Source organism: Verruconatronum alginivorum, assembly GCF_056590205.1.
In genome coordinates, this window is record NZ_JBWPVQ010000001.1 from 3112622 (window position 1) to 3227964 (window position 115343).

Here is a 115343-nt window from a genome sequence, read left to right on the forward strand (position 1 = left end):
GAATTTCTATGCCCCGGTGTATATGGTGGAGCAAAACCAGATCCGGATCCGAAGCGGACTCGACGGGACCACGCTCGTCAGCCAAGCCTGGGGAGGGCTCAATCGATCCAATGGGGTGGGCACCACCTATCATCTGAGCACCACCGGAACGTATGACGTGAATGGGGTCCTGACCTTGAGTTTCACGATGACGGACGCGAACAACCATTCGCAAACGATCAGCACTGTCATCGCGAATCCTCATCACGGCCCCATGTTCGGTCCGGCGGGAACCTCGCTAAACACAGGCGGACGTTACGATTTCCGCAATCTCACCTTCTGGACCCACGACAATCCGCCGGGCGCTGGTCCTAACGCTCCGACGAATGTGAGTGCGGTCGCCGTCTCCACCTCCGGCATCAATCTGTCCTGGAATGCTTCTTCCGGAGCGGACAGTTATAATGTGAAACGTTCGACGACCAGTGGCGGGCCTTACACGACGATCGCCACCGGCGTAACGACTACGAGTTACGGCGACACCGGACTGGATGCCTCCACGACTTATTACTACGTGGTTAGCGCGGTCAACACTGATGGCGAAAGTGCCAACTCCAACGAGGCCGCCGCGACGACCGAAGCGGAACCCGTAGCGCCCGCGACGCCAACCGATCTGGACGCAACCGCTGTTTCGTCGTCAGTGATCGACTTGGCGTGGTCGGGCTCCACGGGAGCGGACAGCTACAACGTCAAGAGATCGACCACCAGCGGTGGGCCTTACGCCACGGTCGCCTCCGGCGTGAGCACGACTAATCACAGCGACCTTGGTTTGAGCGCCTCCACGACCTATTACTACGTGGTCAGCGCGGTAAATGCCTATGGTGAAAGCGCCAATTCAAGCGAGGCCGGCGCAACCACCCAGTCGGACCCCACGCCGCCCGAGCCGCCGGCCGATCTGATCGCGACCGCGGTCTCGTCTTCAGCCGTTGACCTGTCATGGACTTCTTCTTCAGGCGCCGACAGTTACAACGTTAAGCGCTCCTCGACGAGCGGAGGGCCTTACGCAACGATCGCAACAGGGGTGACGTCGACGAGCTACAGCGACATCGGCTTGAGTGACTCGACTACCTATTACTACGTGGTCACCGCGGTCAATGCCGAAGGCGAAAGCGGCAACTCCAATGAGGCCGCCGCCACCACCGAATCCTTTGCGGATGGCTTCAACCTGTTATTCGGCACGGATCCGGGACGGGGCGACGAGGTGCTTCTCCAGACCGACCGGCCCGGGGATTGGACGAGTCAGGCCAGCGCGGTCCGCTTCCGCTCGACAAATGGCACCTGGACGAACAGCGCGGCGGTTTTGGAGATTGCGGATTTTGCCGCAGGAGAGGACTTCACCCTCGAAAGCGACGTCACCTTCGCCAACGGGGGCAACGGCGACTGGAACCGTTTTGGACTTGTCGTCCTGGGCAATCCAAACGCGAACGGATCCGTTAACTCCAATGGCACTGACTTCTATTCGGCGGTGTATATGGTGGAGCAGAATCAGATCCGAATCCGGCAGGGGATCGACGGTTCAACGCTTGTGAGTCAGTCATGGAGCGGATTGAATAAAACGAACGGCGGAGTCGGAACCACCTATCATCTGCGAACAACCGGAACCTATGACGCGAACGGCGAGTTGACATTGAGCTTCACGCTCACGGACGCCAACCAGCATTCGCAAACAGTATCGATCGCGATCGGCAGTCCGCTTCAGGGGCCGATGTTCGGACTCGGCGCCGCCGGGCTTGATCATGGAGGACGGTTTGATTACCACAACCTCGCCTTTTGGTACAACGCCAATCCCCCGGCCTCCGGTCCCGACGCCCCGACGGCCTTGAATGCCACGACGGTCTCCAGCAGTCAGATCGACCTGTCGTGGACAGCGTCGATCGGCGCGGACAGTTACAACGTCAAACGTTCGGCTACCAGCGGCGGGCCTTACACAACGGTCGCCAGCGGCGTGACCACAACGAGCTTCGCCGATACCGATCTTGATGCCGGAACGACCTACCATTACGTGGTCAGTGCGGTTAATGCCGACGGCGAAAGCGACGTTTCCAACGAGGCCACCGCGACTACTGAAGCGGAACCCACGCCGCCCGAAACGCCAACCGATTTGATCGCGACCGCCGCCTCAACGTCAGCCATCGACCTGTCATGGAACACGTCGGCCGGCGCGGAAAGTTACAACGTAAAACGCTCCAGCTCCAGTGGCGGGGCCTACGTGACGATCGCCACCGGTGTCACCACGACAAGTCACAATGACACAGGTCTGGACTCCGGGACGACCTATTATTACGTGGTGAGTGCGGTCAATGCCGCTGGTGAAAGTGCCAACTCCAATGAGGCGGCCGCGACAACCGAAACGTTACCCACGCCGCCAGAGACGCCGACCGGGTTGAGCGCGATCGCGGTCTCAGCGTCAGCGATCAATCTGTCGTGGAGCTCCTCGACCGGGGCGGAGAGTTACAACGTGAAGCGCTCCACTACCAGTGGCGGATCTTACACGACGATCGCCACAGGGATCACGTCGACGAGCTACGGCGACATCGGTTTGACCGCGTCAACGACCTACTATTACGTGGTGAGCGCGGTCAACGCCGACGGTGAAAGCGCCAACTCCGGCGAGGCCAGTGCTACCACCAGCGCCGAGCCGAGTATCATTGATTCGGGTACATACACCATCATCGCCCGCCACAGCGGAAAGGTTCTGGAGGTGGCCGACAACGCCACGACGGACGGCGCCAATGTCCGGCAATGGACCGCCAACGACGGAGCCAACCAGGAGTGGGTGGTGACGCATCTCGGAAATGCGGAGCATCAAATCCTTGGTGTGCAGAGCGGGAAATCGCTGGATGTCGAAGGCGAATCCACGGCTGACGGAGCCAATGTCATCATTTGGACGTGGGCTGAAAGCGACAGCCAACGTTTCACCTTCACTCCGACCGACGGCGATTATTTCCGGATCACGCCGGTGCATAGTGGCAAGTCCCTTGAGGTGGAGGCGGCCTCGACCGCCGACGGCGCCAATGTGCAACAATGGGCCTTTGCCGACACCGCCAACCAGGAGTGGAAGTTGGAAGAAGTGGTCGAGGAGGCGACAACCATGCATGTCAGCTCCATTCAGGCCGAACGGAAAAACCAGGGGGGAGGGCAATCGAAAGCCGAGGCAGTGGTGACGATCCTTGATAATCAGGGCGCTCCTGTTTCCGGGGCCACGGTGACGATCGTATTCTCCGGCGCGATTTCCGAAACGAAATCCGGGGTCACCGGGGGGAATGGGGTCGCAACGATTCTCACGAACGCGTCGGCGTCCAACCCGGCCCGGACGACCGCCTGCGTCGATGGTGTCACGCACTCGTCCTTCACCTATGATCCCGCGGGTAACACGGCAACATGTGACAACACTTGGTGAGCCGGATTTTTCAACGTGGCCTCACCGGGCGAACCGCTGTTCGCCCGGTGGGGCAGATCTTGACCGCGCTGGCTGCTGGGGCGTGCGGCCTCTACCTGGTATTGTCCCATCTGGAGAGGCCGAACTCCGATGACGCTGTTCGATCTGGCATTTCCGGACCGATTGAGTCTCCTGATCCCGAATCCGGCCACGGGGTTTCCGGTCAATTCCCTGTGGAGACCATGTTCGTGGAAGACCATGGCCCGTTCGATTTCCCGGGGGCATTCGATCGGCATCTCCAGTCCGGGCACGCCACGCATCGCGACGGAGTTCTCTCCGGCCTGCTTCGCGAATGGCTCTCGGACGATCCAGCCGCGGCGGCGGATTATGCGTTCGCCCTGCGGCCGGCCGCGCTGCGTGATACAATTTTGCGCCAGGTTCTCCTGGGATGGACAAACCACGATCCCGCCGGCGCGTTGCAGTGGGCCAGTTGTATGCGGGATTCCCGGGAAAGGAATCGGGCCATGGCGCTGGTGGCCAGCTATCTCGCTGAGAGCGACCCGGCAGGTGCGATCCAACTCGCCGAAGAACATGGTATGGACCAAACCGCCCCGGGAGCGATTGGCAACATCGTCGTTCAATGGGCGAAAGCAGACCTGCTGGCAGCATACGATTGGATCAACGAGCAGCCTCAGAGTGACCAGCGGGATGAATGGATGGCGCGGGCTGCCTTCACCTATGCCCAAAGCGATCCGTCCGAGGCAGCGCGCCTGGTTTTCGAAGAGATTACGGCGAGCGAGATCCAAGCCGAAGCGGCCCTGTCGGTTTTTCATCAATGGGCCTTGCACGACATGAAGTCCGCCATGGTGTGGATCTCCACTCTGCCGTCTGGCCCAATCCGGGAGCGGGCCGTGGACGCGCTTGAAGGACTCGATTTTTATTACCAACTGATTTCAGATGAGCCGTGAACCTGATTGTATGAAGATACCTGATACCGATTCGACTATTTCCTCCGCCGCGATATCGGGCGTCTGCCCGATTATCCCATGTCCGTTTGATGCCGGAGGCGGCGTCGATCTCGACGACCTCGCCCGCGTGATCCATTGGATGGCGCGACAGGGCGCGCATGCGGCAACGCTTTTTGGCATAGCCGGCGAGTATTACAAATTAAATGACGATGAGCGCGTCCGTATGGTCGAGGCCGCGGTGCCGGCGGCGCGTGCGGCGGGGATTCCATTGATCGTCTCCGTGACGGATCACGCCACCAACCTGGCGGTCGCGCGGGCTCGTCAGTGGGAGGCTATGGGCGCTGATTGCCTGATGTTGTTGCCGCCGTTTTTCCTGAAACCTTCAGCGGCCCGGCTTGTGGCCCACATGACCGAAGTGGCTCAGGCCGTAAGCATTCCCGTCATGGTCCAATATGCTCCGGATCAGACCGGCGTGGCCATTCCTCCCGAGGCTTTGTGGTCGATCGCGCAGAATGTTGACACGGAAGTGATTTACAAAGTTGAGAATCGCCCCCCGGGTCCGACGATCTCCCGCCTTCTCGAACTTTCGGAGGGGAAGGCGAGGATTTTTATGGGAAACGCCGCGTTTCAGTTGATCGAGAGTTATCGCCGCGGGTGTGTGGGACTGATGCCCGGGGCCTCGATGACAGATCTTTACCGCAGGGCCTGGGATGCGCTTCTGGCGGGGGAGCGGACGGAGGCAGTTCGTATTCACAATCTGCTACTTATGATTCTCAATCACATCCGCCAGGACGTGGAGCAAATCATTTATTTCGAAAAGCAGATTCTCCGCCTCCGGGGGGCGTTGCAATCGACCGGTTCGCGCGCTCCCGGTTTTCAGTCGGACGCGCATTTCGACGCCATTTTTGAGGAGTTGTATGCCATCCTGGCTCCTGAATTGAAGTCGAAATGAACAACCTCAATTTCACGGCGCTGGCAATACTCGCCGGTTATTTTTTGTTCATCCTGGTGGTCGGGCTTCTTGCTTCCAGGCGGAAGGAGGAGACGGCGGAGGCTTACTTTCTGGCTGGTCGAAAACTTCCCTGGTATGCGGTCGGCATGTCGATGGTGGGATCGAATATTTCCACCGAACATTTTATCGGCATGGTCGGCGCCGCCTACATCTTCGGAATGGCCCCGGCTAATTGGGAATGGATGTCGCTGGCTTCTCTCAGTCTGCTGCTTTTTATCTTCATTCCGTATTATTTCCGGGCGAAGATCTATACGCTTCCCCAATTTCTGGAGCAGCGCTACGACAGCACCACCCGGATCATCTTCGCCGCTCTCTCCACGATTCACCTGGTATTGGTTCTCCTGGCGGGTGCGCTTTACGCCGGGGGACTTATTATCCATAACTACCTCCAGCCCGGCCAGCCGGTGATGCTGGACGATGGCGGGATCAGTCCTTATTTCATCGGTGGCATTCTTCTGGTGGCCCTGGTGACCGGGATCTACAGCATCAAAGGAGGCCTCAAGGCGGTGGTCTGGACCGACGTCGTGCAAGTGGTCATTCTGGTAGTCGGAGGGACGATGGTCTCCTGGCTGGCCTTGCGAACGGCTGGAGGCTGGAGCGAAATGTGGGAAATCAACCGGGAGGCGGACGCGGGGAGGACCCATCTGTTGCACAGTGCCGATCATCCGTTTGCACCGTGGACCGGTGTATTCACTTTATGGTTATCACTCGGCATCTGGTATGCCTGCACCAATCAGTTTTATATTCAGCGCGCCTTTGGAGCCCGTTCGGAATGGGATTGCCGGATGGGGATTATTCTAACCGGAATGATGAAGGCGGCGATACCGTTGCTGGTGGTTTTTCCCGGGATGATGGCATTTGCGATCTACGGCGCGGATCTGCCTCGTGACCAGGTTTTCTCCACGCTGGTGCAGGATCTCCTGCCAAACTGGATGGGAGCAATCGTGCTGGCAGCGATGGCAGCCGCGATCATGTCGACCGTATCCAGTGTTCTGAACAGCGCCTCCACCATCTTCACCATCGATTTTTATCAGCGATTCTTCCGGCCTGACGCTCCGCAGGCCAGGATGGTGCGGGTGGGGCAATATGCGACCGCTGGCTTTCTCCTTTTGGGGATGGCTTGGGCTCCCTTTATCGTCGTCTTTGAGAAAGGTTTGTTCATTTACATTCAGGACATGGCGGCCTTTTTCGCGCCCCCGATCGGAGTGATCTTTGTGGTCGGCATGCTCTGGCGCGGAGCGACACCGAAGGGAGCGACGGTTACCTTGGTGGCGGGCATGCTGTTCGGCATCGGATTGCGGGTGCTCTCGGCTTATGCGGATGGCGCGATTGCGGCCGCCGTGGCGCCATTTCTCAACCGGGCGTTTTTCAGTTTCGTGTTCAGCCTGATCCTGATTGTTGGAGTCTCCTTTTTTACCGCACCTTCGACGGCGGAGAAACGCCTCGTTACTTGGGATAAATCTTTCATGCGCTTGCCGGAGGCGGATCGAAAAGAATATGGCGGGATTAAGGATTTTCGTATCTGGTGGGGAGTCTGGGCCGCTGTCGTGGTCGGTCTGTTTATCATCTTTCGTTAAGTGATTATGAATCTGGAATTGAAAGGAAAAAAATGTCTCGTCACCGGTGCGGCTGGCGACATCGGCGGAGCCATTGTCCGGGCATTCGCGGCGGAGGGATGTGAGGTTCTGGGGACGGATCAGCAGGAAGGTCCGGGGATCGCCCGGCTCGATATGACCAATCCGGGTACGATGGATGAGATTGTGAATACGTTCGCTCCCGATATTTTGGTCGCGAGCGCCGGGATTACCCATTCGAACCCGCTGATCGAGTTGGGGGAAGACGAATGGCGGCGTGTTCTTGAAATCAATTTGACCGGAAATTTCCTCCTGGCTCAAAAGGTCGCTCGTGGGATGGTCGCGCGGGGCGGAGGTTCGATGATATTTATCAGCTCCTGGCAGGACTCCGCTCCGTTGCTGAATACGGCGGCTTATACGGTCAGCAAGGCGGGGCTGAAGATGCTGATGCGAAATCTCGCCCTGGAGTTGGCGGAGGCCGGCATTCGGGTGAACGCCGTCGCGCCCGGAATCATCGACGCCGGCATGGCGGCAAAACAAATCCAGGCGGAACCGGAGCGGGGGGAGCGGGCGTTGCGCAAGATCCCCTTTGGTCGACTGGGGCGTGTGGATGAAATCGCCGATGCGGTGGTCTTCCTCGCATCGGCCCGGGCCTCGTATATCACGGGGGAAACCCTTTACGTCGATGGTGGCGCATCGCTCCACCCGGTGAAGTGACTATGATGAAACAGCAAATCGAAAACGTTGAAACCTTCATCGCGCTCATTCCCCGCGACGAGCCTTACCTGGGCAAGTTGGAAAAAGGAGTGTCCGCGAACGGAAAGGGATATTTTGTGCGACCGGGAAACCGGAGCATCTACAATACCGCGGACCAGTCGCTGTTGGTCAAGGTGACCTCGACCGATGGCACGGTCGGTTGGGGGGAGTGTGTTTCCTTCGTCGGTCCCGAGGTATCCGCCACCATCATTGATGAAGTGGTCGGGCCGCTGGTGATTGGCCGCGACCCTCAGGACGTGGTGCCGATTTACGAAGACCTTTATGACGGAATGCGGGTGCGTGGTTTTTTTGGTGGTTTCTATCACGACGCGCTGGCCGCACTCGACATCGCTATTTGGGATCTCAAGGGAAAACTATCCGATATGCCGGTTTGCCATCTGCTTGGGGGGAGGCGGACGACTTCGATCCCGGCCTATGTTTCCGGTTTGCCGAAACCGGATCTGGATGCCCGGGTCGAGTTGGCCCGGGAGTGGGTGGGGAAAGGATTTGAGGCGATCAAGTTTGCCGCGGCGGTTTCCCACGAAGGAGTGATTGAAGAAATGAAGGCACTTCGAGAGGCCCTGGGACCGAAGGTTAAGATTCTGGTCGATATGCATTGGAAACATACCCCCGGGCGGGCGATTGAGCTGATTCGCCAGCTGGAGCCGTATGACCTGCATGTGGCGGAGGCGCCGGTGAGACCGGAAGATATCGAAGGACAGGCCCGGGTGGTGCGATCGGTGAGCACGCCGGTCGGCATTGGAGAAGAACTGAGGACGGTGCATGAATTTCGGCCGCGATTCACCCATGGTTGTATGGATGTGATTCAGCCCGAAATGGGTCGCACCGGCATCACCGCCTTTTGGCAAATCGCTCAGCTGGCCACCGCTTTCAATTGTGAAGTGATGCCGCATGCCAGCATCGGTATCGGTATTTTTCAGGCGGCGAGTTTACATCTTACGGCCGCCCTGGGGAATGTCAGTTATCACGAATACCAGCATTCCATCTTTGATAAAAACCTTCACTTCATCACCGGAAACATGAGTTGCGACGGCGGCTTTTTCACCCTGCCGGATGGTCCGGGCCTCGGGGTGGAACCGAGCGCCGAGTTGTTTCAGCATTTGAAGCCCCGGTGATAAACCCGGAAGGCTCCGTCGTTATCATTGTGCTGCAGATTTTTATCGGGGGAATTTTTTTGGTCGGTCACCGCCCCCGCCGATCTCTCCGGGGCCGCTGAATGGGTCAAGCCGATCATCGCCGCCGCTATTCGACTGCACACACTCAATTGAGTGATCTTTGCAGGCGGAAGAACCGGCGGTCTTCGGCGGGCGGGAGGTTATACGCCGACGTGGATTTCCCTTCGATAACGGTTCCGAGCGGGGTCCAGGTGGTGAGATTGGAGGACGATTGCCACTGGTAGGTGCCGGTCGGATCGAGAGCGGAGGCCTGGAGATGAATGTGGCCTGAGCTGAGTTGAAGACCGACCAGAGGGAGACGAGGACGGTTGACGCTGAACGTTCCGGTCGCGTCTGCGGAGAGCGGAAGCCCGGTTGGGCCGGATTCCAGCCGGGCGCCGTCGCTGCCGTGGAGGCGGTTGATTCCTGGCTTTTGAATTTGCCAGGGAGTCGAATTGGGATTGCTCAAGGTAAATTGATCCGGGCCCGAGTAGAAGGTGCCGGGTTCGGGAGCGGAGAACCAGGCGGGGTCGTCGTTCGCAGGCGAGAAGCTGTCTCCTTCGATCAGAAGTTTTCGTTTGATCTGGCCGGAAGGGGAGAGGCGGAACCAGGCGCTTTTGCCGCGAAATTCGATTGGCCCGACGGTGGCGGTTTGATTGTTCGAGGTGACGACCCAGTAATCAACGGAGCCGTCCGGCCAGGAAAGGCGGCTGGCTTGCCAGTTGGCGCCGCTTTCCCGGCTGAAGGCCGGCACGGGCCCATCGGGGGCTTCGGGCAAAAGAATGGTCCCAAAGCGGACATACCTTTCCGGATTGAGTGAGTAGGTGTTGTAGAGGAAGTCTCCCACAAAACTGAGGTCATTGAAGTGGGCGATCAGGCCTTCGAGGATTTGGATCTGGGCGGGCTGGTTGCTCAGATGGATATGGAGGGTGACGCCATTCTCGGAAAATTGCTGGCAATGGGCGCGGAAGTGTTCGCCGGGAGAGATGGTATCGAGATTCTCGGAGTAAGGATGCCAGGCGGCGTGGGTGGTGGTGGCTCCGCTATTTCCCTGGACCTCGTCGAGCACGACCCAATAGCCGGGCATTCCGTCGAGCGGGTGGACGAAGGAAAAATGGCGGAAATGCTTTCCGTTCGGCAATGCGTTTCCAGAATCACCTTTGGCGTAGTCGACCTCGCCGGAGAGAAGGCTGCGGGAAATGCCCGCTCCCCGTTTTTGGTGGTGGTCGTTGGTGGAAGGAGCGTTGCGGGCGTCGGTGATCGGGTAGTTGATCAGGACGGTGTTGCCGCTGATGGCCCGGTTGTTGATGTAGGTCCAGGAGAAACCGGAATCGCCGGATCCCCAGCCGGCGTAGCCGGAGTTGCTCAGGAGGAGTTCGTCATAGGCGACCAGGCTGAGCGCGTTGGTCTCCTTATGGCTGTGGCCTTCTTCCCTGGTGGCGTTCCACATCGCCCCGGAAAGGGAACCGAAAGAACCGTTGTCGGTTTGCAGCCAGGCGCCGCCGTCGGCGAAGATCCGGCTGGGAGCGACCTGAGGCGGGACCGTGTCCAGATTTTCGACATACAGGACGTAGTAAATCAGTCCGCCGAAGGGAATCGGTTCGAGGAGGTGGTAATTTGCGTAAGCCTGGGCGTCGGTGGAAAACCGTTTGGCGCGGTACACCGCGGTGGGTGAATTTCGCGGATAGTGAAGAGCACCGTGGACACGCCGGTTGGGTGAGCTGTCTCCGAAAACATGGTTCCATCCGTGGGGAGCCATGGCGTATCCAAAAATCCATTCATAGCCGCGGCGGATCAATTCCTCACGGTGGGCCGGGATTTCGTCGTGGCGACGCATGATGTCGAGGAGGAGGTGCTTTTGTTCGCGATCGTAAAAGGTGAATCGGGCCAGGGCGTAGTTGGTGCCGGCAACATACACGCCATCGGCGGTGAAGTTTTGGAAAAGCCGGTCCAAGTAGGCGGCTCGGTTGCTGGCATAGGCGGTTGCATCGCCGCGGTAGAGCGCCCAGAGCGCCGCGACTGCCTGCGGGCTCGGTTCCCAGCGGCTGATGCTCGGAACCCAGGTATCGAGGAGAGACTGAAGTTCCGCCAGTTCGGATTCGGCCAAGTGGTTATGAAAGACGTCGAGGGCGAGGATGGCGTCGAAGAGGAGACTCCCGACGGGAGTGTTGCCATCCCAGTCGTTGGTCGGACGGTTTTGGGAGAGATGGGTCAGGCCGGTGGTCAATTGATGTTGGAAGCGTTCCGCGTAAAAGGAAGACTCGGTTTGGTCATCGACGATGACGGCCAGGGAAAGGGCGGCGACGACCTCCTTGAGTCTCAACACCCGGGCCCTGTAGCCGCCGGGGAGGGAGGGGTCGTAGGAAAGGTTATGAGCCCGGTCGATCGCGTCGGAGGCCATGCTGGTCCAGGGTTCCCGGGAGGCGCGCGCGCGGAGATCGGGCAGGTCGTCGGCGGAAAAAAGGAGGAATGGATGCTCGCCGTTGCTTCCGATCGGATCCTCGGGGCTGCCATCGTCGATTTCATGTGCGGCGGGAATCCGGATGGCCACATTGTCCACGATATAGTCCCCTCCGCTGCGTCCCCGCTCGAAGCTCAACCGGTTCAGGGATTGACCGACGGGGTTGGACTGCCAGTGGGTAAGACCGGTCGAATCGACGAGCATGGATCCGGTCCCGACCGATTCGACGCGGAGCCGGTAGACGCCATTCTGAAGAGAGCCGGTGATGGTGACCCGGTAGACCCGATCGAGGTCGATATCGGAAAGATCGTTGGCGAGAATCGACTGGGGTGGGGTGAGAGAGCGCCAGCTGCTTCCGTCGAAGGTTTCCACCGCGCCATCGGGACCGACGCGCCAGCTCAGGAGAGGCGTGGAAGTGCCCTGTCTCAGGGTGAGGTTAGCTCCCCGCTCGGTTCCACTGGTGGTTTGGGTGAAGTCGAAGGCCACTTCGAAGCGGTCACTGAAGGAGCCGGACATCACCTGTCGGAGCGCGGCGGTGACACTGGCGCCGGAGTTGAGTCCCAATCGTGCCGCGTCCCCATCCCAGCCGGAAACCCGGGTGGTCCGGATTCCGTCTATCGCTTCCCAGGAGGTGGGTGATCCTCCGGTCCAGGAGGAGAAATCGCCGTTTTGGACCGATTGGGCGCCGGCGATGTTCAAAAAACCGAAACAAAGGATGGTGAAGGAAAGGAAGGAGCGGACGAGCATGATATGGTTTCAAGAAAAAGCCTGCCGGAAGAAGTTCCCGGCAGGCTGGATAATCAGATCAAAATGCCTGAATAAATCATGGGCGATTCTGCCGATTCCTGCGGAAGAGGGCACCGGCAAGGACCAGGCCTCCGAAGATGAGGGCATAGGTGCCCGGCTCGGGAATGGCGGCGAAGTCATGGAAGTTTACAGTCGTGGTTTCGTTGTTTTGTGGCATCCGTGTTCTGATGCCCATGTAGTATCCACCGCCGGGCTCGGTTGGGGCGATGTAATTAGATGCCGAAGCGGCGGTGCCGATTTGTCCATTGGCATCGAAAAGACTGAGGGTGATGTCATACATGTTACCTCCAAGGCTGACCGCGTCGAATCGCAGGGTGTAGGTCGTATTCAGGGTCGCGGCGAAATTCGCATGAGCATTATCATTGGCTGAACCCAACGAGCCTTGCTGCGGATTGGAACCATCCAGGTGTAATAGCCGCAGACGCCCAGTGTTCGCGGGAGTATTGGAAGCGAACGTCCAATCGGCGAGAAGGTATGGGTTGGCCGCTCCTCCGGAAAGGCCCGGGTCTGTTGCGAAAACCCCGAATGCAATAGTTTGATCGCCCCTGAGGTTTCCATGGGGAGCAATTTCGGAAACTTGAAACGTCGTGAATAAAGTAAAAGAACTGTTGGCCGCGTTGGAGAACTGTTCCGTGCCGTAGGCCACCTGAACTGCATCGGATTCGGTGGTGAAGGACGATGTCAATGTCCCTTCCGCCGTGTTTAAAGTCATGTTCGACTGATTGGGAAAGCCGTCGGAGGTAAAATCATTGTAGAACGAAACTTGGGCGGAGAGCAGGGAAGCAGCGAACAGGCTGAGGCCACTGCTTAGGATGAGGGATGGAGTCGTGTTTTTGAAGTGCATAGTTTCAGTGTTCTGGGTTTCGGGTTTCGGTTAGATGAAGCTGCAAATTAGAGCTAGTTTTTCTTCAATCGAGAAATGGCTTTTGCCGGTCTGATATTTGGCAAACGGAGCCTTATGAACCCAGATGTTGATGGAACGATACCTGATAGGGCAACGGTTTCGATGGGTTAACTATAACGTTTGTGGCCAAGTGAAGGATTTAAGCTACCCTCCCAGCGTCTGGCGCCCGGACTTTCATGGGGCTCTGGAACGCCTGCGCGGCCATTGAGCAGCGAGGCGTGGAGAAATTCAGTGGCTCGGGTCGACCGTTTTGAATGTCTGGACGGAGCCATCCGGCCACCTGGATGGTTATAGTTACCGCAAGGAAAGGATGTTGAAGACAGTTGGCGGATTGTAAGGATGCTTTGTCCGAATCGATCCAGATCGGATGATTGAATTTATGAATATGGACAATTGCCACTTTGCGCTGATTGAAAGCACTGCCCAGGAGCCCTGGGTTCAAAAAACACCGGGCAGCCGGGAGGAGGGGACTGTGCCCGCGACGGCCGAATTGCGGATCGAGGGGACGCATCCGCACCCGCTGCTTGGTTTCGGGGGGTGTTTCAACGAACTGGGGGCGGTGGAACTCCAGCGGTTGCCGGACGACACGCGGACGGAGGTTTTGGGGGATTTGTTCGGAGAGGACGGGTGTGGGTTTTCTTTTTGCCGCATGCCGATCGGTGCCAGCGACTACGCGTTGAGCTGGTATTCGCTGGCCGATGAGCCGGATGATTTTGCGTTGCGATCGTTTTCATTGGACCGGGACCGGGGGTGCCTTTTTCCGTATATCCGGGCGGCCCAGGAGGTGAATCCAAATTTGGAGCTCTTCGCTTCGCCCTGGAGCCCGCCGGATTGGATGAAAGTCCGGCGCCGTTACAACGGAAGCCAGCTTCGCGATGATCCGGAGGTCCATGCCTGTTATGCCCGTTACCTCTTGAAGTTTGTCCGGGCGGCGGAAGCCGAAGGGTTTTCGGTCCGGCAATTGCACGTGCAAAACGAGCCGCGTTCGGACCATAAATTTCCCTCGTGCCTCTGGACCGGTGCCCAGATGCGCGATTTTATCCGCGATCATCTCGGCCCGTTGTTCGAGCGGGAAAAAGTCGATTGTGAGATTTGGGCGGGTACCATGGAAAAGGGACAGTATCACGGGTGGGCGTTCTCCACGTATGGCGAAGAATCGTATGCGGCCTGGGCGGACACCCTCCTGAGCGATCCGGGGGCCCGGCGTTACATCTCGGGACTCGGATACCAATGGGCCGCGAAAGGGGTGGTGCAGCGCACCCGGTCGGCCTGGCCGGACGTGAGATTGATTCAAACCGAAAACGAATGCGGAGACGGATCGAATCCGTGGAATTATCTCTTTTACCTGTTCGATATCATTTGGAATTATTTCCACAATGGGGCGAGTGCCTATGTGTATTGGAATATGATTTTGGCACCCGGCGGGGAAAGCACCTGGGGGTGGACGCAGAACAGCATGATCACGGTCGATGCCGATGGGAAGGTCACTCGCAACCCGGAATTTTACCTGATGAAGCATCTGGCCCATGGGGTGAAAAAAGGCGCGGAGGTTTTGCGCTTGGCGGGAAGCCATTCCGCGTTTTCGGTCGGATTCAGAAATCCGGACGGATCGATCAGGCTGATGCTGGCGAATCCGCATCACGCCGCCCGCACGGTCCGGATCCAGGCGGGAGCCGTCGACCGGACGGTGGAACTGGCTCCGCGAGCATTCGCCACCGTCTCACTCGTCACGGGGTAGACCGGAGCCAGTCGCGTCGCCGGTAAGATAAAAAGACTTGAGGAAAGTCCCAACGTTCACATCAATCGCTGGAATGGACAAAATAACATTGTTTCAGGCTCTTTCTTCACTCTCCCTCGCTTCGTTGGTCCTGGCCGGGATCCCGGCCGACGCTTCCGCGGAAGGACTGAAAATCGAGGCAGCATCTGAAGTGCAGGATAATGCGTTCACAGCTGAATCGCCACCCCGGATTGTTCTCCGGATCGATGCGGGAACCGGAGAGGAGTGGGACGGCCGCATCCGGGTGGCTCATTTCGATTGGATCACGGAAAAAGAAAACGAGTCCGTGTTGGATGGAGTGCTGGTGGAGGGCGGGCAGGGCGAAATATCCTTCGAACCGGAGATTCCGTATGGGATCCACACGTTCACGTTTCGCGCTGGAGACTCGGCCGAGGCGCGGCTGAATGTCGCTTACGCGCCTGCGCGGCGCGCCGCCGAGTTGCCGGATCACTTTCCGTTGGGGACGCATGCCATCGGGGACGCCCCGATCTTGCCGGGATTTAAATGGTATCGGCAATTTTATCATTGGTCGCGGGTCCAACCGGAGCCCGATGTCTGGAACTGGGGCGCGATCGACCGCCGGTTCGAGGAGATCAAGGATTACGGGGGACGGATGGTGCTCGTCAGCGACGGCAATCCTCCCTGGACGACCGACAAACCGAATTTGAACCGGGCGATTCATGGCAGCCAATGGGCACCGGACGACTGGGATGACATGCGCAACTACGTGCGGGCGATCGTCGATCGTTTTGACGACGGTTCCGGCGTTCTCGCGGTGCTGGAAGCGTGGAACGAGCCGAACGCGGAATACCGTTGGGCTGACACCCCGGAAAACCTGGTCAAGGTGCACCGCATTTTTTACGAGGAGACCCGCCGGACCGACGGCCGGATGCGGGTCGCCGGGCTGACCATTTCCCCGGGCCACCATCTCGATTACGTGGAGCGGTTGATCGATCTCGGCATCCTCAATTACAGTGAGATCCTCGCGGGTCATTTTTATGAAGAGATGGGGAGTATCCAGCGGGAAACGCCGATCAACAACATGCCGATGCACGTCGCGTTGTTGCGCAACCCGATGATTCGTGAAGGGAAGCTGCTGCCGATTTGGAACACGGAGACCGGTTCCGGGGGAGGGTTGCGTGAAGAAGGGCGCCTGCGTTCCCAACAGGAGATCAACGAGAGTCACGAGGCCGACGAACGCTGGAACCCGGAGGAACCGTGGCGGGTTGGCGGCTGGCGGCGTATTTCGGAGCGGCGGATGGCCGCGCAGGCGGTGACCAGCCGGGTGGCGGCGATGTCGGAAAACGTGGTCAAGCATTTCAGTTTTCATCCGAACTGGTATCGGCGCGATGGCACGCTCACCTTGCCGTGGGTTTCGCAAATGGTCTTTGGCGACGTTTTGTTGGGGGTTGATTTTCGCTACGTGATGCCGTTCAGCATCGAGCGGGTTGGCGGAGACGAGAAGACCGCGGCCCGCGCCTACCGGATCGGCAAGTGGGACGAAGAAAATGTCGTCGTCCTGTGGGCTTTTCAAAGTGATGTGAGACACGGCCGGTCCGACCGGTGGGTTGCCTGGCAGGAACCGGTCCCCATGACCTTCCGCACCCAGTCCGACGAGGTCGTGGTTTACGACATGTATTTGCGGGAGCGCCAGGTGGTGAAGGCCGACGCCAATGGACACATCACCATCGAAGCCGGCGAGGAACCGGTTTACATCCGGGGCCTGACACCACCGGCCAATCCGTAACACTTGTCAGGATGCCATCCCGCCGAGGTTGGGCTCCTCGCTTTTCTCTGGAGGTTTCTCTGGCTCTGTTTCAATGTATCGATTTATTCACCACGTGAACCATGCTGCCAAAATCCAATCTTCTCACCCTGGTCCATAACCGCGCGATCTCCGCCGTCCAACGCCTGGAGGCTCAGATTTGGCGGCCGGTTTGCGAGCTCTCCTGCGAGGCGACTCCGGCGGGACCGGAGCATCGCCCTTATGCGGAAGCGATTCGCGAGCCATTGAGTCCGGTGGAGCGCGGCACGTTCTGGGGCCGGTTATTCGATCAGCGGTGGTATCGGCTTACGGTGCCGGAAGGCGAAGCGGGCGGCGAGCCGTTATGGTTGCATTTCGAGGAGCAAAGCGAGGCGACGCTCTACATCGGCGGGGAGGCGTATTTTGGCTTCGACGTGGCGCACAAATTCTGTCGCCTGCCAGCTGGGGCATCCGAGCTTTGGATCGAGAGTAATTGTATTCAGAGCGCGATCTGGCATCCCAACCAGAAACCGATGCTGCGGCGCGGCGCCTATCATGAAGGCGCCCGGCTGGTTCGGCGGGATGAGGGCGCCTGGGCGGGGTATCACGATTTGCACTGTTTGGTGGAGTTGATGCTCGATTTGCGGCGGAGGGAAAACCCTACATTGGCGGCGAAACCGGCGATGTTCGGATTGCAGGATCGCTTGGACAGCATGCCTCCCTACTACCGTCGACTGCTCCGGCTGTTGGACCGGGCGTTGGACGCGCTCGACGCCGAGGGGATTCCGGCCATGCGGGCGGTTTTGACCGAGGCTTACGCGGAGCTCCGGATGGACAAAACCTTTGCCCGTTGCGTGGCGACAGGGCATGCCCATATCGATCTGGTCTGGCTTTGGCCGGAACGGATGGGGGAACTCAAGGCGGTGCACACCTTTGCCACCGCCAACCGTTTGATGGAAGAGTATCCGGAATTTCGATTCGCCTACAGCCAGCCCGCCAGCTACGAGGCGGTCGCCCGTCGCGATCCGCGGCTGTTTGAGCGGGTGAAGGAGCGGATCCAATCCGGCCAATGGGAGGCGACGGGCGCGATGTATGTCGAATCGGATACGATGATCGCCTGCGGCGAAGCCCTCGCCCGGAGCCTGGAGATCGGGCAGGCGGGATTTGTGGAACTCCGAGGGGAACCGTCGCCATTGGTCTGGTTGCCGGATGTGTTTGGCTACTCCGCATGTTTGCCGCAGATCATGCGGCTGACCGGGGTCGATTATTTCTTCACGACGAAAATGACCTGGAACGCCATCAACCGTTTCCCTCATAGCAGCTTTGTTTGGCGCGGTCACGACGGTTCGGAAGTGCTGGCGCACGTGAGTCAGGATATTGGATACGTCTGCACGATGAACGTAGGCGAGATCAAGAAAGGGATGTACGGAAATCAGCAGGCCGATCTCCACGAAGAGTTTTTGATGCCGACCGGACACGGGGATGGCGGTGGAGGACCGACTGCCGAAATGTGCGAACGGGCCCGGCGATTGAGCGCCTTGCCGACGATGCCGGAGATCGGGTGGGATCATCCGGAAGCGTTTTTCCGGCGGCTGGAATCCAGGCGTGAGGAGTTGCCGGTGCATCAGGGCGAGTGTTATCTTGAATACCACCGCGGCACCTTCACGACCCATCGGGCGGTGAAGGAAAGTTTTCGGGCGTTGGAACGGGCGTTGCAATGCGGCGAGGCGGTCGCTGCCCGGCTGGGGCGGACGGTCGATCTGGAACATGCCTGGAAGCGGCTCATTTTTTCGCAGTTTCACGATTACATTCCGGGAAGTTCGGTCTGGGATGTGTATGAGGAAGGCGTGCCCGAGGCCCGGGGGTTGGCCGAGTCGGTGGTGGGATCCGCGGTTGCGGCCCTGGAAGCCGAATCCGGAGAATCCGAGTGCTTGTTCAACCCGCATGCCCGATCCGTCCGCCATCTTTTGGCCGACGGCCGGTCTATTGGGTTGCCGCCGTTGAGCGGGGTGGCGATCGGCGAGGCGACTGGCTTGGAAGTGCAGGCGGTGTCGGTTGCGAACCGAACCGTAAGTAACGGACTGGTTACGTTTTCGCTGGATGAGGCGGGGCACATTTCGGAGTTGCGCTGGCCCGAGGGGATGGCGCGGATTGGGGAACATTTCGGGGCTTTGATGACCTATCCCGATCATGCCGCCGCTTTCGATGCCTGGGACATTGACCGACATGTGCTTGCGCTTGGCACCACCTGCCTGGAGCCGGTGACGGTGACGGAAGTTCGGGATGGAGCCCGGGCGGGGTTTGAGGTGAGCCGAAAGATCGGATTGGGCAGCCATGGACGCGTCCGCTTTTTGCTGGAACCTGGCAGCCCCGAATTGCATGTGGAGGTCGATCTCGATTGGCGGGAAACCGAATGTTTGGTGAAGTTGTATTTGCCGACCGGTTACAACGCCCGGAGCGCCCGCTTCGGGGCGCCGTTTGGGAGTGTGCTCCGTCCTCAGCTGGAAGAGGGGCTTGTGGCCGAGGCCGCCTGGGAGGTTCCCTTCAGCCGCTACCTGGCGGTTTTCGAGGAAGGCGAGCGGAGAGGACTTTGTGTTTTGAGCGAGTCGAATTACGGGGCGTGCGTGCGCGATGGAGCGGTGGGTGTGAGCTTGGTGCGGAGCCCCAAAGTGACCGGACGGGAGGGGCATGGGGTGGTTTGGCCTGCGCACCTGACCCGCTTGGAGGATGCTCCGGTTCATACGGACCAGGGGAGTCACCGGATGCGCTTTGTCCTCGGATTTTATGCGGCCGATCTTCCGCTCGAGCGTCAGCCGGCGAGTTTGGCCGATGTCTGTTTTACGTCTCCGGTGCCGTATGCCGGATCTCCGTTGCCGGCTCCCTTCGAGGTCGTGGCGAACTCCGGCAACGTCGTCCCGGCGTGGGTCAAGCCATTGGTGAACGGCGCCTGGCTGGTCCGTTGGCACGAAGTGGCGGGGGCCTCCGGGTCGATCCACTTGAGTTGCGCCGAAGGGTGGTGCTCGGGGGGCGCGGAGTTCAATGGCGAGTGTAAGGAGAAGATGGAGACGGATCTGTTGTTGGCGTTTACGCCGTACCAGATTCGGACCACTATTTTCCGGCCGGCCTCACTCCCGCCAGCGACCGGCGACCCGGACTTTCATGGGGGCGTTCGGGACGCCCATGCGACCGTTGAGGAGGGACGTGTGGAGTAGTTCGGCGGCACGGGCGCCGAGTTCACGGAGGGGTTCGACGATACCCGCCAGCGCCGGTGGGTCGGATTCGTAAAGGCTCAGGTAATAGATCTTCAGATTATTCCGGATTTCCAGGGGGAGGCTTTGCCGCAGCTGATCCATCTCGCCGGGGCGGTTGGTCAGAAGGACGTCCGGCTGATGGGCCTCGAACCACTGTTTGAGTGCTTCCATATCCGTCCGACGCCAAGTGATCGGCGGGACGTTGCCGCTGAACGGGTAGCGCAACTGTTCTCCAAGGAAAGCGTTGGTGATCTCGTGTTGATGGCGGGCGTCGGCGATGAAGCTCAAGCCGAGTCCGATGTTCCGGTATCCCATTCGCCGCAGATAATGGCACGCGACCTGGGTATTCTGATGGAAATCGGTGATGACCCTGTCCAGCCCAGGGTATTCGAGCGAGTTTCCAAGTCCGACGGCGGCGAATCGCTCCCAGCCGATCCCGAGACGCGCCCTTCGGATGGCGGAGGGCATCGGGGCGACCAGGACTCCTCGAATCCCGCGGTGATACAACACGGAGCCGGCCCGGCCCGGGGTCATTCCATCCTTTTTCAGCCAGAATGGTTCCAGGCTATACCCGATCCTGGCTGCCGCCTCCCGGGCTCCTTCAAAGAAAGAGAGAATATACGGCGCCTCTTTCCAGCCCCATTCGGTCTCCATGTGGGTGAGAAAAGCCAGTTGGTCGAACCGACGGGTGGGCGCTTTATTTCTCCGGTAAGCCACCAGCGCTCCGAGCACGGGGTCCGGGTGGTAATCCAGCCGCGCCGCCGTCTTCCTCACCTTGTCGCGGAGCGACTCGCTGACCCCGGGAGCGTCGCGCAAGGCCCGGGAAACCGACATGACGGATACCCCGAGCGTTTGCGCGATCTCCTTCAGCGTCGTTTTATGGGAACTCATCGAGAGTCAGGGTTAATGTTAACTTGAATAAGGTCAACGCCCAACCGATTTTCAGGTTGCACGGATCGAATGATCCCGGATCCTAACGTTAATATCAAACAACCTCGGACCTCTTCGCCTGGACGGCCTTTCTTCTGATGCTCAAATCGATTCGAAATTCATTTAAACTCTCGGCGGCCTCGGCCCGCGGTCCCATTTTCCTCCTTTGCCTCCTCGCGGGTGGATTCGCCGATCTGAGGGCCGGAGGTGTCATCAGCGCCGAAGAATGGGTATTGCCCGAGGAACACTTGCGCGACAACGGCCTGCGCGGCGACGTGATTCTCAACGGATGGTGGGAGGGACGTCATCCGGAGCGGGATGAGGTCGCGCGCGGCCGGGTTCCGGAATCGCCGTGGAACATCGACCGGCCGGCGGAATACACCCATCGCCGGGAAGTCGAACTCCCCCGCGGATGGATGGAGCGGGAATTGATCCTCGAGGTCGGGAACCTGAACTCGGGCGGCAAGGTTTACTGGAACGGGCATCTTCTCGGTCAAATTCCGTATCGGCAATACGCCGAGCGGTTCGTGGAATTCCCGGTGGGACGCGACTTGCTGCGGGAAGGAAGGCAGGAGATCATCGTGGAGGCCGATGTCATCGGCGATGATGTCTGGCTGCGCAGCTTTCCCGTATCCACAAAAAGAATTCACGACAGCTATATCATTCCCTCCTTTCGCGAAATGGCTGTGGCGGTCGAATTGGAGGGGAAGGCCGGCCCCGGGGAGCGGGTCACCCCGACGGTCCACATCTTTGCCGACGCCGGGGCCACCGACCGGGTAAAGACTTTTGCCGGAGAGCCGCTGATCGCCGACGGTGAAGGCCGGTGGAGCGGGATCGTCCGGGGGGATTGGGCGAATCCGAATTTGTGGTCGCCCTGGGAGCCCAATCTTTACTGGTATACGGTGGAGTTGCATGATGCCGGAGGCCGTCTGGTGGACGAGGTTTTGCCGCGGCGGTTCGGTTTTCGCGAGGTTTGGATCGAAGATCGGAAGTTTATGATGAATGGCGTGCCGCTGTTTTTCAACGGCGACAATTGGCCGCGGACGATGGGTCCCCGCATTCAGATGCACGAGCAGGCGGTGGCCACGATGCGGATGTTTCGTGACGTCGGTTTGATGGGCACGGCCCGGTTGTCGAGTGACACCGCCTTCTCCGCCGCCGATGAGGTTGGTGTAATTATCGCTCAGGCGACCTTGGGCGGGCTGGATGTCCCGATGGAGGTGGTACCCGCCCTCGGCCGGGACGAGGCGGGGGATGCCGGCGGGGACGCCGACTTCACTGGCGGCGACCGCGAGATGTACGAGGCGAGCAAGGCGCGCTTGACCAAAGTCATCAAGCGTTGGCGCGAGCATCCGTCCGTCCTCAACTGGTCGATACGCTCTCCATGGAGCCGTATCACCCTGGATAGTACGCGTCAGGGGTTGACGGAAGAGCCGTGGCGCTTCTGGCCGGGAAACAGTAACGAGGAAGCGATCGAGAGCAACCGCCGCCGCTACCTGGCCGCCAGTTTGACGGCCGACTTTGTTCGCGGCATCGATCCGCATCGTCCGGTGGCGGCCCAGAATCAGCCGGACGTCGAGGTGGAGTTCTCGACCCGTTATTTGTGCGACGATCTCGATCTCCAGGAGCGGGAGATGTTTTTCGTTCATTTCATGGAGAATGAGAGCGAGAAAGTCCTGATGCCTTCGGAAGCCGGTATGCCGTTTCCGGGGCACCAGTTCATTCGTCGCAGTCCCCACCAAATGCCGCAGGGGCCGAATTATCCGGCGATTCACGTGGAAAACGCCGCCCGCCTTTTCGGGGATTCCGTGTATCTCGAAGAACCTGAGGGTCGTCTGCCGCATTGGCATCGGCGCGATTATTATTGGCATCGGGAGTCGCCGGTGTACCAGCGGCTGACCGCGGAGAACGTTGCTCATGCCTGGCGGGGATGGCGCTCGGCCGGGATCAATACGCTCGCTCATTGGGTTCTGCGCGAAGGATTCACCCCCTCCACTGAAATCACTGAAGTCGGGGAGCGGTTGAACATTCCGACCGAAGTGGATCCCCGCCGTCCGGGCCGCAGCGTCACCGGGGGCCACGTCAGCCGGGACTCCTTCCCCCTGCCGGGAGTCGATACCGCCCTGGCCGGAGGTGAAGCCTATCTGCGCGGAGTCTCGCCGCTGATGGCCTACATCGGAGGCGGGCCGGGCACACGGGTTTTCAATAAAGACCACCTTTTTGAAAGCGGCGCGACCGTGACCAAGACCGTGGCGGTGCTTAACGATTACCATCGCGCCATTCCACTTGCCGGCGAGTGGAGATTGACGCGGGACGTGGATGGAGAAGTCGTAGCCTCGGGAGAACTCGACGGGCAAGTCGATCCGGGCGCCCGGGCGCTGGATGCCTTTTCCCTCGAGTTGACGATGCCCGAAGTTTCGGAGCGGACGGACCTGACGCTCTCGGTTTCCCTGACGGCCGATGTCAGAGGATCGCTGGATGACACGTTCGCGTTCACCGTATTTCCCGTCGAGGCGCCCAGGATCGCCCAGCCCGGGCGGCGGGTTTGGGTGATCGGCGAAGACCGCGACGGTTGGGTTGGCGATTCCGGGCTTGATGTGACTCTACTCGACGTAGGGGCAAGTGGTCCCGGTCCCCAGGCCGACGACCTGGTGGTTGTCTTACGCGGGGCTTTTCATCCCCCGGCGGATGGCGGACCTTCCGTTGCCGAGCAGGTATGGGAACGGTTCAGGTTCGACGCCCGTATCAACGGCGGTCTTCGGGTCCTGGTATTTGAGCAGGACGTGGGAAATCTGCTCGGTCTCCGGACGGAGGACGTCCGTCCCCGGCGGGCGTTCATCGCCGCGAAGGGCCATCCGATCCTCGCCGGGTTCGAAGACACCGATTTTCACTTCTGGACCGGAGCCAGCGACCTGCAACCGGATGTTCCTGAGCGGAACACTCCGGAGCTGAGACGCTTTCCCAATCGGATTTGGAAAGTCTCAAACGAAAACTCCGTCGCCACCCGGACCCTGCTCCGTCCCCAGGAAGGCGCTGCCCGGGCATTGCTCGTCAGTGGATTCGATCTCCAGGAGAGTCCGTTGCTGGAAGTGGCCAAGGGACGTGGACGGATCCTCTTTTCCCAGCTCGACGTCAGCAACCGCTTTGGAATTGATCCGGTGGCGACCCGGCTCATGGGGAGGATGATCGACTATTTGGATACGGCGCCGTCACCTGATCCCGGCCGCGGCCGAATCACGGTAGTTGCTGAAGATGCTCCCGGGGTTGAAGCGCGGGCCCCAGTCTACCGCGGGGCGCGCCCTTCCGGTGAGGCGGGCTGGGGGATCACCCGGGCCGAACTCTTCTTCCGCGAATCGATCTACACCGATGACTGGATCACCCGCGAGGCACCGGATCTGCGCATTCCGGTGTTCGACGAAGATTCCGCGGATAGCGAACGACCGGTGATGGTTCGCCGTGACGAACGCTCGGGAATGTTTGAAACAACCTTGAGCCCGGATCATTTCGCCACCGGGTGGGGACGGCAGAAAGCGATGTTCCTCCACAGCGCGCTCGTAGTCAACCAGGGCGGGAGCACGACCAAAGGGCCGGGCTTGCAGTATCACGGAGACGACGAAGCCCTGTATCCGGTCCATTGGCACGGAAACTTTATCCATCCCTACACGGCGGCGGTCTGGTAATGAAGGGAGGTAGTTAGAGGGTATCCGAAAAGGGTTGCGGCCGTTCGCTTGGCTGAAACAGCGGGGACACACCCCACCATGCTCGCGCATGGTCCCCCCTCTCAAGAGGGGAATGGCTTACAAAAAGATCCCCTCTTGAGAGGGGGGACCGCTCGCTAGAGCGGTGGGGTGTGTTTCTGGGCCGGTCCGGTCGCTGCGAACCCTTTTCGGACGGGACCTAGTTAAAGCTGCTCTGCTTTCAACCGGAGGAAAGTCTTTACCTCCGCCTCGGGGATAATGACGTGCATTTCTTCCGTGCCATCGTCATCGGGAGTTACCGTAATGAACTCAGCGGGAACGGAGGTCCACTGATTGAGATCGATACTTTGTTGAATGGTGTAGGTGAGATCGGAGGGTGGGGGGGATGGACGCTGGAAGTTGAAAATCAACGAACGGGAGTCGCCTTCGCTTCCACCGAGTGAAACTCGGGGAAGACGGTGGCGGGCCGGTTCGTTCGGGCCAAGTCCGAGAGCGTAGCGGAGGAGCGTGGTGACACCGTCACCGACAAGATCTGCGTCGGATTGGACTTCTTCCCGATCGGTCATGCCGTGACGGAATCGCCAGTCATCCATGGGCCGGTCGCGGATGATAATAGTCGCTGTTCCCTCCGGGCCGACGGCGTATTCGGAGGATGGTTGCAAGGTGAGGATCACTGTTTCGTCTCCCTCCACCATGTCGTCGTCGATCGGCTTGATCACGACCGAAACAACCGACTCTCCCTCTTCGAACGTCGCGGAAAGAGCGACCGGAAGATAGTCTTCGCCGAAGGTGGCGGTGCCGCCCAGGAGATAATGCACTGTCAGGGAGCCGGTGGGGATGTTGCGAACGAGTTCGAATCTTCCCGGGACCTCGCCGAATTCATGGGCGAACGGTTGCGGGGCGGAGGCCTCGACGGTAGGCGCCAGGAAAAAGACGATCTCCGGATGCAGGCTCGCGTCGGGGTGGTGGGTGGTGGCATATTGAATGTTGCTTTCGTGGTAGGCGGCGGCGGTGATGGCGAAAGAGATTGTGGTGTTGCCGTTGTTGATCGCGTTCAGGACGGCGTCACTGACATCGATTTCAGACGGCTCGCCGGCGACCGGCGTCCATTGGTCAAACGCGAACCCGTAATTGGGGCGATTGGCGAAGGTGATAGTATTTTCTTCCCAATTATTTCCAGCGATGGCGATGAAATTGGAAATCCCGGGGGCCTGGGTCGGATGGAGACGGATGTTCGCCCCGGTCACCGAGCCGTCGATTTCATCGAGTCGGAAGCGAATGAACGATTCCCGGGTGAAATTTCCCGGAACGCCGCTGGTCTCGATTTTCACCCGGAGATTCTCCTTGGCGGTTCCGGTCATCTGGTTGGTATGTTGGTGGGTTCCGGCTCGGACAAAAGCGTTGGCTTCGGGGGAGCGGCGGAGGGCTCCAGCGCCGTCCGGAACACTGGGAGGAGGCGGATCGAGAGGTCTGAAGTCCGTATTTTCCATCGGGTCGGCTCCATCGCGGATGGGGGTCAGCAGGACGACCAGATCCATCGTCGCGTCGGCCTCGCCGGTCAGTTCCACCGCCAGCATCGTGGTGCCTTCGTTAGTTCTTTCATCCGGGTGGGCGTTCGGATAATCGTGGGGATTGGTTGAGAGTTCGGAGAACTCGGCTCCTTCGGGTTCAAGAATCCGGGCCTCCAGGGTTTTCCCATCCTGGGTCAGGATGGCGGTGGTTCCCTGGAGTTCGATATTGGCGGGAGTGATCATTCCCCAGCGCACGGCGTCGCCGGTGGCGAGGCCGCTGATGCGGTCCTGGATGAGGACGGCGCGGCGTTCGAGCATCGCGTAGCCGCGCCGAACGGAGCTGGCTTGACCTGAATAGGCGGCGGTCATGTCGATATTGGCGTAGGCCAGGTCGGGAGACGACTCGAACGCGCCCATCGTCACCCTGGCGTTGGCTCTCTGGAGTCGGTTGTTAATGGTGAGGGTATTGTGCCCTCGGTTGTTTAGCCGGTAGTAATTCCAGCGTCGTCCGCCCTCATGGCGTTCCCAGTAACCGGGCAATTCGTAACTCTCCGCTCCGAGATTCAAGCCCCAACGAACACCCTCGGCGTCCAGGACGAATGTTCCGATATCCATGTGGCCGTGGTCGGCCTGATTGTCGCCTCCTTTGAATCCGAGGTAGGTGGCATGGGGGTCCTCCCATTCCCCCCGCATCGCGCCGACGGCGGCAGCTCCCCGGAAATGCTGGTCGAGGGGAAGGTCGTCGTAGGAAATGTTTTGCCCGGATTCGTCGTACCACGTCACGAGAAGAGCGAGAAAACGGTCGAGCGTATCGACCTGCATGAGTTCGCCGCTCCGCATCCGGGGAATGTCATTGGCGGCGACGCGGCGCTGGTAGAAGGCGTAGGCGGGTTGATCGAATTCCTGGGCGAGGGAGAACAGGACAGGTGAGAAAAAGGCGATCGCCTTGGAATCCCCGAAGTTGAAGAAAAGATTTTGCGGGCCGATCGTCTGGATGTGGAATGCCCCGGATTTCCCCATCGCTTCGTAACCGGGCAAATTTTCGATGCCGCGGAGATCGTCGAGGGCGGTTCGGAGGCCGCTCAACATCAGGGCGGCGTAGGTGGTGCCGTAGGTCCAGTAGGTCGGCCCCTCGTCCCAGGCGCCGTCGGGAACGTAATTGGCCATGGAATGGCGGATGGAAACGACCGCCTTGTCGATGATTTCAGCAGCGATTTCCGGTTCTTTATCGGCGACCGCCAAAGCCGCGAGGACAAGACCGGCGTTGCACACCTGGTTCCAATTGTTGTTCCGGTTGGGCCAGTTGTGATACTGGGAGGGATTGGCGTAGGCGTGGAGACCGGGATTGAGTCCGTTGCGGACGATGCCATCGACGATGGTTTGGCGTTCGGCCGGAGTCAGGTAATCGTAAATCCAATCGTAGCCGACCGCCATGAGGGCGCTCATTTCGCCGATGTTCAGGAAATGGGACGGATACCAATTCGAAAATCCGGCCGCGGTCAGAAGTTCGGTCTTGATCCGGTCCGCCATCTGCTGGGCGAGATCCACATCATCCGTCATTCGCAGGGTTACTCCCATGTTGAAGATGCGGTACATGGCGGACCGGCGCTCATCCTTCATGCGCTGTTCGCTGGCTGAAGGATCGTCGAGGCGGCGGCGGATGACCGGTTCGTTCAGGCCGGCGATCGCCTCGTCGCGCACGATCTCGATCAGTTCGGCGAGAAGAGGATCGGTGGCGGCGAGGGCCTTGAGCTCCGCTTCGCGTTCGGCGGGGAAAAGCAGGCGCGGATGGTTTGCCTGGAGTCCGTCGAGGGTGGATCCGGTCACGGTCGTGAGCGGTGCCAGGAGAGTTGAGCAGAGGCAGAGAATGGATCGTAGATTGCGGTAGGCCATAAACGAGGAAGGTGCTGTTGGACCGGATAGGAACGGCGAAGGTTTCGAGCCGGTTGCGGTTGCAATAATCAAAACGACTGCAGTCAGGCCCTGACAACCAGGACATGACGGCAGCCGTCAGGTTGAGAGGATTCGTGAGGAACCCGGCGGGCGTTACCCTTTGCGCCGGCGCCAGTAGCCGGCGAAACCGAGTGCCAAGCCGCCGAAGATCAAGGCGTAGGTGCTGGGTTCAGGAACGGCGACGAGAAAGTTGTCGATGGCCGCGACCCCGCGGTCCGGGTTGGTTGGGCCGCCGTTGATGCCTCCCGCGAAACCGGCGAAGAGAGCGGCATCGTTATCGAAACTACGGCCCGCTAAAGTGGGGGTGATTGATGCGAGGGAGCTGCTGGGATTTTCCCGTTCGAACACGCTGCCTGCTACCCAGAGATCAGTCCCGATAAGCTCGATTGAGAAGGTGAGGGTATGCCAGGCGTTCCCGCTGAGGGTAAACTCATCGGAAACTGCTTGACCTACGGTTCCGCTGCCGTCGTTGCGGAAGCGCAAAATGGTATTGCCATTATCGAGTGTCCGGGCGGTCATCTCAAAACCGGTGTAGGAACCGGCGTAGACGCTGGAGTTGCTGTTGGTAACGCCTAACCCGGCCGCGTTGAAATTAATGTTTTGCGTTAACGACGAGGTGAGAAAGTCGACTGACAACTCAATGCGTCCGAGTGAATTGAAGGTGCCGATCGAGTTGGTGTAACCCCAGGCGGATACCTGGCCGTTGGTGGTAGGAACGAGCCAGCCATCGGTAGAGTTGTGATTAAACGATTCGCGTCCGGCTGTTTGGGTGTAGTTGTCCAGCGATGCTGCGGTGCTGAAGTTATCGCTGATCAGGACGGCGGAGGTGGGCGAAGCGGCTAGGCCGGCGATGCAGAGCACGGCCAACGACCGGCGAAGGGTGGTAACTGTGAGGTGGGGAGAGGCGAATATCGAATTCATAATTTAAACGTTAGGAATCCCGGAGCAAACAAACAATGAGAAGATTGAGTTAACTTTAACTCAAGGAGGCGGGGCGGCAAAGCCAACCCCGCTACATCGAAGTCGGCATCCTGCCGCCCGGCGGTGGCGTCAGTGTTTCATTGCCGCCATTTCTTCCGGGAGAATCATGCCGTAGGAGACGTCGTCGATCAAGAGGCTGCCGGTGGCGGGATGGAGGCCGAAATAGAGGAACATCCGTTTCGCCCCCGCCGGAACCGGGACTTCCTTCGCGACTTTGGTCCAGTCATAGGTGCCGGAGCGGAGGTCGTCGTTGGCCAGGTCGACGCGGGCGACGGTGTGTCCCGTCCAGTTTGTGAATACAACAACCGCTTCGATTCCTTTCTCCGGATCGACCGGATCGATCTCGGTTGCCTTGAGATGGGCGCTGACGTTCATCACAATGCCCTCGGTGACCGGAATCGACGGGGTGCGCCAGCCGAGGCCGCCTCCGGGAATGCGGGAGGCGTTATCGGGATTGACGACGCCGAGCGCCCGCAGGCCGGTGCGTACCGCCGGCGCACGGGTCCATTGCCGCGGGTCGGTGCGCCAATCTTGTTCATAGGCGAGGCGTCCGCGATGACCCGGGCCCGGGGCGGCGGAGGTGTTGGCGGCACGATACCAGGAGTAGACCTCCGGCTGGTCATCGAGCCAGATGCCTCGTCCCCAGACGGCCGGGGAAACCGGGACGGCCCGTTCCGCGCCGCCGTCGAAGTCGAAGCCGAGGGGGAGGTCGGGTTTGCGGCTCCCGTCCTGCACCGTCCAACCGACGTTCAGACCGATGTCGGCCGGGGTGAAATCCCCGTGGGCTCCGTTCGGGTCGAGGCCGGTCGCGTCCCGGTAATCTTCAAATGAATCGATCTGCCCGTCGAGATACCAGGCGAAGCCGGCCAGGGCGCGTTCCTCGGTCCAATTGTAGAGGTTGCGGTCGACGAAGTTGTTCAGGGGGGAATTGAACGATTGGGCGAAGGCTTTGTAGTCGAAGTCCTCCAGGACGAGATTGTCGACCACGTCGTCCGGATCCATCACCGAGTAGCGCGCGACATCCTCGCGGGTGGCCCGGTCCATGCGGCTCGGCACGGGAATGTTGACGGGCCGGCCGATGGTCTGGATGAGGTTGTCGGTTATTGTGTTGTTATATGACGGAGGATGCGGGGGATGCATCGCGGTCTGGAGAAGGGCGATGCCGTCGAGACGTTCGCGAGCCCATTCCGGGTGGTCGACCGGCCGCCCGGGGAAGGTCGGCATGTTGTCGAAATCGACCGATTCGCGACCCCAAAGGGCGGCGGTGTCGAAGACCCAGTTTTGCCGGACGATGTTGTTGGAGGTGAGACGGGTGGAAATTCCGGTCGGGTTGTCCTGCAGGACGTTCCACATGACGTTGGCGTGGTTGGTCATGTATTCGAGGTAGATCCCGGTGTGGCCGATGCGGGCGACGGAGTTGCCGTAGATGCGGTTGTAATAGCAGTGGACATCCCCCCAGATCCCGCCGAAGACGAATGCGGTGCGGCGGACATGGTTGCCGAGTGGAACCTCCGAGGCGGGGCGGTCGGCGATGAAATTGTGACGCACCGTGTGATAGGAGCCGCCGTTGAATTTGAGGACGCCGACCCACGGTTCGGCGGCCGGTTCATTGCGGGTGCCGGTGGTCTGGAACATGTTCTCCTCGATCATGTGTCCCTGCCCCTTGAAATTGGAGCCCCAGGCGTTCGGCTCGAAGACTCGGTTGCGGCGGAAGGTGAGCGATCGCGCGCGGTTCATATAGACTCCGTGCATGTTAGGACGGATGATATGACAATCCTCGATGATCACTCCGTCCGTATTGAAAAGTTCGATCGCATTGGCTGCGTGCTCGTGAAACTCAAAGCCGCGGATGGTGACGTTCGCGATGTTGCGGAGCACCACGCCGTAGCCTACGGCAGAGACGCGGACATCGGCATCGTCCGGCCAGTCGGCGGACCCCAGGTTGATCAGGACGTGATCGCTGCCGCGGGTGAAATGGTGATCTTCTTCCGGAGCGACCTGATTGCCCTGTTTCAGGATGAGACGCTCGGTCCCGAGGAAAACCCAGGCCATCGGCCGGGCGGGTCGGTTGACCCCGAGCGGAGTGAACGGCTCCGGCGGTTCCCAGCGGAAAACGTTGAGGGTGTCCGTGGGTGAAACGGCGTCACTATTCAGTTGATACGATCCTTCCAGGACGACCGGTCCGTCACCGGCGGCGAGGAATTGAATCCGGCCTGACCGGCGGTCCGGTTCGTCTTGCCGGCCATCCAACGTGAGGGTTTCTCGATAGATCCCGGGATGGACATGGACTGTATCGCCCGGGCGAACCTGGGTGGCGGCGTGAGTCAGGGTTTTCCACGGTTCCGCGTCGGTTCCGGGGTTTTGATCGCTGGCCGCCGGATGATCGACGGCCACGTGCAGCGTCCGCGAATCGGCGGTCGTGGTGAAGAGTAGCAGGCATGAGAGCAGTGCTCCAGCGAGAAAGCTGGAATTCAAATGCGAGAATCCGGGGGCGAACTTTGGATGAGGTCGGCTGGAAGCCAACCCTCCGATTTGGCGGTGGTGCCGTGAGGTCACTGGGAGGGGTGGCATCCTGCCGCCCGCCGTCGTCGTCAGTTGCGGCGTGACCGCCGTGTTTGGTCGGCTGGAAGCCAACCCTCCGATTTGGCGGTGGTGCCGTGAGGTCACTGGGAGGGGTGGCATTCTGCCGCCCGGTGTCGTCGTCAGCTGCGGCGTGGTCGCCGTGTTTGGTCGGCTGGAAGCCAACGCTCCGATTTGGTGGTGATGTCGGGAGGTCACTGGGAGGGGTGGCATCCTGCCGCCCGGCGTCGGCGTCAGTAGCGGCGTGACCGCCGTGTTTGGTCGGCTGGAAGCCAACCCTCCGATTTGGCGGTGGTGTCGGGAGGTCACTGGGAGGGGTGGCATCCTGCCGCCCGGTGTCGTCGTCGGTTGCGGTGTGGTCGCCGTGTTTGGTCGGCTGGAAGGCAACCCTCCGATTTGGTCCGGAAATTCACGTGGACCGTTGGGTTTCGTGTGAGTGGTCATGTTTTTGTTTATCTTGCTGGAGGGATCTGAGCGTCATCGGCGAAAACGGTCAGGTCGGTGATGCCGATGCGGGGACCGGTTTTTGACCGGATCAGTTCGAGGCGTATTTGCCGGACGGTGACAGGATCGAAGTGACGGATGTCGATCAGGAAATCCGTGTCGTTGTCGGTCGCGTCATGCAGGATTCGCCAATCCGCCCCCGGTTCGTTTCGTCCGAGGAGCCGCCATTTGACCGGGACCGGGCGCCGTTGGGGATCGTCGTAATCGAGGCCGCTTTCGTGCCAGCAGAGCCGGACGGCGGATGCGGAGAAGGAGGCGACCAGATCGATTTCGATCCATGGAGCGGAATCGTCGGGCGCCGGTTCCCACCAGGTCCGCTGGACGTGGTCGTTGGCGAAAACGGGCTCGCGGCCGGGGGTGTGGCTGGAGGCGCGGGTGTGCCGGTTGACGCTGACGGGGATCAAACCGGGCCGGCCGTCGAGGAATTGCGGAGACTCGGTGACTTTGACCGGAGCGATATGGTTTTCGGCATTGAAATGAAGGCGGTCGACGCCGACGCGTCGCTCGAAGTTGTGTTCGCTGCGCACCAGGCAGGTGTAGAAGCACCACCACTCATCGTTCGGTCCGGAGGAGACGCAGCCGTGGCCGGTGCCATGCACGAAGCCATCGGTTTTGAGAATGAACGGATTGCCCTCGTGGTAGTGGAACGGTCCGGTCGGGGAATCGGAGTAGTAGTAACCCATCGCGTAGGTTTTCCATTCGGTGCCGGGGGCCGCGTAAACCACAAAATATCGTCCTTGCCGTTTGAATACCCACGGTCCCTCCACGTAGCTGGTGGAGGCGTCTTCGTTGAGGTCGCCGAACCGCTCCCAACGATGGGCCGGATCGTAGGCGAAGATGATCTCGGGCTCGGTGAGTAAGCGGGCGGGATTCACGGGATCGGCCTCCGCGACAAAAATGCCCGGCTCGCCGATCCCCCAGTAGGCGTAAAGCCGTCCGTCGTCGTCGTGCAACCAGGCCGGCGCCCCCCAATCGGCGGAAGACTTTCCGGTGTAAACCGGGGATCCGTCGGGAAGAAGAACCGGGCCGAGCGGCTTCCACGGACCGAGCGGCGAATCGCCCTCCCAGACCGGAGCCCGGCTGGCGGTCAGGTAGAATTTGCTCCTCCAGGTGAAGACCCGTGGGTCGTAATCATCCGGCAATTCCGGGAGCGTATGGTGTTCCCAGTGCTCGAAATCGCGGCTGGTGTAAACGGCTCCCGCCGAGACATAGAGATACCAGGTGCCATCATGGTAGAGCGCGGTGGGATCGGCGGCTTCGCGAAAATGGGAACGGGTGGCGTGCATCCAACCGTAGGAGTTTCCCTGGCGTGAGGGACGGCACCAGACCCCCCGCGGGTAATCGGGCAATGGGAGCGGGTTGCAATAAAATGTATTCATAGTTTGGGTCACTGGATTCTCTTCAGGCGCATCCGGCCGATCGCGCCGAAAGCGTCGCTGTTGAAACAATCTTCGGCCGCCGCGTCTCCGGCGCTGTCGTAACCGGTGAAATAGAGCATGAAATCGCCGGTGGGTTCGGGCAACAAACAGAGCGGAGTCCGCATCACCGCCAGCCACGGGATGGCTTCGGGCGGAAACTCCACGATCGCACCTGGATTCCAGTGAACGCCATCGCGCGAGGTGGCGATCCCGAACGAACCGGAAATCGTCGAATCGTAAATCGCGACGAACCATCCATCGTCGAGCCGGGTGACGATCGGATTCTCGGCGAAGCGGGGATCGAGCGCGACCGGATTCAAGTCCGGACAACGGGTCCATGGGCCTTGCAGAGCGGGGGCTTCGGCCAGGCCGACACCCCACCATTCGATCGGGCGTTTCTGGGTGTGGCAGCTTCCGTAGAAGGCGTGCCATTGGTTGTTGCCGGTGGGGAAGGCGTAGAACGAGTCGACCCCTTGAAGCCCCTCCCACGGCTCGGATTCCGGGCCGGGCTCCAGCACGATACCGACGTCCTGGTAAGGTCCTCCGAGACCTCCCTTGCCCTCGACGGTCGAGCGGGCTCGCATGATCCTTCCGTGGTGGTGGAGCCAGTGGACGTCCGCGGTGTTCGGCTTGGAGCGATAGCAGACGTAGAAGAGATTCCATCGGTTCTCCGCTTCGTTGAAAAACGGCATCGGACTCCAGAGGGAGGCCCGGGGATCCGTGCCATCGAAAACCGCCGTGGAAGTGAAGAGGGTGGAGCGCCGGGTGAAGCTGCGGCCATCCGGGCTGTGCCAGTGGCCGAATCGGGTCGGGATCCACTTTGGCTTCCCATACATCTCCGTAGTGAAAAGGTGGAGACCGTCATCCTGGCGGAGGATGGTTCCCCCTTCGAAGCCGAACGCATTATCTTCGGCGCCAGGACTCCGGCGGTGGAGAATCGGATCCGGATCACCGGAGTGGAAGGCGAAGCGTGGTGGGTTCATATGTGCAAGGAAGTTTAATCTGTTCGGTTCAAGCGCATCCGGCCAACGGTGCCGAATCCATCATGGTAGTGCGGTTCCTCCGCGGCGACTCCGTCGGTGCGGTCGTAGCTGGTGAAATAGAGAAGATAGCTGCCATCGGGTTCCGGCAGGAGGCAAAGCGGGGTTCGCATCGTGGCGAGCCAGGGGAAGGTTCCCCGGGGGAAATCGAGCAAGGCTCCGGGATTCCAATGGACTCCGTCGCGGGAGGTTGCGATTCCGAACGTGCCGTGAATGGTGGCGTCGTATAGGGTCACATACCAGCCGTCCTCAAGCCGGGTCACGATCGGGTTCTCGGCGAATTTGGCATCGAGGAGGACTGGATTGCGCTCCGAACAGCGGGTCCAGGGGCCGCTCATTGCAGGGGCGGTGGCGAGTCCGACGCCCCACCAGTCGCAGGGTACATTCTGGGTGTGGCAACTGCCGTAGAACGCATGCCAGGTTTCGCCCGTGGGGAAGAGGAAAAAGGAATCGACGCCTTGCAACCCCTCCCATGGGTCGGACTCCGGGCCCGGCTTCAGGATGATGTCGACTTCCTCGTAGGGACCGCCGAGACCCTCCGGGCCGGGGGTGAGCGATCGGGCGCGGATGATCCGCCCGGCGTGATTGAGGAGATGCGCCGTCGTGGTGTTGGGGGCGGCGTGATAGGCGACGTAGAAGAGATTCCAGCGGTTCTCATCTGCATTGAAGAACGGCATCGGGCTCCACAGGGACGCGCGGGGGTCGGTCCCGGTGAAGTCTCCGGTTGAGGCAAATAATGTTGATATGCGGCGGAATTCCTTGCCATTGGCGCTATGCCAATGGGCGAGACGGGTCGGGACGACTTTGGGAGCTGCGATGATTTCGGCGGTAAACAAGTGGTATCCGTCCTTCTGATGCAAAACCGTGCCGCCCTCGAAGCCGTAGCGATTGTCCTCAGCCCCGGGACTATCGCGGTGGAGGATCGGATCCGGATCGCCGGAATGAAATGTGAAGCGTGGGGGAGTCATGGATGCTGGTTCAGTGGGTTCCATTCAAGTCGCATGCGGCCGACGGGCGTTGGATTTGGTCGGCTGGAAGCCAACCCTCCGATTTGGTCTTCGGTTCGCGCAACTGGGAGGGATGGCATCCTGCCGTCCGCTTGAGAATGGCGAAGGTGATATCGTGGTGGTCCATGGTTAGGAACAGGTCACACCGGGTTGCGTTGGCGGAGATATTCGTCGCGTTGTGCATCGATGCGGCGGCGTTCATCGGCCGCCTGGTCGTCGGGAAGGAGGTCGAAGGCGACCACGGTGTCGATCGGATCGGGGAGGGGAAAAGTCCCGGCTACCGGCTGGGCGAAGTTAAAGAAGATGTCGTCCGGTCCATCGAAGGTTTGGGTGCCGAGGTTCCAGAAGTCAGTCAGGAGGACCGCGGCGTTGTTCGCGAGCAACCGGCCATTGGCGACGCGCCCCCGCAATCCGGGCAGGGCGATGTGGCCGATTTGCGGTTCAAGCAAATGGGCGAAAAGAGTGTCCCCTTTTTGGGTGTATCGCCCCCATTCCGGTTTCGGCAGCGAAGCGGAGCCGGTTCCGCGGATCGAGTCCTCGTTGAGCCGCAACCAGGCGCCGATCTCATGGAGGATCTCGCGGGCTTTCTCCGGAACCCGCCCCCGTCCGTCGGGGGAAACGTTGAGAAGGAGATTGCCATCTTTGGATACGCAATTGACCAGGGCCCGGATAATGGTCGCGGGCGTTTTCCAGAGATTGTCGGTCGCGCTGAAGCACCAGGAATTGGTGAGCGTAAACCAGCCTTCCCACGGCATCGGTTCTCCCGCGTCGTCGCGCAGGCAATTCTGGGGGATGTTCTGTTCAGTTTGGTCGTATTCGCCCGCGTAGGACGGACGCGGGATGCGTTTACGGGCCTCGTTGCTCCAGCGGTCGTTGAGGAGAAGGTGGGGTTGCAATTCCCGGAGTTTCCGCTGGATTTCGGTGGCTCCCCATTTCTCGCCCTGGAAATCCCAATAGGAAAAGTCGACGACCAAGGAATCGATGCGTCCATAATTGGAGCAGAGTTCGATCAGTTGCCCGTGCAGGTAGGCGACGTAGCGGGACCAGTCGCCTTTGGCATCGCGGGCCGGGGCGTCGGGATGGCGGCGCAACGGATGTTGCCGGTCGCCGGTGGCGGGGTAATCCGGATGATGCCAGTCGACGAGAGAATAATAGAGACCGACCGCGAGGCCCTCGGCCCGGACCGCGTCGACCCATTCGCGGACCAGGTCGCGTTTGGCGGGGGTGTTGGTCGCCTTGTACTCGGTCAATTTGGAATCGAAGAGGCAGAATCCGTCGTGGTGCTTGGTGGTGAGAACGGCGTAGCGGGCGCCAGCTTGTTTGGCCATGCGGGCCCACGCCGCCGCCCAGCCCGGCTCCGGGTTGAAGGTGTTGAAATAACGGCGGTAGTCGTCGTCGGACATTTCCTCCAGGGACTGGACCCATTCGCCGCGGGCCGCCACCGAGTATAATCCAAAATGGAGCGACATTCCGAAGCGGTCGTGTTGCCAGCGGGCAAGGGATTCGGCGACGGTGGAAGGGGTTTCCGGTCGAGAGTGTTCGGGTTTCGAATACGAATTCATAATGTTAATCGCAGCGAATGATGGCTGCGTCCTTGGCGGGAATGGTGACTTTCTCGGTGCAGTGATTGCCGGTCAGGAGGTCGGTGCCGGAGACGTCGGTCAGGGTGGCCGTGACGGGCTCATCGTTGTGGTTAAGAATACAGAGGAATTGTTCCGAGTTTCGGCGGCGAACAGTCACCTCGACCCGGGCGGGCGCTTCGACGGGGGGACGCCTGATTCCAAACCGCTCTGTCAATTCCGCGAGGGTTTCCTGGTAGAACGAAGGTGTCGGCCGGGTGGCGAGGTAGGAGGCGATGCCCCGTCCGAATCCGTGGGAAGTGACGGCGGGGAGCCCGGGGAAGGGACCGTCCTTGAACGTGCCGATGGCGTGGGCGCCTTCGAGGTGAACCCGTTCCGAGAAGTAGCCGGCCGGGATCTCGCGTCCGTCATCCAGTGTTACTGAAATACCGTCGAGGGTTTCCAACGGCTCCCAGTTTTCGACCCATAAGCCGAGGAGCTTCTGCAGGTGGCCCGGGAAGCCTCCCTGAAAGACCCGGTTGTTCCGGTCGCTGACTCCGGTGAAGAAGCCGGCGAGGAAGTAACCGCCGTATTCGACGTAGTTGAAAATGGAAATCGCCTCTTCTTCGGCGAGAAGGAACAGAGACGGGGCGACCACAATTTTGTAGCGGGAAAGGTCGGCTCCAGGAGGGATGAGGTCGACCGGGATGTTGAGCGCGTGGAAGGCGTCATGGAAGTCTTTGACGATCGAGAAATAGTCGAAGTCGCGCGGTAGGGCTTGTTGGCTGAGCGCCCACCAGGTTTCCCAGTCAAAGAGGATCGCGCACTCGGCCTCGATCAGGCTGCCCGCGAGCGGGGCGAGGCGGTTGAGATCGGCGCCGAGGCCGCGCACCGCGTCGAAGGTGGCATTGGGCCGGGGGTGGACCGGCGGGATCATCGAGCTGTGGAAACGCTCTGCGCCGGCGAGGGATTGCCGCCATTGGAAAAACTGGATCGCGTCCGCTCCTCGGGCGACGGCCTGCAGGCTCCAAAGGCGCATCACCCCCGGGCCTTTGCGGTGGTTGATCTGCCGCCAGTTCACGTAGTCGGTCGCCTGTTCCATCAGCATGAACGGCTTGCCCCGTTTCAGGGAACGCATCATGTCGAGATCGAATGGAGCATTCTGGTTCGGTACCGCAGGATTGGGATCCGGATACGAGTCGAGGGCGGCGATCTCGATCGACGGTTCCCAGTGAAAGAGGTCGGCCGACTGGAAGCTGTTCATGAAATTGGTCACCACCGGGATCTCCGGGGTGTGTTTTTTCAGGATTGCTTTCTCCGCCTCAAAGCAAGCCTGATTGGCCGCGCTCATGAAACGTTTGAAGTCCAGCTCGTGGCTCGGGTTGATGAAGGCTGGGGTCGCTTTCGGGGTGTGGATCTCTTCCCAGTCGTAGTAGATCTGGCTCCAGAAACGGGTGTTCCATGCTTGGTTGAGGGTGTCGAGGGATCCATACTTGTCCCGCAGCCAGATCCGGAACGCGCGGTCGTCCTCCGGGCCGTGGGAAGAGTGGACGTGGCACATGTATTCGTTGTTTGGATGCCACATCACCAACGCCGGGTGGGCTTTGAAATGGCCCGCAATCGCTTCCGTGAGTGCTTCGCTGTGTTCCCGGTAGGCCCGGCTGTTGGGCGTGTAGTTCTGACGCGATCCGTGGTGCAGTACGACGCCTTCGCGGGTGACCGGCAGGATCTCCGGATAGCGCAGGGTCAGCCAGGCGGGAGGGGAGGCGGTGCCGGTGGCGAGGTTGACGGAGATGCCCCCTTGATGCAACTGGTCGAGAATCCGCTCCAGCCAATTGAAGCGAAATTCGCCCGGGGCGGGATTGGTGAGCGCCCAGGAAAAGATGCCGACATTGACGAGATTGACTCCGGCTTCGTTCATGAGGTGGACATCCTCCTCGACGATCGATTCGGGCCATTGCTCGGGATTGTAATCGCAGCCGTAAATCAGGCCGGGAATTTGTTCAATCAAAGTCGACATGCATTTCTTTGTTTGGATCAAACCATTGCCCCCAGGTCGGAGCGAGTAACGCAGGCACTCCGTGGAGGTCGAGATCGAAAGGAACCACCAGAGGGCGGGGAACATCCGGTCCGGGGAAGAAACGGGTCGAACTTCCGGCCTGGACGGAAAAATGCCAAATGCGCCCGTCGAGTCCGGGCGGGACGTCGATCACCTGTTCGCCCCGTCGCGAGTAGAGGCGGGCGATGGTCCGGTCGGGGGCGTTGACCGCGAAATCGACGACATCGTGGGGATAGAGGGCATGGATGCGGACGGTGAATTGGCGGGTTCCGCGCGGCACCTGGAAAAACCAGTGGCGATGGGTGCTGGTTTCGAGATGAAGACGTTGCCAGCCATCGCTGAGTTCCTGGCCAACGAGGACCGCTGGAGTCGCTGGATACGTGTAGGCCCAAAACCGGTCGATCAGGTCGACATCTACGAAGCGGACTCCGGTGAACGCGAAGGAGTGGACGAACGGACGGCCGTGGGTGATCGCCTCCCGGGCATCGTGTTCGGGCCGGCTGTTGCCCGGAGCGAGAATCCGGACCCGGGCGAAGTTGGCGTTCTCCGGGGCGAGGGGGATGTAGTCGCGGAGGACCAGTCGCAGCTCGCGTCCCTCGGGATTCCAGAAGGCGAGCCGGGAAGGCGTCCGGAGTTGGTTGGAGGCATTGTCGCCGAGGGAGGGAGAGGCCATCCAGTAATCCATGTACGGACGCTCCCGCTTGGCGGCTGGCGGAAGGTCTTTGCGGACGAAAGGCTCGTCATCGTAAACCAGTGGTCTGGCGATCTCGCCGGTTTCGGGGTGAAACCACATCTCCGGCGCCTGGGAGAGATATGGGGGCACCCCTTCGAGGGCGAACTCGAAGGACGACCAGATGTGGGAATCGCCCATCCCGACCTCGATGCTCCAGAAGCGTCCGTCGCTGCCGGGCTCCACGACCACGTGGGCTTCCTCCTCTAAAAAGTGGTCCCGTCCGGCGACGATCTCGCCGTCGCGCACGGTGGGATTCGGTTGATCCCAAAGCCCGGCGATCCGTTGTCCGCGCGGACTTCGGATGATCAAGGCATGGTCTTCCCGTTGGGAACGGCTGGTGTTGCTGATCGACCGCAAGGTGAAAAACGGGGTTCCTTCGGGAACGAAAAAATACCAGGTGCGCGGCACCTTGGGGGAGACCCGGAACCAGGTCCGTCCATCCTGGCGGCCGAGGGAGGGAACTCCCTGCACTGAGACCGCTCGCGGGAGTGACGTGGTGATGTGCCAGTAGTTCAGGCTCGGGATCCGGACCTGGACCCGGTAAACACCGGGTCCGCCTCCGGGGATGGAAACGGAGACTCCTTCCTCATCCGTTTCCACGATCTCCGAAAAGAGCTCCTTCCCGTCCGGACCGGTTACGGTGAGCAACGGGGTCCGGTGGTTCCAGCGTCCCGGGAAGACCCAGTTGTAGCGGTGGAGGGTGACGGTGAAGTCTTCGCCTGTCGGGTTGAGCAAGGCGATGGGGGAGAGGTTGGAATGACCGAAGTCGCCGATCCAGGCCCCGGTTTCGGGGAGCGGGGGAGGGCTGTTCCCTTGCGTCGCCACCCCGGTCAACAGGGTGGCGAGCGCGAAGAGGAGGGCTTTTCCAGGGAGTCGTTGAAACAAACGGGCTTGGATCGGCATTCCGGGAGGGATCGGTTTAGCGTCGGTCGCGGGCGGCGAGCGCTTCGGCGACGGCCTTTTTGAAATAAGGCACGTCGTCGGGAATTCGGGAAGTGACGATATTCTCGTCGACCACGACCGGCTGGTCGAGGTAGGTGGCCCCGGCCGCGATCAATTCATCGCGGACGTCGAAGTAATCGCGGGCCGCGACCGTGACGCAAGTCGCCTTGCGCCCTTCCAGGACCCCGGCGCTGATCAGCACCTGCGGGCCGTGGCAGATCGCGGCGAGCAGTTTCCCGGCTTCGCTCGCGAGGCGGACGAGGTCGAGCACGGCTTCGTTTTCCCGCAATTTTGCCGGAGAGATTCCCCCCGGGACGAAGATCGCGTCGATCTCGTCGAGGGAAATCTCTTCGACTGTCTTCGTCATCTCCAGACGCAACGGACCGAAGGCGGCCCGGGCGATCCCGGTGCGGGTACCCGCGATGATCACTTCCGCTCCAAGGGACTCCCAGTGTTCGATCGGCTGCGGGGTTTCCTCGGGATGGAAACCGTCATCGATCAACGCCACCACCCGGTATCCGAGCAGTGGCGACTCCGCGGCCGCTGACGAATCAGCGGCCCGGATCGCCTGCGCAAAGAGCAGCGCCGCGAGGGCGAGGAGAGGAAGGATCTGTTTTTTCATCGTTGAGCCCTTTCAGCGAGTTCCTCGGGAAGAACCATCCCCATTTCGAAGTCGTCGAAAACGAGGGTGCCGGTCGCCGGGTGCATCCCGATGTAGACCATCATCCGTTTCGCGCCTTCGGGGACACGGACCGTTTCGCGGACTTCGGTCCAGTCGAAGGTGCCGGAAGTCAGGTCGGATCCGGCGTCACCGCCGACCAGGTAAACGTGTTGCTTGTCGTGGCCGGTCCAGTTTGTGAATACGACGACCACCTCGGCTCCCTTCTCGGGATCGGCCGGACGGATGTCGATGCCCTGGAGGTGGAGGGCGATCTCCATTTTGAGGCCTTCGATGACCGGGATGTTCACGCTGCGCCAGCCGAGTCCGCCTTCCGGGATCCGGTTGGGATTGCCGGCATTGGTGACGGCGAGGGCGCGCATGCCGGAGCGGGCGAGCGGGTGGCGGGTCCATTGACGCGGATCGCGGCGCCAGTCGGGATCGCTGAAGCGCTGGAGGTTCGGGCCGGGGCCGACGTCGGTCGAAGTGCCGGCCGCGCGGAACCAGGAATACGGCTCGGGTGGTCCATCGACCCAGATGCCGCGGGCCCAAATGGCGCGTCCGACCGGGATCGCCCGTTCCGCTCCGCCATCGTAGTCGAAGGCGAGGGGGAGGTCCGGCTTGCGGCTGTCAGCCTGGAGGGTCCAGCCGACTTGCAGTCCGATGTCGGAAGGGCCGAAGTCGCCCAGCTTGCTGTTGACGTCGAGGCCGGTCGCTTCCTGGTATTCTTCGAAGGTGTCGACCTGGCCGTCGAGGAACCAGGAGAAGCCGGCAAAGGCCTGTTCCTCGTTCCAGACGTAGAGATTGCGGTCGACCACGTTGTTCAGCGGGGATTGGAACGAATCGGCCACGGTCCGGTAATCGATGTCGAGGATCTGATTGGTCGGGACCTCCGATGGATCGATCACCATGTAGCGGGCGACATCCTCCCGGGTGGCCCGGTCCATGTCGCGGGGAACCGGTATCGAGATCGGGCGGCCGGTGAGTTGGAGCAGATTGTCGAGGACGATGTTGTTCTTGGAAGCCCGGGCGTTGGCGGTCTGGTAGAGATTGATGCCGTCGAGACGTTCGCGGGCCCACTCCGGATGGTCAACGGGGCGGTTGGCGAAAGTCGGCATGTTGTCGAAATCGACGGAGTCGCGGCCCCATTGGGCGACGGTGTCGAAGATCCAGTTTTGCCGGATGATGTTGCCGGCCGATTGGCGGGTGGAGATCCCGACCGGGTTGTCCTGCATGATGTTCCACATGACGGTGGCGCGGTTGGTCAGGAACTCGAGGTAGATCCCGGTGTGACCCTGACGGGCGACGGAGTTGCCATAGATCCGGTTGTCGTAGCAATGGATGTCGCCCCAGATGCCGCCAAAGACATGGTGGTTCTTCTGGACCTGATCGCCGACGTGGACTTCGGAAGGCATGCGGTCGGCGAGGAAGTTGTGCCGGGCGGTGATGTAGGAGCCGCCATTGAATTTCAGGACTCCGACCCAGATTTCGCCGGCGGTTTCGTTGCGGGTGCCGCTGTTCTGGAACATGTTTTCCTCGACCAGGTGGCCCTGTCCTTTGAGGTTGGTGCCCCAGGCATGCGGTTCGAAGATCCGGTTTCTGCGCACGGTGACGTTGCGGGCGTTGTTGAGATAGATCCCGTGCAGGTTCGGTTGGATGATGTGGCAATCCTCGATCACGCCGCCGGTGGTGCCGTTGAATTCGATGCTGTTGGCCGCGTGGTGACGGAACTCGAAGCCGGAGATCTCGACGTTCGGGAAGTTTTCCACGAGGAAACCGTGACGGCGGAATTTGACGATTACGGACTCGTCGCGCGGCCATTCGTCACGACCGAGGTTGATCAGGACGTGATCCGGATGACGCGAAAAATGGTAGGTCTCTTCGGCCCCGACTTCGCCCGGTTCGTGGAGCAGGAGGCGCTTCCCTTCCCAGATGACCCAGGCAACGGGACGGGCGGCACGGTTGACCCCGATCCGGATCAGCGGCTCAGGAGCGTCCCAACGAAAAACGCCGGGAACATCGGTCGGGGTCACATCGTCCGCCGTGATCGCGATCCCCCCATCGAGGATGGCGGGTCCGTCGCCGGATGCGACGAACCGGATCGGCGGCACCCGCTGGGCATGTCCGTCACTGCCACGGAGCGTGACGCTTTCGGCATAAACGCCGGGGAGGACATGGACGGTGTCGCCGGACTCAACCTGGGTCGCGGCGTGGGAGAGGGTTTTCCACGGTTCCTCGGTGGTGCCGGGATTGGCATCGGAGGCATTTGGATGATCGCCCGCCACGGTGAATTGGCGATCGCCGTAGGCAAGGCTCATTCCGCAAAGTAGCGAAAAAGCGGTCAGGCCAATCAGGAGGAGAGGATGGGCTCGGTGGTGGTTCGTTGTATTCATAAATTATGACTGCTATTGCCTCGAGTTAATGGGTGACGAGTTAGGTTGGAGTCCGGTCCCTCCGTCTCTGATTCAGCCTTACCATTCGAGAGGAGGGGGGACGCCATTCAGGTTTTCGAGTTCGTCGGCGGATAAAGGTTCTTCGGAAAACACGACGCGGATGTCGGTGGTCGGGCCGGTTCCGTTTGTGAAGAGGGCCAGCATCCGGGTGCCGGGGTTTGGGGCGTCCCACTCGTTGGGAGGCGTCGCGGTATCGACGATTTCGAAGGCGGCCCCTTCCGGCGAGAGGAGTCGGGCATGGATGGTTCGACCTTTGTTCCGCAGGATCGCCTTCCCGCCGTCGAGTTCGACCTCGGCTTCGGTCAACATACCCCAACGGACGGTCTGGTTTTCGGCGAGTCCCTGGATTTCGTCATAGAGGAGGAGAAACCGGTCGTCGACGATGCGGGCGCCCCGGATCGCCCGCTCGATGGAGTCTTTGTAGACGGGAGTCATGTCGATGACGGTGAACGGAGCGTCGGTGGCGTCCGAGAAGCGAAGGATCGGCGCGAATTCGTCGACCCGTTGCTGCCGGCCGTCGATGACGAGGGTATTGTGACTGAACGTGTTGTAACGAAAAACCTTCCAGCGGTCCGAATTTTGGGACCGATCCCAGATGGTCATCCCGCGGGATTCGAGCGCATGGTAGTCCTGCATGCCGAGATCGCTCGTCCAGCGCACCCCTTGCCAGTCGAGGACGAACGAACCGATATCCATTTGGCCGTGGTTGACGGAAGGCTTGCCGCCTTTGATGCCGATGAAGAGGGCGTTGTTGTCCCAGGAAGTCCGGTGCACAGCGATGGGGTTGTGGCCGTCGCCGAGCCAATGCAGCGGCAGCTCCTCGGCGTCGACGTCGGCGAGCTCCGGATCGAGCCAAAGCATGGCGAGTGGTTGAAAGCGGTCAGAATGCCGGTCCGGAGCGATCGAGGGCGGGTTCGCCGGGTCGAGCCGCTCTCGTTCGCGGGCGTCGAGGCCGATGTTCCCGGCTTCCCGGGCGAACCAGTGGAGAGCCGGCTGAGACTCAACCCCGTCGCCACCGGTGGCGTAGTTGAAGTAGCGTCCGGTCGGTCCGATGACCACGTTGATGAAAGTGGCGGTTTCCTGGAAGGCGGGATAATTTTCGAGATTCCAGGTTTCCCCCAGCGCCGACCTGAGGACGGAAAGAAGAATGACCTGGTAATGGGTCCCGTAACTCCAATAACCGGGGCCTTCGGGGTAGGCTCCGTGTGGGCGGGCGGCGTCGAGCGGACGATGAATGTTGGCAAAGGTCTCTTGCAGAAATCCGACGGTCAGTTCCGGCTCGTGGTCGGCGACGGCCAGGGCTCCCGCCATCATCCCGGAGTAACAGACCTGGTTCCAGTTGTTGTTCCCGTGCTTCCACCGATGCTCGCCGAGTCCGGGCCGCAGCCCCTTTTCGATGATCGCGCGGCGCAGGGTGGCGCGGTCAATTTCCGAGAGATCATGGTAGAGCCAGTCGTAACCGACGGCCACCGCGAAGGTCATTTCCGCCGTATCCAAAAAATGGGACGGATTCCAATTTGGGAAACCGGCGGCGTTCAAGAGTTCTTCCCGAGCCCGCTCGAAGTGACGTTCCTCTCCATCGAGGCGGTAAATGACTCCGAGGGTCAGCACCCGCTTTACTACGGCCCGGGAGACGTCGAGCAGGCGGCGTCCTTCCACATGATATTCCGCGACCGGGAGATCCATCATCCCATCGGCGGTGGTCCGCAACGCGGCATGGAGCGCCTGGAGTTCGGGACTCGACTCCAAATGACGCTGGATCCGTTTCCAGTCTTCGGTGGTGGCGAGGATGCGGGGGTGGTCTTCCCGGAGGTAGCCTTGGAGGTTCTCCTTGGTGAACTCCGCCGGGAAGGTCAGATAATCGTCGGGCGAGGCGTTTGAATTACAGGACATGACGATAAGTAGAACCAGACCAAGAGCGTGGAGTCGAATCGGTGATTTAAACATTGGTCTGAAGGGGAGGTTGAGTGGACGGTCGCCACGGTTGAACGACCGCATCGCGGGGATCCGCTTTTTGTCCCCATTCGCCGTAATCGAGAGACGGGCCCGGATCGGGCGCGGTTTCGGACCCGGTCAGGTGGAGCTCGCCCGGTTTCATGGTGGCATCCGCCGCGCATTCGGGAAGGAGGAGGAGTTGCAAGGAGGAGATCTTCCGTTGCGGAAAGGCGTGCCATTTCTGTTGGCCGATGGTCTTGCCCGCGGCGATTTCCTCTCCTGTTTCTCCATCGAGGAGACGGTAGCCGTAGATCCTTTGGCCCTGGGATATTTCTTCCCGGAGAACGATGTGATCGAACGGGGCCGGGGAGGGTAGTCGGCACTTGAACCCCCCTTCGACCGGTCGCCAATCGAGGGTGGTGGGCCGTGCGAAGCGTCGACCGATTTCGTCGGTCGCTTCGTGAAGACGGGCGACGTCGGCGGAGTCGAGGAGACCATCGCGGTTGGGTCCGAGATTGAGCAGGAGGTTCGCACCGTAACCGATCGATCGATACAGGATGGCGAGAAGGTGATCGCGGCTCTTTAAGGTGTGGAGATCGTCGTCCTGCCAGAACCAGTTCCGGCGGATCGCGACGTCGCACTCCGGCGGCATATATTGGAGGGGACCGCGGGCCTCGGTCTCATCGGTGAAGGCGGATTGGGCGGTTTCGCTGACCGCGTAAAGACAGGGATCGGCGGCGAGTCCGTCTTCGTTGCCAATCCAGCGAATGGTCGGGCGGCCCATGTTGAAGACGATCGCCCCCGGTTGATGGAGGTCGATCACTCCCATGATGCGCTCCCAATCGTAGGTGCGGCCCTCGGAACCGGCGCCATCGAGCCAGATCTCGAAGAGTTCGCCGTAGCGGGTGCAAAGCTCCGTCATTTGGGCAAGGTAGAAATCGTCGTAAGCCTTCGCATCCCCGTAGCAGGCGGCGTTTCGGTCCCAGGGCGAAAGGTAGAGCCCGAAGTGGAGTCCGCCGGCCTCGCAGGCTTTGGCGACTTCGCCCACCACGTCAAAACGACAAGAGGAGGACGCGACCGAGTAGGCGGTAGTGGCGGTCGGCCAGAGGCAGAAGCCATCGTGATGTTTGGCGGTGAGAATGAGGTATTGCATGCCCGCCCGCCTGGCGGCGTCGACCCATTGGGCCGGGTCGAAGCGACTCGGATGGAAGCTCTCCGGCGGAAGCTGTCCGGCGCTCCATTCCTTGCTGTGAAAGGTATTGATGCCAAAATGGCAAAACATCCCGAAGGCGGCTTCCTGCCATTTCAGTTGGGCATTCGAAGGAGTGGGAATGTGGTCGCGGTTCCAAGTTTGCATAATAGGCGTGTGCCGGGCGTTTGACGGGATCGCCCGCACGGTTTTCGGATTCACGTCCGGTCTTCGAAGCGGTGCGGATATCCCGGAGGGCGCGGACCGAGTGAAAATCGGGCTGAAATTGACGAAAACCGGGTGAATCCCCGTCTTTTGTGAACGTTAGGAAATACTTCTAGACAGGGCTCGGGCCGATGTCTAGAAAAAGATTGGAATTCAAATTGAAATAGTGGTGAATCTTCCCGGAAGATTCGAGGCGGAGCCTCTTTGGAGTGCTCCGCGTCTCCGCGGAGCTTTCGTGCGCGCGGAAGGGTTCCGACCGTCGAATAACTTTCGAGCGCGCGGCCACCGCCGACCATTCCGAAAGCGGTGCGGGGACGCACCAGCACTCCAAAGCGCTTCGCGCGAAAACCTGATCGCCCTCCAACCCGCATGGACAGTGAAGTTTCATGAGCCCGGGGAACAACGTGGCATGAAACTTTCTCGCCACTGGGAGGGATGGCATCCTGCCGTCCGCCGTCGGCGTCGGTTTCAGAAGAAGGTCGGCTGGAAGCCAACCCTCCGATTTGGTCCTTCCGGCCCGCTCAGGGGACCGTGTCTGTCGAGAGAGTCTGCGGTGGACGAGTCAAGGAGATCCGCTGGAAGCTTCCGAAGCGCAGAAGGGCGGCTTCTTTTTGGGTGGCGGCGATGTTTTCATTCGGAGTCCAGAGCGTATAGCGGGCGGGAAAACGGCTGAGGCTGAAGTTGCGGAGGCCGCGTATTTCGATATTGGATATGGCGTCGGCTTTGATGCCGTAGAGCGGTTCCCGCCGGGTGGCGGAGGTGCGGTAAAGATAGAGATTGGCGAAGAGGATGTTGTGACAGTTTTCCATTAGGATCGGAAGAGAATCCTCCTCCTCGCGATCGCATTGGGCGTGTTCGGTTTGCAGTCCGTAAAACTCCCAGTTCCGGACGTTTCGCAGGATCATTTCCGTGCCTTCCTTGTGTTCCAGAGAGACCAGATACATGCGACCGGGAACAGATGTATCGGTGATTTTGAGACTGGTTGGAGGAGCGAAATGCGACATGCAGATGTTCTTGAACACGCCTCCACCTCCCTCGATCCAAAGACCGAGCGCCTGGCCGCGACCGCGCGGGAGATCCCGGTCCGCCCAGTTGATCCAGAAATCGCCGAGGTAGCTTTCCGGCCCGGATTGCCAGTGGAGGGCGAGGGCGCCGGGGTTGAGGCGAGGGAAGAACCCGATGCCGGCGATGAAGTTGGTTCCATCCGCGGGGGTGCGGACCATGGGGAGGGGATTTTGCGGATCCTCGAAGCCGGGGGTGCCTGCCGCGAGGACGATCTGGACCGAGCGGGGGTGCAGGCCGATCAGATTCGTCTGGGGCCGGAGTTCGAGGGTGTCGCTGATCAGGTAGCGACCCCGGGGAAAGTAAAGGGTGTCGGCTTGGGCGACGGCTTTCCGGAGGGCTTCAGTATCGTTGGTTTCACCGTCTCCCGCCGCACCAAATCGGGTCACGCAAGTCCAGGAGTCGGGAGCAGGAAAGGGAGGAATGTCGCTCGCGGAGAGGGCGGGCAGGGCCTGGAGGGGACGGATGCCTTCGATGCGTTGTTCGACTGGGCTCGGCTCTCCGGGGAGTTCCAGGTGAACCCCGTGAGTTGCCCGGCTGACGAAGAACCGTTCCAGGGGGGGGCCGGAGAGGGTCGCGCCGCCTCGGGCTTTGATCAAGGTGGGGACACTGGCAAAAGCGGAGTCGACGATAAAGGCCTGTTGCTGGCCGCTGTTGCGGTGGTCGAACTCGATGAGGGCGGCAGCGACGTTTTCGAAGCGGGAATCTTCGATGTAGATGCGCTCGACTTGACCCGGGCGGGTGACGATACCCCTCGGGGTGTTGCGGATGACGCACCGGATCAGAGTGGGGCCAACGGCGTTGACCTCCAGAGCGGAGACCGCCTGGCCGTCGAAGGTGGAGTCGAGGATCAAGGTTTGCCAACTGACGGTTCCTCCACGGATTCCGTAGTCGCCGCCGAAGATGCGGACATTGGTGATCTCGCTGCCGAGCCGTTCGATTCCGGTGTTGCCCGGAGAAAGGTGCATGTCGATGTCCCGCAGGTAGCATCCCTGGGCGGCGTCGAAACGGATGGCGGTGGCGGAAGGGTTTCCTTTCTCGATCCGGATGTCGATGTTGTCGACGGCGGAGTAGAAGGTGTCGTTTCCCTGCAAGCCCTCCTGGGGGGCGAAGTCGATCACCGCTTTCCGCCGGTCTCCGTCCCAGCCGGGGGTGTTGGCTGAGAGAAGGAAGGTCGGTCGCTCCTCGCCGTAGCCGATGATGCGCATTCCCTTGGGCAAACGGACCGTGTCGGTGACGCGGTAAGTGCCGGGCGGAATCAGCAGGACGGAGCCTTGGCGCCGGGCGGTCTCGATTCCCTCGGAGATCGCAGCGGTGTCGTCGGCCGATCCGTCGCCGACGACTCCAAACCGTTCAGGTGTCAGGGCGAGGTAGCCGGTGTCGTGCGGGAAGGCGAAACCTTCGGGTGATTCGGGGTCGCTGTGGGCGTTAGCGGAAAGGGCCGCGGCGAGGAGGGAGGTGAAGAGGGCGTGGAGCTTCCAGCGGCCGAAAGAATGCATGGAGAAGGAGAGATCGTGTTTCTAAGGGAGCCGCGAAGAAGCGCAAGATGCACAAAAAAGAGAGGAGTCATGAAAGGCTCGATCGTGCGCATTCACTGAGGACGGCTGGCGCGGAGGTGAACGAAGAGGCGGTCGTGGCCTGAAGCTTCGATCTCGGCTTCGATGTGCTCGTGGGTCTCCGTGGTCTCGAGGACGGTGGTCGTGATTCCGGACGTCTCCCAGGAGGCGAGATCGGGCGACCAGCGGAGGAGGGCATCGACATCCGGGGCTTCACGCGAGCGCCAGTAGCGAACCGTGAACGTTTCGCCGTTGCTCTCAAGGGCCTGGGTAAAGATTCCGGTGGCCGGTTCCCACGGGTGGAGTCCGAGATAATACTTGAGCAAATTAGAAACCTGGTCGCCCTCCGGGGTGGCGGAGTCGCCGCTGATCGATTCGTCGGTCAGCTGGTCTTCGGTGAAGTGGGCCTCGCGCCAGGCTTCCCAAGTCCGGGCGGGCGTCTCCGGGAAGTAGCGGACGATCAAGTGGGGATGGTGGTCCGCTGCCTGCCGGGAGTTGATCAGCACGTTGGGAATCACCGACTGTTCGGCGATCACCGCGAAACTGACGAAGCTTTCCCCCGCGTCGTGGCGGGAGCGAACATACTCGGTGACGTCGAACTCATACCAGAGACCGGTGGTGCCGGTGACGGTTTGGGGTTCGGTGAGCGCCGCGCCGAAGGAGGGTTTGTTGTTCCAGGTGATCGTCGACTCATCCCAGGAGGCGACGGTCATTCCGCGAATGGTGATGTTGCAGGAGGCCGAGTCGCTCATCCGGGCAAAGAGGCGAAGGGTGACCGAGGCGATGGTGTCGATCTCTTCGAGATTCATTTTGATGAACCCCTGGCGGGTGAATCCGACAGCTCCGCCCGATTGCTTTATTTCGAGGGGTGAGACCGATCCGTAGTTGTTATTTGCGTAGGTGCCATCCCGGACGAAAGCGTCAGCGACGGAAACGAGGGTCAGGATCTCCGCCCCGGTGGTGATGGAGGCGACATTGGAGGGATTGGATTCACCGTCGGCGTTGAAGGCGAGAACGCGGTATTGGTAGGCGGCGGAGGGCAGGCCGGAGTCGGAGTAGGAGCGGGCGGCGGCGTTGAGCGTCGCGATCCCTTCGAAGGGGGCGCCGTCGGCCGAGCGTTCAATCCGGAATCCCTCTTCCTCACCCGGAGTGTAGTTCCATTGCAATTCGATCTCGTCGGCGCTGAGGTCGCGAACCTGGAGATGCGTTGGCGGGGCGAGCGCGCCAGCCTCGTAAGGGAAAGCGCCGAGGTCGCTGCCATCGTGGCCGGCGTCCCGGGCCGGACTGGCGGCGAGAAGACGGAAATCCTTCCGCGCCGGGTCGGCGAAGCGGGGATCGGCCCAGATCGAGTTGAGCTCGAGGCCGTGCGACTGATGCTCCGCCAAGGTGCGGGAGCGGATGCCGCCGGTGATGAAGAACTCGTCGCCGAGATAGGGGTGATTGGGACTCAGGAAGAAGAGGTTGTAGTCCGAGATATTGGGAGCGTAGGGAATGTCCGGGAGTTCCCCGTAAACTTCGGGCAGGTTGTCGCTGGTGTCTTTGGCATCGCGGAGGACGACCCAGCTCTTGGCGTAGCGGAGGTTTTGATTGTCGACGACGATGTTGTTGCGGATCGTGTTGGCGTAGGCGCTCATTTCCCAACCTTCGCTCCAGCGAGCGATGTAGCTGGTCAACTCCAGGGCGGAGTCGGGCTGGCCCCAGAAGGTGTTGTTTTCGATGACGTTTCCGATCGAGGCAGCGATCGCCAGGCCGGCACCGCCGTTTCCGTAAATGAGCGTGTCGCGCACGGTGGTGCGAAAGGCGATCTCAATGCGGATGCCTTGTGCGACGTTGTCGCGGATGACGCTGTTCATGAGAACGTTGTCGTGGCAGCGGGGGCCGTCCACCCACCAACCCATGCCATTGTTTTCGGCGGAGTAGACGCGGTTGAAGACATTGCGGCGGCTGGAGGCGATCTTCATGACCGCTTCCCAGCCGATGTCGAATTCCTTGCCGGGATGGCGATTGTTCCGTTTGTAGGTGATGTCCTCAAAGTAGCTGTCGTGACAGGCGGCAATGTGAGGGCCATTTTGGCCGTTGTCGTTAAGTTCAAGACGACGGACGGTATGGTGGCTCCCGGCGATGGAGAAAGCGGTTCCGGCCATCCAGGAGACGGATACGTCCTCGATCAGGATGTGGTCGCCGTGGGTGCCCGGCGTTCCACCGTAAGGCCGGCGGATACGCATGGCGGCGTTTTGCTGGGATCCGCTGGCGAGATGCACGAGTTGCAGGCCGCGGATGACGAGATGGCTGTTGCCCCAGCTCGCGATCAGGGGGTTGCTCTGGGAGGTTCCTTCCATCAGATGGTTAGCTGGATGGGCGCCTCCGGGAAGCCAGACATAGACCATCCGCCCGGAGGATTCAGGGTCGATGTAGTAGCTGTTTTCCTTCATCCAATCGAGGCGCGGCACTTCCTCCATAATCGCACCGTCCATGAAGAAACGGTTTTGCGGCTTGTTGCCGCGGTGCGGTGGGTCGCTTACGTTTGGATCCAGGTAGCGGGGATCGTAGGAGCCAAAATAGAAACTCCAGGGAGCCTTGTAGATGTTTCCTTCATGATGCACCCAGGTGGCGGGATCGACCGGAGTGGATCCTTTGAGGATGACCTTGGCCCCTGGTTCGGCCTGGAGGGTGATCGGGTTGCCGGGAGTCCCGCTTCCCCGGAACTGGGCGTGTTCGTTGCGGTAAACCCCTTCGCGGACGGTGACAGTGTCGCCTGGTTGGATTGCCTGCTGCAAGGCATGGCGAATCGTCCGGAACGGTTGTTCGAAAGTGCCGGGATTGTTGTTGTTGCCATCGGGACTAACCCAATATTCGCTCGCGGAGGAAACGGAGGGGGGGAGGCAGGCGAAGAGAGCCAGCACGAGCGTGACGAACGCGAATGGGGACATGTTTTTTGGTCTGTTCATGTGGTGAGATAATGGGTGCGTGGATTACCCGGCGGAGGCATCCACGGGAGCATTCCCGGGCGGGCGCGTCAACGAGATGCGTTGAATGGATCGGGCGTTGGATACGAAGGATTGATTTTCGGACGCGGTGAAAACCTCGCCGTCGAAATCGATGACGGTTCCCGGAACGTGGGCGAGTTGGAAGGTGGGGGTGTCGGTGGCGTCGTCGTGCAGACGGAGGAAATCTTCGATGAGAAACTGGTCCATCCGGGTGTGCAGCGTCAATAGGGGGATCTCATTGGATTTTGATTTGGCCACCCGGAGGTTGCGGATCCGGATGTTCCGCAAAGATCCGACGCCGTCCGGGAAGGGCGGGTTGGCTTCGTCGAAAAGCGGCACCCGGCAGCCCCGGGCGCCATCGCAGTTGATCGCCGCGATCGAGCAGGAGCCTTCGATGCCGTGGATGGTGACGTCCTCAATCGGAGAGGCAACGCTGAGCAGGCGGACGAAACTGTGACAATCCTCCGCCCGGAGCTTTTCGATCCGGATCCGGCGGATCGGGCCGCATCGCATCCCGCGGACCTCCGTCCGGGTGAGCGCGTCGTCGGCGTTGAGGGCGACCAGATCGTCGCCGGTGACGCCGGGATGCAGTCCTGCGATGTCGCGGATCAGGCCATCTTCGCAATCTCCGCCTAAATGAATGCCGTCGTTGTTGGGACGTGGATTCGTGGAGGCGAAGCGGATGGAGGTGAAGGCGAAATCCCGGACGGCGGTTATCCGGAGGAAATAGGCCTCGGCGTTTTCGAGGGTGAGATCATCGATTTTGAGTCCCCGGACATTTTCGAAATGGAACATGCATCCGGTGTAACCGTTGGCAAAAAGATCGCCCGGAACCCGGGGGTTTCCCCGGTTGTTGCCGTTCCAAATGCCCCCTCTGATTTCGATCGATCGGTTGCCGCCCGCCGGATCGGCGTTGGTAAGAAGGTAGTCATCCCGTTGGGTGCAGGCGCCATCGGCGAGGATGAAACGGGCTTCGGGATCCGCCTGTAAATGGCGTTCCGAGGGGATTCGAAGGGCCCGGTTGAGTCGGTAGAGGCCGGGCGGGACGAATATGGAAGGATATCGGTCAATCGCCGCCTGCAAGGCAGGAGCGGCGTCGTCAATTCCGTTGGCCGGGGCCGAGACCAGATGATGATGTGAGACATTTGAATTCATGGGAATCATTCAAGCGAAGGCCAAGCGGACCGACTTCGAATATTGCGACCTTGGGCGAATTGGACTTGTATTTTGATCCCTTAATGTAAACGTTGGGACTGACTAGGTGGCAAGCGTCGATTTGTGCAAAACAGGTGGACAGTTTGGCTTTTGGTTGATAGACAGCTTCTTTCATCTGGAAGCTGAAGGCAGAAAAAATCCGCCCCGAAAGCGGTCGATCTTCGAAATTCTTTCCTCAAATTATGAATACTCTCCCTGAAAAAGAACCCGCGACTGATGCCCCTTCCGAGGGAGTCGCGTTGGTGCCCCGGAAATATTGGTTGGCCTTCGTGTTGCTTACCAGCTGCTTCGCGCTCTGGGGGTTGGCGAACAACATGACCGACGTCTTGCTCGCGACGTTCCGCCGGATCATGAGCATGACGGATTTTCAGACCTCCTGGATTCAGGTCGCCTTTTACGGATCGTATTTTTGCCTGGCCCTGCCGGCCGCTCTGTTCATCCGGCGCTATTCCTACAAGGCGGGCGTTCTGCTCGGATTGGGAACCTTCGCCGCCGGGGCGTTGTTGTTTTACCCCGCCAGTCAGACGATGGTTTACGGTCACTTCCTGGTGGCCCTGTTCGTGTTGGCGGCGGGCTTGTCGATTCTTGAGACGTCAGCCAATCCGTATGTGATCGCGATGGGGCCCGAGCGATCGGCGACACAACGGTTGAACCTGGCGCAGTCGTTCAACCCGATCGGTTCGATCACCGGGGTGATTATCGGGCAGGTCTTTATTTTGTCACATCTCGACATCGCGGGGGAGGAGGAGCGACGGGCGATGGAGCCGGCCGCGTTGCGGGAGATCCAGCAAGTCGAACTGAACGCGGTGATGACGCCATATGTCACAATCGCTTTGATCATCATCGGTGTCTGGCTGGTGATTGCGCTGACCCGTTTCCCCGAGGGCTCGGAGGCGATCGGAAAGGTATCGCTCAAGGCGACTCTCAAACGGTTGTTCCGGACGCGCCATTATTGTTACGGCGTGATCGCCCAGTTCTTTTACGTCGGAGCGCAGATCGGTGTCTGGTCATTCACCATCCGATACGTTCAGGAAAACCTGGATCTGCGGGAGGCGGCGGCGGCGAATTACTATCTCGCGTCGATCATACTCTTCTCGATCAGTCGGTTCGTCTGCACCGCCTTGATGAAGGTCATCGCTCCCCACACGCTCTTGTGGGTGCTGGCGGTGGCCGGGGTCGGTTTGTCGGTCGTGGTGATGACGAGCGAAGGTTATACGGGAGTGTACGCGCTGGTCGGGATCTCGGCCTGTATGTCATTGATGTTCCCGACGATCTACGGACTGGCTTTGCATGGACTCGGCGAAGCGACGAAGATCGGTGCCTCCGGCCTGATCATGGCGATCATCGGCGGCGCCGTTTTGACGGCGATCCAGGGCCAGGTGTCGGACATGTTTGGCATTCACTTTGCCTACGTCGTTCCCCTGGTCTGTTTCCTGGTGATCGCCCTGTATGGTCTCCGCGGGTACAAGGCCGACGCGAGTTCGTCGGCCTGACCCATTGGATCCTTCTCACCAGCCGGCGGCGGTGTAGGGATGGACGAAGCCGTCGACCCAGCGGTGGGGGTAGAGGGCGACGCGGTTTCCGTGGAGAGTCAGTGACGGGCCGTCGAGGCGGCTGCCGTTTTGATTCACCACCAGGGCCGCGCGGACCAGGCCGATTTTTTTGCGGCTCCAGCCGGTTTCGAAATCGCTCTCGTCGAGGGTGGTTTCGAAGAGGCCGGTCGAGGAGTCGCGCCGGATGACGGCGGGCAGTTCCGCTTCTTTCGTTTCCGCGAAGACCGCGATCCGCCCGTGAGGAAGGCGGCGGGTGATCCAGTTGTTTTCGTATATCGAATCGCGGAAGAAGAGTTCCCCCCGGGTGATACCCCAGCCGTCTTCACCGTCAGGACGTTCGGCCCGGAAGGTATTGGCGCGCTCGACCACCTTGGAGTCGTCGACCGGATGATGGGCGATCTCGCTTCGCTCCGGATCGGGCCGCTCCGCGTTCGCCAGGTAATGGAGCAGGTTGTCGACGATCCGGGTGGCGGCCGGATCGGTGCCGTAGCGGTTGCTGACGTCGAGCATGCAGAAAATCATCCGTCCGTGGCCGCGGGTGACCTCCAACAGCGGGCTTTCGTGCAGGTTGAAACCGGAGACCGCCAGCGCCCGGACCGAGCCGGTCTGCGGGCGGATCAAGGTCCGGGTGGCGACGGCGTTTTCCGTCGTGACATGCCAAATACGATCCGGAAACTTTTTCAGACTGGAGGTGATCGCCCCGACTTCGCCATGGGGATCGAGGTTGCTCTTGCCGGACCAGTAGGTGAGGTCGCGGGGGCCGAGGCCGTCGAAGGCGGGGTGGCCGGGGGCGGCCTTGAAGACGCGGCGCGGGCGGACGTGTTCGGTTTTCATCCCGAAGAGATTTTCCACATCTTGTTCCAATACGAGAAGCCGGAGTCCTTCCTCGACCAGGTGGTCAAGATCGATGGCCCGGATCAGGCGCTCGTTTTCGAATTCGTGATCTCGCTGGGCGTCGACGAAGAAACGCCGGGGAATCACCAGCAGGTCGTCGGCTCCGGGCAATTCGGCTTCGCCCGCCTGGATCGAGGCGACGTCCGGCAGGCGGCGGGCGTTTCGGATGCCGGCGGACTGGAGCATCTCGCGCAGTTCGTTGTTCGGTCCCGGGTGGGCGTACCAGACCCGGCCGCCGAAAGTCCAGTCGCTCGGGCGGTGCCGGGGGAACGCGGTGAAGGTGAACTCGTCCTCCAGGTGCGATTGGCGCGGTTCGTCGGTTTCCATTTGTATCCGGAAAGTGAATTCGGTTCGTTCGTCGACATCCGGGAGGTCGAAGCGGATCGGCAGGCGGTCGAGTGCGCGCATTCCGGGTTCGACGGTCAATCGGAGGTCGTCCTCCTTGAGGGTCGATCCGCTCTCGTTGGTCAGTTGCCAGGTACCGCGGAGTTCGAACCGGTCATGGTAGTCGCTCAGGACCACGACCTGTTTTTTGACGGTGTCGCCGGCATAAAAGAGATGATCCTTGTTGTAGACATTGCCCTCCCCGCCGCCGATGTAGGCGAGCAGAGGAGCGATGCCGCGGTAGTAGGCCTCGCCTCCCTTGAGCCGGGTGTCGACGCCGGGGAGCGGGAAGGTGCTGCCTGGCGGATTGTGCATGTTGCCGGTCACCCGGCTGAGGCCGGGGCGGCGGGGATCGCGGTGATGGGGCGCGCCGATCCGTTCCTCGGAGGTGCGTCGATCGGAAAGGGTGTAGCCCTCGCGCAGGATCCAGTGGGCCTGGCCGCTGACGCCGGCGGTGCGCCATCCGCGCCAGACGCGTTCGACGTTTTCGGCGGTCAATCGCTGATACGGTTCGGAAGGAACATGGCCGTAGTAGGGAGTCCGATGCCACCGTCGCAGGGCGCCGTCGCTCTCCTGGAGGAACACCTCGTCGCCGAACAGGCGGGCCGCGTTTTCAATATGGATCGCCGGGTAGATGGCGGATTGCGGCATCTGATGGGGGGAGCGGCGAAGGAACTGGTGGCCATGGAACGGCATGCCGAATTCGCTCGGCCAGAGCACCTTTTCGCTCGGGCCTTCGGAGTAATGTTTGAAGAACTGTTCCCGTTCCTGGAGATCGAGATCGTCGCAGAGGTAACGGGTGGAGAATTCGAGCGGAACGTCCGGTTGGTTCTGGGCGGCGACCGGACGATGGGGATCGAGGCGCCGGACGAATTCGTGGGAACGGTCGGCCCGGTGGTAGCGGAGACGGTTGTTTTCCGGATTCTGATTCCCCGGCCAGTAATCCCACGGATTGCGGACGACTCCCTGCAACTCCGAGTGGAGGGTGAACCGGCTCCAGGGTGAGCCAATCAACCAACTCATGATCGACGGATGTTCGCGCCAGCGGCGGATCACCCGGTCCAGGCGCTCCTGGCTCTCCCGGTAGGCGGCGAGATCGCCGGCGACCAGCATGTGGTCACCCCCGTCGTCGCCGGCCTCGCCGGGACGGAGAGCCGGGGCGATGTCGAGGGGGATGTTCAGGCCCCCGATGATTTGGTAGGAGAGGATCATTCCGAGTTCGTCGGCCGCTTCGAGACCGACGTTGGCGCGGACCCGCCAACCGGAGTGGATGCCGATGTCTTTCATCGCTTCCATCACCGACCAGGCCTGTTCCCGGGTGGTGTTGGTGGCGCCGAGCAACCAGGCCCACATGTCGCCGGAGAAATGGAGAGGGACGCCGTTGAGGACCATTTGTTTCCCCTCCTGCCAGACCTCGCGGAAGCCGAAACGGCGGGGGAGGACCTTGTCGGTGGTGGCCCCGTTTTCGTCGATCAATTCGACCGTGTACCAGTAGAGATTCGGATCCCATTGGGACCAGAGGCGGGGGTTCTCCCATGGTTTGCGGAGGGAGGTTTTCCATTGGCCCCGCTCATCGGCGACGATCGGTTGATCGGCTTCGAGGGTGAGGACGAGGTTGCTGGTTTCGGCGTCGTCGAAGATCCGGACGACCGGTCGGACTCCGCTGGCGGGCGCCGCGCGGCCGGCGAGGTCGATGTTGACCTCCCTGTCGCGGTAGGAGGTGGTGATGTAAGTGTCATCAATGGCGGTCTCGCCCCGGGGGAAGCTGAAAAGCCAGACATCGCCCCGGACAAGGCCGGTGGTGATGCTCAGGCGCTGGGGGCCATCGGTGATCAGTTCCTCCGGCACTTCGATCAGGACCAGTGGAGCGACTGCCCGGACCTCGGCGATCCGTTCACCGTTCCAATAGACGGAACCATCCTCGGAGAAGTTGTCGACTTCGAGGACCAGCCGCCGCGACTCCCAGCCCTCCGGGAGGTCGATATTGCGGCTGTAAGTATATCCCGAATACGGACCCCACGCCTCGGGGATCGCGATCCGTTCGAGGGGCGCGTCCTCGGAAGCCCGCGCTTCCCACCAGGCGTTTAGAATCACGTCGCCGCGGAAACCGTTGTCCCGCAGGTGTTCTTCCGGAAGTTCCCATTCTTCCGGAGCGACCGGGCTCGCTGCGGTGGCGGAAGCGACGGGGACAAGGCAAAGTGCACCGAAGGCCAGGGGACGCCAGAATGCTGTCCAGTTATAAAATCCCATAGCGATTAATTTGTATTCGATTGCTGATTACCAGATGTTGGACGTGTAGGGATGGACGAATTCCTCGACCCACTCGTACGGGTAGAGCGGGAGGGATTGTCCGTGATGGCGGAGGCCGGGACCTTCGTCGGAGCCGCCCCCCTGGTTGATGCGCAGGGCGGCATGGATCCAGGCGGCCTTCCGCTTCATCCAGCCCGTCTCGAAGAGATCCGGGTGGAAGGTGGTGGCGAACTTATCGCCTTCGCGGCGGATGACCGATGGATAACCATGCTCGTTTTCCGTTTCCGCGAGAACGGGGAATTCGCGGTCGGGAAGGTTGCGGGTGATCTGGTTGTTGTTGTAGATCGCCTCGCGATTGAAGAGTTCCCCCTGGGTGATTCCCCAGCCGTCTTCACCTTCCGGAACCGCGCCGCGGAAGAACGGTTGCAAGAGGGAAACCCCTTCGGCGTCCGGATCGAGGGTGACGATCTCGGAACGGTTCGGGGCGGCCTCCGGCGCGCTCGTGAGGTAGGCGAACAGGTTGTCGACCAGGCGGGTGGCGGCGGGGTCTTTGCCATAGCGGTTGGTCACGTCGAACTGGCAGAAGATGATGCGGCCTTTGCCGATGGCGACTTCCAGCAACGGGCTCTCCTGGAGGTCGAATCCGCTGACCGCGAGGGCGCGGGCGGCCCCGACCTGGGGACGCACGAGGGTGCGGGAGGCGACGGCGTTGGTGTTGGAAGTATGCCAGACCCGTTCCGGCCAGCGCTGTTCGGTGGCACTGTAGGGAGTGATCGCCGGGTCGAGATCGGAGGAGCCGCTCCAGTAGCTGAGATCGGAATCGGTCAGACCCTCGAAGACCGGGTGTCCCTCGGCGGCGATAAACGCGCGGCGGGGACGGATGCTCTCGGTCTGGATGCCGAGGATGTTGTTCAACGGCTGTTCGAAGACCACCACCCGGAGGCCATCGCGGACCAATTGGTCGAAGTTCATCGCCTTCAACGTCCGCAGGACGAGTTCCCGGTCGCCTTGTCCGGTCGGAAGGGTGGCGCGGGGGATGATCAGGATGTCACCAGGCTTCGGATACCCTTCCTCCGAGCGAATGCGTTGCGGAAGCGGATCGGCGCCGCGCCGGTTGACCTGGCGGTGGAGGACCATCGCGGCGTCGGGGTTGTAGCCATGGTATTCGAAGGTGGCCATCCCCTGGACCAGTTTCGCGTCGATGCCGGCCGCCCGAAGCATCTCCTGGTTGTCGCGATTGATGAAAAACTGGGGGGACTCGTGGGTGTAGTCGTCGCTGATGTTCACGGTCCAGATGTCGCCGTCGAATTCGATTTCCGGAGTGGTGTGCTCCGGGAAAACGGTGATCGCGAAGGTGTCGTCGAGCTTGGTCCGGGCGGGGATGTACTCTGCGTTGGCCGGCTTCACTTCGAGGGTGAAGGCGGTCCGTTCGCTGACCTCGGGGGCTTGGAATTCGATCGGGAAATCGGTGAGCGCGCGGCGTCCCGCGCCAACCGTTCCCCGGATTTCGCCCGATTCAACGCTATTTCCGTCGGGATCGCGCAGATTCCAGACGACGTCGATCTCGGCGGGCGAGTCGAAGTCGTTGACGACGATGTAGGCCTTGCGAACCTCGTCGCCGGCGAAGAAGAGATGATCCTTGTGGGTGAAGAACGAGTCTGGACCTCCGATGTATCCAAGAACCGGCATCACCGCCCGGAGGTAAGCCTGGGCGGCCGGGCCCGGTTCGTCGTATTCGACATTTGGAAACGCGTGGGTCAGCCCTTTGCGGTCTTCGCTCGGTTGGATCGCGTGGATGTTGTAGGCGTTTTCGCGGAAGACGTGGTGGGTGGAGAAGTTGACCCCGTAGGTGCGGTAGGAGCGGAGGACGTTTTCGATGTTGATCGCATAGAGCCGTTGAGAGGCGGGCCATCCCATCAGTTGATAGAACGTGTGGCGGCCCCAACGGGAGAAGTTGGCGTCCTCTTCTTCGCGGTAGGCCTCCGGGCCGACCAGGCGGGCGAGGTTCTCGAGATGAATCTTGGGCCAGACGCCGCCCTGGGGCATTTGGTGGGCGATGTAGCGGATGAACTGGTGTCCGGCGAACGGGACGCCGACCTCGGACGGCCAGACAACATTGCGGTCGGGTCCGGAACGGAACCAGAAATCGTAGAATTCCTCGCGCTCCTGCAAATCGAGGTTGTCGCACAGGTAGAGGGTCGAAACCTGGATCGGAGAGAAGGGGCCGTTGTGGGAAGCGACGGCGCGGGTCGGATCGATCTCGACGGCCATTTCGACCAGTTCGCGGAAGATCTCCTGCCCCTCGCGGGGAGGTCCGAAGAAGCGGTTCAGCGGAAAGTGGTCCCAGGTATTGAAGTCCTGGCCGGTGTATTCCGGGTGCATCGCGGCGAGACTGTAGGGGGCGGCGGACGACCAGGCGATGATGGAGGGGTGCTCCCGGAGATCTCGGATCCGTTGAGCGACCTCTTCGCGGCGTTCGTCGCCATCCATCCGGGTCAGGCCGGACCGGGGGTCCCAGATGTTGAGACGGACGAAGCTGCCGACGTTGGTGATCGAAACGATCCCGGTTTCATCGGCGGCCTTGAGATGCTCGGGGCGGTGCAGGCGGGCGCCCGAGAACCCCATCGCCTGCACCTGTTGCATCGCGAGGACGGCTTCGTCGTGATCCTGAGGGATCGCGTACATCGCCCAGACATCGTCGACCACGGTGACGGGGTCGCCGTTGAGAATGAACTGGCCGTCCTCGATCCAGATCTCCCGGAGTCCGACCCGGCGGGCACCAGTCGCAGCGGTCTCACCGTCGACCGTGGCTTCGGCCACGTAGTAATAGAGGTCCGGGGATTGCCGGGTCCAGGTTTCCAGACCATCGAGGGAAGTCGCGAGGCTGCCCGACCACGAACCGTTTTCGTCGGCGGAGAAAGTTTTTGGGGAAAACTCCCGGACCGGGCGGGATGCCTCGGCATCCTCGTAGAGCGTCGCGGAGAGGACGATCTCCGCGCGCGGGGAAGCCGATCCGGCGAGGTCGATGGTTACGGTTTGGTTCCGCCACGATGTTTGGAGGAACGAGTCCTCGATGGCGGGCGCGGCGGTCGCGACGGTGGCCGCGGCGGCGCAGAGCATGGTAAGGCCGAGCCACGCTCGGCGGGCGGAATTATGGAGGGATTTCATGAGCATAAATGTTAGGTGTTCAGGTTTTGACCGTCACCGGCCTGAGTCAGGGAGTCTTGATTTCGACCCGGACGAATTTCCGGTCGTCCAGTGCCTCGCTGGTCCAGGTCGCGATCTCTCCGGCATTGCCCGGATCGGTGGCGACGTGGTTCCAGTGAATCAGGTCGGTGGATACGTGGATTTCATAGGTGAGGTCCGGATGGGCCCGGAAAAAGGAGAGGCTCAAGCGGTCGTCTTCGGTGACGCGGACGACGGGGGCGGAGTCGGGCAAGGAAAAGGCGAAACGGAGGAGGTTCGGTCGCCCGGCCGGTGACGCGAGCGTCGAAGAAATGGAAGGATCTCGGTATTGGGCGGCCGTAAATTCTTCCGCCGCCCATTGATCGTAGGGTCTGAGCACCAGCGAACGCTCGGCGATGAGGATGGGTGAATCGTAGACCGGGACCTCCGAGAGGACCAACTGGTCCTCGGAGAAAGTAATGGAATCCGCGGGGAAAGCGTGGATATTTCCTGTCCGCAAATCGACCCAGACCGGATCCTCGAACCCGGCGGCGGGGAGTGTGAATGTGTAGTCGTTGAAGGGTCGATTGTGGGCCGGGGTGGAACCGCCGATCCAGGCCGTGATCAGCCGGCGTCCGTCCGGGTGTTCGTGACGGAAGACATTGAGGCTGGAGGGACCGTTGTGGCTCACCGGCCAGCCGGACCCGAGGCCGATGGTGTGGTCGAAAATCGAATACACGTGCTGGGCCGCGTGGTAGGCCTCTTTCGGGCGGATGACCTCCTGTGTGACCGGGTCGGTGAGGAGAATGCCTTTGTCGTTGTTGGCGCTGTCGTACTGCATGTCCGCGATGGCGAAGAGGCTGTTGGGGATTCCGCGTCCGTGGTCGCCCATCATGCGGCGCAGATTCCATTTGGCCTGGGTTTGTTCGGTCCAGTCGAAGTTGGTCAACGCCCCGAAGCCGCCCCGGCGGGAGGGGGCTCCGTTTTCGCCCTGCCGGATGGTGATCCGCGGGTCGTATGCCGCGATGTCGTCGCGCAGTCTTTGGACGTCGTTGTAATGCTGCTCCGGGTTGAGCACGTATTGGTGGTAGCTGATTTCGTCGACGAGGTGGAGTTTGTCGACTTCTTCGAGGTTGCTCAGGAAACCGTTGAGGAAGGAGAAATTGATGCCGGCGAAGGCGATGGCGATAAGGCGGGCCTCCGGTTGAATTCCCCGGATAATTTCGGCCGAGCGGATGTAGAGGTCGGTATAGTCGGCGAGGGAGACATGGCCGACCGGCTCGTTCCAGATCTCCCATTCGTGGATGACATCCTGGTAACGTTCAACCATCGCCGCCAGCCACGCGTCCCAGGCCGCCTTGGCGACCTCGGACGTCGGCGCGCCGCCGAAGAGCCGGGCCTCGCCGCCCCCGGGATAAATGGGATTGCCGTAGGAGACGTTCATCCAGGGCCGGACCCCTCGGGCGATGGCATCGAAAACCGGTTCGTCGAGCCAATCCCAATCATAAACTCCGGGAGATTGTTCCGTGCGAGCCCATCCGGCCTGGACGCGGTTCGATTTGGCGCCGAGGTTGCCGAGATACTCTCGGTAGTGTTCGTAAACCGCGAAACCGCGGTCGAGGGTCTCGGTTCCGATGGACCACATGGAGGAGTGGATCTCTTTGGAAGGACGCGGGCGGACGTGGCCGAGGAGGGGAAACGGGCGGATGGTGAAGGTTCCGGAAACAGCGGGGCTGGGGGCGAGTTCGGTCAAGAAAGCGCGCGCCCGGACCGTGGTGGTCTGTTCGATTTGAATCGGCGCCGTGTAGAGTTCGGAAGAATCGTCCGGCATGGAGCCATCCAAGGTGAAGCGAATCTCATGCGCGGGGGAGTGCGTCTCCAGCTTGACGCGGACAAAACCCAAGTAGTCGCCCGGTTCGGTGACGAAGAGCGGGGGCGGCGCCGATGGCTCCCCGTCAACCAGCAGTTCGCCGGGTTGCCGGACGGAGGAGGAGAGGCGAACCTCATCGATCAGGCCGATCCATCGCTGGCGGTTTCGGTCGTAGGCGCCGATGGTGAAGGCCCCGGTGCCGGGGTGGAGACTCGGAAGATCGTGGCTGACCTCGGTGGTGACCAGGCCGGAGCCGTCCTCGAGATTTCGATACATGAAGCGGACCTGCCCCGGGGCGAAGCTCGCGGCGACGTAGCTATCGGTGTGAGGAGGGAGGGGCAGGCCCGAACCGATGACGGTCAACGTTTGGCCGTCGGGGCTGGCGAGGAGAAACAATTCGCCGGGCGAGGTGCCCGCGGGGGGATTCGAGCCGGCGACGGCGAGACCCCATGAGCGTTGGTTGGCGTTGTCGGAAAACTCCCAGCGGGCGGCGATGTAGAGGGATTGCGATGAAGTCGCCGTCCGGCGGACGAGGGCCTCGATCGTGAAACTCTCCGGGGTCGCCAACGCGGAGTTATGTTCGCGCAGGAAATTCCCGGAACCGGCGAACGAGGCGGCTTGGTGATTCTGCACCGGCGGATCGGCCAGGGTTCGGGGGAAAGCGGCACCCCCGCCGGATGACGGCAGGGGGTGGGCGGAGGGAGCCGAACCGGTCGTGCCGAGAGAGAGACCATGGGGACCGGAATCGTTCGCGAATCCCGGATCCGCCTCGAACCGCCAGTGTCCGGAAGTAGAGCCCTGGGTCGTCGCGAAAAGGGGAAGCGCCTGAAAAAGCAGGACGATCAGAAGGAGGTGAAAACGATTCATCGAAGCACAATATGCGAAGGGAGACCGGAGGGCGTCATAAGGTGCCTGGGAGACTGAGAGTCCGACGGAAAAGAGTCAATGCAAATCCTAACGTTCACATTAACTCGTTTGGCGGAGCCGGGGCTGATTTTTTGCGGGAAAAGGGATTTTTGCCTGGGAGGGATGGCATCCTGCCGTCCTGCGGTGAGTATGTCTCCTGCTGAAGCGGAGGCACTGGTGGTCGGCTGGAAGCCAACCCTCCGATTTGGTGGTGGTGTTGGGAGATTACCGGGAGGGGTGGCATCCTGCCGCCCGGCGTTGGCATCGGTTGCGGCGTGACCGCCGTGTTCGGTCGGCTGGAAGCCAACCCTCCGATTTTGATGGGGGCGCGGTCCCGGCTGGAAGGTTGGAATCATTCGGCGGTGACTTTCAGACGGAGGAAGAGTTGGGCTGAATCGTCCTGGGTGATCTCGGCTTCGACATGTTCCTGGTTGCCGACCCGTTCCGTGATCCTTTCGATGATTCCTTCGCTCGACCAGGAGGAGAGGTCGGAAGACCATTGCACGGTGCCGGTGGTGCCGCGGGCGGTGACGGCGCGCCAGTAGCTGAAGGTCGCCTTTCCGGAGTCGGGAGAATGGCGGAGGACCGGAAGGCCGGCGGAGCGATCGACCCGGGGATCGAGTCCGAGGTGGTATTTCACGAGGTTGGCGACGCCGTCGTTCAGGAGGGAGGCGGCCGGATCCGAACGGAGGGGATCATTTCGTTCCGCGGAGGTGAAATAGGTTTCGAGCCAGCGGGAAAAGCCGCCGAAGGCGCCGGTGGGAGGTTCGGGTTCGCCGGCGAAGATGCGAATGGCGTAGAGGGTGTTCCAGTTGTTCGAGCTGTTTCCGAAACCGGTCATCCGGACGAAGCGGGCGTCGATCCGGTCGAATGAATACAGCTCCGGTTGCTCGGTCGTGCCGCTGCTGGAGCCATCGAAAACCTGGGTGAAGGATTCGCCGTCGGTGCTGACGGAGAGGTTGAAAAAGGATCGTCGCTGGTGGCCGTTGAACCAGGCGATGGAGACCGCCTGGACCGGAACCACCGAACCGAGGTCGACCTGGAGCCACTGGCCGGGTCCCTCGGCGGCCCATCGGCTGGAAGGGTCGTCGTAGTCGATCGCTTCGTTGGGCGAGCGGGTGGAACCGTCGCTGCCGGTCGCCCGGAGCGGCGGCAGCATCGCGCCGTGGCCCGGGATCTGGCTGGCATCCATGATCGCCCGGACCACCGCCGGGCCGTGGGCTTCGGGGAAGAGGTTGATCGCGGAGAGGCGTCCGGCGAAGGTCGGGTTGGCGTCGGCCTGGGCCTTGGCCAGGGTCACCGGGGCGGAGTTGGAAGGAAGCCGGGAGGCGGTGATGGAGCCGGTCCGGTCGAGTTGGCCGTTGACGTAGATGCGGGCGCGTTCCGCGGCCGGATAGTTGCCGTTGAAGACGACCGCGATGTGGTACCATTGGTTGTTGGAGAAAACCTGGTTGGTCGAGATCCGGTTTCCGCTGGAAGCGAGGTCGACGTAGAGCCGGTTTCCGCTGCCGAAGAAGAGGGAGAAAGTCGGAGTCGAGGCGGTGGTCCGTTTGGAGAGAAGAAAACGATTGGAGTCGTCAAGGCTCTCCGGACGGACCCAGGCGGCGAGAGTGAGTGTATCCAAATTGTCGAGCAGGCCGTGGACCTCCGCTTCGGCGGCGACGCCGCCATCGAGTTCGACAACGTGTCCGCGGGCCGGATCGTCGGTCCAGGAAGGGAGGGAGGCGAAGTGGAAATGAGCGCCGTTGCCGGACCGGTCTAGGGCGGTGGTTCCGGCGGCTTCGTTGAAACGCCAGTCGGCGAGCGAGACGGGAGCATACCGGCGGGGCGCCTCGGCGGTGATGATGGAAACCTCGTTCGACCACTCGGACGCGCCGGCCAGGCTGCGGGCACGGATCCGGTAAGTGTAGGGAGTGAGTCCGATCAAGTTTTGGTCGGAGAAGGAGTTCGTCGGCGGCTGAAGGGAGGCGACCGGCTCCCAGGGGGAGAGTCCGCTGCGCCGGACGATTTCGAAGGAGTCGAAGGCATCGTTCGGGGAAGTCCAGGCCAGATCGACTTCGGTCGGGGAGATGGGTGCGGCTGCAAGGTTGGAGGGAGGCGGGGGTGGCAGGGCGGATTCGGCTACCGTGATCAGCTGCGGGCGATGGTCCGGGAGGTTGTGTTCGCGGGAGGCGAATTCGCTGTTGCTGCCGGACCCGCCGGTCATCCGGGTGAGGGCGAACGTGACCGGACCGCGGGGGGCGTTGTTGAGGAATTCGAGCAAGGCCTGGCTTTCGAAGTAAACGGAGTCTCCGACTTGGAAGTCGCCCGGGACGGTGACATCCATGATGAAGCGGGCCTGGCCGCCGTTGGCGGTTCCGGACCCGGTGAGAAGAAGGTTGCCGCTGCCGGTCTGGTTGGCCGGAGCGTTGTTCCAGGTGATCTCGGTTTCGCCCCAGTTTTCTCCCAGTTTGCCATTGCCGGGGGTGGTTCCCGGGTTGAGGGCGTAGAGGCGGAAAACCATCCCGTTGGCGAGATCGCCGGAGGCCCAGTCGAGGCGATGGAATGTCATCCGGAGAGCCGCGCGTCGTAGTGGTTCGTCCAGGTCGCGGATGTCGAAGCGGAGGTAGGCTTTGCGGCTGCCGTGCTGTTTGACATTGAGAAATTGGTGGTGGCCGTAGTTGTTATCTGGATTTCCGCCCACGACGAAGGCGTCGGCGGACGGAGGAAGCAGGTAATCCGGTCCGGTGAGCGCGGAGACCGGAAGCGACCAATCCGAGGCGGTTCCGTCGCCGAAGAGCGCGCGGACGCGATAGATGTAGCGGGAGTTCGCGGTCAGACCGGTGTCCTCGAAGGAGCGTTCCGCGGCTACGGTCGCGGCGAGGGGATTCCAGGATTCCTGGCCTGGATCGCGCCGTTGGATTTCCCATCCGGCGGCGCCGTCGGTCTGGTCCCGCCAGTTGAGCCGGATCCGGGCGAAGGAGAGGGCTTTGGCGCTGGGGCGGGGGACTTCGGCGAGGGAAATGCGGTAGATGGAGCCGCGGTCGACATAGGAGGCTCCTTCAATATTGCTTTGGTAAAGGCCGGGGTCGAAGGAGAGGTAGAATTCGGAGTCGAGTTGATCGATCCGTTGGGCGCGAGCTCCGGCGCTCGGAGTGACCACGCGGAAGGCTTCGCTCCAGTTGGTGCCGTCGGTGGTTTCGAGGAGGCGGGCGAGGAAGCGGCCCTGGTTCGGGCCGGAGTTGATCGGGTCGTTGACGAGCGCGCGCAACACGCCGTCGCGCGGGTGCGCCACGTAGGCGACCCGGTTGGCGGCGACGCCGGGAACGCCGGTGAAGGTGACTTGCGAAACTTGCACCTGGGGCTCCATTTGGGTGATGCGCCAGAGGCGGTTGGAGACGACGTAGAAAACGGAGTCGGCGAATTGGCGCTCGTAAACATGGAAGAAGCTCCGGGGATTGACGAACTCCAGCGGGTTGCTGAGCCAGTAGCTTTCCGGGAATCCGGCGGCGTCCATGTTGTCGTAAACCTTTTCGAAGTCATGTCCGTTGGAGCCGGGGAAGCGATAGATCGGATTTCCCTCTTTCGAGGGCATGGCGTAGACTTTGCCGTCGAATTCGATGTAACGTTGGACGTTGAAGTTGATCGTCCCGGTGTCGGCGGTGGCGAGGCGCCAGGTTTCGCCGTAATCCTCGCTGATGGAGACCTGAATGAACTGGTCACCGGTGCGGGTGGTGGTGGCGATGAATTTGCCGTCGAAGTAGTAGGCGTCGCGGTTGTGACCGGAGGCGGCGATGTCCCAGTCAGGGAGGGGATTCTGCTGGGCGAGGTTGAGAAAACGGACGTGCCACTCGCCATCCCGATAGAAATGGATGTTCGCTCCGACCCGGTCGTGGTCCTCGTCGTTGACCAGGAGCAGGTCGTCGAAAATCCGGAACTGTTTGAACTCCTCCTGGTGGGTGCGATGGATCGCGAGGTTGAAGCGGGATTCCTCCGGGACCCAGGACCATAGGTCGGTTCCCCCGCGGTTGTCGGAGGAACCGCCGGCGATCCAGACCTGACCGTCGCGATGGATCAGTTCGAAGATTTTCTGAGGATCGTTGAACGCGCCGGTTGGCGAACCGAAGCGACTGGTGAACGGATTGCCGAGTCGTTCGAGGCGGTCGGTGTAGTCGGGAACGCTGGCGTGGAGGGTGAAAGGCAGCCCGCTCCAAGAGAGGGCTGCGAGGAGGAGAATCGAGAGATTACGCATATCGGGGAGCGTCCTTGACGATGGGTTGGTTTGGCTGGGTTGTTTATACTCTTAAACGAAGGATTCTTGCCGCAAAAAGGCACAAAAGTCGCAAAGACTGAACTTGGATTCTTCGTCACTGGGAGGGATGGCATCCTGCCGTCCGCCGTCGGCATCGGTCTGAGCAGAAGGTCGGCTGGAAGCCAACCCTCCGATTTGGGCCTGTAATTCGTTCATCGAAGGAGGTTCACCCTATCCCGTGCTTTTTTGCGTTTCTTGCTCTTCTTTGCGGCCATTCCACCTGCGGAGCTTTGGTTAGAAAAGACTACTTGCGGGAAGGGTCGTTCATGAACTGGTCCCAGGCTTCCACTTCGGCTTTCGACCGGCCTTTTTTCAGGGCGACCGGTTCCCGGCGTTCGATCTCGAAGAGGAGAACCTCGCCGGCGCGGAGTTGGAACGGGACGCGGATTTCCCGATCGGACGGAGTGGTTGCGATCAACTCGACGGCGGGCTGGCTGTGGGAGCGGAGGAGGCGTTCGGTGGTTGTCGTGAGATTCTGAGGACGCCCGAGGCGGACCCAGGTTTCGAAAGCGCTTCCCGTCCCGGGAGCTATCCGGCTGGCGACGACGACCGGCGCTTCGGAGTCGGGCCAAGGGAGGCGAATTTCGTCTTGCCAAACCGAGCCCTCGGCGGCCGGACGATCGAAGGCGAGGAGGACGCGAACGGTTTCGCCATCCGTGGTGGAGATCACGGTGCCGTGACCCGGAATCGGCGACCCGGTTTCGACGGAGAGCCGCGGACCGGTCATCCGAGCGAGGAACTCGAAAGCGTGGAAGTGAGCCTTGGGATGGCCGTGGATATTGATGTAGCCGTAGGTGGAATCGAAGGCGCTGTGCGGCAATCCGGCTTCTTCGAAGATATCAGAGGCGATCCAATAGCAAAGGGTATCGACGGAGTGGTCGAGTTCGGTGCAGATTCGGACGATCAGCGGCGCTCCGAAGGCGGCGTCGACGGCGCTGTTGTTGGTCCAGCTGACCGCATCCGGGGATTCCGCGTAGAGGGTGTTCCACTCGGTAAAATGCAATTCCAGATCGGGGAGACGGGAAGCTCGCACCTCGGCTTTCACCTCCTTCACCCGGCGGATGAAAAAGTCGCCGCCCTCCTCCGGGGCGCCCGGTTCGCCGCCGAGTTTGTTGTAAACGTCCTGCGGGTAATAATGAGTGGAAACGAAATCCAGGGGGAGGTTGTGATCGACGCAATGGTCGATTAAGTCGGTGACCCAGGAGCCTTTGGAGCTGGCCGGACCTCCGACCCGGAGCGCGGCGTCGACCGCTTTGATTTCGCGGGCGCTGATCTCGTAAAGCCGCCAGTATTCCTCTTTGGTGCCGGACCAGAAACCTTGCAGATTTGGTTCGTTCCAGACCTCGAAGAACCATTGGCGGACCTCGGCGATGCCGTAGCGGGAGACCAGGTGGCGGGTGAAGGCGCGGACCAGTTCGCCCCATTCCTCCCATTGTTTCGGAGGGGAGACATTCATCCTCCATTCAAAAATAGTCTGGGTCCCGGAAGCGAGGGCGGCGGGCATCGGGTTAAGTTCCACGAACGGACGCAGACCCATCCCGAGCAACGCGTCGTAGACCTTGTCGACCTGGTGCCATTGGAAGGCGAGGGAACCGTCGGGTCGACGCCGGACTGCCGCCATGTCGTCGTGGAAGATGCCATGGAATCGGCAGTAGTTGTATTTCAACTTCTGCTGGGCCATCCGGAGATGGTCGAGGGTGTCGTGGCGCAGGAGTTCGTAGGCGCGGCCGACAGCGATGCAGTTTTTCCAAGGCGCCCGGAACGGGGCGACAGTATTCGAGGGATCGATTTTGATCATTTGGCTGTAAGGAGACTTATTTGTGGTCCGGCACCTCGAGGCGGAAGTCCGGGCGGAAGGAAGCTTCGCCATCCTTTAGCGGGGTCAACAGGACGGTAAGTTCGATTGGTTGCCCGTCGCGGGCTTCGATTTCGATCGCCAGCATGGCGGTTCCGTCGTTGGTCCGCTCCTCGGGGTGGGCCGCTTCGTCGAGTTCGTGGGGATTGGTGGAGCGGATTTTGAACGCGGCCTCCGCCGGTTCGAGGATCGTCGCTTCCAGTTTTTTTCCATCCTGCCGGAGGAGGGCGCGGTTGCCGTCCAGTTCAATCTCCGCGGCGGTGATCATGGCCCACCGGAAGGTCGCGCCGGCTTCGGCCCCTCGCACCCAGTCCTGGATGAGGATCTGCTTCCGCTCGAGCATGGCGAAGCCGCGGTGCACCGATTCGGCCTGGCCGGCGTAGGCGGGGCTCAGGTCAATGATGGCGTGACTGTTTTGCGGTTCGGAGTGGAATTCGGTCACCCGGGTCCGGACGCCGACGCGTTGGTTTTTGTCGTCGATCGTGATGGTGTTGTGCCCGCGGTTGGAGAGTCGGAAATAATCCCAGCGTCGTCCCTCCTGATGGCGTTCCCAGTAGCCCGGCAACTCGTAGGACTCCGCGCCGAGGTTCAACGCCCAGCGAACTCCGAGCGCGTCGAAGACGAACGTGCCGATATCGAGATGGCCGTGCGCCACCCCGTTTTCGCCCCCCTTGAAGGCGAGGTAAAGCGCGTCGGGATCGTCCCAGGAACTCCGCATGGCGGCGACTTCGGCCCGGCCCCTGAAATAGCCGTCGAGGGGAAGATCGTCGTAGGTGACCTTCGCGCCCGCGTCGGTGAACCAGACCACCAGCAGGGCGAGGAAACGGTCGAGCGTATCCTCTTCCATGAGACGCCCGTCGCGCATCCGTTCAAGGTCGCGGGCCACCACCTGGCGTTGGTTGAACGCATAGGCAGGGCGATCGAATTCCTGGGCGAGCCAGAAGAGAACCGGGGTGAAAAAGGCGACCGGTTTGGCGTCTCCAAAATTAAAATACAGATTGGACGGTCCGACCGCGTGGATGTGGAAGGCGCCGGACTTGCCCATCGCTTCGTATCCATCCGCATCTTCCAAACCTTGCAAATCGTCGAGGGCGGTGCGGAGTCCGGCGAGCATCAAGGCGTTGTAGGTGGCGCCATAGGCCCAGTAAGTCGGACCCTCGTCCCAGGCGCCGTCGGGGAGGAAATGCTCCATCGGCGCCTGGATCGATTCGACCGCGTGTCCGATGATTTTGGATGCGAGTTCCGGCTCGTGGTCGGCGACCGCGAGGGCGGAAAGAACCAGTCCGGCGTTGCAGACCTGGTTCCAGTTGGTGTCGCCCCGGGTGAAGAACCAGCGGCGGGCCTCGTAGGCCTCCAGGCCGGGGCGCAAGGCGTGGCGGACGATTCCATCGACGATGGTTTGGCGTTCCTCCTCGGTGAGCCGGTCGTGGATCCAGTCGTAACCGATGGCCATGAGCGCACCCATTTCCCCGATGTTCAGGAAATGGGACGGATACCAGTCGCGGAAACCGGCGGCGGCGAGCAATTCCTCCTTGATCCGTTCGGCCAGTTGGTCGGCCAGGTCGTCGTCCTCGGTCATGCGCAAAGTGACGCCCATGTTGAAGATCCGGAACATCGCGGCCCGGCGCTCGGCCTTCATTCGTTGTTCGCTGGCGCGGGGGTCGTCGAGGCGGCGGCGGATCACCGGTTCCTCGAGGCCGGTCCGGGCCTCGTCGGCCACAATGGCGAGGAGATCCCGTAAGAGCGGTTTCCGCTCGGCGGTTTCCCGCACGCGGATCTCATCTTCCTGGGTGAACAACAACCGGGGATGGTCCCGCAGGGAGGACCAGTCGGGTGACGGGAACAAGGAAGGCGTGAACATGGAAACGAAAAGCGCTGAAAGAAGAGTCCGGGTGATCATATTTGGTGCGAGGTTGATTACAACGTTCACATTCCGTGGGTGGCAACACAAGAAAAAACGCCCCGCCGGGCGGTTCCTTGGTGTGTTACAGAGCGGCGAAGCCCCGGGCGAGTTCCGTATCGCGGAAGAAATTAGGGGTTTCGGAGGCGGATTGGGGGGAGCGGAGAGAAGGGGAATCCCGGCTCTGCTTAAAAAAGGCTTGTGATTCAGTCCTAACGTTTACATTCATGATAGTATGCCGTTCCTTGGATCATTCGGGATTGTTGGAGCGGAAATGGGAGTGAGGATGATTAAAGACGAGCATAGAGCAATGGAGCCGGGATTCCGGGGGTCGGTGAAAACGATAGGTCTCCGATGAAAATCCGCGACGTTGAGACTTTTCCGATCCGGTTGGGGGCTCGGATTCCGTTTCGTTACGGAATGCTCGCCAAGAGGGAAGTCACCCACTTGTTGCTGAAGGTCACGTTGGAGACGGGGGCGGGAATCGAGACGGGTTTCGCCGCCGACCATCTTCTCCCGCGATGGTTCCGGAATGAGCTTCCGCGTCCCTTTGACGAGGAGGAAGACGAATTGTTCGACGTGGTCCTGGTCGCGGTCGAGAACGCCTTAGCTCTTCCCGCTTTCGGGACCCCGTTCGCCGGTTGGAGGGCGTTATGGGAAGCCCAGTCGGCCGTGGCTTCTTCCGAAGGATGGCCGCCGCTCTTGGCCCACTTCGGGACTTCGTTGATTGAGCGGGCGATGTTGGACGCGTATTCCAGGCAAAAGCGGGTTCCTTTATGGCGTTTGTTGCGGGGAGATGCGGGAATGGGAATCGATCTTGGCGTGCTGGATCCTTCGTTGTCCGGTGCCCGTTTGAAAAACCTGCTTCCGGATCAACCGCTCCCGCGAATAACCGTCCGGCATACCATCGGATTGGAGGATCCCTTGACCGACGCGGAGGTCGCGGAGCGCCCGGACGACGGTTTTCCGGTCTCGCTGATGGACAATATTTCCCGGTATGGCCTGCGAAGTTTCAAGATCAAGGTCGGGGGCGATCCTGCCCGGGACATTGCCCGACTGGAGGAGATTTCCTCCGTCGTCGTCGGCACCATCCGGGGGCAATTTTCTTTTACCTTGGATGGCGACGAGCGGTTTCCGACGCGTGAGGCGTTTCGGGAATTCGGGGCAAAGGTGTTGGAGAGGCCTAACCTCAATCGTTTTTTCGAACATTTGCGGTTCATCGAGCAACCGTTCCCCCGGGATCGTTTCGATTGTTCGCCGGTGGAAGCCTGGCCGGAACCGGCCCCGGTGATTATGGATGAAGGAGACGGGGATCTTTCGGGGTTCCCTGCTGCGGTGGCGGCGGGATACGCCGGCGTCAGTCATCGGAACTGCAAGGGAGTTTTCAAGGGCTTGCGGAATGCGTGTTTGGTGGCGATGCGCCGGCGGTTGGAGCCAGGTAAGCTCTGGCTGACTTCAGGGGAGGACCTGTCGAACATCGGTCCGGTGGCCTTGCCTCAGGATCTGGCGGTGCAGGCGGCGTTGGGGAATGGCGACGTGGAGAGGAACGGTCATCATCATTTCGCGGGAATGGCCGGTTTTCCCCGGGCGATGGCGGCGGCGGCGGCCGTAGCCGATCCGGATCTATTCGTTCCCGATCCGTTCTTTGGCGTTCGAATCCGGATCGAGCACGGGATGATCGATCTGGCCGGGGTTAATGCGGCCCCCTTCGGGATCGATCTCAACGCCGAAACGTTGGCCAGTCACGGGTGACGGGCGGGGGCGGTTGGATCTGGTAACTCATTTATTGCTCACCAGGCTGTTTCCTTCGACCCAGTCGCCATCCACCTGCAAACTCTTGACGAACCTCGGCAGGCCCCGCTCGTTGCGGTGAATGTGGGCGGTCAGCACGTCGACGGCGGCGGCGCCGATCGCTTCGAACGAGTTGCGGATTCCCGCGCAATCCGGGTGCATCGGCCACCAGCTCAAGGTGACGACTCCCAGGTCTTCGGGAATCTTCCGGCCGGTGGCAAGGATGATCGGGAATAGCGCGGCGGATTCGATGATCACCGCATCGGGCCGGTGCTGGGACAACCAGGCATCGGTCTCTTCCGGAGTCCAGTTCGAACGGACCTCCGGGGCGATCCACCGCGTCGCGGGCAAGTCGGGCCGCCTGGCTTTGAAATGCAACAACGGAATCCGTTCACGGCGTTCCTCCATGGAGGATTGGCCGAGGAATCCCAGGCGGCGGTAGCCCCGGGCTTCGAGTTCGGCGAGGACCCGGCCGATGGCGTGATGGAAGTCCTGGGCAACGTAGTGGACGGCCGGGGTGGTGAGGGAGCGTCCGATATGGACAGCAGGGTAGGCCTCCCAAGGAAACTCCGGCAGTGGCCCCGGGTCGAGGAGGGGAGCGATGATCGCTCCGCCGATGTGACGCGTCCGCAGGATGGTGTCGATCCGTCCGGCGTCGAGCCCCGGCTGGTTGACTTGCACCGGGTCGAGGCCGAAACCGAGTTCGGCCGCGCGGTGGTTGGCGGCATTGAACAGGAGTTGGGTCGGATTCCACTCCTTGAACGCCTTGCCGGTGGCGACCGGATCGTAATTGAGAATCCAGGCGAGATTCGACCGTCGCTCGGGCCGTTGCCGCCGGACACCGGTCAGCAAGGTCTGCATTAGAGGATTCGGGGTGTAGTCCAACGCCTTGGCCGAGGCGAGAACCCGCTCGACCGTCTGCGGAGAGACATTGTCCATCCGCCGGAGCACCCGGGAGACGGTGGCGCGGGAAACGCCGGCGTGGAGGGCGACATCGGTGACCGAGGCGGGGCGAGGCGGGGGAGGGTGATCGGGCATGGCGGCATGAGACGGAAAACGACGGGAGATTTCAAGCCCGATGTAACGCGTGTCATTCAAAAGGTTCGCCGGAGAGTGGGGGAGGCGATTCGATTCAATTCAAAATCCTAACGTTTAACCCATTCGATGATCTTATGAAAACTCCATTGATTCGACTTCCCCTGCTCGGCCTCTCCGCCTCACTGCTTCTTTTCGCCTCGACCGCCGGCGCGCAACAATTGTTGCTGCGCTACAGTTTCAACGAAGGCAGTGGCACGACCGTGACTAACCTGGGCAGCGAGAGCGCCGGAATATCTGACCTGACTCTGAGCGGAAATGCCGCCTTCGCGCTGAACTCGGGAGTCTCGGGGTTGCCCGGTGATCACGCTTTGGATTTGAGCGACGGTTCGACCGCCGTCGCGAGGAATCCGACTATCAGTCAGGCAGCGTATTCGAACCTCCGTTCGTTTACTGTCACTGGATGGTTTAAAACGGAGACCACCATTGGAGGAGGGGCTCGGTTGCTCGATTTTGGCGCCGGGGAATTTCAGCTTTTCGGTCATTCAGTCGGAGGGACACCGGGACATCTGGTGTTGGGAGCGGGCGGTGGCGTCCGTGTGTCGGACCTGGCTTACACCGCGACCAACGAATGGGTCTTTTTTGCGGCGACTTTCGATGGGACGATCGCCACAGCTTCACAACGAATCAACTTCTTCATCGGTGGAATCGATACCGAGGTGACTCTGCTGGGAAGCACTGCCGGAAGTAATGCTCCCGGTACCATGGCGAATCGAGACCGGTTGGTCGTAGGCAATGCAGAGGACGAACTTCGCGGCTTCAATGGTCTCATGGATGATTTTCGCCTCTACGGCGAAACCAGTGGCGGAGCGGGAGCGCTTTCGATCGGTGAAATCGAATCGATCCGGTTGGCGGCGATCCCTGAGCCTTCGACCTACGCCGCGATTGCCGGGATCTTGGTGCTTGGTTTGGCCGCGCTGCGTCGGCGCCGGGGTGCCGGGGCGAAGCGGGCACTTAGTTAGAGCGTGTCCGAAAAGGTTTCCGGTCGTTCCCTGGCTGTAACAGCGGGGAAGGCAACACACCCCACCATGCTCGCGCATGGTCCCCCCCTCTCAAGAGGGGAATTGCTCACAAACAGGTTCCCTCTCGAAAGGGGAGAATTGCTCGCAAGAGCGGTGAAGTGTGTAGTGGAGCCGATCCGGTGAACGCTAACCCTATTCGGACGGGCACTTAGTTAAAGCCATCGGGGAAAGGGGCGGCAGGAGGCCAACTCTCCCAGTTCAATGACACTTGAAACGCCCGCTGAAAAAGCGGGCGTTTTTTTTGTTGCGAAAGCGGTGAAATCAGCAATCCTAACGTTGGAAATGAGCGTGGAGTGGGGAAAGACGAAAGTAACGGGAAATTCTCCCAGGAAATCGGGGGGATTTGCAACCTGTGATTGCCGAAGGACTTTCGATGGGTCAAATTCGAATGATTCGTTTGAACCAATTTCCGCGGGAACCCGAGGATTCTCGAACGCCGTAAACTGACCAGAGACCATGAGCCTTACCACCAATGGCAGACCGAGCTTGAAAATGATGGCCGAAAAATCCGGCCTCTCGATCAAGACGATTTCGGATATTATCAACCGGGACAAGAGTCACCTCTACCGGGAGTCGACCGTTCAGAAGGTGATGGAGATGGCGCGGGACTTGAACTATCGTCCCAATCGAGCGGCCCAGTTGATGAGGTCGCCTCGGAATTCGATGATCGGGTTTCTGACGTGGAATTTCAACCGATACACCGGGGAGATTTCCAACTATTCCGTTTACCCGTTCCTCATTGGATTGAGCCATCGGCTGCTCGAGGAAAACTATCATCTCGGTCTGATGGAATTGGAGGAGATCGACGACCCCGATAGTCCGGAGATTCCCAAGATCTTGCAGGAACATTTTTACGACGCTTTCGTCGTGCAACACGCCCATGTCACCCCGCAGGCCGAGTGGCTGAAGCGGTCGGGGGTTCCGATCGTCTGGTGGGACAACGGCAATTTCCGGCCGGAAAACTGTCTCCAGCGCAACGAGATGGAAGTCGGCCGGATCATTACGAGGAATTTGGTCGAGCTCGGACATAAGCGGATCGCCTTTCATTGGCCGGAGCGCCTCTGGCGGGTCTACGAACGGAGGGGGAGTGAGGCAACCGCGCCCGAGGCCAAGCCGGAGCAAAGCAAGACCCAACTCCTGCCTGGAATGCATTTCAGCTTCGTCGACCGCTACATGGGATATCTGGCCGGAATGAACGAAGCCGGCCTTCAGCCCGAACGAATCGTCGAAGGAGCATCCACGAACGTCGATGGTGAAATTCGCTCGAAAAAGCTCACGGCGCTGATTCTTGGGGCTGGATCTTCGCTCGCGTGGTTGAACCGTCCGGCCACGGAAAACTGTCTCCGGGTGCCGGAGGACATTTCCCTGGCCGGGTGCGACATTGAAGCTCGCCAGCCTGCAGCATACATGCCGTTCACCGGAGGAATGACCTACGACCGGTATGATGCCGGGCGGGCGGCGGGTGACATGTTGATGAGGTTGGTGACAAAGGGGGAGACGAAAGTCCCCAGCCAGCAGTTGCTCGGTTCTTTTCAAACCGGTAATTCCATCCGGAAATTGTGAGGGATTTCATCCGTCGAGGCCGATGGCCGGGCATCGTCGGAGCCCTGCTTGGTCTCCAACTGGCGGTTTCCGCCCTCGGTGCCTCCTCGGAAGACGGTGTAGGCGTCGAGACGTACAATTCTATGGTAAACACCGATATTTTTCCTTTGAACCCCGCGCAGCGGGACCGGCTCGGCAGGGGGTTGGACCGGATGGGGGAGCGTTTTAACGAGGCGGAAAACATGGTGAGTCGGCGGCTCACCGCCCCCCATTATCACACGGGATTGTCGGAAGGGGTGGTGCACGATACGAGGCAGAGCATGCATTACGCGGTCGCCTTGATCGATTCGGGCGAACCGGCCAATCTCGAGCGGGGATTCGCCATCGTCGAACGCGTGTTGACTTTGCAGGAGACCGATCCGGCCCAACCGACTTTTGGCATCTGGCCGTATTACCTGGAGGAATCGCTTGATGAGATGCTCCGTCCGGATTGGAACTGGGCCGATTTCATCGGCGCTTCGTTGCTGGAGATCCGTTTGAGTCACGCGGAAGAGATCCCGGTCGAACTCCGCGGAAAGATCGACGCCGCCCTGCAGCGGGCGGCCTATTCGATCCGAAAGCGGGACGTCGGTCCGGATTACACCAATATCGCGATCATGGGGGCGCTCGTGACGCTGTTGGTTGGGGACACCTTCGGATTGGAGGATCTACAGACGTATGCCCGGGAGCGTTGGAATCGGTTCTACGAGTATACCCTGGAGGAAGGTGGTTTCACCGAATTCAACAGTCCAACCTATACCCTTGTCGCTTTGAACGAACTCTTCCGAATGCTCAAATACGTCCGCGATCCCGAGATCCGCTCGCAAGTGGAAGACGTTTACCGGATCGCCTGGAAGGAGATCGCCATCCGCTTCCATCCGCCGACCGGTCAATGGGCGGGGCCCCACAGCCGGAATTACCGGACGCTTTTATCGGAAGGCCGACGGGTGATGCTCCTCGAGGCCGCGTCCCCGGATGTGGAGGGGAACGAAGGTCGCCCTTCTCTCAACGCCCACCGCAGGCAGCATCAGTGTCCCCCGGATCTGGCGCATTATTTTCATCAATGGACCGAACCGCGGGAGGTGGTGCAGGTTTTCGAGAAAGGGAATCCACCGGTGGTTGGGACCACCTGGTTGGCCGAGCGTTACACGATCGGGAGCGTCAACCGCGGTGATTTGTGGAACCAGCGGCGATCATTGTTGGCCTATTGGGGAACCGTCGAGTCCCCGTCCTACCTGCACCTTCGCTTCTTGCGGGACGGCTATGATTTCGCCGCCGCCCAGTTTTTCAGTGCTCAATCGAAAGGGCGGGTGGTCGCGGGGATCAATTTCGCCTTGGATGGTGGACGGACCCATCTTCATTTCGATCCGATCGAAAACGGGGTATTCTCCGCCGGTGACCTGCGGGTGCGGTTCGAATTCGGGGGGAGCGCCCGGGAGATCCGGATGGCGGCGCCGTCCGTGTTGGACGAGGCCATCGTAGTCGAGCACGACGGGATGACCTTGGAACTGATTTCCCGGTATGCGGTTTTGGGCGATTTGAAAGGCCATTGGGAGGTGGGGCGTGATGAGGAGACGGCGTGGCTCGATCTCGTGTTGTATTCCGGCCGGGAGAAGGAGTTTCCGCTCCGCGACATGGAAGAGGCGGCGGTCGGTCTGGCGGTGGGAATGGTCGGGCGAGGGGAGTCGGACGACCGGGAACGGTCGGTCCGGAAAGCGGAAATGAACCGGAGCGGCGATGATTTGCGGCTTTCTTGGGGAGAACTTTCTCTCGCGTTACCCGTTCGGCCCGCGGGAAAGGCGGAACTGCAGCGGGCGGTGCGCTAAACCGACGGCGGTGGACGGTTGATTCGGTGGGGATTATCCCTTGACCGCGCCGAGTTGGATGCCGCGGATCAGTTGCTTTTGCAGGAGGACGAAACCGATGATCATCGGAATAACCGCCATGGTGACGGCGGCCATCAGGAGATGGGTGGATTGGCCCCGGCTGGAGTCGAAATAGAGGAGACCGATCGGCAGGGTGTATTTTTCCACCGTTCGGAGCATGACCAACGGCCAGAAGAAGCTGTTGAAATTTCCCATGAAGGAGAAAATCGTCAAGGTGATCAGGCCCGGACGGGAGAGCGGCATGATCACATGCCAGAAAATCTGCCAATGGCTGGCACCGTCGATGTGGGCCGCTTCGTCGAGCGACACAGGGATTCCGAGCATGAATTGCCGGAGGAGGAAGGTGCCGAAGGCGGTGAAGGCCGCCGGAAGGATCAGGCCGATGTAAGTGTCGACCAGGCCCAATTCGATCATGATCGCATAGGTCGGGACGATCATCACGATCCCGGGCAGCATCATCGTTGCCAAATAAAGCAGGAAAACGGTGTCGCGGCCTCGCCAGCGGAGGCGGGCAAAGCTGTAGGCGGCCATCGAGCTGGTCAACACTTGGAGGAAGGTGATGAAGGCCGCGATGAAAATGCTGTTCCAATAAAAACGGGCGAACGGAATGATCTCGAAGACCTCCCGGTAGTTGCCCCATTGCCAGACCTGCGGTATCCAACTTTCCGCGTCGACCTCGGTGAGCGGTTTGAGACTGGTCAGGATCATCCAGAGGAACGGGAGCATCATGAGGATACTCAATCCGGCCAGGAGGACGTGCCAGCGGACGCATGCGAAGAGGGAGGAGTCTTTTCGTTCGCCTTTCATGGAGATGGGTCAGTCGTTCAGGTGGCGGCTCCCGACGCGCCAGTTGAGCAGGGTCGCGGTAAAGACCATGACGAAGAGGATCCAGGCCACCGCGGAGGCGTAGCCGAGCCGGCCGGTTTCGAATCCTTCGGAATAGATGTAATAACTCAGCGTGGTGGTCGCCCCGGCTGGTCCCCCTTGGGTCATCGCCCGGGCCATCTCGAAACCGCCTTGCAAGCCGTAGATCACGCTCATGATCACGATGAAAAAGGTGACCGGGGCGAGTTGCGGCCACGTGATCGCGCGAAACTTGTCCCACTTTCCCGCGCCGTCAATGTCGGCCGCTTCGTAGAGTTCGGGTGGGATGTTGGAGAGACCGGCGAGGTAAAGGATCATGTTGTTCGAGCCGATCGCCGCCCAGAGGCTCATCATCATCAGGGAAGGTTTCGCCCAGTGGTAATCCGCGATCCAAGCCGGTGGTTCCAATCCCTGGGCAGCCAACTCCGGCAGACGGTGGGCGGCGATCCCCAATCCGAGAACGATGACCAGCACCGTCATGAGAACGAATCCTCCGACCAGTGCGTCGCCATACCCTTTGAACAGATGGGTCGCTTCGAAGCGGGAGCGTCCCCGGAGGTCGAGCGCGATCCAGATGGCGACCACGGCGCAGGCGACCATGGGAAGCCAATGCCAGCCGGAGGGGGAGAGCCAACGATAGGCGAGGAAAAAGGCGATGCCGATGAAACCGGTCCCGAGAATCAGCGATCCGCTGCCGAGGTCGGAGTCAATCCAGGCTCGAAGCAAACGCCGGCCCCCCCATCCGGCGATGGCCACCATCACGACGGTGAAGAGCAAAAGACCGGCCACGCCGTATCCATTTGGTAAATACGATTGGATGGACTCGACTCTCTCCAGGAGCGGGCGGAGATAGAGATTGATCGGCCCGTTTTGGGGTTCGTAGAGTTTTTTCCAGAGGATGTAGATGGCGACCCCTTGAGTGAAATGGGGGAGATAGAACAACGTGCGGTAAAGGGTGGTGCCGCCGGCGATTCCGCCGGTGAGGATCAGTCCGAACAGGCCGCAGAGCAGGACGGCGAAACCGCTCAAACCCATTCCCAAGGCAGCCAGCATCAAGGCGGCGACGATGCTGACCAACGTGAGGAAGAGGCGGAGCAGGGACCCATTGTAGCCATCCTGGGGTGCTTTGAAGAGGAGGAGGGCGGCCCCGAGACTGCCGGCGATGCCGAACGGAATCACCAGCATCAGGAAGAGGGTGTTTCCGAGGTATTGCCAGAAGTGGATGTCCTGGAAAAGGCGGATGAAATTCTGGATACCGATGAACCGGACCCGATCGTCGCGGAACATGTTGTGCTGTTGGAGATCCCAGTTGGTGAACGCCATCACGAAACTGGCGACGAGGGGAATGCAGGTGAAGGCGAGGAAGCCGAGAAGGTTGGGCGAGATGAAGATCACGCCGGTCAGAATCTGCCGTCGTTCGGTTTTTCCCGGAATGAATTTCCGTTTCGGGGGATGGTTCAGGCCGCCTTCCGGAAGGAGACCCTTGGGAGCGGGGGAGGGGGAGGCGCCCGTGGTTTGATTGGAGTCGAGAGTATTCACAACGATGGATCGGCCCAGCCCATCTTCTGGTAATAGGCGCGGTGATATGGATTGTCGATCCAACTGAGCGGGACCGGTTCGCCGCGGGCGAGGAGGGTTTCGATTTCCCGTTGCCGTTGCGAAGCGGCCTCGTGGCGTTCGCGGAGCGCGGGCCGTTCTTCGAGGACGCGGATGATCTCGCGGTTGATTTCCTCCTGCATCATCCGGGCGGCGTCGGCGGCGGTGATCCGGTTATTGATGAAAAGGTCGAAGGCCCGGAGTTGGATGCGGGAGGCGGTGGAAGGAAGAATGTAGTAGTTGTGGTCGAGGGGAATCGCGATCTCGCGGGCGGCGGTGGCGAAGATCTCGTGGATCCCCCATTCGTTGGGATGGTTGGGCGGGCGGAGGAATTCCTCATGTTCCGTGAAGATCGGGTTGGGCGGAAGCCCGTCGCCGTCGCGGACGATTTGCAGGTTGTATTCCTCGCTCGCCAGGTAGGCGAGAAAGTAGACCGCCAAATCGCGGTGGCGGGCCCCGGCGTAGACGGTCGGGATAACTCCCACCACCAGGGAGTTGGGAAATTCTTTGGCGGGAGGTTCGCTGACGGAGAAGGAGAGCGGCTCGGGGAACTGGCGGAATTGGGTCACCGCGAAGCGTCCCATCATGATCATGCCTATGCGTCCCTCGCGGAAGAGGTGGAGGCTCGCTCCGCCGAAACCGGCCCCGCTGGTGAAGGCGGCCCGGTCGGCGGCGCTCGGGATCAGGCGGTCGACGAAGGTCCATTGGTAAATCCGCTCGAGCACTTCGACCATCCGCGGATCGTCGACGATCGAAGCGGTCATGGTTTCGTTGAAGGTGCTGAGACCCTGGCTCCGATTCATGATGGTGACCAGAGTCATCGGATCGCTTTGGTCGGGGAGGGCGAAAAAGGTGCGGTGACGGGGATTGCCGGCGTTGGCCCGGGCGACGAACTCTTTGCCGATCCGTTCGAAGGTGTCGAAGTCCCAGCGGTGCGGAGGGGGGGCCATGCCGAGGTCTTCGAAGGTCTTCCGGTTGACCCAGAACATGAAGGTGCTGACGTTCCGGGGATAACCGTATTGGCGACCATCGATCATGATGGCCCCTTCCATCGCCGGATACGTGGAATCGGGACCGAAGCCGAGTCTCCGGGCGTCCTCGGTGACGTCTTTCAGTGTGCTGAGGTTGTGGAAAAGGATCAGATCCCGTTTCCCCCGGTAACAATCGACGATTTCGCCGGCGACTCCGGAGACCGATTGGATCAGTTTTTTCGAGATCTCGTTATTCGCGGCGTCCAACCGGAGGTGCATGCGGGGGTGGTCGTTTTGCTCCAACCATCGCATGAATCCATCGATTTGTTCCTGGCGCGCGGGATGGGGGTCGGTCACCCAATGGAGGACAGGCACGTCGCTCCGTTGGTCGGGGAGGCTTTTCCAGGTGAAGAAGGACGCGACCAGGAGTAGGCCGGTCAAGGCCAGGAACAGATGCTGCATAGCCGGTCGGCGGAGAGGATCAGAAAGGATTCCAGAGCTCGGGAACTTCGGTCCGCGTCGGCAGCTCGCTCATCCGGGCGGCGTTCCCTTGGAAATGGACGACGTTGGTGGCGTGCGAATGGCGCATGACGACGTGTTGATTGAGCCCGTCGGTGCGGATGTTGAGGATCGTGCTCGCGCCGTCGGTGAGGATGATGACGTTGTTGAAGATCTGGGAGAGCGGGATCTCGCCGCGTAGACGATTGCTCATGCCGTAGCTAATGAGCCCCGCGAAAGGAGCTTCATCGGCGGGGCAAATGAAAATGTCGGTGTTTCTCTCAGTGAAATCTGAATCTAGAAAGGGGGCGATCCGGCGATGCCAGTTTTCGAGATCAGGCCCGGAACCCGACGCTCCCAGCGGAAAACGCTCGTTGTTCTCTTCGGCGGTCAGCATGATCGCGACGTGAAGTTGCCGGAGGTTCGAGAGGCAGACGCTGGCGCGGGCGGATTCGCGGACTTTCCCCACTACCGGGATCAGAATGGCGGCGAGAATGCCGATGATGGCGATGACCGTGAGAAGCTCAATTAAGGTGAACCCCGCGCGGCATGAGGACTGGGTGGATTTGTTCATAGGGCAATGTTTGGTCGGAATCTGGTCAATAGTGGATCGGGGCCGGATTTCCCGAGCGTTCGCCGGTGACCTCCTGGGTATCGTTCAGGTCGATGCGCTGGTCTTCCCGGGAAAGTTCCCGTTCCAGCTTGGTATAATCGACGTCCTGGACGTCCAGGTCTTCGGCGAGGGCGAGGGAGGCGGCGGTGGCCGCGGAGTGTCCCAGGATCATGAATACCGGCTCCATCCGGATCGAGCCGAAGGCGATGTGGGCGGAAGAGATGCAAACCGGCACGAAAAGATTACGGCATTCCGATCGCTTCGGGATGATCGAGCGGTAGCTGATCGGGTAAGGTCCGCCGGTATTGACCTGCACGTCGCCTTCGTTGCGGACATATCCCTCGGCGGTGACGTAGCGTTGGACGTGGTGGGAGTCCATCGCATAGGATCCGATGCCGACGGGGTCGGAGATCGGATTGCGCCGGACGCAGTCGTGCTCGGTCATCACATGTTCCCCAATCATGCGGCGACCTTCGCGGACGTAGAGTTGGGGAGGCCAGTGTCCGTTGTCGGTGAATTCGTCGGCGGGGAGTCCCCAGCGGGCCATCGCTTCGCGAACTTCGACCGGCACCCGCGGGTCATTTCCGAGAAACCACAGCAGGCCCGTTTGGTAGGTGCGGTGGGCGGCGGCGATTTGTTCCCGTTTTTCGTAACCGGCCTCCGGATACTCGTAGTTCATGCCGATGAAGTCGAAGGAGACCGGGCCGACGTTGTTGGAGTCGGTTTTCCCATTCGGCATCCGCGCTTGGGTGAATGGGAGGTTGGTCCGCTGCATCCACTTTTGTTGGATGGCTCCGGCGAGGATGGCGCGCAACAGAAGTTCGTGGTCCAGCGGGTCGTAACCGTCCGGCTTCGGGATGGCGACCCGGTTGGTCGGATCGTCGGTCAGGCAAAGCCGGTAGCAGTAGGCCTGCATCCGGGCGTCCCCGGTGCCGTCGGGGGCGGGCGGCTCGGCTTCGATTCCGGGAAGGAGTCCGCTCGTGCGGTCTCCGGGGATCCGGTAAGGATCGACCGGGGCGTCGAATTGGTGGAAATGGTCCCGTCCGGTCTGGACGCCGTTCAATTCCTCCTCGTAAGTCGCGTTGCCTTCGCGGCCAACCGTGTAGGAAACCCCGGCCATGGCGAGGAGGTCTCCTTCATACGTGGCGTCCATGAAAAACCGCCCCCGGTAGGTGCGTCCGCTTTCCATGCGGATCGAGACGATCCGTCCGTCGCGTTTCTCGACCGAGTCCGGATCCAGGCGGAGGCGTTCTTCCAACACAACCGGCACCTCGGCTTCCTGCAACATATCCTGGAAAATCCGGCTGGCGACTTTCGGCTCGAAGGTGAACATCGCGTCCCCGGCGGGCAAAGTCGGTTGGGAACCCTTCCAGGCCTCGGGTTGTTCGTAGTGGCGGCGGAGTCGGCGATAGAACTCGCGGGAGATGCCCCCGATGGTGCCGCTGTGCCCGTGATCGGTCATGCCCAGGCCGCTGGTGGTCATGCCGCCGAGGTGGGTGGATGGTTCGATCAGGATCACGGAATGTCCTCTGCGGGAAGCTTGCACCGCCGCGACCACTCCGGCCGAGGTGGCGCCATACACTACGACATCGTAAGTCGGGCCTGTTGGGTGTTCGTCCATGTGGTGTGTTGCTGCTGTCGTCTGTCGGGGGCTCGTTGAGCTTGTCTCTAAATTATCGCACCGCGCGGGAAATATCTATGGGATTTTATATCTTCATTTGTGATAGTTCATGCCCCCGCCGATTTTTGCGAGGGAAAATGGATCGGTCGCGGAATGGGAAGAGGGGGCGATGGGGTCCTGATGGGGGTGGATTGGCTTTAAGGAAACGACGGGGAGTCGATCAAAATGCATCCGGGTGACTTCCGCTTCGGCTTGTGGTGAACCCTAATAGGAGGGGTTTTAGCATTGTTTGCCAGTCAATTTGGCAGAAACTGCCATTGAGGGAAATGAGCCGGAAAGCGTAGACTGGAGGGCGCGGTAAACCAGCGCGAGTCGTGCTCTCCAAAGGTTCGGCGCTGGACCGGAAAATCCTGAAAATCCGAACACCCAACTCTAACCCAAAAAATAATGATACAATCCATCCAACACGCGGTTGCGGCCGGTTCGTCGTGCCTGACCCGCTTTTCTAAATGGGCGGTCGGCGCCGGTCTTTGTCTGGGAATCACCGGTTTACTTCACGCCCAGGAGGTGGAACCGGTCGTCGTCGTCAGCCATCCTACCGGAGCGAATATCCGGGACACGAACGGCAATGGCGACGGCGATGCCGTGCAGTCGTCCGGGGTCCAGATTTGGGAGGTGGGCGAGGTTCTCACCAATCCGTCAGACAGGGACCAAGGGCGCCCGTTTATCCCTTTCGTTCTCTCTACTGAAGAGCGGGAGGCGGTGGCCCAGGGAGGGCGGGTCGAACTCGCCATTTCTTATGGTGCTTTCAGTAACGTAGCGAATGTCAATGTGAACGGAGTTTCGACCGATTTGAAGTTGGATATCTTCGGCTTCCTCGAGCGGACCTCGGAAATACCGGTGGCCGCGGATTATCAGAATCCGGATGTCGTCCTTCTGCATGCCGGAGCGATTACCCCGGCCACGGCGACCGGCATTCGAGTTTACGATGTCACTGAATTCGTGAAGGCCCAGAGCGCTTTTGGGCCGGTTGTCGCTTTTCGACTCCAAATAGATCCTCCGGATGCCCTGCCCAACACGGATGGGATCGTCAACCGCTATCGGATCCACAGTCGGGCAAATGATACCGCCACCCGCCATCCCCGTCTGCGGATCTACCCGAAAGAGCCGAACATCACCGCCGGGGCCCAACACCATCGGAACATCGCCGACACCACCGGTGACGGTGAGGGGGATACGATCGACAGCGGAGGGGATACTCTGGGCCGGGTGGGTGAGTACACCCAGGATGTGGGCCAATCCCGTTGGTACCTTCCGTTTCAGTTGGACAGCATGGACATCGCATCGATCGAAGAGGCCGAAGCGGTGACGTTGAATTTGTTCTTCGGGCTCCGTACGGCGGTCATGGGTCTTTTCCTGGACGGGGATCCTTCCATTCAAGTGGAAGAAAACGGGCAAGGCAGGAGCATTCGCGATACTACCGGCAATGGGATAGGCGATACCGTCGACGGTCCGGACACCTTGATCCGGGTCGGTGAGCACACCCAGGATGTCGACCAATCGCGGTATTTCATGCCGTTCACCCTGACTCAGGAGCAACGGGACGCGGTCGCGAATGGCGAACGGGTCAATTTGTCGTTCTCCTTCGGCACGGCGACCAACGTGACCGGATTAAACGTCGACGAGGAGATCATCGATTTAAATATCGATCTGTATGGTTTTGTTGGACGGGAGCCCGGCGCCCCGCAACCGGCGGACTATGACAACGAGGCGGTGGTTCTTCTGCAAGCGCGCGCGCTACATCCGACGTCGTCGGGTGGCATCCACACGTTCGATGTCACCGACTTCGTCAAGGAGCAAAGCGCCGCGGGGGAATTGGTCGCTTTCCGTCTGCAAATCGATCGGGCGGACGCCTTGCCCTACGCGGATGGTGCCTTTAACCGCTATCTCCTGCACAGCCAGACCAATCCCAGTAATCCGGCTCCCCGGCTCGCGATTTATCCCGAATGGCCGGTGCCGACCACCGATCTTCGGGTGGAAATTGTCGGTTTCAACAACCGGACCAGTCTCACCGCCACGGCTGCCGATTATCATGCCTCTGGCGTCGAAGTCCTGCATTCGCCGGCTTCGGGAATGAGCTCGACCGGCTATTATTCCTACGACATCACCGCCTTCGCGAAACAGGAGATCGCCAACGGCAACATTCTTGCCTTCCGTTTGCAAATCAATCATCCGGACGCGTTGCCGTTTGTCGATCAGGCGTTCAACCGGTATCTGTTTCACTCGGCCAACAACCCCAGCGGAAACCGCCCGTTCATCCAGGTTTACGATGAACTTCCTTTCACGACCTGGAAGAAAGAGCGTTTCTCGCCCGAGGATTGGGATGCGGAGGAAATCAGCGGACCGTTCGCCGACCCCGATGGCGACGGTATTCATAATCTGATGGAATACGCGCTCGGCGGTCACCCGTTGACGGCGGATCGCAGTATCCTGCCGGAACCCGGCATCACCGAGGTGAACGGGGAGGAATATCTCACGATTACCTTCACCCGGCAGCAGAATCCGTTGGATATCTCCTACTCGGTGGATGCCGCGCTTGACCTGGAAGGTTGGATCGCCGGCGGGGCCGTCCATGTGGAAACCATTGACCATGAGGATGGCACGATCACCCAGACTTACCGGAGCCCGGATCCGATCACCGATGAGGAACGCTCCTTCCTCCGCCTTCGGGTGAATCAAGTGTTCTAGTCGGTTCCCTGCTTGTGGTTGGTTTTGGTGGCCGCCGTTCCCGGAAGGGGCGGCGGCCTTTTCACATTGGGACGGATTTATTCGCCGATGATTTTGTTCAACTCCACCCGCGGATGGCTGTTTTTCTTCGACCTGGGGGCGAAGTTCCGCTTTTAAGGAGCGTATGACAGAGGCTTTACAAGTGGAGCTGGCGGAGCGGAGTTATCCGATCGCGATCGGGGCGGGCCAGCGGGAGGCGCTGCGGGAAATCGTCGCGAAATTCGCGGCGGAAGGTCGGCGGGCGGCGGTGGTGACCGACGAGAACGTGGCGACCGCGCATCGCGATTTTCTGAGCGAGGCTTGCGGCGGGCTGCCGTGTCTGACGTTGCCCGCCGGGGAGACGACGAAGTCGGTGGCTCACTTGGAAGCGGTCTATGACTTTTTGGCCGGCCACAAAATGGAGCGGAGCGGGGTGCTGGTGGTGTTCGGCGGGGGAGTGATCGGCGATTTGGGCGGATTCGCGGCGGCGACTTATTTGCGCGGAATCGATTATATTCAGGTTCCCACTACGCTGCTGGCGATGGTCGACAGTTCAGTCGGCGGGAAAACCGGGATCAATCTGAAGGCCGGTAAAAATCTGGCCGGGGCGTTTCATCATCCCCGGGCGGTCTTCATCGACACCGATTTGCTGGGGACCTTGCCGGCCCGTGAATTCAGCGCCGGGATGGCGGAGGTGATCAAATACGGGATGTTGGCCGACGCCGATTTATTCGGTCGGTTGGTGGCCGGAGGACGGCTGGAACCGGGGATGCCGGGGCTGGCCGAGGTGATTCGGCGGTGTTGCGAAATCAAAGCCGAGATCGTGGCGGCGGACGAGAAGGAACAGGCGGCGAGCGGGGGACGGGCTTTGTTGAATCTCGGTCACACCTTCGCCCATGCGGTCGAGCAGGTGGCCGGTTACGGCGATTACCTGCATGGCGAGGCGGTCGGACTCGGTTTGGTGATGGCGGCGCGGTTGTCGCAGGAGAAAAAGAAGCTGACTCGCGAGGAAGTGGAACTGGTGCGGGAGTTGGTCGAACTCTACGGGTTGCCGACGGAGTTGCGGGGGCCGCTGCCGATGGGGCGATTGATGGAGGCGATGAAGCGGGACAAGAAAGTCCGCGGAGGGCGTTTGCGGTTCGTTGGTATGGAGGCGATAGGACAAGCGGTGACCTGGACCGACGTGGAGGTCGATTTGGTCGCCTTTCTGTGGAGGGAGTTCGGGGCCCGTAGCTGAGCCTCGGGAGGACCGCGCGTCATGGCGAGGATCGACGAGACAATCGTGCGGGAGTATTTCGAGGGAAACGGATTCCTGGTGCGTCGATTGCGTGGAGGCGAGGGAGAGAAAAAGAAGTCGGACCGGGAGGAGGACCGGTTTTTGCTGGTGATGAATCCGATAAAGGAATCGGGTACCGGGGAAGCCTCGTTCATGGTCTTCAGCAGTGAGCTTCGGCTGATCCGGCGGGCGGTGGTGGTGATCCGAAACTGGCCGACGGTCCGGATCTCGCCGGGGGTGATCCGGAGCGGGCCGAAGTTGGCCAGGTTGGTGCAGCAAGGTTTGGGGAAGCGGGAAACGATCGTGGTCCCGACGGAGGCAATGGCGCGCGACGAGGAGGAGGACGGGGAGAAGGTGCCGCGGTTGTTGTTGGTGCCAGCTTTTCCTCCGGCGGAACCGTGGCGCGGAGAAACCATCGCGTGGTTGCGCGAACGGGGAATCGACGGAATGCTTTCGTTCCGGTCGATGCTTTCGGAAATCGTCGCCCGGATCGACGGGGGGCGGGAATCCCTCGGGACGGAAGCGATGGAAATGATCCGGGTTTTGAAGAATTATGACATGATATCCGACGCGCAAATGGAGTTGTTTCGGTCGGAGTAGATATGAGTTTTTAACCACGAATGAACACGAATGGACACGAATGAAGAACGCTTTTTCTCATGGAATTCGTGTTCATTCGTGTCCATTCGTGGTTTATAAATTTTTCTTTTTAGTATGATACATTCAACTGCCATTGTCGGCCGCGGGACGATCGTTCCGGAGGATTGCGAGATCGGTCCGTATTCAATTCTTGAGGACGGTGTGGTCCTTGGGGCGGGGTGCCGGATCGGCCCCCATGTCGTTTTGCGGAAGGGAACGGGTTTGGGCGAAGGGGTGGTGGTTCATTCCGGCGCGGTGATCGGCGGGGAACCCCAGGATCTTGGATTCGATGCGGCCAGGGAATCGGGAGTGACGATCGGCGACGGGACGGTGATCCGGGAGATGGTCACGGTCAGCCGGTCGGCCAGGGACGGGGAACGGACGGTGATCGGTCCCCGGTGCTATTTGATGGCGGGGAGTCACGTCGCCCACGATGGGGTGCTGGGGGAACGGGTGGTCCTGGCCAACGCGGTGATGTTGGCCGGGTATGTGGAAGTCGGTGACTTCACGTTCGTCGGGGGCGGGGCGGGGGTTCATCAGTTTTGCCGGATCGGAGAGGGAGTGATGCTGGGCGGGAATGCTTCGATCACCTTCGATCTCCCCCCTTTCACAATGGTGGCGGAACGGAATCGTTTGGCTGGATTGAATTTGGTCGGGATGCGCCGTCGCGGGTTTTCCCGGGAAGTGGTCGCCGACATCAAGCGGTGTTTCTCGGCGGTTTACGAACGGGGGAGCAATCCTCGGGAAACAGCCGCCGCCGCCTTGGCGGAAGGTTTGGCGAAGACGGCCGAAGGGGAAAAGTTTCTGCGGTTTTTCACCGTGGGAAAACGTGGGTTTGCCCGGCCGGAGCGAGGAGAAGGGTAGGAGAGACTGGGAATGGCTGGAAGAATCGTTATCGCCTGCGGGGACCCGGCCGGGGTCGGACCGGAGATCGTCCGGGGTTGGGCGGGTGCTTATCCGGAGATGGCGTCGCGGACGATTCTCGTCGGGCCCCGTTCGTGGTTGAAAGAGGCGGCGGAGTTCGCCGGATTCGAACAGGTGCCGGTCGGTTCCGACGATTTTTGCCTGACCCCCGGTCGTCCGACCGAAGCCGGAGCGCGGGTGGCGTTGGAGGCGTTGGAGGTCGCGGCCCGTTTTTGCGTCGAAGGCCGAGCCGGGGCGGCGGTGACTGGCCCCGTAAGCAAAATCTGGATGCAGCGGGTCGGCTTTGCGTTTCCCGGCCAGACCGAGTTTTTCGCGGCCCGCTGGGGCGGGGAACCGGTGATGGCTTTCGCCGGGGGGAAACTGCGGGTGGTGTTGGCCACGTGGCATATTCCGCTGGCGGAAGTGTCGCGGCGGCTGGATCACGGCGCGTTGGCCCGGGCGGTCGGAGCGGCCGGAAGGTTGGGGGAGTTGTGCGGGATCGGGCGGGCGGTCCGGATCGGAGTCTGTGGGTTGAATCCGCACGCCGGGGAGGACGGTTTGCTTGGCAGCGAAGAAAAGGAGCGGATTGATCCGTGGCTTGATGAACTGCGTCGCGATTGGCCGGGACTCTCCCGGACGTTGCCGGGCGACACGGTCTTTTGGCGGGCGTTGCGGGGCGAGCTCGACGTGGTGGTGGCGTTGTATCACGACCAAGGGTTGGCCCCGTTGAAGACGGTTGATTTCGAGGAGTCGGTCAATTTGACCTTGGGCTTGCCGTTTTTGCGAACCAGTCCGGATCATGGAACCGCCTTCGACATCGCCGGGAAAGGAATCGCGGACGGCCGGAGTTTCGCGCGGGCGGTGGAATTCGCCTTGGCAGCCAGCGACGGGTGAATCGGATTTTTTCACAGAAGGGAGCGAAGGGGAGGGAAGGATGAGGAAAGCTGGGAGGGATGGTATCCTGCCGTCCGCCGTCGGGCTCAGAAGAAGATCGACTGGGAGGCAATCCTCCGATTTGACCGTGCACAGAAGCCGTTTGACGTAGCGGGGTTGGCTTCGCCGCCCCGTTTTCCGGGATGTTCGCAACGCCGGGACCTTTCCGACCCCAGCGGCGACGGACGACACCCGTTTTTTCCGGAAGATCTCAGCCGCTGCTGTCGGGCGGCGGAGCCAACCCGACTATGGTCTTCGGCTAAAGCACGAAGCTCCGGCTTGGGCTCTGTTTCATCGAGTGAAAACTCGATGCTGCTATGAGGGTTTCGTGACAAGCGGAAAATGAAACCGTTGTTTGATTTATTTTTCTTAGGACATTCTTAAGATCTGCTTTCTTACCTTAGTTCCCCTAGCGGGGGTTTGGGGGCGGCAATGAGCCCCAATCTTTTGGCCTTTGGAGTTGCCCCCGGAAAGGAATGTCTCTCGTCCCCGGTCCCCTCGAACTGGCCGGGGGGACAAACTGCTATCCGCGCGTGCCTTAGAGGCAGCGCATTATAATTTATGCGACCCCCGGCGAGGCCGGAGGAAAAGAGGGACGGAGCAAGCGGCACAATCTACAGGAACGGATGAAAGTCCAAGCATCGAAACGTGCGCGCTCCACTCCGAAATCGGGTTCGCTTCAGGCAAAAAGATCAAAGAACAAAAAGGGAAGTTGGTTGCCCTCAGCCGACTGCAACCTCGGGCATCCTCAGGCCGAGCTTCTCAGGCGTGGTTTGACCGGTGGCCAACCGCCACAGATCGATGGCGAGCTTGCGGGCGGCCGCGACCGCGATCTTGCGCCGAGACCGGCCGCTGACAAGCTTCTCGACCAACTCGCGCACGGGCGGGTAATCGGGTTGCCATCGCACCATGCGCCAGACCGCTTCGATTAACAGGGCGCGTATTCGCGGATTGCCGTGCTTGTTTATACTCAGATCCCGGGAGGATCCTCCGCTTTGGTGAACCCCGGCACATAATCCGACGAAGCCGGCCACTTGACGCCGGTTCTTAAACCGTCCCCAGTCGCAGATCTCCCGCAGGAGCATCACCCAGGTCAGGGCTCCGATTCCGACCGGCAGAGGCTGTTTAACCTCCTCGACCAGTTCCTTTTTGATGGCCCTTTCCTTCTCGTCGAGCTTCAGCAGAATCTCACGCATTACCTCAAGTTGCTGGACCAGATACTCGGGTAATTCGAGACAGAGATCCTTCCATTTGCGCGGCCCCCACCAACGGCCTTTCACGTGGAATCCCTGCGCCAGCAACGCGCTTCGACCACGTGCCTCCCATCCACTCCGGCTCTTCTTGATCTGATCGCGCAGACGTGATCTCGCCCGCGCCTGTTCTTCCTCCTGGCTTGGCACACGAATGACCGTGAAGGCCTTCTTGTTGCCTCGCAAATAGCGGTCGAGTTGGTCGACCAGCCCCCGCGCATCAAGGTTATCCGTCTTTTGGTTGCGTCCGCCCGCCAGGCTCACCGGGGCAACCACGAAAACGGTGGCTCCCAATTCGGTGAGCTGGCGGTATAATCCATAGCCGCAAGGACCAGCCTCATAACAGGCATAAACCTTCAGGTCGGCGGCCACTAACTTGCCAACGAGGCGAACCAGTTCCTCGTGCTTCAAGCGCAACGGGCGTTGCGGCAAGCTGCCGTCCACCTGTAGGCAAGCCACGCCATCGCGGGCATGAAGATCGATCCCGAGCTTGACCTCCTGCCCATTGGACGAGACGATTCCGTTAATCAATTTGGAGAAGTTATTTTTCGATTGGTTATTCATATCGGGCGACATGTTGGAGAATTCTTTCCCACTTGTCGCCCTCATGTTATCTACGGGTAGCATCCGGCTTTCGCCGGATGAAGGGTGTCGTTTCCGAAGATCAGATAGTCCTGACGCGGCGAACGGGGGCGCTTTCTGGCCTTGCGTCCGGGGGGCGTTTTCTGGGAGGGTGGAGGGGATTATTTGATTTAAAATTTCAACCAAACGATATGTCCGAACAAGCCAATCAGCCGAATCCGGGGGGACAATCCCGGGAAGTGAACCTGCAGCAAATCGCCGAGCAATTCATGATGGGGGTGCAACGTCACCTCGACATGCTCGCTTTCAGCTTGGCCTCGCGGGAGAATGTAAAGGAAGAGGGTTACAATGCCCATGCCGAGGCGACCCGGGTGATGCCGGCCGCGCCGCTCCACCGGAATTTCGAGCAGATGCAGGCGTATGGCCGGGATCTGCTCTTCTGTCAGATTTTAAACGATTCGTTGAATCTGGCGGCGAGCTGCCTCCATAACGTCCACTTTTTCCTGGCGTTGGTGAAGGCGAACAAGGATTTCGGCAATCTCGGACCCGAGGCCCAGCAACGGGCCCAGCAGCAGCAGCAGGAGTTTGTGAAAGCGCCGTTCGACCAGAAGTTCAACCGCTTGGAAGAAGAATATGGGGTGATGTGCGAGCTCGAAGACGCGCTGGCCTCGTTCGGGTTCGCGTTGCACGCCTTGGTTCAGAACGGCGGAATCGTGCAGAAGCAGCAGGTCAACGACCAAGGGGTGTTGGAACTCGAATTCAAGCGGGCGAAAGAAGGGACTCCGGTCGGCGCGATGTGGCGTCAGCCGAGCGTCTTGGAGGCTTATTCGAAGAGTTTCAACGAAGGCGGGAAAGTGGAGTTTTCCGACCGGGACTTGCAGAACGTTCTGCTGACGATCGCCGATTTCGGACACCAATTGTTCACCTCCGTTTCGAATTACGCCCGGGATAATCAGCCGGGGTGATAGACGATAGCTGATCGGGGGCCGAAGAAGCCGGTAATACACCCCACCATGCTGGCGCATGGTCCCCCCCTCTCTAGAGGGGATCGGCGTAAAGGAAGTTCCCCTCTTGAGAGGGGGGGACCGCTCGCCAGAGCGGTGGGGTGTGTGTCGGAGCCTGTCCCAAAGCAAAGTAGTGGGGGTGGCTTGGCCGCCCCCTTATTCGGGGTGTTCGAAAGTCGGGCGTCGTCACCCTCTCCCGTGACGCGAGAGACGGAGGGCGTTTGGTCGTCCTGAGGCCGCTGCGGTCGGGCGGCGGAGCCAACCCGACTACGGGGATGCCGGGCGAATCGGCGCCTTCGTCGAGTCGGCTTCCTTCGGCGATTTTACGGGAGACGGGTCTTGCCCATCAGGTAGCGGTCGCATTCGCGGGCGGCGGCGCGGCCTTCGTTGATCGCCCAGACGACCAGCGATTGACCCCGGCGCATATCACCGGCGGCGAAGACGCCGGCCACGTTGGTCGTAAAGGCGCCGTGCTCGGCTTTGACGTTGCTCCGAGGGTCGGTTTCCAAGCCGAATTGCTTGACCACCCCTTGCTCCGGTCCGAGGAAGCCCATGGCGAGGAGTGCCAACTGGCACGGAATCGTCCGGAGGGAACCGTCGACTTCCTGCGGCACGAAACGGCCCTGGGCGTCTTTGCCCCACTTGATCTCGACGATTTCCAGTCCGGCGAGGCGGCCGTTTTCGTCTTTGATGAAGCGTTTGGTCATCACCAGGTAATGGCGCGGATCCTTCCCTTGGAGGGCGGCCGCTTCTTCCTGGCCGTAGTCCATTTTGTAAACCTTCGGCCACTCCGGCCACGGGTTGTTGCCGGCCCGTTGGAGGGGAGGTTGCGGCATGATCTCGAGTTGGATCACGTTTTTGCAACCCTGGCGCAGGCTGGTGCCGACGCAATCGGTGCCGGTGTCGCCGCCGCCGATCACCACCACCTCTTTGCCGGTCGCGTTCAGATCGGGATTGGTCCCGTCGAAGTTGTGGTCGAGTTGGTGTTTGGTGTTGGCGGTGAGGAACTCCATCGCGAAATGGACCCCTTCGGCGTCGCGGCCTTCGATCGGGAGATCGCGGGGCTGGGTGGCGCCGCAGCAGAGGACGACCGAGTGGAACTCCTGGCGAAGACGTTCGACGGTCCATTGGCCGTCGGCGCCGATGTTGACGCCGGTTTTGAATTCGATCCCTTCGTCGCGCATCAACTGGAGGCGGCGTTCGACCACTTCCCGTTTGTCGAGTTTCATGTTGGGAATTCCATACATGAGGAGGCCGCCGGGACGGTCGGCCCGTTCAAACACTACCACCCGGTGGCCGGCCTGGTTCAATTGGTCGGCGCAGGATAGGCCGGCAGGGCCGGAGCCGATGACGGCGACTTTCTTGCCGGTCCGCTTTTGCGGGGGACGCGGCTTGAGCCAACCCTCTTCCCAGCCGCGGTCGATGATGGAAGCCTCGATGTTCTTGATGGTGACCGGCGGCTCGATGGAACCGAGGACGCAGGAACCTTCGCACGGGGCGGGGCAGACCCGTCCGGTGAACTCCGGGAAATTGTTGGTCTTCCGGAGGCGGTCGAGGGCCTCGCGCCAGCGGTTGCGGTAGACGAGGTCGTTGAACTCCGGGATCAGATTGTTGATCGGACAGCCGCTGGCCATGCCGCTGATGAGGATGCCGGTGTGGCAATACGGCGTGCCGCAATCCATGCAACGGGAGGCTTGATCGCGCACCAGACCTTCGGTCGGGTGTTCATGGATTTCTTTCCAATCCTTGACCCGCTCGGTGGGGGAGCGGTCGGGAATGGTTTGGCGTTGAACTTCGAGGAATCCTGTAGGTTTGCCCATGGAATGTAGTCTCTTTTCGGTTGGTGGAGAGGCGGGTCGTTCTTAGTGGCCCACTTTGGCGTTTTCCTCGAAGGCGGCCAGGGTGGCTTCGTCGCCTTCGAGTCCGTTTTCCTTGGCCCGCTTGAGGGCGATGAGGACCCGCTCGTAGTCGACCGGGAGGACTTTCTGGATGAGAGTCAGAGTCCGTGGCCAATCGGCCAGGAGGGCGGCGGCGTTTCCGCTGCCGGTCAGGATTTGGTGGCGCTCGATGCGTCCCTTGACCTCGGCGATCTCCTCGTCCTCGCATTCGCTCAGCGGATACATCCGGACCATTGCCGGGTTAAGCTTGGTGGCAAAATCGCCCTCGCGGTCGTAGACGTAGGCGATCCCGCCGCTCATGCCGGCCGCGAAATTCCGTCCGGTCGGGCCGAGGATGGTGACGCTGCCGCCGGTCATGTATTCGCAACCGTGGTCGCCGATCCCCTCGATCACCGCGTGGACGCCGCTGTTGCGGACGCAGAAGCGTTCGCCGGCCATCCCGCAGATGTAGGCTTCGCCGGCAGTGGCGCCGTAGAAGGCGACGTTGCCGATGATGATGTTTTCGTCGGCGACGAATTCGGGTGCGGAATTTTTCGGTGGATAGACGATGATTTTCGCTCCGCAGACTCCTTTGCCGACGTAGTCGTTGGCGTCGCCTTCGAGTTCGAGGGTCATCCCCTTCGGGCAGAATGCGCCGAGGCTTTGTCCGGCGGTTCCCTTGAACTTCAGGTGGATGGTGTCTTCGGGAAGACCTTCGGCTCCGTGGCGCCGGCTGATTTCCGCGCCGGTGATAGTGCCGACCACCCGGTTGATGTTGACGATCGGGAGTTCGGCGGTGACCTTTTCGCCCCGTTCGATGGCCGGGCGGCAGATTTCCAGCAATTGGGTCTGGTCGAGCGACCGGTCGAGGAGGTGGTCCTGCGGCTTTTGGCACCAGGTGCCGACGCCGGGGGGGACCCGCGGGCGGTAAAGGATCTTCGAGTAATCGAGACCCTTGGCCTTCCAGTGGTCGATGGCCCGGCGCATTTCGAGGCGGTCGGCGCGGCCGACCATTTCGTTGATCGTCCGGAAACCGAGTTGGGCCATGACTTCGCGGAGCTGTTCGGCGACGAAGCGCATGAAGTTGACCACGTTGTCGGCGGCGCCGTTGAACTTGGCCCGGAGGCGTTCGTCCTGGGTGGCGACTCCGACCGGGCAGGTGTTCTTGTGACAGACCCGCATCATCAGGCAGCCGAGGGAAACCAGCGGCGCGGTGGCGAAGCCGAATTCCTCGGCTCCGAGCAAGCAGGCGATGGCGACGTCACGGCCGGTTTTCAGCTGGCCGTCGGTTTCGAGCACCACCCGGCTGCGGAGGTCGTTGAGGAGGAGGGTTTGGTTGGTTTCAGCCAAACCGAGTTCCCACGGGCAACCGGCGTGTTGGATCGAGGAGCGCGGGCTGGCCCCGGTGCCGCCGTCGTAGCCGGAGATCAGGATCACGTCGGCCTTGGCCTTGGCGACCCCGGCGGCGATGGTGCCGACGCCGACCTCGGAGACCAGCTTGACGTTGACCCGGGCGTTGACGTTGGCGTTCTTCAGATCGTGGATCAGCTCGGCCATGTCCTCGATCGAGTAAATGTCGTGGTGCGGCGGCGGCGAGATCAGTCCGACCCCCGGGGTGGTGCCCCGGACCTTGGCGATCTGCGGCAGCACCTTGTGGCCGGGGAGCTCGCCCCCTTCGCCCGGCTTGGCCCCTTGGGAGATCTTGATCTGGAGCTCTTCGGCGTTCACCAGGTAATGGCTGGTGACCCCGAACCGGCCGCTGGCGATTTGTTTGATCGCCGACTTCTTGGAATCGCCCCGTTCATTGGTCCAGGTGAACCGCTCGGGATCCTCGCCCCCTTCGCCGGTGTTGGATTTGCCGCCGATCCGATTCATCGCGACCGCGAGGGCCTCATGAGCTTCCTTCGAAATCGAGCCGTAGGACATGGCGCCGGTTTTGAAGCGGCGCATGATGCTTTCGACGGATTCGACCTCTTCCAACGGAATGGCCCGGCCGGGATCGGCCTTGAATTCCATCAAACCGCGCAAGGTGTAGAAATCGCGCGATTGGTCGTCGATCAATTGGGAATATTGGCGGAAGACCTCGTAGTCGCCGAGACGGGTGGCTTGTTGCAGCAAGTGGATCGTCTGCGGGTTGAACAAGTGGCGTTCGCCTCCGGCCCGCCATTGGTAGACGCCGCCGGGGTCGAGGGTGCCGTCGTCGATCTCGCGGGAGGCGAAACCTTTGCGATGGCGCATCCGGACTTCATTGGCGATGACGTCGAGGCCGATGCCTTCGACGCGGGAGGCGGTCCAGGTGAAATACTTGTCGATCACCTCGTGGTTGAGTCCGATCGCCTCGAAGATCTGGGCGCCGCGGTAGCTGGCGACGGTGGAGATCCCCATCTTGGACATGGTCTTGACGACGCCCTTGATGGAGGCCTTGAGGAAACGTTCCTGGGCGGCCTGGGCGTCCATGTCGATTTCCTTGTCGGCGCACATGGCGCGGAGGGTGTCGAGGGCGAGCCACGGGTTGACCGCGTTGACCCCGTAGCCGAGCAGGACGGCGAAGTGATGGACCTCGCGCGGTTCGGCCGATTCGAGGATGATCGCTACCTTGGTGCGGGTGCCCTCGCGGATCAGGTGGTGGTGGAGTCCAGCCACGGCGAGCAGGGCCGGAATCGGAGCCTTTTTGGTCGAGACGTTGCGGTCGGAAAGGATCAGGAGGTTGATGCCGTCGCGGATGGCGAGGTCGGCGGCTTCGAAGACCCGTTCGAGGGCGTCTTCGAGCCGGTGGCCGCGCCGGGTGAGGGCGGCGTCCTCGTCGTCGTCGACGCTCAGGTGCGGATTGTCGGCGTGGCCGGGCAGATGTCCGTCGGCGAGGCCGCGATCGGTCGCTTTCGCGTCCCAGAGGATCGGGATGGTGGTGGAGCGGAAACCGTCGAGCTCGATGTGGCGGAGTTTGGCCAGTTCGTCGTTGCCGATGATCGGGTTTTCCAACCGGATCATCCGGCAGTTTTCCGGGCCGGGATGGAGGAGGTCGTTTTCGGAACCGATGAACGAGACGCTGGCGGTGATCAATTCCTCGCGGATCGGGTCGATCGCGGGATTGGTCACCTGGGCGAACAATTGCTTGAAGTAGTTATAAAGGAGCTGCGGCTGGTCGGAGAGGATCGCCAGAGGCGTGTCATTGCCCATGGAGCCGAGCGGTTGGGCGGCGGTTTCGGCGGTCGGACCGAGGATGAAACGTTTGTCCTCGAACGTGTAGCCGAAGGCCCGTTGCTGGCGGAGCAGTTTTTCGCCGGTAAGGGGGTCCTTTTCCCGTCTTTCCGGAAGGTCGTCGAAGAAGACCCGGTTTTCCTCCAGCCACTTGGCGTAGGGGCAATTTCCCGCGATCTCTTCCTTCACCTCTTCGTCGTCGACGATCCGGCCCTTGCTGGTGTCGACCAGGAACATCCGGCCCGGTTGGAGCCGGCCCTTGCGAATGACGGTCGACGGATCGACCGGCAGGACGCCGACCTCGGAGGCCATGATGACGAGATCCTTGTTGGTGACGTAGAACCGGGAAGGGCGGAGGCCGTTGCGGTCGAGGATGGCACCGATCGAAACGCCGTCGCAAAACGCGATCGAGGCGGGGCCGTCCCATGGCTCCATCAAGCAGGCGTGATACTCGTAAAACGCCTTCTTGGCCGCGGACATGTGCTGGTGGTTTTCCCACGGCTCGGGGATCATCATCATGATCGCCTGCGGGAGGGGCCGTCCGGAGAGGACGAGGAACTCCAGGCAGTTGTCGAACATGGCGGAGTCGGAGCCGTCCTCGCGGATGATCGGGAGGATCTTTTCGAGGTCGCGTCCGAGGACGCCGCTGTCGAGGAGGCGTTGGCGGGCCTGCATCCAGTTGGAGTTGCCCCGCATGGTGTTGATTTCCCCGTTGTGGCACATGTAGCGGAACGGTTGGGCCCGCGGCCAGCTTGGGAAGGTGTTGGTCGAAAAGCGGGAGTGGACCAGCGCCATGGCGGTTTCCATCGCCGGGTGGTGGAGGTCGGGGAAATATTCGGGGAGTTGCCCGGTGGTGAGCATCCCTTTATAGACGATGGTGCGGGAGGAGAGGCAGGAGAAGTAGAAATGTTCGCTGCCGTTGGCTCCCTGGTAGCGGTTGCGGTCGGTGGAGATCCGGCGGATCACGTAAAGTTTCCGTTCGAACGCCATGACATCCTCCAAATCGCGGGAACGGCCGATGAATATCTGTTTCATCAGCGGCTCGCACTCGCGGGAGGCTTTGCCGAGGAGTTTGCTGACCACCGGGACGTCGCGCCAACCGAGAACGGTCTGGCCCTCGCGCCGGACGGTTTGTTCGACATTGGCCATGAATTCGGCGCAGGCTTCCTTGTCCTGAGGGAGGAACACGAAACCGACCGCGTAAAAGCCCTCTTCCGGAAGATCAATGCCGCATTCGGGAGCGACCTCCTGAAAGAAGCGGTGGGGCAACTGCATGAAGATCCCGGCGCCGTCTCCGGTTTGCGGGTCGCAGCCGCAACCGCCGCGGTGGTCCATGTTGAGGCACATTTCCAACGCCCCCTCGATCAGATCGTGGGATTTCTCGCCTTTCAGATGACAGAGGAAACCGACGCCGCAGGAGTCGTGTTCCTGGCTCGGATGATAGAGGCCTTGCGCTTCAGGAAGTCCGGGCTGATGTATCTTCATAGGAAAGTGAGAGTTGGTTGACGTTGCTTTGTTCAAAATAAGACGCGGCCCCGCTGATTTTTGGCCGGCCGTAAACTCGATATTACAAATGGCCGGATGAAAAGAGAAAATTTTTACCAAAAACGGATCGCAGCGAGGGGGAGAGGATTTATGTCCTCTGTAAGCTATTGTTGTTGTGGTTTTTGTGTTATGTATTCTGAAAAGTGATAAGATTCATTTTTTCATGAAAATCGGCCGAAACTGCTAAAAAAGGGGAGTTTCGGTCAATAATCGGGTGGCGGGGGGGAGCGACCCCGACTCACACACCCCACCATGCTGGCACATGCTCCCCCCTCTCGAGAGGGGATCCGCGAAAAAAAGTTCCCCTCCTTGAGAGCGGTGGGGTGTGTTCCCATTCCCCATTCGTCATCTGCGGCTATCCGCGCCCATCTGCGGTCCACCGGCTGCTTTCTCTTCCTTGGGCTTGAACGTGGGGGAGGTTTCCTTGATACTGTTGGTTTGAATATGCAGAACACCGTTGAAACAACGCCTTCGGCCGTGCGCATCCGGGAAGCGGACGAGCGCCTGGTTCGGTTGACTCCGGCCGCCGGGGAAAAGGTGACCCGCCTGATCGAACGGGAGGGCGGCGACCGTTTGTTGCGTCTCGCCATCACCGGCGGCGGGTGCAACGGGCTTTCCTATAAAATGAAGTTCGTCGAGTCAGGGCGCGATGGCGACATCCTGGTCCGGTCGGCCGGGGTCCAAGTGGTGGTAGACAGCAAGAGCGCCCTTTATTTAAAGGGAACGGTCCTTGATTACTCCGACAAAATGGTCGCCGGCGGCTTCAAGTTCTCCAACCCCAACGCCAAAGCGAGTTGCTCGTGCGGCGAAAGTTTCAGCCTTTGACGTTCTTGCTGCCCATGCCGATTTTTCTCCCGGCCCGACGAAAGGCTTCGCGTCCCGGGCCGATTTCCTTCCTCCGTGCCGGTGGAAGCTCGAAATGGCTTGAAAATGACCCCGGAAATCGAACATAGTTGTTTTAGATTACAATCTGTTCTGCCCACGGGGGCGGAATTTCATCCAACCTTTTATCTGATTCCCATTTACGGCGGCTCGCGGTGAGCCGCATTTCGCAACGAAAAATCAGCGAGAAAACGAAAACCTGAAATATTACTGAATGGCAAGACAAGCACCGTTTCGTGGGCGCCGGCCCTTTCAACGCGGCCCCCGCCGCAATGAGCGCATCCGCGCGAGAGAAGTGAGGGTCATCGGACCTAAAGGGGATCAGATTGGAATCATGCCGACCGAAAAAGCCATCCAGCTGGCGCGTCAGGTCGGATACGACTTGGTGGAGATTTCCGCGAACGCGAATCCTCCCGTTTGCCGGATTCTCGATTTCGGCAAGTACATGTACGAGCAGAGCAAGAAGACCAAGGACAGCAAGGCCGGCTCGACGAAGATCAAAGAAGTCAAATTTCGGGTCAAAATCGGCGAGCACGATTACATGACGAAACTCCGGCACGCCGAAGAATTTTTGTTCAAGGGGAACAAGGTGAAACTGACTCTCAGTTTCCGTGGCCGCGAAATGGAGCACAAAGAGCTCGGTTTTGAAAACGTCACCCGGGCCATCACCGATTTGAACCAAATCGGCGTTCCCGACGCTCCGCCGCGCCTGGCCGGGCGGAACATCAGTGCGATGGTTTCCCCGCTGCCGGCCAACCGGCGGAAACTCCGCTGGAACGATCCGGATGACCTGGCAACGGCCAAACCGGACAAAGGACATCATTCGTCGCGAGATGCGGACGATGATGATGACGACGACGGTGACGAAGAGGGCGACGAAGAAGAGAACGAATGAGACGTCGGGCGGACGGTTCCGCCGCTCCTCCATCGTCTTTTCGTTCCTTGCTTTCTTTCTGGTTTCAGGGTTTTTCGGCGGTTTCCTTTGGGGGGAGACCGACGATTTAGCCTCGCGGGTCGTGATCGTGGTCAATGAACGCGATCCCGATTCCATGCGGATCGGGCGCCATTACGCCGAACGGCGGGGGATTCCGCTGGAAAACATCGTGACGATACGGGCCCCCGCGGGCGAGACGATCACTCGTCAGCAATTTCTGGAGACCATCCAAAATCCTCTGGAGGAGAAACTCTTCGAAGGCGGGTGGTTTGCGGGCATGTATTCTCGTCTGCCTGACGCGGAAGGACGTAACCGGAGTGTGATCGAGGGGCACCGGATCTCCTACCTGGTGCTCTGCCGCGGGGTTCCATTGAGGATCCGCCATGACCCCGAGCGGGTCACTCCGGAGATGGAGCAGGCGATTCGGGAGGAATTCCGCACCAATGCGGCTTCGGTCGATTCGGAGTTGGCTTTGATGGCGGTCCGGGCGCCGATCATCGGATTCATCGACAACCCGCTGTATGAGAATCGCCAACCCCACCCGGCGCAGGTCGCCGCCGTGATCAAGGTGGCGCGGTTGGACGGACCGACCGCGGCGGATGCGATGGCGCTGGTCGACTCGGCGCTCCAGGCGGAAGCGCGTGGATTACGGGGGCGGGCTTACGTCGATTTGACCGGTCCGCACGCCGACGGAGATGTTTGGTTGGCGGCCGTGGCGGACCGAATTGAAAAGGAGGGATTCGAAACCGCCCGGCACGAACCCCGGGGGATTTTTCCGATCGAGTCCCGCTTTGACGCGCCGGCTCTTTATTTCGGCTGGTATGCGAACAACGCCGGGGGACCTTTCCTGCTGGACGATTTCCGATTCCCCCCCGGGGCAGTCGCGATGCATATTCACAGTTTTTCAGCGCGGACCGTTCGGTCAACTACGGACGGGTGGGTCGGTCCCTTGGTGGCGCGGGGGGCGGCGGTGACCCTGGGCAATGTTTACGAACCTTTTTTGGCGCTGAGCCACCGTCCGGACCTGTTTTTGGAGCGACTGTTGGCCGGGGAAAACGTCGGGGATGCCGCGGCGTTCTCGATCCGGGCCTTCAGTTGGCAAGGGGTCTTGGTCGGGGATCCGCTTTATCGTCCGTTCGCCGTGCCGCTGGACAAACAGCTGGAGGGGGATCGGGATGAGTGGTCGGCTTACGCGGTCTTGCGGCAAATAATACTTCTGCGGGCCGCCGGCAAACAGGCTGAGGCCTTGGAAAAGGGAAAAGCCGCCTGGGCGGTCCGACCGGATCCGGCGCTCGCCCTCGCGGTGGCGGAGGTCCAAATGGAGGCCCGGCAGCGACGGGATGCGGTCCGAACCTTGGGGCGCGTGGTCGACGCCGCTCCGTTTTCATCGATGCAGGTGGGGGCGGTCAAGGAAGTGGCTGACCGCCTTTCGGCGATGAACGAGCACCGTCCCGCTTTGGCTTTGTATGAAATATTGCTGGCGATGCCGCGACTTCCGTCGGAGATCAGGCGCCCGCTGTTGCGCGATGGCATTTTGTTAGCCGATCGCCTCAATCAGCGCGACCGCGTCCGCCAATGGCGCTCTGCGTTGGCCGAGTTGTGAGGGACGACGAGTAGAACCGTCTTTCAACGTTTCGATAAAAACTTTCGGCCAAACCATGCCGTTTCCGGGAGGGGATCACCATAATACAATTGTTTTTTTCTACCGTCTTTGCAGAAATCTTGTCATCCGGATGGAAACGGAAAAGAATCTCCGAATGCCGAAGGTTCGCTGGAAGACGCTGAAGTGCTGGGAGAAGCACGTTTTTTTCAATGCGTGGATCCACGTTCCTTTGGGATTTACCTGAACCCAACGTAGAAACGAAGATATGGCACGAGCACTGAGCAAACTGGCACCGGACTGGTGGGATTACACGACGCTGGACACGGCGATTTTAGAAGACGCGGCCCGGGTCGATGAGCAGAAACTCCGGACGATGAGCCGTCCCGGTTTCACGATCCACTTTTATGATACGGTGCAGGACTTCTTTCTGGCCGAGGCGCTCGAATATATCGAGGCCTGGAAACAAAGCACACCGGACAATCCGGTCGGTATTTGCGGCCCTATCGGTCCGACCGAGCAATTGCCGCTCGTGGCTCGCCTGGTGAATTCGCTCGGACTCGATTTGAAGAAACACGGCGCCCATTTCTGGGGAATGGACGAGTGGATCATCGATGGGGAGCCGGTAGGGCTCTCGCATCCGTTGTCGTTCGCCCGGTGCGACAAGACGATGTGTTTTGACCTGATGGACGAGAAACTCCGGATCGCCGATGAAAACCTGCATTTTCCGACCGGGGATTTGTCGGTCTACAGCCGGAGTTATGATTCGATCCGTTGCGCGGTCATGCAAGGCGGGCAAGGAGAGATCAAGCATTGGGCGTTCAATGATCCGGTTGAGCGGAAAGGGCAATATAAAGACGCGCCTCCATCGCCGGAGGAATACCGCAAGCTCGGCACCCGGGAAGTGAAACTGCACCCGGTGACGATCTCGCAGAACGCTCGAACCAGCGGCGGCGGCAACGTCAACCTGGTGCCGACTCATGCGGCGACGGTGGGTCCGGTGGAAACCTGGAAGTCCGACAAAGTTTCGATCTGGCACCCCGGTATCCACGACAACCCATTCGGCATCCGGCTGACGGCGTTGATGATTTCGGAAAATATCCCTGATTCGTCGGTGCCGATGTCGTTGCTGGCCGATCACCCGAACGTTCATTTCCATTACCTGCGGGGCGGTTTGGGGCACGTGCAGGTGGAAATGCATTGATCAAGGGCTAGCCAGAAGGTCGGGAAGGACAGAATCATTTGGTGACAGAATCATTTGTCTGAGGCTCGGGAATGATTTTGCCTCCAATGATTTTGTCAAAGGGTCCATCTCAAGGATTCAGCCTGGAATTCACTCACAGAAGGTAGCGGAGGAAGCGAAAGGACAGAATTATTTGGTGACAGAATCATTTGTCCGAGGCTCGGGAATGATTTTGCCTCCAATGATTTTGTCAAAGGGTCCATCTCAAAGATTCAGCCTGGAATTCACTCACAGAAGGAAGCGGAGGAAGCGAAAGGACAGAATTACTTGGTGAAAGAATCAATTGTCTGAGGCTCGGGAATGATTTTGCCTCCAATGATTTTGTCAAAGAGCCTTCTTCTATCCCCTTCGCTTTCTTCTGTGGAAATATCTTTTTTCCTAAATTTCGAATGGATACGAAACAACTCGCCTTGGACGCCCTGGAGCAGGTTCCGGCTACGCCGGCATCGGCGGTGGTCGGATTCGACGGTTTTGTCGACGAAATGATCAAAGTGGTGGCGGAACGGATTTCGCTCGCCGAGTTTCGAGCGGTGCCTTCGATCGCCACCTTCGCGGACAACCTCGCAGCCTCGGCCGGGTCGAGTACTCTGCGGGAGATTGTGGTCGAGGCTACCCATCCCGGAGGTTGCGCGATCAATCTCGGCGATGGTTTGGCCCATCTCGGGGTGCCGGTTGATTGTTTCGCGACCCTCGGGGAACCGGTCCACCCGGCCTTTGAATCGGTGGTGGAGGGTTTTCGGTCTGTCCATAGTTGGGGGAGAGAGCCGGGCCGGACCTTGGCCTTCGAGTTCGCGGATGGAAAACTGATGTTCAGCGCCGTCCAACAACTGGGCGAATTCACTCCGGAGAGCGTGACTCGCGCGGCCGCCGAAGGAGCGTATTCGAAAGCCTGTGACGAAGCTGGCGTAATCGCCTTGACCAATTGGAGTCTGTATCCGCATATGACAGCTGTCTGGCGGGAGTTATTACAACGGGTTTACTCGGGCCTGGCCACGCCGAAGCAGTTCTTCTTTGATTTGGTCGATCCGTCGGGACGGTCCGCCAACGATATCTCCGAGATGTTGGAAACGATGCGGGAGTTCGGGCGTTATGGCACGGTGACTCTCGGATTGAATGGCAACGAGGCGAACGTCATGGCGCGCCTGCGTGGATTGCCGGAAACATCGGCCGACCCCGATCCGGAGGAAGTGACGAAACTGGCGGAACAGCTTCGAATCGCTCTCGACCTTTCCACTCTGGTGGTCCATCGGAAGGCCTTTGCGGTGGCGGCGTCGAAGGCGGAATGCCATGTGGCGGAATCCTTGCGCTGTGTGAATCCCATGAAAAATACCGGAGTGGGCGATCGCTTCAACGCCGGATATTGTCTTGGTTTGCTGTCGGGGGCCCCAGTCGGACATTGTCTCTCCCTCGGTTGCGCCACCGCCGGATACTTCGTGCGCGAAGCCCGCAGTCCTAGTCGGGACGAGCTCGTGGCTTTCCTGCGCGGGTGAGGATCAAATCGTCAGGAAGAGGCCGACACCGATCAAGCCGATGGCGGCGGCGATAAAGACGGACGGTCTGTGCATGTGGCCGTCTCGCTCCATGGCCCGGCCGAATAGGAAAAAGACCACCGGGTGGACGAGAAACGGCATCGCGAAGACGAAGGCGATCAATCCCGCCGCAGCCTCCCCGGCCATCCCTTCCTGGATCGCCGCGAAAAGTCCGAAATGGGAGAGCGACGAACTGGTGGCCATCAGGGCGTGATCGATGGGCAGCCTGGCCGCCCATAGGATGAGCAGTCCGCAAAAAACGGCGCACAATTGCCAGCCGAAGCAAAATTGCATCAACGCCTTCACTTCCTCCCGATCGTTTCCGTCAGCTCGCCGGATTTGCATCAGCGATCTTGCGGTCAGACCGACACCCACCGCCGCTACGAGGAGCGAAGGTCCCCACAACAAACCTCCGCGGTCGACGCTCAAGGCCAGAATGGAAAAGACGAAAACGTGTCCGAAAAACGGAATGTTGATCATGATCGGCGCCCGTTTGGCGGCGGTTTCGCCGAGGTCTCCGGCCGTGCAGGCTCCGGTCAAACCGGCGTGGGAAAGACCGCCCGCCATCGCCGGGGCCAGGTTACGCACCGCGTCCGTTTTGCCGATCAAGATGAGAAGGGCGATACCCCCGAACATCCAGAGGATTTGACCGAAAAATCCGTAAGCGAGGACCGCGTTCATCCCGGTGAGGGCGAATGCCTCGCCCATCCTGGAACCGCCGATCACGAAATTCGCGGCAAGTACCACGGGAATTCCGGCGAACAAGAGGCAACGGACCGCGGGACCATGCGTCCATTTATGCAGGGCCGCCCCCAAGCCGGCGGCGATTAACATCACGAAGAAAATCTGGGGCAATGCGATCAGCGGACGAATTGTCACCGCAATTAAATATCCAAGCAGCAATACCGAGATGATCGCCCCCATCTCGAGGATCCCTTTCCGGAGATAGGTCCGCTTGTTCTGGATGGTCGCCTTGTGATCGATCAGAATCACCGCGATCACCAGTCCCATGTAGGCGATCAACGGGTAATACCGCGCCAGAGAAGTGTCCGGGACCGTCCCGGCGATTGTCCGGGTCAAGGCTTCGATGCCGAGCAAGAGAAAGAAAGCCCGGGCGATGAAGACGACCTGGGTGCGGGCCGTCCCGAAGAATATCTCTTCGTTGGAGTATATGACGCTCTCATCCGGAGGGAGTTCTCGGCCGGCGAGGATCCGGCGCAGTTGTTGACCGCCGACAAAGAATGACGCGGCGAGGGCGACGATGGTTGATTGGGCGATCATCCCGAGCATCGGGAAGTCGCGCAGCCCGGCCTCGGAGACGCCGGTTTGGACCAGGAGAAACCCCATGACCAAACCGAAGACGACGATGATTAAAATGGCGGAGTAGCGGCTACCGGCAACCACCGCCCGTGCGACCAGCACCATTGGAATCACGAAAAACAAAGTCAGCCAAAACTGATTGAACAGGTGCTGATGGGCGATCTCCTGGAGCGTCTCGGTGGCGAATGTCATGGCAGGCGCTTTCTCTGAAGGCGGATCGATCTTGCAGGCAGCATGGGCAGTCGTCGATTTTTATCGGACGACTATCAGATCCGCCCACGTTCGCTAAGGCACCGGCTAATACAGGAGCCCGGACATTGCTTTGCCTCGGTCGTTCCGCGTGGTCTCCGTCCTTGCAGCCGATAATGGAGCCCGGACATTCCTGTCCGGGTGCGGTTGAGAAGCAAACGGACAGGAATGTCCGTTCTCCTTTGTTTTTAGTTGATGTTTTATGCAAATTTGGTTTTTAATGAAAACCGAATGGACAGGAGTGTCTGTTCTCCTTTAACTGATTGCTATGACGACTGCTACCCCTTGGTTCAATCCTTACGCTCCGATCGATATCCATCAGCGCAACCTTCCCCATTGGCAACAGCCGGGACGGCTCTTCTTCCTGACATGGAGGCTGGCCGATTCGTTGCCTGCAGCGAGGCTCGCTCTATGGAAGGAGGAGCAAGCCGCATGGCTCGCCCGACACGCGCCGCCATGGTCGGCGTCTGTGACGGTCGAGTATTACCAGCGATTTCCCGCGCGCCTTGAAGAGTGGCTCGACTCCGGCATGGGCGAATGCCTCCTCACTCGTCCGGATTGCTCCGAAATTGTCGCAAGTTGTCTGCACCATTTCGACGGGGACCGTTATGAGTTGGAAAACTTCGTCGTTATGCCGAATCACGTGCATGTGGTTGTCAGGTTAAACAGCGAAACCCGGTTGGAAAAACTGGTTCAGAGCTGGAAGGGCTATTCAGCCCGTGAGATGAACCGCATCCTCCAGCGTTCCGGGTCGTTATGGCAGGAGGGGTATTGGGATCGCATGGTTCGCAATGAGCGGCACCTCCGCCGCAGTTGCGAATACATTCGGAAAAATCCGGAAAAGGCGGGGCTTTGTTCCGGGAGCTATCTGTTCTGGGAGAAGTAAAGGAGCCCGGATCATTCCTGTCCGGGAGCGGTTGAGAAGTAAACGGACAGGAATGTCCGTTCTCCTTTGCGGGAAATGGGCGGGGGAACAAACGGACGGGACGGAGCGAAGCGGGGATGGCGAAGCAATGTCCGTTCTGAGCGGGGAGTCAAAGGAGCCCGGACATTCCTGTCCGGGAGCGGTTGAGAAGTAAACGGACAGGAATGTCCGTGCTCCTTTGCGGGAAATGAGCGAGGAATAAGCGGACGTGCTTTGGCGGGACAAAAAATGATTTTGACCCCGTTTCCGGGGGCGGGCACTCTTCTTCCTTTTAACAATTGATTCCTGATTATGTCTTCGAAGCCGACTATCCATTACACCAAAACCGATGAAGCGCCCGCGCTCGCCACGTATTCGCTTCTGCCGATCGTCCAGGCCTACACGGGACAGGCCGGGATCGCCGTCGAAACTCCGGATATTTCACTCGCGGGCCGGATTCTGGCCCAGTTCAGAAATTTGCTGCCCGAAGATCAACGGGTCGAAGACGCCCTCGGAAATTTGGGGAAAATGACCCAAGACCCCGAGACCAACATCATCAAATTGCCCAACATCAGCGCTTCGGTCCCGCAGTTGCGCGCCGCCGTGGCCGAACTCCAGGGCAAAGGGTTCGCCCTGCCGGAGTTCCCGGCGGATCCGAAGACCGACGAGGAAAAAGAAATCCGCGCCCGTTACAACCGGGCGATGGGAAGTGCCGTCAACCCGGTCCTGCGCGAAGGCAATTCCGACCGGCGGGCGCCGCGGGCGGTCAAGGAGTATGCCCGCCAGCATCCTCATTCGATGGGGAAATGGTCGGCCGATTCCAAGACTCGGGTGGCCCACATGAGCGATGGCGACTTCTTCGCCAACGAAACTTCCGTGACCGTGCCGGAGGCCACCACGGTGCGGATCGAATTCGTTTCGGGCGACGGGTCGACCACCGTGTTGAAGGAAAAAATCGCCCTTGAAGCGAGCGAGATCCTCGACGCCACCTTCATGCGGAAGCAGGCGTTGCTGACCTTCCTGAAGGAACAGGTCGAGGTGGCCAAGAAGGAAGGGATTCTTTTTTCCCTCCATCTGAAGGCGACCATGATGAAGGTTTCCGATCCGATCATCTTTGGACACGGAGTCCGGGCGTTTTTCGCCGATCTGGTGGAGAAACATGCCGGAACCTTGAAGGAGCTCGGAGTCAATTTGAACAACGGGTTCGGCGATCTATTGTCCCGGATCGGGTCGTTGCCGGCCGAGAAAAAGACCGAGATCGAGGCCGATATTCAAGCCGCTTTGAAGGATGGACCGGGAATCGCGATGGTGAATTCCGACAAGGGGATCACCAATCTCCATGTGCCGAGCGATGTGATCATCGATGCCTCGATGCCGGCGATGATCCGTAGTTCCGGTCAGATGTGGAACTCTGAAGGGAAGTTGCAGGATGCCCTCGCGGTGATCCCGGACCGTTGTTACGCCGGCGTTTACCAAACCACCATCGATTTTTGCAAGAAGCATGGGGCGTTCGATCCCCGCACGATGGGATCGGTCTCCAACGTCGGACTGATGGCCCGCAAGGCGGAGGAATACGGTTCGCACGACAAAACCTTCGAAGCCCCGGGAGATGGAGTGATCCGGGTGGTCGACGCCTCGGGCAAGACGTTGCTGGAGCACCAGGTGGAGCAAGGCGACATCTGGCGGGCGTGTCAGACCAAACACGATTCGGTGGAAGATTGGGTGAAGTTGGCGGTCAAGCGCGCCCGGGCCACCGGCGATCCTGCTGTTTTCTGGCTCAACAAAGACCGCGCCCATGACGCGCAAATCATCGCCAAGGTGGAAAAGTTTCTGCCGAACCATGACACCGAGGGCCTCGATATCCGGATCCTCGCCCCGGCCGACGCGTGTCAGTTCAGTCTGGAGCGGCTCAAAGAAGGGAAGGACACCATCTCGGTTACCGGCAACGTGCTCCGCGATTATCTGACCGATCTTTTCCCGATCCTGGAAGTCGGCACCAGCGCGAAAATGCTGTCGATCGTTCCCTTGATGAAAGGGGGCGGCCTGTTCGAGACAGGAGCCGGCGGATCGGCTCCGAAGCACGTCCAGCAATTCCTGGAGGAAAACTATCTCCGCTGGGATTCGCTCGGCGAGTTCCTCGCATTGGCGGTTTCGTTGGAGCACTTGGCGGAGACGTTCAAGAACGCCAAGGCGAAGGTTTTGGCGGCCGCGCTCGACCAGGCGAACACCGATTTCCTCCAGAACAACAAATCGCCCACCCGCCGGGTCGGGGGAATAGATAATCGGGGCAGTCATTTTTATCTCGCCCTGTATTGGGCGAAGGCGTTGGCCGCGCAAAACGACGATGCGGAATTGAAGAAAACCTTCACCGCGGTGGCTGAGAAATTAACCGCCGCGGAAAAGACCATCGTCGACGAGTTGATCGCGGTGCAAGGAAAGCCGGTCGACATCGGCGGTTATTATCAACCCGACGATACCAAATGTTTCGCCGCTCTCCGGCCGAGCGCGACGCTGAATTCGATCATCGATTCGATCTAAAGACTGGCGCGTTGAAACCACGAGCGGCGCGCTTCAGCCGCCGTCGTGGGAGGTGCGTCAATTTGGAAACGTTCGCCGTGTCCGATGGTCTTCGGCTAAAGCACGAAGCTCCGGCTTAAGCTCTGTCTTATCGAGTGAAAACTCGATGCTGGGGTAGCATCCGGCTTTCGCCGGATGAAGGATCGGTGCGCTTCAGCCGCCGTCGTGGGAGGTGCGTCAATTTGGAAACTTTCGCCGTGTCCGATGGTCTTCGGCTGAAGCACGAAGCTCCGGCTTAAGCTCTGTCTCATCGAGTGAAAACTCGATGCTGCTATGAGGGTTTCGTGACAAGCGGAAAATGAAACCGTTGTTTGATTTATTTTTCTTAGGACATTCTTAAGATCTGCTTTCTTACCTTAGTTCCCCTAGCGGGGGTTTGGGGGCGGCAATGAGCCCCAATCTTTTGGCCTTTGGAGTTGCCCCCGGAAAGGAATGTCTCTCGTCCCCGGTCCCCTCGAACTGGCCGGGGGGACAAACTGCTATCCGCGCGTGCCTTAGAGGCAGCGCATTATAATTTATGCGACCCCCGGCGAGGCCGGAGGAAAAGAGGGACGGAGCAAGCGGCACAATCTACAGGAACGGATGAAAGTCCAAGCATCGAAACGTGCGCGCTCCACTCCGAAATCGGGTTCGCTTCAGGCAAAAAGATCAAAGAACAAAAAGGGAAGTTGGTTGCCCTCAGCCGACTGCAACCTCGGGCATCCTCAGGCCGAGCTTCTCAGGCGTGGTTTGACCGGTGGCCAACCGCCACAGATCGATGGCGAGCTTGCGGGCGGCCGCGACCGCGATCTTGCGCCGAGACCGGCCGCTGACAAGCTTCTCGACCAACTCGCGCACGGGCGGGTAATCGGGTTGCCATCGCACCATGCGCCAGACCGCTTCGATTAACAGGGCGCGTATTCGCGGATTGCCGTGCTTGTTTATACTCAGATCCCGGGAGGATCCTCCGCTTTGGTGAACCCCGGCACATAATCCGACGAAGCCGGCCACTTGACGCCGGTTCTTAAACCGTCCCCAGTCGCAGATCTCCCGCAGGAGCATCACCCAGGTCAGGGCTCCGATTCCGACCGGCAGAGGCTGTTTAACCTCCTCGACCAGTTCCTTTTTGATGGCCCTTTCCTTCTCGTCGAGCTTCAGCAGAATCTCACGCATTACCTCAAGTTGCTGGACCAGATACTCGGGTAATTCGAGACAGAGATCCTTCCATTTGCGCGGCCCCCACCAACGGCCTTTCACGTGGAATCCCTGCGCCAGCAACGCGCTTCGACCACGTGCCTCCCATCCACTCCGGCTCTTCTTGATCTGATCGCGCAGACGTGATCTCGCCCGCGCCTGTTCTTCCTCCTGGCTTGGCACACGAATGACCGTGAAGGCCTTCTTGTTGCCTCGCAAATAGCGGTCGAGTTGGTCGACCAGCCCCCGCGCATCAAGGTTATCCGTCTTTTGGTTGCGTCCGCCCGCCAGGCTCACCGGGGCAACCACGAAAA

65 protein-coding genes (2 of these 65 running past the window's edge) are annotated in these 115343 nt (G+C 60.6%); 28 read left to right on the forward strand and 37 right to left on the reverse strand.

Annotated elements, in window-relative coordinates:
- From ACWUI2_RS11155 to ACWUI2_RS11180, 6 genes are all read left to right on the forward strand, one after another.
- Positions 1 to 3436, forward strand: partial view of a fibronectin type III domain-containing protein gene (locus ACWUI2_RS11155; protein ID WP_486982926.1) — the 3' end only. Its footprint begins 3668 nt before the window's first position; 3436 of the gene's 7104 nt are visible here — the last part of the coding sequence; its start codon lies beyond the left edge, outside the window; its stop codon occupies positions 3434 to 3436.
- 221 nt (positions 3437 to 3657) lie between these two features.
- A complete protein-coding gene (locus tag ACWUI2_RS11160; RefSeq protein ID WP_486982927.1) occupies positions 3658 to 4383 on the forward strand; it encodes a hypothetical protein in 726 nt (241 codons plus the stop codon).
- Between the two features lie 10 nt (positions 4384 to 4393).
- Positions 4394 to 5335: a dihydrodipicolinate synthase family protein gene (locus tag ACWUI2_RS11165; protein ID WP_486982928.1), complete on the forward strand. Its 942-nt coding sequence runs from the start codon at positions 4394 to 4396 to the stop codon at positions 5333 to 5335.
- Positions 5332 to 6972: a sodium:solute symporter family transporter gene (locus ACWUI2_RS11170; RefSeq protein ID WP_486982929.1), complete on the forward strand. Its 1641-nt coding sequence runs from the start codon at positions 5332 to 5334 to the stop codon at positions 6970 to 6972. The genes ACWUI2_RS11165 and ACWUI2_RS11170 overlap by 4 nt, the downstream gene beginning before the upstream one ends.
- A 6-nt stretch (positions 6973 to 6978) precedes the next feature.
- Positions 6979 to 7686, forward strand: coding sequence for an SDR family NAD(P)-dependent oxidoreductase (locus ACWUI2_RS11175; protein WP_486982930.1), 708 nt, complete (start codon positions 6979 to 6981; stop codon positions 7684 to 7686).
- A 5-nt stretch (positions 7687 to 7691) separates the two neighbouring features.
- Complete coding sequence (locus ACWUI2_RS11180; RefSeq protein WP_486985061.1) at positions 7692 to 8861, forward strand: mandelate racemase/muconate lactonizing enzyme family protein; 1170 nt, start codon at positions 7692 to 7694, stop codon at positions 8859 to 8861.
- Positions 8862 to 9006: 145 nt separating this feature from the next.
- Here ACWUI2_RS11180 and ACWUI2_RS11185 read toward each other — a convergent pair whose 3' ends face one another.
- Together ACWUI2_RS11185 and ACWUI2_RS11190 are read right to left on the reverse strand one after the other, a co-directional pair.
- A complete protein-coding gene (locus ACWUI2_RS11185; RefSeq protein ID WP_486982931.1) occupies positions 9007 to 12108 on the reverse strand; it encodes a hypothetical protein in 3102 nt (1033 codons plus the stop codon).
- Between the two features lie 76 nt (positions 12109 to 12184).
- Positions 12185 to 13012: a PEP-CTERM sorting domain-containing protein gene (locus ACWUI2_RS11190; RefSeq protein ID WP_486982932.1), complete on the reverse strand. Its 828-nt coding sequence runs from the start codon at positions 13010 to 13012 to the stop codon at positions 12185 to 12187.
- A gap of 439 nt (positions 13013 to 13451) precedes the next feature.
- Here ACWUI2_RS11190 and ACWUI2_RS11195 point away from each other — a divergent pair, with 439 nt between their 5' ends.
- The 3 genes from ACWUI2_RS11195 (at position 13452) to ACWUI2_RS11205 (ending at position 19805) form a co-directional block, all read left to right on the forward strand.
- Positions 13452 to 14810, forward strand: a complete 1359-nt coding sequence (locus tag ACWUI2_RS11195; protein WP_486982933.1) for a glycoside hydrolase family 30 protein — start codon at positions 13452 to 13454, stop codon at positions 14808 to 14810.
- Between the two features lie 73 nt (positions 14811 to 14883).
- Positions 14884 to 16596: a hypothetical protein gene (locus tag ACWUI2_RS11200; protein WP_486982934.1), complete on the forward strand. Its 1713-nt coding sequence runs from the start codon at positions 14884 to 14886 to the stop codon at positions 16594 to 16596.
- A 101-nt stretch (positions 16597 to 16697) separates the two neighbouring features.
- Positions 16698 to 19805 carry an alpha-mannosidase gene (locus tag ACWUI2_RS11205; protein ID WP_486982935.1) on the forward strand — a complete coding sequence of 1036 codons (3108 nt, stop codon included), beginning with the start codon at positions 16698 to 16700 and terminating at the stop codon, positions 19803 to 19805.
- Here the strand turns inward: ACWUI2_RS11205 and ACWUI2_RS11210 are convergent.
- Entirely contained in the window at positions 19719 to 20735 is a 1017-nt protein-coding gene (locus ACWUI2_RS11210; protein WP_486982936.1) for a LacI family DNA-binding transcriptional regulator, read from the reverse strand. The two genes, ACWUI2_RS11205 and ACWUI2_RS11210, sit on opposite strands and share 87 nt — an antisense overlap.
- A gap of 137 nt (positions 20736 to 20872) precedes the next feature.
- Between ACWUI2_RS11210 and ACWUI2_RS11215 the strand changes: the two genes are divergently transcribed.
- Positions 20873 to 24454, forward strand: coding sequence for a hypothetical protein (locus ACWUI2_RS11215; protein ID WP_486982937.1), 3582 nt, complete (start codon positions 20873 to 20875; stop codon positions 24452 to 24454).
- Positions 24455 to 24675: 221 nt separating this feature from the next.
- Here ACWUI2_RS11215 and ACWUI2_RS11220 read toward each other — a convergent pair whose 3' ends face one another.
- From ACWUI2_RS11220 to ACWUI2_RS11300, 17 genes are all read right to left on the reverse strand, one after another.
- Complete coding sequence (locus ACWUI2_RS11220; RefSeq protein ID WP_486982938.1) at positions 24676 to 27876, reverse strand: CBM96 family carbohydrate-binding protein; 3201 nt, start codon at positions 27874 to 27876, stop codon at positions 24676 to 24678.
- A gap of 153 nt (positions 27877 to 28029) precedes the next feature.
- Complete coding sequence (locus ACWUI2_RS11225) at positions 28030 to 28857, reverse strand: PEP-CTERM sorting domain-containing protein (RefSeq protein WP_486982939.1); 828 nt, start codon at positions 28855 to 28857, stop codon at positions 28030 to 28032.
- Positions 28858 to 28986: 129 nt separating this feature from the next.
- The gene (locus tag ACWUI2_RS11230) at positions 28987 to 31392 is read right to left on the reverse strand and encodes a right-handed parallel beta-helix repeat-containing protein (RefSeq protein ID WP_486982940.1); all 2406 of its coding nucleotides are present in this window, start codon (positions 31390 to 31392) and stop codon (positions 28987 to 28989) included.
- 557 nt (positions 31393 to 31949) lie between these two features.
- Positions 31950 to 33380 carry a family 43 glycosylhydrolase gene (locus ACWUI2_RS11235; protein ID WP_486982941.1) on the reverse strand — a complete coding sequence of 477 codons (1431 nt, stop codon included), beginning with the start codon at positions 33378 to 33380 and terminating at the stop codon, positions 31950 to 31952.
- An 8-nt stretch (positions 33381 to 33388) separates the two neighbouring features.
- Positions 33389 to 34402 (reverse strand): glycoside hydrolase family protein, encoded by a 1014-nt coding sequence (locus tag ACWUI2_RS11240; protein WP_486982942.1) that lies wholly within the window; start codon positions 34400 to 34402, stop codon positions 33389 to 33391.
- A 14-nt stretch (positions 34403 to 34416) separates the two neighbouring features.
- On the reverse strand, positions 34417 to 35427 hold the full coding sequence (locus ACWUI2_RS11245; protein ID WP_486982943.1) for a glycoside hydrolase family protein: 1011 nt from the start codon (positions 35425 to 35427) through the stop codon (positions 34417 to 34419).
- Positions 35428 to 35437: 10 nt separating this feature from the next.
- Positions 35438 to 35593 (reverse strand): hypothetical protein, encoded by a 156-nt coding sequence (locus ACWUI2_RS11250; protein WP_486982944.1) that lies wholly within the window; start codon positions 35591 to 35593, stop codon positions 35438 to 35440.
- A 13-nt stretch (positions 35594 to 35606) separates the two neighbouring features.
- The gene (locus ACWUI2_RS11255) at positions 35607 to 37028 is read right to left on the reverse strand and encodes an alpha-L-fucosidase (protein ID WP_486982945.1); all 1422 of its coding nucleotides are present in this window, start codon (positions 37026 to 37028) and stop codon (positions 35607 to 35609) included.
- Between the two features lie 4 nt (positions 37029 to 37032).
- On the reverse strand, positions 37033 to 39045 hold the full coding sequence (locus tag ACWUI2_RS11260) for a beta-galactosidase (RefSeq protein ID WP_486982946.1): 2013 nt from the start codon (positions 39043 to 39045) through the stop codon (positions 37033 to 37035).
- Positions 39029 to 40720, reverse strand: a complete 1692-nt coding sequence (locus ACWUI2_RS11265; protein ID WP_486982947.1) for a hypothetical protein — start codon at positions 40718 to 40720, stop codon at positions 39029 to 39031. Before ACWUI2_RS11265 ends, ACWUI2_RS11260 begins: the two co-directional genes overlap by 17 nt.
- Positions 40721 to 40736: 16 nt before the next feature.
- The gene (locus ACWUI2_RS11270) at positions 40737 to 41381 is read right to left on the reverse strand and encodes a DJ-1/PfpI/YhbO family deglycase/protease (RefSeq protein ID WP_486982948.1); all 645 of its coding nucleotides are present in this window, start codon (positions 41379 to 41381) and stop codon (positions 40737 to 40739) included.
- The gene (locus ACWUI2_RS11275) at positions 41378 to 43810 is read right to left on the reverse strand and encodes a right-handed parallel beta-helix repeat-containing protein (RefSeq protein WP_486982949.1); all 2433 of its coding nucleotides are present in this window, start codon (positions 43808 to 43810) and stop codon (positions 41378 to 41380) included. The genes ACWUI2_RS11270 and ACWUI2_RS11275 overlap by 4 nt, the downstream gene beginning before the upstream one ends.
- Before the next feature lie 78 nt (positions 43811 to 43888).
- Positions 43889 to 45763: a heparinase II/III domain-containing protein gene (locus tag ACWUI2_RS11280; protein ID WP_486982950.1), complete on the reverse strand. Its 1875-nt coding sequence runs from the start codon at positions 45761 to 45763 to the stop codon at positions 43889 to 43891.
- Between the two features lie 46 nt (positions 45764 to 45809).
- Positions 45810 to 47162, reverse strand: coding sequence for an alpha-L-fucosidase (locus ACWUI2_RS11285; protein WP_486982951.1), 1353 nt, complete (start codon positions 47160 to 47162; stop codon positions 45810 to 45812).
- A gap of 578 nt (positions 47163 to 47740) precedes the next feature.
- Positions 47741 to 49780, reverse strand: a complete 2040-nt coding sequence (locus ACWUI2_RS11290; protein WP_486982952.1) for a glycosyl hydrolase family 28-related protein — start codon at positions 49778 to 49780, stop codon at positions 47741 to 47743.
- Between the two features lie 92 nt (positions 49781 to 49872).
- Positions 49873 to 52785 carry a CBM96 family carbohydrate-binding protein gene (locus ACWUI2_RS11295; protein ID WP_486982953.1) on the reverse strand — a complete coding sequence of 971 codons (2913 nt, stop codon included), beginning with the start codon at positions 52783 to 52785 and terminating at the stop codon, positions 49873 to 49875.
- Between the two features lie 24 nt (positions 52786 to 52809).
- Positions 52810 to 53979, reverse strand: a complete 1170-nt coding sequence (locus tag ACWUI2_RS11300) for a glycoside hydrolase family protein (protein ID WP_486982954.1) — start codon at positions 53977 to 53979, stop codon at positions 52810 to 52812.
- Between the two features lie 242 nt (positions 53980 to 54221).
- Here ACWUI2_RS11300 and fucP point away from each other — a divergent pair, with 242 nt between their 5' ends.
- On the forward strand, positions 54222 to 55532 hold the full coding sequence (gene fucP, locus ACWUI2_RS11305) for an L-fucose:H+ symporter permease (protein ID WP_486982955.1): 1311 nt from the start codon (positions 54222 to 54224) through the stop codon (positions 55530 to 55532).
- Between the two features lie 15 nt (positions 55533 to 55547).
- Here fucP and ACWUI2_RS11310 read toward each other — a convergent pair whose 3' ends face one another.
- The 6 genes from ACWUI2_RS11310 to ACWUI2_RS11335 all read right to left on the reverse strand — a co-directional run bounded on the left by ACWUI2_RS11310 (position 55548) and on the right by ACWUI2_RS11335 (position 73068).
- Positions 55548 to 59120 carry a glycoside hydrolase family 2 protein gene (locus ACWUI2_RS11310; protein WP_486982956.1) on the reverse strand — a complete coding sequence of 1191 codons (3573 nt, stop codon included), beginning with the start codon at positions 59118 to 59120 and terminating at the stop codon, positions 55548 to 55550.
- Positions 59121 to 59147: 27 nt separating this feature from the next.
- Positions 59148 to 62288, reverse strand: a complete 3141-nt coding sequence (locus ACWUI2_RS11315) for a hypothetical protein (protein WP_486982957.1) — start codon at positions 62286 to 62288, stop codon at positions 59148 to 59150.
- A gap of 46 nt (positions 62289 to 62334) precedes the next feature.
- On the reverse strand, positions 62335 to 65022 hold the full coding sequence (locus tag ACWUI2_RS11320; RefSeq protein WP_486982958.1) for a chitobiase/beta-hexosaminidase C-terminal domain-containing protein: 2688 nt from the start codon (positions 65020 to 65022) through the stop codon (positions 62335 to 62337).
- 391 nt (positions 65023 to 65413) lie between these two features.
- Complete coding sequence (locus tag ACWUI2_RS11325; protein ID WP_486982959.1) at positions 65414 to 69292, reverse strand: LamG-like jellyroll fold domain-containing protein; 3879 nt, start codon at positions 69290 to 69292, stop codon at positions 65414 to 65416.
- 304 nt (positions 69293 to 69596) lie between these two features.
- Positions 69597 to 71150 carry a GH39 family glycosyl hydrolase gene (locus tag ACWUI2_RS11330; protein WP_486982960.1) on the reverse strand — a complete coding sequence of 518 codons (1554 nt, stop codon included), beginning with the start codon at positions 71148 to 71150 and terminating at the stop codon, positions 69597 to 69599.
- Positions 71151 to 71166: 16 nt separating this feature from the next.
- Positions 71167 to 73068: a heparinase II/III domain-containing protein gene (locus ACWUI2_RS11335; protein ID WP_486982961.1), complete on the reverse strand. Its 1902-nt coding sequence runs from the start codon at positions 73066 to 73068 to the stop codon at positions 71167 to 71169.
- Between the two features lie 393 nt (positions 73069 to 73461).
- Between ACWUI2_RS11335 and ACWUI2_RS11340 the strand changes: the two genes are divergently transcribed.
- Entirely contained in the window at positions 73462 to 74859 is a 1398-nt protein-coding gene (locus ACWUI2_RS11340) for a hypothetical protein (protein WP_486982962.1), read from the forward strand.
- Positions 74860 to 74886: 27 nt separating this feature from the next.
- Here the strand turns inward: ACWUI2_RS11340 and ACWUI2_RS11345 are convergent, their stop codons facing one another.
- Positions 74887 to 75936 carry a LacI family DNA-binding transcriptional regulator gene (locus ACWUI2_RS11345; protein ID WP_486982963.1) on the reverse strand — a complete coding sequence of 350 codons (1050 nt, stop codon included), beginning with the start codon at positions 75934 to 75936 and terminating at the stop codon, positions 74887 to 74889.
- 134 nt (positions 75937 to 76070) lie between these two features.
- Between ACWUI2_RS11345 and ACWUI2_RS11350 the strand changes: the two genes are divergently transcribed.
- From ACWUI2_RS11350 to ACWUI2_RS11360, 3 genes are all read left to right on the forward strand, one after another.
- A complete protein-coding gene (locus ACWUI2_RS11350) occupies positions 76071 to 76955 on the forward strand; it encodes a LamG-like jellyroll fold domain-containing protein (RefSeq protein WP_486982964.1) in 885 nt (294 codons plus the stop codon).
- A 516-nt stretch (positions 76956 to 77471) separates the two neighbouring features.
- Positions 77472 to 78578 (forward strand): LacI family DNA-binding transcriptional regulator, encoded by a 1107-nt coding sequence (locus tag ACWUI2_RS11355; RefSeq protein WP_486982965.1) that lies wholly within the window; start codon positions 77472 to 77474, stop codon positions 78576 to 78578.
- The gene (locus ACWUI2_RS11360) at positions 78575 to 80422 is read left to right on the forward strand and encodes a hypothetical protein (protein ID WP_486982966.1); all 1848 of its coding nucleotides are present in this window, start codon (positions 78575 to 78577) and stop codon (positions 80420 to 80422) included. The genes ACWUI2_RS11355 and ACWUI2_RS11360 overlap by 4 nt, the downstream gene beginning before the upstream one ends.
- Before the next feature lie 33 nt (positions 80423 to 80455).
- Here the strand turns inward: ACWUI2_RS11360 and ACWUI2_RS11365 are convergent, their stop codons facing one another.
- Genes ACWUI2_RS11365 through ACWUI2_RS11385 form a run of 5 tightly spaced genes read right to left on the reverse strand, consistent with a single transcriptional unit; the run spans position 80456 to position 86645 of the window.
- Complete coding sequence (locus ACWUI2_RS11365) at positions 80456 to 81289, reverse strand: carbohydrate ABC transporter permease (RefSeq protein WP_486982967.1); 834 nt, start codon at positions 81287 to 81289, stop codon at positions 80456 to 80458.
- Between the two features lie 9 nt (positions 81290 to 81298).
- Complete coding sequence (locus tag ACWUI2_RS11370; RefSeq protein ID WP_486982968.1) at positions 81299 to 82885, reverse strand: carbohydrate ABC transporter permease; 1587 nt, start codon at positions 82883 to 82885, stop codon at positions 81299 to 81301.
- Positions 82882 to 84375, reverse strand: coding sequence for an ABC transporter substrate-binding protein (locus tag ACWUI2_RS11375; protein ID WP_486982969.1), 1494 nt, complete (start codon positions 84373 to 84375; stop codon positions 82882 to 82884). Before ACWUI2_RS11375 ends, ACWUI2_RS11370 begins: the two co-directional genes overlap by 4 nt.
- A 19-nt stretch (positions 84376 to 84394) precedes the next feature.
- Complete coding sequence (locus ACWUI2_RS11380; protein ID WP_486982970.1) at positions 84395 to 84985, reverse strand: type II secretion system protein; 591 nt, start codon at positions 84983 to 84985, stop codon at positions 84395 to 84397.
- A 25-nt stretch (positions 84986 to 85010) separates the two neighbouring features.
- Positions 85011 to 86645, reverse strand: a complete 1635-nt coding sequence (locus tag ACWUI2_RS11385; protein ID WP_486982971.1) for an FAD-dependent oxidoreductase — start codon at positions 86643 to 86645, stop codon at positions 85011 to 85013.
- 447 nt (positions 86646 to 87092) lie between these two features.
- Between ACWUI2_RS11385 and ACWUI2_RS11390 the strand changes: the two genes are divergently transcribed.
- From ACWUI2_RS11390 to pdxA, 5 genes are all read left to right on the forward strand, one after another.
- The gene (locus tag ACWUI2_RS11390) at positions 87093 to 89393 is read left to right on the forward strand and encodes a hypothetical protein (protein WP_486982972.1); all 2301 of its coding nucleotides are present in this window, start codon (positions 87093 to 87095) and stop codon (positions 89391 to 89393) included.
- A 163-nt stretch (positions 89394 to 89556) separates the two neighbouring features.
- Positions 89557 to 90648 (forward strand): 3-dehydroquinate synthase, encoded by a 1092-nt coding sequence (gene aroB / locus ACWUI2_RS11395; protein WP_486982973.1) that lies wholly within the window; start codon positions 89557 to 89559, stop codon positions 90646 to 90648.
- Positions 90649 to 90669: 21 nt separating this feature from the next.
- Complete coding sequence (locus ACWUI2_RS11400) at positions 90670 to 91287, forward strand: hypothetical protein (RefSeq protein WP_486982974.1); 618 nt, start codon at positions 90670 to 90672, stop codon at positions 91285 to 91287.
- A gap of 114 nt (positions 91288 to 91401) precedes the next feature.
- On the forward strand, positions 91402 to 92190 hold the full coding sequence (lpxA, locus tag ACWUI2_RS11405) for an acyl-ACP--UDP-N-acetylglucosamine O-acyltransferase (RefSeq protein WP_486982975.1): 789 nt from the start codon (positions 91402 to 91404) through the stop codon (positions 92188 to 92190).
- 12 nt (positions 92191 to 92202) lie between these two features.
- Positions 92203 to 93123, forward strand: coding sequence for a 4-hydroxythreonine-4-phosphate dehydrogenase PdxA (pdxA, locus tag ACWUI2_RS11410; RefSeq protein WP_486982976.1), 921 nt, complete (start codon positions 92203 to 92205; stop codon positions 93121 to 93123).
- Positions 93124 to 93884: 761 nt separating this feature from the next.
- Here the strand turns inward: pdxA and ACWUI2_RS11415 are convergent.
- The gene (locus ACWUI2_RS11415; RefSeq protein ID WP_486981276.1) at positions 93885 to 95021 is read right to left on the reverse strand and encodes an IS110 family RNA-guided transposase; all 1137 of its coding nucleotides are present in this window, start codon (positions 95019 to 95021) and stop codon (positions 93885 to 93887) included.
- 164 nt (positions 95022 to 95185) lie between these two features.
- On the opposite strand from ACWUI2_RS11415, the gene ACWUI2_RS11420 reads away from it, so the two are divergent.
- Entirely contained in the window at positions 95186 to 95959 is a 774-nt protein-coding gene (locus ACWUI2_RS11420) for a hypothetical protein (protein WP_486982977.1), read from the forward strand.
- 362 nt (positions 95960 to 96321) lie between these two features.
- Here the strand turns inward: ACWUI2_RS11420 and ACWUI2_RS11425 are convergent, their stop codons facing one another.
- Both ACWUI2_RS11425 and gltB read right to left on the reverse strand, forming a co-directional pair.
- On the reverse strand, positions 96322 to 97818 hold the full coding sequence (locus ACWUI2_RS11425; RefSeq protein WP_486982978.1) for a glutamate synthase subunit beta: 1497 nt from the start codon (positions 97816 to 97818) through the stop codon (positions 96322 to 96324).
- A gap of 42 nt (positions 97819 to 97860) precedes the next feature.
- Positions 97861 to 102558, reverse strand: a complete 4698-nt coding sequence (gene gltB / locus ACWUI2_RS11430) for a glutamate synthase large subunit (protein ID WP_486982979.1) — start codon at positions 102556 to 102558, stop codon at positions 97861 to 97863.
- A gap of 504 nt (positions 102559 to 103062) precedes the next feature.
- On the opposite strand from gltB, the gene ACWUI2_RS11435 reads away from it, so the two are divergent.
- The 5 genes from ACWUI2_RS11435 (at position 103063) to ACWUI2_RS11455 (ending at position 108767) form a co-directional block, all read left to right on the forward strand.
- Positions 103063 to 103443 carry a HesB/IscA family protein gene (locus ACWUI2_RS11435; protein WP_486982980.1) on the forward strand — a complete coding sequence of 127 codons (381 nt, stop codon included), beginning with the start codon at positions 103063 to 103065 and terminating at the stop codon, positions 103441 to 103443.
- A 271-nt stretch (positions 103444 to 103714) separates the two neighbouring features.
- Positions 103715 to 104395, forward strand: coding sequence for a translation initiation factor IF-3 (gene infC / locus ACWUI2_RS11440; RefSeq protein ID WP_486982981.1), 681 nt, complete (start codon positions 103715 to 103717; stop codon positions 104393 to 104395).
- Positions 104343 to 106037, forward strand: coding sequence for a TIGR03790 family protein (locus ACWUI2_RS11445; protein WP_486982982.1), 1695 nt, complete (start codon positions 104343 to 104345; stop codon positions 106035 to 106037). The genes infC and ACWUI2_RS11445 overlap by 53 nt, the downstream gene beginning before the upstream one ends.
- 265 nt (positions 106038 to 106302) lie before the next feature.
- Positions 106303 to 107238, forward strand: a complete 936-nt coding sequence (locus ACWUI2_RS11450) for a sugar phosphate isomerase family (protein ID WP_486982983.1) — start codon at positions 106303 to 106305, stop codon at positions 107236 to 107238.
- Between the two features lie 428 nt (positions 107239 to 107666).
- On the forward strand, positions 107667 to 108767 hold the full coding sequence (locus tag ACWUI2_RS11455; RefSeq protein WP_486982984.1) for a PfkB family carbohydrate kinase: 1101 nt from the start codon (positions 107667 to 107669) through the stop codon (positions 108765 to 108767).
- A 3-nt stretch (positions 108768 to 108770) separates the two neighbouring features.
- Here ACWUI2_RS11455 and ACWUI2_RS11460 read toward each other — a convergent pair whose 3' ends face one another.
- Positions 108771 to 110318: a hypothetical protein gene (locus ACWUI2_RS11460; RefSeq protein WP_486982985.1), complete on the reverse strand. Its 1548-nt coding sequence runs from the start codon at positions 110316 to 110318 to the stop codon at positions 108771 to 108773.
- 325 nt (positions 110319 to 110643) lie between these two features.
- Between ACWUI2_RS11460 and ACWUI2_RS11465 the strand changes: the two genes are divergently transcribed.
- Positions 110644 to 111261 (forward strand): REP-associated tyrosine transposase, encoded by a 618-nt coding sequence (locus ACWUI2_RS11465; protein WP_486982986.1) that lies wholly within the window; start codon positions 110644 to 110646, stop codon positions 111259 to 111261.
- A gap of 330 nt (positions 111262 to 111591) precedes the next feature.
- The gene (locus ACWUI2_RS11470; protein ID WP_486982987.1) at positions 111592 to 113817 is read left to right on the forward strand and encodes an NADP-dependent isocitrate dehydrogenase; all 2226 of its coding nucleotides are present in this window, start codon (positions 111592 to 111594) and stop codon (positions 113815 to 113817) included.
- Between the two features lie 717 nt (positions 113818 to 114534).
- On the opposite strand, the gene ACWUI2_RS11475 is transcribed toward ACWUI2_RS11470, so the two are convergent.
- Positions 114535 to 115343 carry the 3' portion of an IS110 family RNA-guided transposase gene (locus tag ACWUI2_RS11475; protein WP_486981276.1) on the reverse strand. The gene runs 328 nt beyond the window's last position, so 809 of the gene's 1137 nt are visible here — the last part of the coding sequence; its start codon lies beyond the right edge, outside the window; it ends in the stop codon at positions 114535 to 114537.

Bases quoted from the DNA above. Each gene is read 5' to 3' on its own strand.
- ACWUI2_RS11160 (WP_486982927.1), top strand. From the start codon at position 3,658: ATGTTCGTGGAAGACCATGGCCCGTTCGATTTCCCGGGGGCATTCGAT.
- ACWUI2_RS11165 (WP_486982928.1), top strand. From the start codon at position 4,394: ATGAAGATACCTGATACCGATTCGACTATTTCCTCCGCCGCGATATCG.
- ACWUI2_RS11170 (WP_486982929.1), top strand. From the start codon at position 5,332: ATGAACAACCTCAATTTCACGGCGCTGGCAATACTCGCCGGTTATTTT.
- ACWUI2_RS11175 (WP_486982930.1), top strand. From the start codon at position 6,979: ATGAATCTGGAATTGAAAGGAAAAAAATGTCTCGTCACCGGTGCGGCT.
- ACWUI2_RS11180 (WP_486985061.1), top strand. From the start codon at position 7,692: ATGAAACAGCAAATCGAAAACGTTGAAACCTTCATCGCGCTCATTCCC.
- ACWUI2_RS11185 (WP_486982931.1), bottom strand. From the start codon at position 12,108: ATGCTCGTCCGCTCCTTCCTTTCCTTCACCATCCTTTGTTTCGGTTTT.
- ACWUI2_RS11190 (WP_486982932.1), bottom strand. From the start codon at position 13,012: ATGCACTTCAAAAACACGACTCCATCCCTCATCCTAAGCAGTGGCCTC.
- ACWUI2_RS11195 (WP_486982933.1), top strand. From the start codon at position 13,452: ATGAATATGGACAATTGCCACTTTGCGCTGATTGAAAGCACTGCCCAG.
- ACWUI2_RS11200 (WP_486982934.1), top strand. From the start codon at position 14,884: ATGGACAAAATAACATTGTTTCAGGCTCTTTCTTCACTCTCCCTCGCT.
- ACWUI2_RS11205 (WP_486982935.1), top strand. From the start codon at position 16,698: ATGCTGCCAAAATCCAATCTTCTCACCCTGGTCCATAACCGCGCGATC.
- ACWUI2_RS11210 (WP_486982936.1), bottom strand. From the start codon at position 20,735: ATGAGTTCCCATAAAACGACGCTGAAGGAGATCGCGCAAACGCTCGGG.
- ACWUI2_RS11215 (WP_486982937.1), top strand. From the start codon at position 20,873: ATGCTCAAATCGATTCGAAATTCATTTAAACTCTCGGCGGCCTCGGCC.
- ACWUI2_RS11220 (WP_486982938.1), bottom strand. From the start codon at position 27,876: ATGGCCTACCGCAATCTACGATCCATTCTCTGCCTCTGCTCAACTCTC.
- ACWUI2_RS11225 (WP_486982939.1), bottom strand. From the start codon at position 28,857: ATGAATTCGATATTCGCCTCTCCCCACCTCACAGTTACCACCCTTCGC.
- ACWUI2_RS11235 (WP_486982941.1), bottom strand. From the start codon at position 33,380: ATGAATACATTTTATTGCAACCCGCTCCCATTGCCCGATTACCCGCGG.
- ACWUI2_RS11240 (WP_486982942.1), bottom strand. From the start codon at position 34,402: ATGAACCCACCACGCTTCGCCTTCCACTCCGGTGATCCGGATCCGATT.
- ACWUI2_RS11245 (WP_486982943.1), bottom strand. From the start codon at position 35,427: ATGACTCCCCCACGCTTCACATTTCATTCCGGCGATCCGGATCCGATC.
- ACWUI2_RS11250 (WP_486982944.1), bottom strand. From the start codon at position 35,593: ATGGACCACCACGATATCACCTTCGCCATTCTCAAGCGGACGGCAGGA.
- ACWUI2_RS11255 (WP_486982945.1), bottom strand. From the start codon at position 37,028: ATGAATTCGTATTCGAAACCCGAACACTCTCGACCGGAAACCCCTTCC.
- ACWUI2_RS11260 (WP_486982946.1), bottom strand. From the start codon at position 39,045: ATGTCGACTTTGATTGAACAAATTCCCGGCCTGATTTACGGCTGCGAT.
- ACWUI2_RS11265 (WP_486982947.1), bottom strand. From the start codon at position 40,720: ATGCCGATCCAAGCCCGTTTGTTTCAACGACTCCCTGGAAAAGCCCTC.
- ACWUI2_RS11270 (WP_486982948.1), bottom strand. From the start codon at position 41,381: ATGAAAAAACAGATCCTTCCTCTCCTCGCCCTCGCGGCGCTGCTCTTT.
- ACWUI2_RS11275 (WP_486982949.1), bottom strand. From the start codon at position 43,810: ATGAATACAACGAACCACCACCGAGCCCATCCTCTCCTCCTGATTGGC.
- ACWUI2_RS11280 (WP_486982950.1), bottom strand. From the start codon at position 45,763: ATGTCCTGTAATTCAAACGCCTCGCCCGACGATTATCTGACCTTCCCG.
- ACWUI2_RS11285 (WP_486982951.1), bottom strand. From the start codon at position 47,162: ATGCAAACTTGGAACCGCGACCACATTCCCACTCCTTCGAATGCCCAA.
- ACWUI2_RS11290 (WP_486982952.1), bottom strand. From the start codon at position 49,780: ATGCATTCTTTCGGCCGCTGGAAGCTCCACGCCCTCTTCACCTCCCTC.
- ACWUI2_RS11295 (WP_486982953.1), bottom strand. From the start codon at position 52,785: ATGAACAGACCAAAAAACATGTCCCCATTCGCGTTCGTCACGCTCGTG.
- ACWUI2_RS11300 (WP_486982954.1), bottom strand. From the start codon at position 53,979: ATGAATTCAAATGTCTCACATCATCATCTGGTCTCGGCCCCGGCCAAC.
- fucP (WP_486982955.1), top strand. From the start codon at position 54,222: ATGAATACTCTCCCTGAAAAAGAACCCGCGACTGATGCCCCTTCCGAG.
- ACWUI2_RS11310 (WP_486982956.1), bottom strand. From the start codon at position 59,120: ATGGGATTTTATAACTGGACAGCATTCTGGCGTCCCCTGGCCTTCGGT.
- ACWUI2_RS11315 (WP_486982957.1), bottom strand. From the start codon at position 62,288: ATGAAATCCCTCCATAATTCCGCCCGCCGAGCGTGGCTCGGCCTTACC.
- ACWUI2_RS11320 (WP_486982958.1), bottom strand. From the start codon at position 65,022: ATGAATCGTTTTCACCTCCTTCTGATCGTCCTGCTTTTTCAGGCGCTT.
- ACWUI2_RS11325 (WP_486982959.1), bottom strand. From the start codon at position 69,292: ATGCGTAATCTCTCGATTCTCCTCCTCGCAGCCCTCTCTTGGAGCGGG.
- ACWUI2_RS11330 (WP_486982960.1), bottom strand. From the start codon at position 71,150: ATGATCAAAATCGATCCCTCGAATACTGTCGCCCCGTTCCGGGCGCCT.
- ACWUI2_RS11335 (WP_486982961.1), bottom strand. From the start codon at position 73,068: ATGTTCACGCCTTCCTTGTTCCCGTCACCCGACTGGTCCTCCCTGCGG.
- ACWUI2_RS11340 (WP_486982962.1), top strand. From the start codon at position 73,462: ATGAAAATCCGCGACGTTGAGACTTTTCCGATCCGGTTGGGGGCTCGG.
- ACWUI2_RS11345 (WP_486982963.1), bottom strand. From the start codon at position 75,936: ATGCCCGATCACCCTCCCCCGCCTCGCCCCGCCTCGGTCACCGATGTC.
- ACWUI2_RS11350 (WP_486982964.1), top strand. From the start codon at position 76,071: ATGAAAACTCCATTGATTCGACTTCCCCTGCTCGGCCTCTCCGCCTCA.
- ACWUI2_RS11355 (WP_486982965.1), top strand. From the start codon at position 77,472: ATGAGCCTTACCACCAATGGCAGACCGAGCTTGAAAATGATGGCCGAA.
- ACWUI2_RS11365 (WP_486982967.1), bottom strand. From the start codon at position 81,289: ATGAAAGGCGAACGAAAAGACTCCTCCCTCTTCGCATGCGTCCGCTGG.
- ACWUI2_RS11375 (WP_486982969.1), bottom strand. From the start codon at position 84,375: ATGCAGCATCTGTTCCTGGCCTTGACCGGCCTACTCCTGGTCGCGTCC.
- ACWUI2_RS11380 (WP_486982970.1), bottom strand. From the start codon at position 84,985: ATGAACAAATCCACCCAGTCCTCATGCCGCGCGGGGTTCACCTTAATT.
- ACWUI2_RS11385 (WP_486982971.1), bottom strand. From the start codon at position 86,645: ATGGACGAACACCCAACAGGCCCGACTTACGATGTCGTAGTGTATGGC.
- ACWUI2_RS11390 (WP_486982972.1), top strand. From the start codon at position 87,093: ATGATACAATCCATCCAACACGCGGTTGCGGCCGGTTCGTCGTGCCTG.
- aroB (WP_486982973.1), top strand. From the start codon at position 89,557: ATGACAGAGGCTTTACAAGTGGAGCTGGCGGAGCGGAGTTATCCGATC.
- ACWUI2_RS11400 (WP_486982974.1), top strand. From the start codon at position 90,670: ATGGCGAGGATCGACGAGACAATCGTGCGGGAGTATTTCGAGGGAAAC.
- lpxA (WP_486982975.1), top strand. From the start codon at position 91,402: ATGATACATTCAACTGCCATTGTCGGCCGCGGGACGATCGTTCCGGAG.
- pdxA (WP_486982976.1), top strand. From the start codon at position 92,203: ATGGCTGGAAGAATCGTTATCGCCTGCGGGGACCCGGCCGGGGTCGGA.
- ACWUI2_RS11415 (WP_486981276.1), bottom strand. From the start codon at position 95,021: ATGAGGGCGACAAGTGGGAAAGAATTCTCCAACATGTCGCCCGATATG.
- ACWUI2_RS11420 (WP_486982977.1), top strand. From the start codon at position 95,186: ATGTCCGAACAAGCCAATCAGCCGAATCCGGGGGGACAATCCCGGGAA.
- ACWUI2_RS11425 (WP_486982978.1), bottom strand. From the start codon at position 97,818: ATGGGCAAACCTACAGGATTCCTCGAAGTTCAACGCCAAACCATTCCC.
- gltB (WP_486982979.1), bottom strand. From the start codon at position 102,558: ATGAAGATACATCAGCCCGGACTTCCTGAAGCGCAAGGCCTCTATCAT.
- ACWUI2_RS11435 (WP_486982980.1), top strand. From the start codon at position 103,063: ATGCAGAACACCGTTGAAACAACGCCTTCGGCCGTGCGCATCCGGGAA.
- infC (WP_486982981.1), top strand. From the start codon at position 103,715: ATGGCAAGACAAGCACCGTTTCGTGGGCGCCGGCCCTTTCAACGCGGC.
- ACWUI2_RS11445 (WP_486982982.1), top strand. From the start codon at position 104,343: ATGATGATGACGACGACGGTGACGAAGAGGGCGACGAAGAAGAGAACG.
- ACWUI2_RS11450 (WP_486982983.1), top strand. From the start codon at position 106,303: ATGGCACGAGCACTGAGCAAACTGGCACCGGACTGGTGGGATTACACG.
- ACWUI2_RS11455 (WP_486982984.1), top strand. From the start codon at position 107,667: ATGGATACGAAACAACTCGCCTTGGACGCCCTGGAGCAGGTTCCGGCT.
- ACWUI2_RS11460 (WP_486982985.1), bottom strand. From the start codon at position 110,318: ATGACATTCGCCACCGAGACGCTCCAGGAGATCGCCCATCAGCACCTG.
- ACWUI2_RS11465 (WP_486982986.1), top strand. From the start codon at position 110,644: ATGACGACTGCTACCCCTTGGTTCAATCCTTACGCTCCGATCGATATC.
- ACWUI2_RS11470 (WP_486982987.1), top strand. From the start codon at position 111,592: ATGTCTTCGAAGCCGACTATCCATTACACCAAAACCGATGAAGCGCCC.